The sequence below is a fragment of the Nitrosomonas sp. genome (assembly GCF_040256045.1).
GTDB lineage: Bacteria > Pseudomonadota > Gammaproteobacteria > Burkholderiales > Nitrosomonadaceae > Nitrosomonas.
Genome location: NZ_JBDZWD010000004.1, coordinates 1 through 88,054, shown reverse-complemented (window position 1 = coordinate 88,054; position 88,054 = coordinate 1). Strand labels below are relative to the sequence as shown.

The window sequence follows — 88,054 nt, the reverse complement described above, 5'->3', positions numbered from 1 at the left end:
ACGAGCCAGATCGTTTTATCGTTAACCCATCCCAGCACATCGTGGGACTAAACAGATAAGTGCCGTACCGGAGAACTTCCAACCCACCCTGGACAGCACCCGCTCCAGTTCTTCGATGACTTCGGGCTTGCGACGCATCATTTCTTCGCAGCAGATGGAGACAGAGGCGCTGCGGCGCTTGTCGTCCATCTCGCCCACCTGCCTGTCGATCTCGCTCAGGAGCTGCGACTTCGAGGCGCCGTTCTGCGGTTTCTGTTCGAGGTGTGCAAGCCGGGACATATCCAGATCGCCGTAGCCGACGATCTGCTTGATGTCACCGAAGCTGAACTTTTCCGTGAGCGTTGAACGGACTGGCCCCCACGGGATGGATTGTGTTGACATTGGCGTTCTCCTGAACGTAAGGCCGTAACGATGGCTCGGCCTGTCCCCTGAAATAAAAAAACCCGCCATCGCTGACGGGTTCTATCGGGGCTCAGCAGGATCAGATCGAGCCGTCCGGCGTTTCGATCATCACGGGATAGCGTCGCTTCTTGCCCGGCTTTCGTGCGGCAGCCTCCATCTGAGCCCACATCTTGGCGTCAACGCCGGGGATGTTCTTGAGCGAGACCTTGAAGACGCGACCACCCGCCGCAGTCTGCTGCGGAGCTTCGGTGGATTGGCGAATAGTGCGGTTCTGGCTCATGGAAGCCTCCCATCTGAGAGCTTTCTACCTGCATAGGGTAGCAGTTTTTGCCAGGATGTGCTACCGGCGGACAGGTCGAAGGTCATCAGCCGCTGGTTGCCGTAAGCGTCCCACCAGGTGGCGTCCGTAGCCAGCACATCCTGCACAGTCATGCAGTGGGCCAGGTGCGGCGCCTCTGCGATCTCATCTGGCTCCAGTGGCGCATTGAAGCCCAGCTTCGGCCAGACTTTGTAACCTATGTGGCGGGTGTCGAATTCCCGCCCGCCTGCCGCCACCAACGAGACATGGGATAGGCCGGCCAGATGCGCCGTGATCGCGCACAGTGTGAAGGCCACAGTGCCCAACATGGGCGGCGTGTTGCGCTCGTTCAGAAAATATTGATCGACATGCAGCCCGTCGATGAACAGATCCGTGCCCCCGCCTGGGTCGGCGTAGAGTCCCAGCCGGTTCTTGCCGGGGTGCTGTATCAGGTGGGAATTGATGATGGTGAAGTACAGGCCCGGTGGTGCTTCGTCGGGACTGAATGCCCGTTCGACCTGCTGGTGAACACGGCTACCGTCGAAGACCGAGAGCAGGTGGGCGAATTCGAGGATCGAGAAGATGCCGATCGGCAGTTCGTAGTGGTCGTCGGGATTCAGAACTGTACCGTCCAGCCGTATGCCTGTGCCGGTAAGGTAGGCACGGGTCACTGGACTTTCGAGCAGCCGCTGATGCAACTCGGCCAAGTGCGTGCGGTAGAAGGGTGTCGGTTCAAGCGGCATCGCGGGCGTCCATCCGCAAATAACGAAAGGATGCCGCAGGCTGGCGACTTTGGAAACTTGCCAGGGCGCGTTCCAGCGTATCGCGCGTGAAGGTCAGAACAGGCTAAGGCGAGCCGTAGCGAGTCCTGTCAAAGTATGCCTGCACACGCTGGGCTATGCCCCAGTTTCCGAGGCAATTTTTTGGGGCAAATTTGGGGCAAATTGCCCGCCAAAACAGGCCAACCCACGCCAAATTCGTGCTGTGGCGAACACCAGCGTAAATTCTATAACTTATTGATTTATAAGAATTTTATATGCCTGCTTGGCCTTGTGCGGGCCACTCTTTCTCCACAATTGGGGTGTGTGAAGATTGTTCTGCTTTATTCATATAGAACGATGACTTATTTTTATGCTGTTATTTGTTGGAGGTAAATCAGGATATTTTGTATGCCTTCCAGGATGCCCATGAGTGTTTCTGTCAAATCTGGCAGGGTGGAGTGGCTGGATATTCTCGCGCCGGTATCAGGCTATTATACTCGCCATGTTGCTAACCCTCGTTTGCTTACATTTTTTCCTCACTCGCGCAGTGGGGCTTGTACTGTTTGTGCCAGGCTGAAGCTGCCCGGTGACTTGTTCTTACCGCTTCCGATATAATAATAACTGGAGATGGCATTCCTCCATTAACTGCCACAATCTGTGGCTGATGATGCCTACGATTGGCCGGACAGGCCGCGCGTAGGTATTGCTGTCTGTCCTCAAAAATAATTTCAAGAGAGGACGATATCGTGTGGAAACCTATTCTCGCCATTGCCCTGGGTTCAACGCTTGGCGGACTTCTGCGATGGGGCTTGGGGCTCAAGCTCAACAACTTGTTTCCTGACATGCCGCTTGGTACATTGGCGGCCAATTTGATAGCCGGCTACATCGTCGGCGTTGCGATAGCCTTTTTTGCCCACGTGCCGAATTTGTCACCAGAGTGGCGCTTGCTGATCATTACCGGCTTCTGCGGCGGGCTCTCTACGTTTTCCACATTCTCGGCCGAGATCGTCAGCCTGTTGCAACGTGGTCTGTATTCATGGGCCATGAGCGCGATTGCCGTTCATGTCGCGGGATCACTGATTATGACGCTGGCAGGTATTGCCACGGTGACGTGGTTTAAATCCTCGTGAGGAGATTGTCATGAATGGTTACCAGATTACGTTTTTCACCCAGCAGGATCGACAGCACGCCGGTAAACCTTTGGCTGACTGGCTTATGCATCTGGCTGCAGAAATGGGCTTGCGCGGAGCGACGCTGATTCCGGGCAGTGAAGGCATGGGGCATGACAAGCGTTTTCATTCGGCGCATTTCTTCGAGTTGTCGGACCAGCCGCTGGAGGTGGTGATGGTGGTCAGTGAAGAAGAGGCCGATCAGCTCTTTGCGCGATTGCGCGCTGAGGGTGTGCGTCTTTTTTATGTGAAGGTAGCTGCTGAATTCGGAATCATGGATTAATTCCAATTCTAAATCAAAACTTACTTTGTGGGCTTCCCCTTGCCGTATTGTTCATACTGTCTGCGGCTCGCCTTCTCGTCATTTTTGATTTGGAAATAGAATAAGACATCCCAGATCAAGTTTTCCATGAGCTGCATTCCATCCGCAAAACGTAATGTGTGGTCATGTGGGATTTGATCAAAGATTTCCCGAGCTGTCGGCGGCCGACAGGATCTGATCGATGCGGGCAATCTGTCGGAATTTTTTACACTTCCTGTTATTTGTCTATTCATCATTGAAATTACAGATCATTTCTCCTGTTTTCCGGTTTTTTGTGAGAAAAAATACGTAATTCCAACCCGGAAAATCTCAAAAAACGCTTGCAGCGTATCAAAAACCGTCGATAATTTTTACATGACATAACATTGCTACAATTCCGTTATTTATTGTTGTTATTCAATATCTTATGTGTTTGGCATGAAAATTGCCTAAGTGATATTGGATGCCGGCTGACAGAGACAGCGGGTATTCAGTATTTCTGCTTTTCATGTCTGCCAGGGTTGGCAGGTTTTTCAATAAATTCCAGTCCGGGGCAGCAAAGTCTGGCAAGTAGTCTGAGCCATTTCAATGACCGTCCCCGGCAGTGTTTCCATGAGGATCTGATGTGAAAAATAATAATCAATTGGTTTATACCGGCGCGCTGCTTGCTGCCACGCTGGCTTTTGGGCAAGTGGTACAGGCAGCTCCACTGATTCTTGGCGGCAATCAGACCATTAGTACTGATACCGTTGTTGAGAGCGTCGTTGTCGGCAACACCGGTGCTGGCCCTACTGGTGGTGACGGTAGCCTCACCGTCAATAACGGTGCGACACTGATAAATAGTGGCAATGGTACTTTCATTGGCAATATAGGAGGAGTGAATCCCCAGCGTGGTCACGGTTACATCGGTCTCAATGCTGGTTCCACTGGCGTTGCTACCATTACCGGCGCCAACTCGCTTTGGCAAAACCAGAATCATATCTACGTTGGTTTCAATGGCCAGGGTACGCTTAACATTGCGGATGGCGGGAAGGTTAGTAGTGCCCAGAATTCCATTGGCTATTATGCTGGTTCCACTGGTAGCGTTACCGTTACCGGCGCTGGCTCGCTCTGGGAAAGTTCTGCCGGTCTCAGTGTTGATCGGGGCACACTTAACATCGAGAATGGTGGAAAAGTGACTAATACCGGCGGTTCTATCAGCACTTTTACTGGCTCTTCTGCTACTTCTGGCATTGTTACTGTAACCGGGCAGAATTCGCACTGGCAAAACTCAAGTACTCTTGGCGTTAGTGGTACACTCAACGTACAGGATGGCGGGAAAGTGACTAATACCAATGGCAATATTGGTGCTGGTAATAACCATACTGGTATTGCTACTGTTACCGGTTCAAATTCGCTCTGGCAAAACTCAGGAACCCTTAATGTTGGTGGTGCCGGTGGCCAAGCTACGCTCAACATCGAGAATGGCGGAAAAGTTACCAGTTTTCATTGGTTACGGCAATAATCAGACCACCGGTATTGCCACCGTTACTGGCGCGAACTCACGCTGGGAAAACTCAGGCCAGCTTTTTATCGGTGGAAGTACATCGCCCGCAGGTGGTAGCGGCAGTGGCAGCCTCATCATCAATGATGGTGGTATTGTTTCGGCAGCCAATGGCGTGACGATTTGGTCCACAGGCAGTCTCTCGGGTAATGGCGGTACGCTAGACGGTGATGTCGTCAACCGTGGTTTGATCGACCCGATAGAGGTGCTCACGATTACCGGCGATCTTTCAAACGACGGCACACTGGCCTTTGATATTTTCGGCCCGACAGCATATGACCAGCTTTTCATCGGTGGTGATTTCATCATTGATGGCTTACTGGCACTGGATTTCAGTTCATTCCTCCAGCCTGTAGCGGATACTTTCTATGATCTCATCCATGTCGGCGGCAATATTATCGGTACATGGGGTGGTTTTGATGATATCCAGTTCTTAAACGCCTTTGCTGGTTTCGATCCTGGTTTGCTGAGCTACGGCATCGTGGACAGCGGTATTTCAGGTTATGGCCAGACTCTCCGGCTGACTGTTGCGGGTATCGGTGATACGGGTAATCCTGGTGAACCTGGGGATAATACCGTTCCGGAGCCTGCCAGCGGTTTGCTGATCGGGCTGGGTGGTTTGGCAATGCTGATGCTGCGGCGTCGCAGTCCGAAAATCAGTCTGGCTTAAGATTCAGTAAAATTTGACCCGTGTGCGAAGGCAGTACTCTTGTCTTCGCACTTTCTCTTTTGCAATAAATACTGCGGCGATCAATCCGGAATGAACTTCAGCACATTGCCGTTGATGCAATAGCGTTTGTAGCTGGGGGGAGGGCCATCATCGAAAACGTGACCGAGGTGGATGCCGGAACTGGCGCTGCGAACCTCGATCCGCTGCATATAGCTGGAATGATCCTCATGGTAGGTCACTGATCCTTCAACGGGTTCGAAAAAGCTGGGCCAGCCGGTTTTGCTGTCAAATTTGGTTTTGCTGAAAAACAGTGTAGCACCGGTGATCGGATCGACAAATCTGCCCGGACGTTTCTCATCCAGGTTGGATGCGGTGAAAGGTTGCTCAGTCCCTTGCTGAAAAGCGATTTTCTGCTGTTCCGGTGTCAGCATCTGAAAGCCCAGCCATTGCCAGAAGTTCTCTTTTTCTCCAGTGTAGCCAGTGTAGCGGGCTACTTCCTTGCCTTCTCTGAACAGTACGATCGTAGGCGCGGCAAACAGGGGTTCATCCAGTGTCCAACCCGCGGGAGGGTTGATATTTTTCGTCGTTACCATTGGAATATCCGCTTGCCAGTGGGTGAGAACATCCCGGTCGAACTGAGCGCAGAATTCACAATTTTCTGATTCGAAAATCACCAGTTGCTGATCAAAATTCAGATTTTTGCCGTCCAGTGATTGTGGAGGAGGGCTCGCTGGAACAGACGAGGTGTCGCCCCGGATAATACGCTGATCGGGAGCTGGATATTTCACACCTGTTCCCCCCAGACCGCAGTAACCATCGGGATTTTTCTGCAGATAATTCTGATGATACTCTTCTGCGGTAATGTAATTTTTCAGGGGCAGGATTTCGGTCGTGATCTGGCCATAGCCGGCTGTTGCCAGTGCCTGCTGATAGATTTCTCGGGTAGTCAGTGCAAGTGTTTTCTGGCTTTCGTCATGGTAATAAACAGCACTGCGGTAATTGCTGCCGATATCATTGCCCTGGCGGTCACCCTGAGTCGGGTTATGACTTTCCCAGAATTTTGCGAGCACGTGTTCCAGTGTCACTAGTTCGGGATCGAATGTCACTTTTACCACTTCGGCATGATTTCGTCCGGCAGTTTTGCCGGCATGCAAGGCATGTTCAAAATTCAGGATATCCTGATAACCGGCATCGGCGTGGTCACCCCCTGCGTAGCCGCTTTCCACATCAACCACTCCGGAAAGCTCTCCCATGCGTTTCTCGGCCCCCCAGAAGCACCCCATTCCCAGAACGATGTAATCCGTTTTTGAGTCGAGGGCCTGTTTTGCATTTACAGAATTGGGTGTCACGGTTTTCTCCATTGCAAAGATAGTCGTAGCCATTATTAAACTAGTTAAAGCAGCAATAATGATCTTCATTTTATAGATATAAAAAAGTAGTAAATATGGCCTTTTGACAATCTGGCGTGTTTCTGGTTCTGACCTGATCTAGAAGCCTGATGGTTGAGTGGATTATCTCCCGGATACGTGACAATGACATCGATTTTGATATGCAGTATGATCAGCTGGCTTTTTCAGTCAGCTCGGGTTCTCTGATCTATCGACCGTGAGATTGCCGCAACAATCATTGCCGTGGCGCACGGGCTGAAGCTGCGTGTATTGGCGAAAGGTATCGAACCGGAACAGCAACTGAATTTCCTGCACCAGCATGGCTGTGATTATTACCAGGGATTCTTGTTCTACCGGCCGGTACCGGTAATCGAGCTGGAAGCATTGCTGCAGAGCACTCAGCACCCCGGTAAGGCTGCACAGACAGCAGATAGTAATGAAAATGGCTGCAGAACTATTGCTGCAGCCACAAAGAATAAAAACTTATGGTCACTTTGTTCGTTTTCGGTCATCCATTTTTTAAAAAAAGCGGAGATGATCGAAGAATACCAGGAAAGGTAGCCTGTTTTTCCTCAGGGAGGAAAAGGCGCTCCGCAAGTACCGCTGCACATCAGATTGACCAGCGGATATTTTCTGTCATCGGTAATTAGCCGGTTGACCCAGTCTTTCAGGTAAATACCCCCCGCACTTTTTTCAGTATAAAAAACACCTGGTGCAAATGCATCGACCAGCCCGATGTGATATGTCCCTGCACTGATATAGTATTTCGAATTACGGTTGATCAGGGCATTGGCATTCAATGAAGTCAACATTCTCAAGCTCCATTCTACTGCCGTTGCCGGTGTCAGATTGAACCACTGGTTGGGATCGTTGACCCCCTGATCCGTCTTTCTCATGGTGTTGAGGAATAACATCTGAACACCATCCCAGGCGGTCGTCACATAAGCAAACTTGCTATTGGCGAAATGGCGCTCGATCCCGGTTGCCAGACTGGTGAAAAAGTTGAGTGCATTATAGCTGCTGATTCGATTAATTCCCGGTATCCAGGTTGCGAGTGTATGCTCAGTTCCCCATGGGCCATCGGGTTCAAAAACCGTATCCAGAAAATTGCTGGTGAAGATTCCTGCTCCTGCGTCAGACAGTAGTGAAATTTTTGTTTGTCCTGGATAAATGCTGTGTATCCGAGGGAAATTCATTAAAGCGCCATAAGAACCTGCGCTGGATCCCGCTACCAGTACTTGTTCGGTACCTGGTCGATCGGCTCGGTGTTTCAGCCATTCTCGCATTGCCATAAAGTTATCAAAACCGCGATGTTGCACGAGAACGGGATTACCATGATTGATAATTCCTGAAGGATCGACATAGACTTCGTTTTTCGAGCCAATATGGGCATCTCCCGTGCAATAGGGGACGAAAACCATATTCCAGTCTTTAAGCGGGTTATCTGCACGAGTGAAATCCAGTATTCCACCCAGTTCTTCAGGATCGTTTTCGTTTTCAATCGAAGGATTGTAGGAAGGCCGGGTTGTTTGTGTAACTGGCACGGTCAGCGAAGTCAGGCACGTTGCACCATTCCAGCAGGCGCCTCCTCCGTTGAAATAGATGAGTGTTTTTGCTTTGGTGCCTTTCCGGTAATAAAAATGAAACGGTTTATTGGGTAAACCGGCTTCATCCGGTAAATGACTGAACGCACAACCGGGTTTGATATCTTTATAGCGTCCGTCATCATCCAGAATGGTCGACACGTTATCGGGTATTTCGATCTTTTCCCATCCCACTGCATACGCTGCCGAGAAAAAAGAGATCAGTAACATTGAAATCAACACAGCCAGATTGAATTTCAGCATTTTTTATCCTTTTTGTAAGTTTATTGTTTATATTGGTATCTGTAGCCGTAACATCTTTTACTGCCGGATTCCATGGTAATACCTGATACTGGGTCATAAGATTCGGAAGAATACCTCTTTTTAAATGGGGGTGCTCATATTCATTTAGTTTGTCGGGGAAGCAGGTGATCTGCTTCAAAACAGGCACAGACGATTATTAACAGAGGAAATATAATGAAACGGGAAACACTTGCCATTCATGGCGGTTTTGCCGGTGATCCGCAGACTCATGCAGTCGCGGTTCCCATTTATCAGACCACCAGCTACTATTTTGATGATACTCAGCATGGGGCCGATCTGTTTGATCTGAAGGTGCAGGGTAACATCTACACACGCATCATGAACCCGACTACTGCAGTTCTGGAAGAAAGAGTGGCATTACTGGAAGGAGGAGTGGGAGCGCTGGCCATGGCTTCTGGCATGGCGGCCATTACAGCCTGTGTGCAGACTTTGGCCAGGGCAGGTGATAACATCATCTCTACCAGCCAGGTTTACGGTGGCACCTATAATTTCTTTTGCCATACGTTACCTAATCTGGGCATTGAAGTTCGCATGGTGGATGGCCGCAATCCGGCCGCTTTTGCTGATGTTATCGATGACAATACCAGAATGGTTTATTGCGAGTCAGTCGGAAACCCGGCTGGTAACGTGGTGGATATTGCCGCGCTGGCTGAAGTAGCGCATGCAGCAGGTGTGCCGCTGGTAGTGGACAATACCGTACCAACCCCGGTGCTTTGTCGTCCTTTCGAACATGGGGCCGATATCGTCGTCCATGCGCTGACCAAATACATGGGCGGTCACGGTACCAGCATCGGTGGAATCATTGTGGATTCCGGTAAGTTCACCTGGAAAGACAACCCGCGTTTTCCACAATTCAACAAGCCTGACCCCAGTTATCACGGTGTGGTCTATGTGGATACATTTGGTCCGGCCGCGTTTATCGGTCGTGCACGTGTAGTACCGTTGCGTAACATGGGAGGAGCAATTTCACCTTTCAACTCTTTTCTGATTCTGCAAGGTATCGAAACTTTGCCGTTGAGGATGGAGCGCCATTGCGCCAATGCGCTGGCGATTGCACGTTATCTGCAAGGGCACCCCAAAGTCAGTTGGGTCAATTTTGCCGGTCTTGAAGATAACCGTGATTATGCACTGGTGCAGAAATATATGGATGGCGGTATTCCTTCATCGATCCTGAGCTTTGGTATCAAGGGTGGGCGCGAGGCTTGTGCTCGCTTTATGGACAGACTGATGCTGATCAAACGGCTGGTTAACATCGGGGATGCCAAAACGCTGGCTTGCCACCCGGCGACGACCACCCACCGTCAGCTCAATGATGAAGAACTGGCGAAAGCCGGTGTCAGTGCTGATCTGGTGCGTTTATGTGTCGGCATCGAGCATATCGACGATCTGATTGCTGACATTGAGCAGGCTTTTCAGGGAGTGTGAGAATCCGTCGGGGGCTCGGTGGGTATGGTTTTATTGATATTATCGGATGACGAACTGCCGGCAGGTTTTACCCGCGGCACAGGACGACTTGTCAATAAAACATGTAACGCGAACAGGAAGGCGATACTCCAGCCTGACGCAGCCATTATCAGCAGCATTTCCCGATGATCGCTGAAATCTGCCGCCATGCGCGCTACGGCGGCGATCGACATGCATCCTGTCATGATGACGATTTGCGGTATGCGTGAGGGATATTGTTTTACGTGCAGAAGCGTTACACGTACGATGACGTTCGTCGCCAGTGTACCCAGTGCACCGACAGTAATGGCATGCACTGCGGTACTGAAATGACTGCCGCCATCCAGTTTTGTTATCCCCAGCAGTATCAGCCCCAATGCCAGCCAGCCGTAACCCAGTGCGAGACAGATCAGATCAGGACGTGCCAGACAGTGCCATAATCGCCAACGGAACAGGCGTATGCCTGCCAGTATTCCGCAGAGGATCAGCAGCATGCCGGAAAGCGGGGCAGCTACAGGTGTCAGCAAATAAGCGACCGTAATGGTAATGATCAAACTTGCTTCGATATTGGGCTGCACTCTGGCCTCCAACTCCATGCCCTGGCGATAAAATTCTCCAGCGGCAGCGGGTGCCAACATACGGCCACCAATGAACAGCATCAGCAATGCAAACAGCTGCACGCTTTCATCGATCAGATAACGGTGCAGCGGGTATTCATCAAGCCGGCCAGCCAGAATGGCTGCAACCGTGACTGCACAGATCAGACCAAGTAAGGGAACGAGTGAGCGGTTACGCCATTTTTTGGCAGCCCACAGACGAGGGAGCAGTTGCCGGGCAAACAGCATAACGAATAAGGCATTGAACACCAGGGCAGGCCAGGAAAAAGGAACAGCCAAGCCCGCTATTCTTGCCAGCAGCCAGAAACACAGAAACCATATCAGTCGCCGGGCAGGCATGGGTCCCAGCAAGTAGCCTGCAATCAGTGCCGGCGCAAAACCAAACAGCATTTCAAAAGCGTGCCCGGTTGGCACGGACAGTATAACAGGACCGAAACCGTATCTTGCCAGCTGGGTCAGCGGGATGATGAATATTGCATAAATGCATGCTGCCGTAAAAAACCAACGGTGGGCATATACCTTGGTTTCTCCCGGAAGATACCGGAAAGATCCATTGCTTGATTGGGCCATATTCATTTTCATACTGTCATACTGCTGTAAACGGTTTCCAGGAGAGGAGCACAACCGGAGTGATTTCTTGTGCCTGCAGCAGCGGTGGATTGCCGTGTTCTGTTCTAGTCGTTGTGCGTTTGCGCCTGGGTAATCAGGCTGCCGGAGGGTACGCTGCGTGTCAACCAGACGTTGCCACCGATGGTGGAACCTTTTCCGATAGTGATACGTCCCAGAATGGTTGCTCCTGCGTAAATGACAACATCATCTTCAACGATGGGGTGACGGGCGATTCCTTTTACCAGTGCGCCGTTTTCATCTACCGGGAAATGTTTTGCACCCAGGGTGACAGCCTGATACAGGCGTACGTTCCTGCCAATGATGGAAGTTTCGCCAATGACGACACCGGTACCGTGGTCGATGAAAAAACGCTCGCCGATCTGCGCACCGGGATGGATTTCGATACCGGTTTGCGAATGAGCGATCTCCGAAATCATGCGGGCGATCAGCGGCATATCCAGTTGATACAGTTCATGTGCCAGCCGGTACCAGGTAATGGCCGCAACCCCAGGATAGCATACCAGTACTTCATCGATACACCGTGCTGCCGGATCACCTTCATAGGCGGCCAGAACATCACCATCGAGCAGGCGGCGGACTGCAGGCAGCCGCTTGGCAAATGCTTGAGTAATTTCAGCTGCTTGTGCGTAAGTTTCCTGATCAAGCTCTTCAGTTCCCGAGTTGAAGTGCAGCTCGTGCTGAATCTGGATCAGGAGGGCGCGTAACGTTGAATTCAGGATGTGGCCGACATAATGATCGACGCCTTCTACTGCCAGATCAGATGGCCCTAGTCGATTAGGGAACAAGGCCGTACGCAGGCCTTCGATGATTCCGGCCAGAATTTTGCGGGAGGGCAGCCGGGGCGGCCTGAGATGTCCCTGCCGGTCGAGAAGCGCAGTAGTGCGTACGTTACGCAATTCAGCCACGACTTCATTAATTTGCAAATGTGTGCTCTTCAGCAGCAAATCACCTGCAACACTGATATCTGTCACAATACCCCCTGTTTCTTATTATGATCAAACAATATCCGGGAAAATATTGCCCGGAGAACCTGCCGGCCATGCCGGGAATCAGCCCGGGCAGATGGTTGCGGAATTGGAAAAACAGGTGGCCTATTGTACCCGCCCGCATCACTTTTGCTATCCTGAGATTGCTGATTGACACTTAAAATGGTCGATTGTCGTGTTATGCCAGCGCGAGCGGATGTGTGTACTTAACCGGAGAGGAAAATAACTGATGGATCAATACCTGCTGTCGGGTGACATCGGGGGAACCAAGACTCTGTTGCGCTCTGCCGTGGTCAGGAGCAAGGAGGTTGAATTCCATCATGAGCATCTCTATGACAGCCACCAGTACGATGATTTTGACGCCATTCTGACAGATTTTATGGAACGATCCGGTTGCCAGCCGGTTGCTGCTTGCCTGGCAGTAGCCGGGCCGATCGTCGAACAACAGGTCCATCTGACCAATCTACCCTGGACGATCAGTGCGGTTGGCATTGCAGAAAAATTCTCGATTCCCGCCGTGAAAATTATCAATGATTTCGAGGGAACAGCAGCTTCCATAGAGATATTGCCACAAGATGATCTGATTACATTGCAGACCGGTAAATATTCTGCTCCGGCGATGCGCGTCGTGCTGGGTGCGGGGACCGGCATGGGTGTTGCCTGGCTGGCTTGGCGTGGACAATACTATGAGCCTCTTGCGACTGAGGCTGGACATATTGATTTTGCACCGACCAGTGCTATCCAGATCGAACTGCTCCGGTATCTGATGGCAAGATATCACCGTGTTTCGATTGAGCGATTGCTTTCCGGTCAAGGGCTGACTCATATTTTCAATTTTCTGCAAACCCGTACCACGGAAGATACTCATCTCAAAAGTATTGAACTGAATACCGATGATGGTGCTACCGTGACCCGCCTGGCATTCGAACATCATTACCCGATTGCTTTACAGGCACTGGATCTGTTCGTGGAAATTTACGGTACCTATGCAGGCAACCTGGCGCTGGCGGGGTTGTGCCGTGGTGGTGTCTATATTGCGGGAGGGATCGCACCGCGCATCATCCGGATTTTGCAGCAACCCGGTTTCATCGAAGCATTTTGCAATAAGGGACGATACAGTGCGTTGGTGCGCGAGATCCCTGTGTATGTGGTGATGAACCCGAAGGCCGGACTGCTGGGTGCCGGATTGCTTGCACAGCGCATGCTGCAAAACGGTAGAGTAGCTGAAGGATAGCTGAATGAACGGTTATGAAACCCTGATCGCGACACTGGCCCTGACCATGGGAAGCTCCTGGGCGAGCGGGATCAATCTGTACGCCGCATTACTCATACTCGGCCTAGGGGGAGTTACCGGCAACATCACTTTGCCAAGTGAGCTGGCGGTACTGGAAAACCCTTTCGTTATCGGGGCGGCGGCGGTCATGTACTTGATTCAGTTTTTTGCTGACAAGATCCCGGGCATGGACAATATCTGGGATGCGGCACATACCTTCGTACGTATTCCAGCCGGCGCTATGCTGGCAGCCGGCGCAGTAGGAGACGTCTCTCCCGCGCTGGAGATTGCGGCGGGTATTCTCGGCGGTGGTACGGCGGCAACCAGTCATGCCACTAAAACCGGTACACGCCTGATGATCAATACTTCACCCGAGCCGGTAACCAACTGGACTGTCTCGATCAGCGAGGATCTGGTGGTGATTGCCGGGCTGTGGACGGCCCTGCATTATCCGATTCTGTTTATCATCCTGTTTATTGGATTCATCGGCTTGGCGATCTGGCTGTTGCCAAAACTGTGGACGCTGATCAGGGGATTGCTGATGAAAATGGCACGATTCCTGAAAATTACTTCCTTGCCTGTTTCCACCGGTGATAGTGCCAGGCAGGAAGAAAAGTAATCGTCTGGAGTGTATCCGTTTTCAGTGCTGGCCGGCCATTGAGATGATCAATTTCCTGCGTCTGCCATATTACTGCGAAAGATGAAGTATACGGCGCCAAGGATGCATAATCCCGCCCAAAGGTAGTCGAGTTTGAGTGGTTCCTTCATGTAGAACAGGCTGAAAGGAACGAATATCGACAGGGTAATGATTTCCTGCAGGATTTTGAGCTGCCCGAGGGACAAAATAGTGAACCCGATACGGTTTGCCGGCACCTGCAGCATATACTCGAAGAATGCGATTCCCCAGCTGACCAGCGCTGCTACCAGCCACGGTTTGGTACTCAGATCCTTCAGATGTGCGTACCAGGCAAATGTCATGAATATGTTGCTGATGGACAGCAACCCGATGGTAAGTCCAATCTCGCGCATGGTGAAATTCGGTGCTCTGTTTCGTTAATCCGTTTCGAACAATTCTACCGGCTTGAATTGTATGAGCCGGACAAACGGTATGTTTTGATCGGGTGATTCGATGAGCCGATCGACCAGCCGTCTTTTTTCTTTTCCTGTAATCACCAGAATGATGCGCTCGCTGTTGATGAGTGCGCGTAGACTCAGGCTGATGCGTAAAGAGGGCGCTGCCGGGGGGGTAGCAGTCTGACACAGGCTGGTGGTATCGGGATCGAGGGTCATACCAGGGAACAGTGAGGCAATATGGCCATCTTCTCCCAGCCCGAGGAGGATTAGGCTGAATGGCAACGGTAATTCTGCCAGGCGCATATTGATGTCAGTAATTGCCTGATCGGGATGAACATGCCCGGTCTTGAGAGCGATGAAATGAGGTTGTTGCTGTATATGTTGCAGGAAATGCTCACGTACCAACCGTTCATTGGAAAGTTCATTGGTCGGCTCAACCCAGCGTTCATCACTCAATGTAATGAAAACATGCTGCCAGGAAAGATCCATTTGCGCTAGTCGAGGAAGATAAACAGTGGGTGTGTGTCCGCCGGGAACGACCAGGCTGGCTTTGCCGCATCGTTCAATTGCATTGCGTAACGTTACTGCAACCGATTGTGCCAATGCCTCTGACAGCGAAGGCAGGCTACTGAAAGCGTGACGCTCGACTAAACGGCTACTGGACATAAATCAGGCACAATTTCGACTGATTCCGGAAAGGGGTTGTCATCTCCCGGGCGGACTCGACCAAGAAACGCGATTCCGTTCTGATGGGCGCTTTCGTAATCAACCAGCGCGTCACCGATCATCAATACACGTGCGGGTACAAGCGGATAGGCGGACAGAATATCGGCTACCAGTGTTTCTTTCAGCCTGGGAGAACCGCGTACTTCGGTAAAATAGCGAGACAACCCGCGTTGTTCGACGATCATGCGTAATTCACTCTCTGGTGTGCCGGAGGCGACGAACAATGGAATCTGATCCGCCATTCTGTGCAGCAATGCCTCCGCGCCTGTGACCGGCTGACATGAAATAACGGCATTCATGACCAGTTCGGAGAATCGCCGATCCAGTTCCTGCTCCTCTCCTTTGGTGAGCGGAGGATAGTGCAGCAGATTCTGCTGGAAATAGTGAAATTTGAGGTAGCGTGACATGCCGCCATTGGCGCGATGGTAAGCGACTGCGGCTTGTGCGATTGTTTCGCCATGGTGGCGGTACAGTTCGGCAAAGGCCTGTGCTTTGATGTCACCGGACTCCACGATGACACCATCGAAATCAAAGATGATGGCCTGCCAGTAGTCAACAGGGCGGGTCGATATGTTCATGCCTGATTATCGGTGGAGGAAGGAATCGTACCGCCTTCTTCGTTGCCATGACGGATCTGCTGGTAAATTTCCTGGATACAGTCGAGCAATCCCTGACCCAGATCTACATGCTCATTGAGCACGAGCTTGCGGCCGACACGTGGTTGAAATGCATAAGGCGTGATCTGGTAATGGTGCCCCGGTTTGGCCTGATCGAAATGCAGATCGACCTCCCAGGGTAACATTTCTGAAATCATGATCATGACATCGCGTATGCGCAGCTTTTCCTGTCCAGTCAGGATCAAATGCCGGTTGGCAAATTCCGGGGCGAGAATCTGTACGCTCATCCGTGCGGCATCTTCGACGTGGATGTATTCCCTGATCGATTCTCCACTGCCGCGATAAGTGATGGCATGCTGCTGTATGGCTTCGTGCAGCATACGATAGATACCATTGCGCCCGTCCGAACGTCGGCCGTACAATGATCCGTAGCGCAGGATGGTGTATTGCAGTCCGTAGCGTTCGTGATAGGCTTCAGTGAAGCCTTCGGCTGCCTGTTTGCTGGCGCGATAGAAAGAACCGGTTTCCGAATAAACATAGACGCTGCTGGCAAAGATGAAGCGGCGCACCCCTGCAAGCCGGGATGCCTCGAGCGCGTGCATGTTACCGAGTACATTGATGCTGGCTGTACCGAGCGGGTTGTCATGGGCTTCGTCGATATCGGCGATGGCCGCAAAATTATAGACGGCAGCAGCATCCTGAACAGCATTGGATACCTGGTCGATATCCATCAGATCGCCGATGATCATTTCCTGATCGGATCGTCGAAACGGGGATGGGTTACGGTCGAACAGGCGCACCTTGTAACCCGCATTGGACAGAGCATCAGCGACGTGGCTGCCCAGAAAGCCGCCTGCGCCAAGTACGACGGCTGTTTGACCGGATTGTATCGTTTCACTCATCGATCAAACCTGTTTCGATCAATCCTTGCTTCAGATTTTCTGCAGCTTCAATCTCCATACGCTGCCGGGTTTCTCGCGCCAGTGAGCCAATATGGGAAGTCAGTATCGCCTGTTTACATTCACACAAAGGCCCGTGATAAGGTTCCTGCTCAAAACTATCCAGAGCGGCAGCTTCGAGATGGTTGTTATTCAGTGCTGCGCACAAGGCAGTTTCATCGACTAGCCCGCCACGGGCGGCGTTGATGAGAATCGTTCCCGATTTCATACGGGCAATGGCTTCGGCGTCGATCAAATGGTGAACTGCCGGGGAATAAGGCAAATGAAGGGTAATAAGATCGGCTTGTTCGAGCAGGGTGGTCAGCGCAACGAGTTCGACTCCGTCAGGCGCCAGCTGCAAATAGGGATCATGTACGATGACTTGTGCGCCGAATGCCTGACATAATTTTGCGACTCGCCGTCCGATATGCCCGAGCCCGACGATGCCGACCGTGCGTGCAGCCAGCAGTCTCCCCTGTGAACGGGGCCATTCCCCCTGGCGTACGGAGTGGTCGATACGGTTGATCTGGCGCAGGCAATCGAGCATCAATCCCAGTGTCAGTTCTGCAACAGCCTGTGCCGGGGCTTCAGGTGTGTTGGAAACTTTGATATTCAGCTGCCGGGCAGCTTCCAGATCGACATTATCCAAGCCGGTGCCGCAGCGCGCGATGACGCGTAAAGCATTGGCGCTTGTCAGTACATTTTCCGTAAGCGGTTCGACGCCAGCCAGCAGTGCCACCGTGTCATTGCCCAGCAGGGTGATGATTTCGTCTTCGGTGAGCTTGCGTTGCCACGGGTTCCCGGTGATGGTGAAACCTTGTGCGCGCAGCTGCTGTATGGCCGGATTATGATCGAAGCCGAAAGATGAAGTGGAAACGACGATTTTACTCATATAGGCGTTCTGATGATGTTCAGGTGGTTGCGGCAGAGGGAATCGAGCATGCGGATATCCAGACTGTATCCCAGAAAGGTGAAACCCTGTCCGATACGTTGCTGCAACATGGCTGGATCAGGTTCGATGACATGAACTCCACCTGCCTTGTGATGACGGATTCCAGCCTGGAGTATCTGCCGGATGGCTGCCTGGACATCAGGATGCTCCAGTTCGCCAGGCCGCCCCATCGATCCCGACAAATCATAGGGGCCGATGATATAGGCATCGATACCGGGAGTGGACAGAATTGCGTCGATATTCTCGATGGCCTGGATATGTTCGATCATCGCGATGATGACGGCGTTGTCACGCAACCATTGCCGATATGCCTGAAAACTTGCGCCATAACCCTGAGCGCGCGCCAACCCCACACCGCGGGTGCCTTCAGGCGGGTAATAAACCGCATTGACCGCGGCGCGGGCATCCTCCGCAGATTTGATCATAGGTACCATGATCCCGCTGGCACCGGCATCCATGACACGCTTGATCTGGTCGGGATGATTGGAAGTCAGCCGCACGATGGCCGGACATTGCTGTCCGTCCAGTACCTGAATGATGGCTTGTACTTCACTGAGTTCCAGCACACTGTGTTCGGTATCGAGTACGAGCCAGTCGAAACCGGCTTTGGCCATGATCTCGGCAATCGAGGGATGGCCCAGGGTGATCCATGAACCGATGGTCAATTCATGGCGGGCGAGTCGGGTTTTCAGTGACATGGGAATTCCGGTCAATATTTCAGGATTTGCGGTATTCAGCCAGCAGCGGATCAGTGGCCATCAATTCCGCGACACGTATCAGATCAGTTTCGGTATCGACTGCTTGCGTGTCATGACTGGTTTCCACCATTCTGACATGACGGCCATGTTCCATCAGGCGCAGCATATCGATCGATTCAAGTTGTTCCAGCGGAGTGGGTGGTAGCTGACTGTATTCAATCAGGCAGGTGCGCGTAAATGGAATGATACACACCTGTTTGTAGACAGCGGTTGCGCCAAAGCCGCCGGGAGCCAGTGTCGGAATCGGCTGACGGGTCATGTACAGGGCATTTCCCTGTTGATCCATGACGACCTTGATGGTATTGGGGTTGCGGAAATCGGTTTCATCGTCGATACGTCGTGTCAGATTGACGCATTCCAGTTCCGGCTCAGTGTGAAAAGGTGCTACGGCGGCATCGATCATGGAAGGGTGAACCATCGGTTCATCTCCCTGCACCATGACGATCAGATCGGCATCGGTGTGTGCGACGGCTTCCGCGATGCGGTCGCTGGCCCGTTCGTGACGGTCGGAGGTCATGATGACGGGCGCTCCAAAGGCGGTTGCATCCTGCCGGATCGCTTCATCGCAGGTAGCGATATAAGTCGCACTGAGCGACTTGCTCATGGCAACACGCTGGTAAACATGCTCCAGCATGGTGTACCCCAGCAGTTGGGCCAGCGGTTTGCCGGGGAAGCGCGATGAGCCCATACGTGCCGGAATGATGGCGATTGTTTTCATGATTGTGAATTCGGGTGGATGGCTGATTTTGCAGAATATGATGAAGCAAGTGGATAGGTCCTGTCAGCAAGGTGAATGAACACTGCTGTAAAGTGCCGGGTTCAGGAGTGTTGTGTACTTTTATAATGATGCATTTTTGCAGGTATTATATTTCCCCACACCAATGCGTGGCATGATAACACAGCTATGAAAGCCTTATTTTTTCTGCGTCACTATAACGATATCGATCATATAACACCGGTTATCGCCGCATGGGTCGAAGCTGGCCATACATGCGATGTAGTACTGATCGGGGCCGGCAAGTTCCGTCATGATTTCCGCATCAGCTACCTGGCAAGTCTGGAAGGTATCAGGGTAGCGCATATCCGGGAATTGCTGGCAGGGTGGCTTTACTGCGCCTGGCGGTTGCAGATGCTGTTGCTGACAGGAAATTTGCGCCGATCATTCATGGGCCCGTTCGTAAGCTGCCTGGCGGAGATCCATGATGCTGAGCGGCGTAAACCATTGTGGCAAAAAGTTGCGAGGATACTGCTGGCTCGCAGTTTCAAGGATAGGGAACAGGGCGTGTTGGCGTTCGACTGGATTGAACGTAATTCGGTCATTGCGACAGAGTGGGTGGAGACGATCGTTTCCATGGCGCGTGACCGGGGAGTGGGCACGGTATCGCTGCCGCACGGCGACAGCCCGCATGCCAATCAGTTGATTCGGCGGGGTGAGTGGCGATTGGGGCCGGATATGACTTTTTCAACTGCTCGAATCTTCGATCGGGTAGTAGTTCCAAACGAATTGTGTGCACAACGTTTTCGTCCATTTATGCCGGGGAGTGCGATTGCTGTGCTTGGTTCTCCTCGCTTCAGCAGAAAATGGCTGGACAGGCTGGCTGAGTTGATGCCATCTTCACCTTTGATTCGTTCGGAGGACCAGCTTAGGATCGTGATATTTCTGAGAAAAGCAAACTTCACTACTTTCTGGGAAGAGGTAAGTGAGGTCATTCATCTGATCGCCGCTTTTCGTGATGTGGAGATCATCATCAAGCCACATACCCGCAGTGGCTGGAAACAGTCGCTGACACGCAACAAATCACTGAAAAAACTGGCGAACGTAAGCGTGGCAGATGATTCCGTGCATTCTATTTACCTCATGAACTGGGCAGATATATGTATCGATTTGGCAACGTCGGTGGTATTTGAGGCGATACGCTGTGGCAAACCTGTGCTGGCAGCAGATTATCTGCATGCCGGGCGCTCTGCTGCTGCTGTTTACATGCCGGAAACAGAATTACGTTGTCGAGATGATGTGTACCGGAAAATCAGTGATTTTCTTGCTAAAGGTTGTGATGAGTTTTATGTGGAAGCGCATCGACAATGGTTCATTAGCGAAATGCTGGATGTCGGCGGGCAGGATGTATTGCCGCGATATATAGCGTTGCTGGAAGCAGTGGGTTCTGGCAGGAAATAAACGAATATCTGCTTTACCCGGCTTCATGAAAATCTGAGAGGATCTGCTTTGAAAGATTGGTTTATGCAAAGTTGGTGTGAGTTATTGGTGCGGCTTGCGCTGGTATTTTTTTGTTTCACACTCTGGCCAAAGGGGGTGATTTACTGGGGAATGGGTGTGTTGGTTCTTGCCTGGCTGATGGATGGAGGGATATCCAGATTCTCCAGTCTGGTTAAAGAGCCTTTGGTTGTGGGCATTTTGTTATTTTGTGGTGTATGGATGCTTGGCCTGCTGTGGAGTGATTTCGCAGCAATTTTCCAGGGAAAATGGAGAAAGTATTTTATCCTGTTGACGTTTATTCCTCTGTTTTCCCTCCTAAGCAAGGAACGTTTACCCTGGGTGACTGGAGCACTGTTTTGCAGTTATCTGGGTATGGTGATATCGGGCAGTTATCAATGGGCAATGCAGGGAATGCAGGGAACTCCTTTGTTTGACATGTCCTACTTATCCTACTCATCAGCTTTGGGAATCGGTGTCATCCTGGCGGTCTTTCTGGGTTGGGAAACATTATCGAGAGGAAAAAGATTGCTGTCGATTCTGTCATGGCTGATGGCTATGCTACTGCTATTTCTCCAATTTAATCAGAGTGCCAGAGGAATACTATTTGCTACCTTGGTGGTACTGTTACTGATGATCATTTTACGATATCGGGCAGAGTGGAGAACGTTGGTGAGTGGTTTGATTGTAATCGTAACCACAATCGTGTTGTTTGCCAGCAGCAGTGATATTTTTAATGACAGATTGCAGCAGATCGGTGCAGACTTGCAATCTTTTCAGCAAGGAGACTATCAAACGAGTGTGGGTTACCGGCTTGCAATGTGGGATGTCGGTCTGCATGGCATTGCTGAACATCCTTTGTTGGGGCATGGTTCGGGTATGGCAGAAAAGTATTTTGATGACAGTATCATCACTTATAAACAGGGAATTTACAGAAATTTGCCGGAATTTCAGAAAACTGCGCATTTCCATAATGAATTGATCGAGATTGGTATGCATCTCGGGTTGCTGGGTGTACTGGCCTTCGTATTTTTACTATGGTGTTGGTTTCAGATTTTCAGGCAAAACCGAATGACCTTATTGGGTAGTGCAATCGTATGTTTCATTTTCATATCCGGATTGACTGATACTTTTTTGTTATACAGTAGGATCCCGCCATTTCTGCTGACAGTGACAGCCATAGCTGTTTGCTGGCAGAAATATAGGGAAGCCCCTGACAGAACCGGACAGGAATATACGAGCAATAAAGGGAAGGGAAATCAGAATCCGCAAATATTTTTAATGAGTGCCTGACCATGCAGATTTCCCGGGTTTTCACTATTGATAAACTGGCTACTATTTATGATTGTTGACCCGATCATTGAACATTACATGCGTACACTGGCTGGACGGTTTGATCACCCGATTCTCGATGAGATGGAGGTGTTTGCGCTGGAAAAAGATTTCCCGATCGTCGGCAGGCTTGTTGGCATCTCGCTGGAAATTTATGCGAAGATGATTGGAGCACGCAGGGTTTTCGAGTTTGGTAGCGGGTATGGATATTCTGCTTACTGGTTTGGCAGGGCGGTTGGGCCTGATGGGCAGGTTGTTTGTACGGATAGCAACCCACTCAATCGGGAACAGGCAGAGCAGTATCTTGCTGCCGCCGGGCTGTGGGAAAGGATGAATTTTTGTACGGGCTATGCCCAAGATATATTTGGGCAGATAGAGGGAGATTTCGATATCTGCTACAACGATGCCGATAAAGGGGGATATCCTGATATTTGGCTGATGGCCCGAGAACGGATCCGCTCTGGTGGTTTGTATATTGCTGACAATGTATTGTGGCATGGCCGGGTAGCTGCGGAAGATTCTGCAGATGCCAAACCGGACTGGACCAAAGCAATCAGAGAACATAATCGATTGATTTCGACAGACCCAGAGTTTGATGCCTTTATCAATCCAACCCGTGATGGCGTTATCGTGGCACGTAGAAAAATGGCATAATAGAGCTAGTATCCGGTCATTTCTGTTTTTACCATTTCTTGTCAAGGAGAGTTTTTCATGCAAATCCATGTATACGATACCTATGTCAAAGCCAAAGACGGGCATGTTATGCATTTTGATGTATTCACGGATGTCAGGGATGACAAAAAGGCTATTGAATTTGCAAGACAATGGCTTTCTTCGATCGGAGAAGAAGGGGCAACCGTAACCAGTGAGGAATGTCGCTTCTGTCACAGCCAGAAAGCACCTGATGAGGTAATCGAAGCAATTAAACAGAACGGCTACTTCATTTATAAAATGGAAGGATGTAACTGATAAACCACGGGTAAACGGCCCGCACCCGGGTGTTGGGCCAGACTATGCCGATAATTATGGAGTCTGATGCAATGAGACGGATATTCGCAAAAGCACTGATGCTGTCAGCCGTTTCTTTTATGGCCAGTAGCCCGGTGCAGGCTGCCGATCCTGAGGTAATCGGGGAGTTTGACGACTGGGTTGCCTATGTTTATACAGAGGATGGCAGCAAGGTTTGTTATATGGTTGGCAAACCCAAGAAAGAAGAAGGTAACTATACCAAGCGTGGAGCAGTTTATGCACTGGTCACGCACCGTCCGGCCGAGAAGAGCAAAAACGTGTTCAGCTTCGTTGCGGGTTATTCCTATAAGACGAACAGTGAAGTGACGATCAGTATTGGCGGTCAGCGTTTCAAACTGTTTACCCAGAATGAGACCGCATGGGCGCCTGATTCGGCAACTGATAATAGACTGGTAGCAGCGATACGTGGCGGCAGTCAGATGGTGGTGAACGGAACATCTTCGCAGGGAACAACCACAACTGATACTTTCGGCCTGAAAGGATCAACTGCGGCTTACACTGCTATTTCCAAAGAATGTGGAATCAAGTGAGATCACATACATGGGCGATAAAATAACCATTTATCAGAAATCAACCTGCAGCAAATGCCGTGAAGCTCTGTCCATTCTCGAAGAAAGCGGTAAAGAGTTTGACAGTATCAATTATTATGACGACCGGCTGACGGTCGAGATGTTACGTGAACTCGTACGTAAATTGGGTATTCCGGTAAGGGATCTGTTGCGCGCAGACGAACCGCTTGCCAAAGGTATGGAATCAGTGGATGATGATGAGCTGTTACAGCTGATGGTGGCGAATCCTGATCTGATTCAACGTCCGATTGTTGTTCGTGGTGACAGTGCAGTACTGGGACGACCACCGGTGAGAATAAAAAAACTTTTGGATAACTAAATTGAAACTGACTCAATAGCTGATTCTTAACTAGAGTCAGTAACAGAGTCTAGTTTTGCAGCTTGTTTGAATAACAAAACTTTAAGGTTCTGCCATTTTCCCCAGACAGTCACCAGTGTGCGAAGAAGGAAAGGAACTTCCGGGGCAATCCAGATTTCTGTAACACGCCTGTCTATACGTTTCCAGCCTCGCAGCAAGATTCGGACTGCCGAGTACAACTTCAAGTCATAGTTGTATATTTGCAGACTGGTTAACTGGCTTGATTGTGCTGGTGTTAGCCAGTGAACGTAGCCACCATCGTGAAGAACCTGATTCATGGTGCTGATAAGTTCTTCATCAAGGTCTGTCAACGTGCAGTTGACCGTAAGTAATAGTAGGTTTTGCTGTGCTTTCGGGTAACGTGACAGGTAAAGAGCCCGGTTGCGCCGAGATAACGGGAAGCGATCATCACCAAACGATCCCCCTTTTTTGTGGTAAATATGAGCTTCGGGGTGAACTCCGAAACGCCAGCCATTGAGATCAAGACGACGTCCAAGATCAATATCTTCGTAATACCCGCGACCGAAGATTGGATCAAATCCCCCGATTGCGAGGAAAATATCGCGACGTATCAGGAAAGCATGTCCGCGTAAATAGTAGTTGCGGATATAGTTGCCAGGATACAGTGCATAACGGCTAAGATCGAAATTGTCGTAACTGTTTCCTGCGGGAACAATGGCCGCCAGCTTCGGATCTGCGTCAAAAGCAGAGCAGAGGAGGGGCAGGATATTGTGTTTAACCTCAGTGTCAGAGTTGAGAATCAATACATAAAATGCATCAGACCGGCTAACAGCTGTATTGACTGCTGTGCCGAAACCCTCATTCTTTTCTGCGTGAAAAACTTCCACACGTGAGTAGGGGAGATGATCCAGCATTGCACGTGTTTCACTGTCAGATGCATCATCCTGAATGAGCACCCTGTGTATGGATTTCCCGAGATGAGTAATGACGGAATCAATACAGCGCCTGGTCAGGACAGGTGCATTGTGAACCGGTATTACGATATCAATACGCTTTGAATGAGACCGTATTGTTTCATCCAGCATGGCTTGGAAACTGGTTTTAGAGAGGAAAGCTTTCTTTCTGTAATGCTTTAGCCATTTCTAGATTGCACTGAAAAAGACGACTCTCCTCCTGAATGAAGGGTATTACGGGCTCTTGATTAAGGCTGAAGCGCTTCTGCCGCATTTTCTTGCCGAGCAGCACTGCGTGTAGGTAGCTTTTCCCGGATTCTTGCAGCTTTGCCGGATCTGTCTCTCAGATAATAAAGTTTTGCCCGGCGTACTGCACCGCGCCGTTTGACTTCCATGCTCGCAATGAGGGGTGAATAAGTCTGGAACGTACGTTCGACTGCTTCTCCACTGGATATTTTTCTTACGATAAATGAAGAATTGAGTCCACGATTGCGTTTGGCGATAACGACTCCTTCAAAAGCCTGCACACGTTTACGGTCACCCTCTACTACATTTACGTTAACTACGAGCGTATCACCTGGTGAAAAATCAGGGATAGTTTTTCCCAGCCTTTCAATTTCTTCCCGTTCCAGCTGTTCAATCAAGTTCATTTCATTGCTCCTGTTCTTTAATGTTATCTATTTCTATCGATTGGTTAGCAACCGTTTTACCTCGTAGTTGCTCGAATTCAGCCAGTAATTCCTGTTCCCTGCCAGAGAGCCCTTCCGGGTATTTTTCTGCTAACAAATCCGGCCTTTTCAACCAGGTTCTGCCAATGGATTGTTGCAGACGCCAGCGTTCTATTTTTGCATGGTCACCGGATAACAGTATCCGCGGGACCGGTTTTCCCTTATACACTTCTGGCCGGGTATAGTGCGGATACTCCAGTAAATGATCCGTGTGAGAGTCTTGTCCGGCTGACCGTGTATCACCCAACGCCCCTGGTAATTGTCTTACCACCGCATCAATTAAAACCATTGCTGCCAGTTCCCCACCGGAAATCACATAATCCCCGATTGAAATTTCTTCGTCTACCTGATTCTCAATCAGCCTTTCATCAATTCCTTCGTAACGACCACAGAGCAGCACAACCCCATCCAACTGAGAAACCTGTAAAACTTTTTTGTGGTTCAGTCGCTTACCTTGTGGTGTAAGGTAAATGACACAGGTTTTGCTGACCCCGTCTTTGCCCTGTCTGGCTTTTGCATCTGTAATCGCCTTATCCAATGGCTCAGCCATCATGACCATACCTGGGCCCCCGCCATAGGGCGAATCATCTACCGTCCGATAATGGTTTGCGGCATAATCACGAGGATTCCATGTGTGCAGTCGATATAAATTACTTTTATATGCCCTGCCTGTTACACCATGTTGCGTGACAGCATCAAACATATCTGGCAGCAGTGTGATGACGTCAAACTCGAACGGCATGATATGAGATTTAATAGCCTAATTCCCAATCTACTGTGATTTGTCGTGATCTCAGATCTACCTGTCTGATAACCTGATCGACGAAAGGAATCAATTCCTCTTTGCCGCTCCTGGATAATCGGACTCGTAATACATCATTTGCCCCGGTTTCAAACAAACCAGCCACTGTGCCAAGTGTCTCACCCTGTACATTGACAACGCTGATCCCAATCAGATCTGTCCAGTAGTAACCGTCTTTTCCATCTTCTGATAGTAGAGGCAATTGACTACGAGGTACTGCGACCAGCAATCCCTTCAGTTCAGATACGCTCGTCCGGTCGCTATACTCAGCGAGGGTAACGATCAGCAGATTATCATGAATGGAAAAGGTGGCCGGATGCACGATTTGCCAGTTCTTTTCATCTTTGCTGAGCCACCACACGGAATATTCTGTTAACCCGTTAATATACTCAGTAAAGGGAGTGACTTTGATCTGACCTCGAATACCATGCGGCCCAATGATCCGACCCAGCACAACCATAGGCTCCTTTGGTAGAAGGAGCCCTGTTTCACTCCTGTGGTTGTACGGCTTTTTGTTGTCTGCCAAACTGTTTGACGAGTCGTGAAACGGTATCGGACAGCTGGGCTCCCTTGGATTGCCAGTAAGTCAGTCGATCCATCTGGATACGCAGACTTTCCTCGCCGCCAGTAGCACGCGGATTATAAAACCCGACACGTTCTATGAATTTGCCATCCCGCCGATTACGAGAATCAGCCACTACCATGCTGTAAAAAGGACGCTTCTTGGCGCCACCGCGTGCCAGTCTCACTACTACCATGTTGCCCCTTGTAAAAGTGGTTGTTTGTTAACTAAAACCACTAATTTTATGGCAGTTACCGCTTGCATGGCAAGCAGTAAATTAAACGGGGATTGGCTATGTATTCAAAAAAGATCGTGGCAGAATCAGAATGATCAACTGTAATTATTCGACCAGGAATTATCCAAATCATACAATGATTCGATTTTGCTGAAACAGCTGGCTTGAAGACTATGAAAAATACTGATCGAAATGATTCGCCAGCCGAAAAGCTGTTGACTGAAGCCAATCGCTGCGTGGCGTGTGGGTTATGTCTGCCTCATTGTCCAACTTATCATTTGACACATTCTGAAGCAGATTCACCACGCGGGCGGATTGCGCTGATGAGTGGAGTCGTCAGCGGGCGTATTCCTCTGAATGAGAGATTCGTTCAGCATATGGATCGGTGTCTGACTTGTCGTGCCTGCGAGCAGGTTTGTCCGAATAATGTCGCTTATGGTCAGTTGATCGATGGTGCACGTGTCATGATTCGTGAGCATTCATCCATACAAAAAGAAAGTCAGCATAAAAAGAGCCAGTTAATAGGTTTTCTGGAACGGGAATTGATTGCCAAGCCTGGCCGATTCGACAGCTTACGGCCAGTGCTACGTTTGCTGGCCGGCAGTGGCCTGCTGTCATTACTATTGCGACTGAAGACTTTTAAAAAAAACGCTTTGATCCAATCTCTGCTGTTTTTGACGACTCGTAATCTGCCGGGGCAGTTGTGGCATCGTTCATATCCGGCCAAGGATACACTGCGCGGTGAAGTGGGATTGTTTCTGGGGTGTATCGCAAGGCTGATCGATACTGAAACGCTGCTTTCATCCGTGTTTGTGCTGAACCGGCTGGGCTATACGGTGCATGTGCCAGATACGCAAACCTGTTGCGGGGCACTGTATCAGCACAGCGGCCGGATCGATGCAGCCAGATCGCTGGCACAACGAAATTTCCATGCTTTTGAAGGCTTGAATATTCAGGCGATCATCAATACCGCTTCCGGCTGTGGTGTTCAATTGACGGAATACTCATCACGACTGGATGCCGGATTTTCTGTGCCAGTAATGGATATCAGCCAGTTTCTCGATGGACAGGAGTGGGATGAGGTCGATTTTGCACCTTTGTTACGCAGAGTTGCCGTGCATGAGCCGTGTACACTGCGTAACACTTTACGTGCTTCGAAACATCTGTACCCTTTGCTTCGACGTATTCCGGGAATTGAGGTGGTGGAGCTTCCCGGTAACGAACAGTGTTGTGGTGCGGCCGGCACTTATTTTCTCGATCAGCCAGAGTTTGCGCAATCCTTGCTCAATGCGAAATTGCAGGCTTTTGAGAACACTGGTGCAGATTGTCTGGTGACAGCGAATATCGGTTGTGCTTTGCATATTGCCAACGGATTGGCGAGGAAAGGAACAAATATAGAGGTTTTGCATCCGGTAACATTGCTCGCACGGCAAATGCGTATAAAATGAAAGCTTGGATTGATCTGGCGTAAAACACAAAATCAACCAAAGCAGGCAATGGAGAATTTTATGTTGAATATCGATAAATTGATCATAGGTTTTGATAACGCCTTACGGACATTACTGGCTCCTGCCAATACCTTGCGCCCGGTACCGGGGAAGGATCTGCCTGAAAATGAGCTGAGTGAGATCGAAAAACGTGAATCTGCAGCACTGATGCGTATCAATCATGTGGGTGAAGTTTGTGCTCAGGCACTTTATCAGGGGCAGGCCCTGACAGCGCGTAATGACCGAGTACGACAGGCGTTGGACCAAGCGGCACGTGAAGAAACCGAGCATCTTGCGTGGACAGAGCGCCGCATTGCGGAGCTGGGCGGGCGTAAAAGTTTTCTGAATCCATTGTGGTATGGCGGATCGTTTACTCTGGGGCTGGTGGCTGGTGTGCTCGGTGATAAATGGAATCTTGGTTTTCTGGCTGAAACCGAGCGCCAGGTCGAGGCACATCTGGCAAGTCATCTGCAGCAATTGCCCCATCAGGATATTCGCAGCAGAGCCATCGTGACACAAATGAAAGTTGATGAAGCGTGTCACGCTACCATGGCAGTTTCGCATGGGGGAGGGCGGTTGCCTGCCCCAGTCAAAGTTGCCATGAAGTTCAGTTCCACGATCATGACACGCACCGCCTATTGGGTGTGAAAGCGGAAGAAAATTCTTATCTGTTCCAAGGTGATGTAATTATCATGCAAAGTATCGACCTTACCGATCATTTTCTGATTGCCATGCCGGGACTGGAAGATTCTTTCTTTACCAGGACACTGACCTATATCTGTGAACATAGCGAACGTGGTGCGCTGGGTCTCGTGGTCAATCGCCCGACGGATTTATCCGTGGAAAAGCTGTTGCTGCAACTGGGGATGTCTCCCAAGAGTACTGCTTCTTCCAATTTGCCGGTATTGCTAGGTGGCCCGGTGCAGATCGATAGCGGGTTCGTATTGCACGAACCGGTCGGATCATGGAAGTTTACGCTGTCTTCCAATGAATCGATCGGTCTGACTTCTTCCGCTGACATTCTGCAGGCAGTCGCTGATTGTGAGGGACCGGAGAGAATGCTGATAGCACTGGGTTATTCAGGTTGGGTAGCAGGACAGCTCGAGCAGGAGCTGGCACAAAACGCTTGGCTGACGGTACCTGCTGAGTCGCAGATCCTGTTTGAGTTGTCTTCCGAAGAGCGGCTGCCTGCTGCCATGAAGTTGCTGGGAATCGATTTTTGTAATTTATCTAGTGAAGTCGGTCATGCCTGATATGACTAGTACTCCGTCTGGTACAGTACTGGCTTTTGATTTTGGTACACGGCGCATCGGGGTGGCGATTGGTGAATATGAACTGCAAATGGCTCATCCTTTGACGACGATCGATCAGTCGATGACGGGGCCTCGTTTTGAAAAGATTGCGGAGCTGATCGAGGCATGGCAACCGGTGTTGCTGGTGGTGGGATTGTCAGTTCATGCCGATGGTACTGAGCATGAAATAACCCGGTTGTGTCGTCGTTTTGCCAGACGGCTGGAAGGACGCTTCAGGATTCCAGTAGCGCTGGCGGACGAGCGCTATACGACAGTAATTGCTCGTTCAGTGCTGGAAGAAGCGGGCGTGACGGGCAAAAAACAGCGGCCAATGCTCGACCAGATCGCAGCACAGCATATTCTTCAGACTTATTTCGATTTATCTCATGCAGCTTCCTGACGCCGAGAAATTACTGACACAACTCATTGAAAAAATACGGCCGGATATAACCGGAAATACCGCTATCGTGGGTATCCATACCGGCGGTGCCTGGCTGGCCAGGCGTATTCATCAGTCGTTGGAGATCACGTTGCCGGTGGGGGCGCTGGATATTTCCTTTTACCGTGATGACTACAGTAAAATTGGCCTGCATCCGCAAGTCAGGCCTTCCCGGCTTCCTTTCGACGCTGAAAACAGCCACATTATTCTGGTGGATGATGTGCTTTATACCGGTAGAACAGTCCGTGCGGCAGTGAATGAACTGTTCGATTATGGTCGCCCGGCCAGTATCCATCTAGCTGTACTGGTGGATCGTGGAGGGCGGGAACTGCCAATTGCTGCCCGGTATACAGGGGAAGTTCTCACATTACCGGAAAACACCATGCTGGAGCTGATGCAGTCGGATGACGGTAAATTGAATCTGGATTTACGTAACCTGACAATAGGTTAATGGTTTCCGGGATTTGCCGACTATCATCTTCCTGCTTAGTTGTTATTCAGGCAGGTTTCAGCTGCTATGTATGGACAGATTTTCTTTGCCGATATTCAAAACCTATGTGCTGTCGTAATTCTTGCGGGAGCTCTGTGTAATGGGCGTACATCCCCAACTGAGCAAAAATGGTGAGTTGCAGCATCTGCTGACGACAGAAGGGCTGCCTGCTGTGATTCTGCGCCATATTCTCGATACTGCGGAATCGTTTACCGGTGTGACGGAACGCGATGTCAAGAAAATTCCCCTGCTCCGAGGTAAATCGGTATTTAACCTGTTTTTTGAGCCGAGCACCCGTACTCGCACGACTTTCGAAATTGCGGCCAAGCGACTTTCCGCCGATGTCATTAATCTCAATATGGCGGTTTCATCTCAGACCAAGGGAGAAACGCTGCTGGATACGGTGGATAACCTGTCTGCTATGCATGCGGACATGTTTGTCGTGCGCCATAACCAAAGTGGGGCAGCACATCTGATTGCCCGTCATGTCAGGCCGGAAATTCATGTCATCAATGCGGGCGACGGGTGGCATGCGCACCCTACCCAGGCGTTACTGGATATGTTTACCATTCGCCGCTATAAGCAGGATTTCCATGCATTACGCGTAGCGATTATCGGGGATATTCTGCATTCCCGCGTGGCGCGTTCGCAGATTCATGCACTGACGACGCTGGGCGTACCGGAAATCCGTGTCATTGCTCCCAAGACACTGTTACCGGCCGGAGTTGAGCGGCTTGGCGTGCATGTTTACCACAATATGGTACAGGGTTTGCAAGACGTGGATGTACTGATGATGTTGCGATTGCAGCATGAGCGTATGGAGTCGGCACATCTGCCTAGTACTGAAGAGTATTTCAAATATTATGGACTGACACCGGAAAAACTTGCGCTTGCCCGGCCTGATGCAATCGTAATGCATCCCGGTCCGATGAATCGGGGTGTGGAAATCGATTCAGAAGTAGCAGATGGTGCTCAGTCCGTCATTCTTCCCCAGGTAAACTTTGGTATTGCCGTCCGTATGGCGGTGATGTCGATCCTGGCCGGAAATTGATATGCATATTCATATTCGAAATGGTCGTCTGATTGATCCCGGTAGCGGAATGGACCGTACTGGTGATCTTTATCTGGCCGAGGGCAAAATTGTATCGATCGATTCCCGGCTTGACGGTTTCCGTGATGATCGTGAGATCGATGCCGATGGAATGATCGTGTGTCCCGGTCTGGTCGATTTGTCAGCGCGTTTGCGCGAGCCGGGGCTTGAATATATGGCTACGCTGGAATCAGAGCTGGAAGCCGCAGTAGCAGGAGGGGTGACCAGCCTGGCCTGTCCCCCTGATACGGATCCGCCACTGGATGAGCCAGGTCTGGTGGAGATGCTGAAACACCGTGCACGTAATCTTGATCGAGCGCGAGTATATCCGGTAGGGGCGCTGACTCAGGGGCTCAAGGGAGAGCGCTTGACGGAAATGGTTGAATTGCATGATGCGGGTTGTGTTGCGTTCAGCCAGGTTGATGCCCCCCTTGTTAACCCGCATGTGCTGATGCGAGCTATGCAATATGCTGCTACATTTGGTTTCAAAGTCTGGCTGCGTCCTCAGGATATGTATCTGGCCAATCGGGGTGTTGCCCATGAAGGTGAAATTGCTACCCGTCTTGGTTTGCCGGCAATTCCGGTGTGTGCAGAGACGATTGCACTGGCTAGTATTTTGTCGCTGATGAAGGAAACGGGTGCTAGCGTACATCTCTGTCGTATTTCCAGTGCTGAGGGGGTGGCGCTGGTGAGAGCAGCCAAACGGCAGGGATTATCGCTCACCTGTGATGTTTCTATCCATCACGTACATTTGACCGATATGGATATTGGTTTCTTTGATGCAAATTGCCATCTCATGCCACCGCTCAGAAGCTTGCCAGATCGGAATGCATTGCGTGCTGGGTTGATGGATGGAACAATTGATGCGATCTGTTCGGATCATGCACCTGTAGATGAAGATGCCAAACTTCTACCATTTGCTCAGGCTGAAAGTGGTGCAACTGGATTAGAGCTGCTGTTGCCTCTTACATTGAAATGGGCGGGGGAAAACAGGCTGGCATTGCCTGAAGCGCTGGCGAGAATTACATCCCATCCTGCACAGATTCTAGGAGTTGAGACCGGACGGCTGGCAGTGGGTGCTGTGGCTGATTTGTGCATCTTTGATCCTGATGCGAACTGGATCGTCAGCAATACCGAACTGAGAAGCCAAGGCAAAAATACACCTTTTCTCGGGATGGAATTGTACGGGCGTACTTGGTTTACCCTGATTGATGGACGTATCGTGTATGGTTGATGAGCGATTCCCGGGAAATGGGGGTTTCGTCAAAGCCGTATAAACCCGGGGTTATCCGGCGGAGAGAATCAGGTAGGGAAATGTTCCGATAGCTTCTTCCCGCAACTGGATATCCTGAATATTTATTGATAACAAAAATTTTTCTGAATTTACTGATATGAAAAACCCGCTGTTAGATTTTTCCACTCTTCCTCGCTATGAGGAAATCCAGAACGAGCATATCACACCTGCCATGGACGAGTTGTTGCGCGACTGCCGCGCGGTGGTGAATATGGTTAAGAATGCGACGGAATCTCCTGATTGGCAGGATTTTGTGCAGCCGGTGGTGGATGCGAATGAGCGTTTGTCGAGAGCGTGGGGGCAGGTAGCGCATTTGAATGCAGTCATGAATAGCCCGGCGTTACGTGAAATCTATAACGCCAATCTGCCGCGTATCACGCAGTACTATGCCGAGTTGTCGCAAGATCCGGTATTGTTTGAGAAATTCCAACAGTTGCGGGCAGACCCGGCATTCAATGATTTAAGTCAGGCACGCAGGAAAATTGTGGACAATCAGTTACGTGATTTTCACTTGGGAGGTGCCGAGCTGCCGCCGGAAGATAAAGGCCGGTTCATGCAGATTCAGGAAGAGCTGTCAGCATTGAGTTCGAAATTCAACGATAACCTGCTGGATGCAACTAATGCATTTTCCCTGTTCGTAGAAAATCGGGATGAGCTCGCCGGAATTCCGGATGATGTATTGCAGGCCGCTCGTGAAGCGGCAACTACAGATACTTCGATTACCGCGCCGGGCTGGAAATTTACTCTGCATGCGCCTTCTTACCTGCCAGTCATGCAGTATGCGGATAACCGCAGCTTGCGTGAACAGATGTATCGGGCGTATGTGACACGGGCAAGTGAATTCGAAGTCGTTCCGGATGAGGTTGTGAATCGTGACAACATGCTTCTGATCGAGCAGATTTTGCGTCTGCGTCAGGAGGAAGCCAAACTGTTGGGTTACGATTGTTACGCACAGGTATCACTGGCCCCAAAAATGGCGGAAACACCACAGCAGGTACTGGATTTTCTGAATGAGCTGGCAGCTAAAGCAAGACCTTATGCGGAAAAAGATCTGACAGAACTACAACAGTTTGCAGCCGATAAACTGAAGCTGGGTCGACTCGAAGTGTGGGACATTGCTTACGCCAGTGAAAAGCTGCGCATTGAGCGTTATGCTTTCTCTGAGCAGGAGGTCAAGCAATATTTTCCGGAAAACAAGGTGTTGCCCGGTATGTTCCTACTGGTAGAGACCCTGTACGGTATACGCATCAGCGAAGCAGAGCCAGCGCGTAACATTCAGTGCTGGCATCCGGATGTGAAATTTTTCGATATCACTGATGCGAATGGTAATTTGCTGGGGCAGTTCTATCTGGATCTCTATGCCCGTCCCGGCAAGCGTGGAGGAGCTTGGATGGATGACGCTATCACCCGGCGGAAGATCGAAGTACCTGAAATCGGCCGCTCCGAAATCCAAGTGCCAGTTGCCTACCTCACCTGCAATTTTTCTGCACCAGTGACGATAGACGGCCAGTTGCGCCCGGCATTGTTTACGCATGATGAGGTAATTACGCTATTCCATGAATTTGGTCATGGACTGCATCATTTATTGACCCGGATGGATGAGCTGGGTGTTTCCGGTATCAATGGGGTCGAGTGGGATGCGGTTGAACTGCCCAGCCAGTTCATGGAAAACTTCTGCTGGGAGTGGGAAGTATTGCGTGGTATGACTGCGCATGTGGAAACCGACAATCCGCTACCGCGCGCGTTATTCGATAAAATGCTTGCGGCCAGGAACTTCCAGAGCGGCCTTCAGACTTTGCGTCAGATCGAATTTGCTTTGTTTGATATGCATCTGCACACGGATTTTGACCCGCAGGGCAGTGAAACCGTGTTACAGCGTCTGGATAACATCCGTCAGCAGGTCGCCGTCATCATTCCACCCCCGTTCAACCGGTTTCCGGACAGCTTCGGACATATATTTGCCGGGGGCTATGCTGCTGGTTATTACAGCTATAAGTGGGCGGAAGTATTGTCTGCCGATGCTTACAGCTTGTTTGAGGAGAATGGTATCGGCCAGGTAGTTAATGCAAAAACCGGAGAGCGTTTCTGGCATGAAATTCTTGCCGTGGGTGGCAGTCGTCCGGCACTCGAATCATTCATTGCATTTCGCGGACGTGAGCCAAAAATTGATGCATTGCTGCGGCATCATGGTATGGCGGCCTGAGTAATGTATTTCCTGCGATCAGCCCATTGAAGATCGTCAGCTTGCGGGTAGAAGATCATTTACAGGTGATGAAAAAGTGCTCTGTCCTGATGATGGAAAATGATACTTTTTCCACACGAACAGCGAGTGGTAATGAGGCAGTTCAGAAGAGTAGGTTACCGTTACCGCGTGCAGAAGCCGGAGCCCTTTCTGGAAAAGCTTTTGTATCTCGCGTATAATTGATCATAGCGGTGCAGGGTCAGCCTTGAGCCGCTTTTTTCTGTCCGTCTGCATCGTATACAAAATTGGGGAGTTCTGTGTCTAACCGTCCGCGTGCTGTACTCGTTCTGGCTGATGGTACTGTTTTTCACGGAGAGTCGATCGGTGCAGAAGGTATTACTGTCGGTGAAGTGGCTTTCAATACGGCCATGACCGGTTACCAGGAAATTCTCACTGACCCTTCTTACTGCCGTCAGATCGTTACACTGACTTATCCGCATATCGGTAATACCGGTGTGAATGACGAGGATATCGAATCAACTACGGCCTCCAGGACCATTCATGCGGCAGGGCTGGTGGTTCGTGATCTATCACTCGTCACCAGCAGCTGGCGTAGTCGTCATACGTTACCAGATTTTCTTAAACAGCATGATGTGCCGGCAATTGCCGGGATTGATACACGCAAACTTACACGTATCCTGAGAATGAAGGGCGCACAGGCAGGTTGCGTCATGACTGGCCATGTCGATGAAACCGAAGCATTACGGCAGGCGCAGGCATTTCCCGGTCTGACGGGAATGGATCTGGCGCAAGTGGTCAGCTGCAGTCAGCCATGGGAATTCAGTGAAGGCATGTGGTCGCCAGAAACAGGTTATCAAGCTGCGGGCGAGAGCTACTGCCGGGTTGCTGTGCTGGATTTTGGTGTCAAGCGTACGATTCTGCGCAAGCTGGTCGAGCATCGCTGTCATGTTACCGTTTATCCCGCTCGGACAGGGATTGATGAAATTCTTGCCGCTCGGCCTGATGGTGTGCTGCTTTCCAATGGCCCTGGGGATCCGGAAGCCTGTGATTACGCAATCGATATGGCGCGTGCATTGCTGACAAGCAGGATCCCTGTATTCGGTATCTGCCTGGGTCATCAGATAATTGCACTGGCGATTGGTGCCAGGACGATCAAGATGAAATTCGGGCACCATGGTGCCAATCATCCGGTACTGGATGTCGATAGTGGCCGGGTGATGATTACCAGTCAGAATCATGGATTCGCAGTAGACGTCGATACATTACCCGCCAATGTGCGTGTCACCCATCATTCATTATTTGATGGAAGTCTTCAGGGATTTGAATTGACGGATCATCCTGTTTTCTGTTTTCAGGGGCATCCTGAGGCCAGCCCGGGCCCACAAGACGTTAATTATTTATTCAGTCGTTTCATCAGCCGGATGGTGAAAAACAAGCAATCAGCCTGAGCCATCAGAACAACCTTCGTCATCATGCCAAAGCGTACCGACCTGAAATCTATCCTTATCATTGGCGCCGGGCCGATTGTCATCGGCCAGGCATGCGAATTTGATTATTCTGGTGTTCAGGCCTGCCGGGCACTGCGGGAAGAAGGTTATCGCGTCATTCTGATCAATTCCAATCCGGCGACGATCATGACCGATCCGGGGCTGACGGATGCCACTTATATAGAGCCTATTACTTGGCAGGCAGTTGAAAAAGTAATCGAGATTGAACGGCCGGATGCATTACTGCCGACCATGGGCGGGCAAACTGCACTCAATTGTGCCCTGGACCTAGTTCGGCATGGCGTACTGGAAAAATACAGTGTAGTGCTGATTGGCGCTTCCCGTGAGGCTATCGACAAAGCTGAGGATCGCGAAAAATTCAAGCAGGCAATGACCCGTATCGGTCTGCAATCAGCGCGTTCCACCATGGCGCACAGCATGGAAGAAGCAATGCAGGCTCAAGCAATGATCGGCTACCCGGCTATTATCCGGCCTTCTTTCACGCTGGGAGGCAGTGGGGGCGGGATTGCTTATAACCGGGAAGAGTTCATCGAGATCTGTGAGCGGGGTCTGGAAGCCTCACCTACTCGGGAGCTATTGATCGAGGAATCGGTCATTGGCTGGAAAGAATATGAGATGGAAGTTATCCGCGACAAACAGGATAATTGCATCATTGTCTGTGCCATCGAGAATGTCGACCCCATGGGAGTCCATACGGGCGATTCGATTACGGTTGCACCTGCCCAGACGCTGACGGACAAGGAGTACCAGCGTATGCGTGATGCATCGGTTGCGGTACTGCGGGAAATCGGGGTGGAAACAGGTGGTTCCAACGTACAGTTCGCTGTCAATCCCGAGAACGGGAACATGCTCGTGATCGAAATGAATCCACGGGTATCACGCTCTTCCGCGCTGGCCTCGAAAGCAACGGGTTTTCCGATTGCCAAGGTTGCCGCCAAACTGGCAATCGGCTATACGCTCAATGAACTGGGCAATGATATTGCGGGTGGTATTATCCCAGCTTCGTTTGAGCCGACCATCGACTATGTCGTAACCAAAGTACCTCGCTTCGCATTCGAGAAATTTCCCCAGGCACACGATCGTTTGACGACGCAAATGAAATCAGTGGGCGAGGTTATGGCGATTGGACGCACCTTCCAGGAATCGCTGCAAAAGGCATTACGTGGACTGGAAACTGGTGTGGACGGTCTGGATGAAAAAACCACGGATACCGAAATCATCAAAGCCGAACTGGGCCACCCCGGGCCTGAGCGCCTGTGGTATATCGCTGATGCATTCCGTTGCAATATCCCTTTCGAGGAAATTCATGCGCTTACCCGGATCGATCCATGGTTTTTGGTCCAGATTGAAGATTTGATCAGGCAGGAGCAGGCTCTTTCGGAGAAACGGCTGGCGACACTGGATCGGCATGAGTTATACCATTTGAAACGTTGCGGTTTCTCAGACCAACGTCTGGCTGCATTACTCGGTACCAGCCAGGATAAGGTGCGTGCCAGACGGCATGAACAGGAGTTGCGCCCAGTCTATAAGCGAGTGGATACCTGTGCAGCCGAATTTGATACGCATACGGCTTATATGTATTCGACTTATGAGGAAGAATGCGAGTCGCGCCCGACTGATAATAAGAAAATCATGGTGCTGGGAGGCGGGCCTAATCGCATCGGTCAGGGAATCGAATTCGATTACTGTTGTGTACACGCTGCTCTGGCGCTGCGTGAAGATGGGTATGAGACGATCATGGTTAACTGTAATCCTGAAACAGTCTCGACTGATTACGATATTTCTGACCGATTGTACTTCGAATCTCTTACGCTTGAAGATGTTTTGGAAATTGCAGCAGTAGAAAAGCCGGCTGGTGTTATCGTGCAATACGGTGGACAGACTCCGCTGAAGCTGGCGCGTGCACTGGAAGCCAATGGTGTGCCCATCATTGGCACCAGTCCCGATATGATCGATTGTGCCGAGGATCGTGAACGTTTTCAGGCCATGCTGCAGGAGTTGGGCCTTAAACAACCTCCCAATTTTACTGCACGTACCGCGGAGGCTGCTTTGGCTGCAGCGGATAAAATTGGCTACCCGCTTGTCGTTAGACCAAGTTATGTGCTGGGTGGCCGTGCCATGGAAGTTGTACATGAGGCGCGTGATCTGGAACGCTATATCCAGGAAGCCGTGAAGGTATCCAATGATTCTCCTGTGCTGCTGGATCATTACCTGAACAATGCGATCGAAGTGGACGTTGATGCCATTTCCGATGGGAAAACCGTACTGATCGGTGGAATCATGGAGCATATCGAGCAGGCCGGAGTTCACTCCGGTGATTCTGCTTGTTCGTTACCTCCTTTTAGTCTTTCCGCTTCCCTGCAGGAGGAATTGTGCCGGCAGACCGAGGCTATGGCGTGTGCGCTGAATGTCAGCGGTTTGATGAATATTCAGTTCGCTATTCAGGATGATATTGTCTATGTACTGGAGGTTAATCCCAGAGCATCGCGTACTGCTCCTTTCGTTTCCAAGGCAACCGGTTTGCAACTGGCTAAAATCGCCGCCCGTTGCATGGTAGGCCAGATGCTGACTGATCAAGGGGTTACCAAAGAAGTTTACCCTTCTCATTTTTCGGTAAAAGAGGCCGTTTTCCCATTTGCCAAGTTTTCCGGTGTGGATACTATACTTGGGCCAGAGATGAAATCAACCGGTGAGGTGATGGGAATAGGTAAGAATTTCGCCGAGGCATTTGTCAAATCACAGCTGGCAGCTGGTATTCAATTACCGGTATCGGGTAATGTACTGATCAGTGTAAGAGACAGTGATAAACTGGAAGCTGTTTCAATCGCTATCAAGCTGGTTGAATTGGGATTCTCACTTTATGCTACGCGTGGTACGGCTCAAGCCCTGCAGCAGGCAGGATTGCCAGTTATTGCCGTAAATAAGGTAGCTGAAGGCCGGCCGCATATTGTGGATATGATCAAGAACGGAGAAATTATCTTGATCATCAATACGGTTGCTAATAAACGCAGTGCTGTACGTGATTCCTATTCGATCCGACGTGCGGCTTTGCAGGCTAGGATAACTTATTACACAACCATTGCCGGTGCACGTGCTGCTTGTGCCGGTATAGCAGGTCGCTACGAGCTGCAGGTTTACCGTTTGCAAAATCTTGGCATCTAGGCAACAATAATCTTCCCTTCCAAGCTTGACAAATTTCTGATCTGGAAAGATTGGTACCTGTTTACAAGCTTTTTGATCAGACAGTTAACTATTTCGCATTATCTGAATGATGCGCTGAGTGCCTGTCGTTTGATGAATGTTGTTTTATTGTTTTTCCATGGAAAGAGAAACCAAGTTATGAATGCCATTCCCATTACCCAAGCTGGTGCAGAGAAATTACGTACAGAGTTGCATGAGATGAAAACGATTCATCGTCCTGCTGTCATCGCTGCTATCGCGGAAGCACGCTCCCATGGTGATTTATCTGAGAATGCCGAATATGATGCTGCAAAAGAGAAACAGGGGTTCATAGAGGGACGGATTGCAGAATTGGAAAGTAAACTGTCCAATGCGCAGATCATTAACCCTGCAACATTAAATGCAGATGGTGCGTGTGTGTTCGGTGCCACTATCGATCTGATGGATCTGGACAATGATAAAACCGTGACTTATCAGATCGTAGGAGATGATGAAGCCGACATCAAACAGGGCAAAATTTCTATCAGTTCACCTATTGCTCGGGCATTGATTGGTAAATATGCGGGAGATATGGCTGAAGTTCAAGCGCCTGGTGGTATTAGGGAATACGAAATTCTGGATGTTAAATATATCTGAAGACTAATTTTCCTGATTTTCCGAAATCAGAGTGGGAATGCCATTTCTGGCCCGGATTGCTGATTCTAAGGCTTCAGAGTTGATTCTGGTATCCCTTGTTATTTTACCGTCGGGATTTCTGGCTGTTTTTTCCAGGAATTCTGCAATTGTACTATGAACTTTCTGCTCATAGTCGTAGGGTGTGGTGTCATCTTCTTCCAAGGGGGGGTGAAGTTCGATGAATAAAAGATTCTCCTGCCATCCCAGTTTGACAGGTTGATTGACGATTTGTACCGGTGTGCCTGTAGGTACAAGATTGAACAATTCCTCGATATCTTCGGGGTACAACCGCATACAGCCGTGCGTGACACGCATACCTACGCCAAATGGCTTATTAGTGCTGTGAATGAGATAGCCAGGTAAACCAAGGTACAGCGCGTACCGTCCAAGGGGATTGTCCGGACCAGGTGGAACGATATCCGACAGTGGAGGTTTACCTTCGGCTATTGCTTCAATTTTGAGAGATTGGGGCGGTATCCATGTCGGGTCTTTTTGTTTCCTGACAATAGTAGTTTTGCCTAGCGGTGTATTCCAGTCCATTCTGCCGATACTGACAGGATGAGTAATGATCTCCGGCTTTTGTCCCTTTGCTGGTTTGGGGAAATAATAGAGCCGCATTTCGGGCAGATTAATGATAAGGCCAGTTCGTTCAGCCTGGGGGATTATAAAGCGTAGTGGTAATATAACTGCAGCCCCATCTTCAGGCAACCAGCGATTTATATCGGGGTTGGCCAGCACCATCTCATCCTGGCCGATACCATAACGGCGTGCCACATCAAGTAGCGTTTCTTCACGGTTGGCAGTTATCGTTTGCATCTGGCCGAAAATATCAATATCGTCGGGCGGGCGTACCCAATTCCCTGCATAAATATGGATTGATGCTGGTAATATGGTAAACAGTAGTAATAAGCCAATTTTAAGTTTTTGCTTGTTCTTGCGTCTCATTTTTGTATTGCATTGTGAACAATTTATAACGCCGTCGATTTTATCCGGCATGAAATTCAAAAGCTAATGATTTTGGCTTTTTACAGACAAGTAACTGATGTTGTTGCGAGGAAGAATCATTAGTGAGAGAGCCTGATCGTGTTCAGTATTTTTAACTGTTGTTATAAAACAACATGAAGGCAATGTTTTCTTGACAGTTAAGGGGCCCTCCTATAAGCTCGCAGCCCATATATAGCATGGAATAGAGGCTGGAACGAGTTAAGTAATCAGTGTCTATTCCAGTCTATTCAGTAAATTGGCCAGAAAATATTTCTAGGGGAAGATTTTGAGTTCGACAATAGCCAAGTTGGGCATTTCGCCAGTACAAAAAAGTAATTCCCTGTCTTCCAGAATAGATGTCATTGTGCCAACGCCTACAGTTAATTCTTTGACTCAAAGAAGGGCAGACTTTACAACCTTGGTGGAGTCGCTCGAGTATGCTGCACAGGGGGAAACCGGGTACAATTTCTACGATTCCAGAGGTAATCTGAAATCGGTACTTGCATACAAAGATTTGTGTGCCAACTCAAAAATAATCGCAAGACGATTGTCTGGTCTCGGATTGGTTCGTAACAGTCGAGTTGCTCTGATTGCCGATACTACTCCAGAATTTGTCGAGTTGTTTTTTGCATGCCGGTTTGCGGGTCTTGTTCCATTTGCGATGCCGGTACCTGTAAATCTCGGCAGTCGTGCAATCTATGTGCAACAACTGAGAGGCATGCTTGAGAGCAGTAAGGCAAGTATTGCGATAGCCAGTCTTGATTTCATTGAGTTTCTCAATGAGGCAATTGGGAGCTTGATAAGTGATAAGCTCAAATGGAGCGGAACACCTGAACAACTCCGTCTGCTGCCAGAAGCTAATGTGGTGTTTTCATCTAATACACCAGATGAAACCGCCTACCTGCAGTTTACCTCCGGCAGTACCCGTTTGCCAAGAGGGGTGATTATCACCGAGCGGGCTTTGATGACCAATTTACGCGGTATCGTTTGCAATGGTCTTGATGTACGGCTGGGTGATCGATGTGCTTCATGGCTTCCTTTTTATCATGATATGGGTTTGGTTGGGCTGGTATTAGCTCCTTTGGCAGCTCAATTATCTGTGGATTATCTGGCAACACGGGATTTTGCAATCCGTCCTCTGCAGTGGCTCAAGTTAATCAGCCGTAATCGCTGCACTATCGCTTTCAGCCAGCCCTTCGGTCTTAAGTTATGTACACTGCGTGCACGTGAATCAGATTTAGCTGATTTAAATTTGAGCTGCTGGCGAGCAGCAGGAGTTGGTGCCGAGATGATCCGAATGGATACATTGAAAAGCTTTGCAGCTAAATTTTCTGATGCGGGTTTTGATGAACGTGCTTTTCTGCCGTGCTACGGTTTGGCTGAATCGACTCTCGCCGTATCCTTTCCTGATATCAGCCGGGGGGCAAGAAGTTTGCGCGTGGATGCCAGAACTCTGATCGAGAGAAAGGTTGCAGTGAGGGTCCAGGCAGAGGGCAGAAAATATAATGAGTTTGTGAATTGTGGTCGCCCGTTACCAGATCATGAAATCAGGATAGTCGATGATGCGGATCACGAGGTTCCTCATATGACAGTGGGAAGTATTCTGGTCAGGGGAGGAAGTGTGATGAACGGGTATTTCAACAACGCGGAAGAGACTGCGAGAGCGATCAGACCGGATGGCTGGCTGGATACGGGTGATATTGGTTTTCTGTTTGAGGGTGATTTGTATATTACAGGTCGGCGAACAGATGTCATTATCGTCAATGGCAGAAATATACGAGCTCAGGATGTGGAAGAGCTGGCTGAACAGCAGCCGGAAGTAAGGGCACGTGAAGCTTCTGCGTTTGGAATCAGTAATGAGGATGGTTCGACATCGGTTGTACTGGTTGTTGAATGCAGGCTCGCGTCAGCAGTAGACCGGCAGTCGCTTATCAACAGACTTCAGCAGATGGTATATATGGCATTTGGGGTAAGTTGCCTGGTTGAGTTAGTACCGCCGCATACATTGCCCCGGACATCTTCAGGGAAGTTGTCACGTTTTGCAGCACGTCAGGGGTTCCTGCGGCGTGCAAATCTGGAACAGCCCACTGCAGCAACGACTATTCATACCGCTGGCTGATAGCATAGTTTCCATCGGTAAGGCCCACATCTTCGCATGAGAAGGAGATGGAAGTTCCTTTTCACGTCCAGTATGTTTCATGTCTAAAACTGTCGCATTAACGGGCGCAACAGGATTTATCGGCCGTATTCTTATTGCCAGGCTGGTAGCATCCGGATGGAAAGTTCGTGCGCTGGCCAGGCAAATACCTTCCAATCAGGATTTTTCATTTGTAGAATGGATTCATGGGGACTTGGATTGTGAAGGTGCATTGTGTGAGCTCGTTTCTGGTACTGAAACGGTTATACACTGTGCAGGAGCGATCAGGGGAAAATCTTGGGATGATTTTTTCCGAACTAACGTGACCGGAACAAGAAATATATTACAGGCTGCTTCTGGAGCACTTTCCTGTTCAAGATTTCTATTTATTTCTTCGCTGGTTGCGCGTGAACCCCATCTCTCCTGGTATGCACGGAGTAAATTTGAGGCTGAGCAGCTGATTCCAGAATTCTCCGGACTGGCATCGGCTATATTCAGGCCGGCGGCGGTGTATGGCCCGGGTGATAAGGCAATGCAGCCATTTTTTCAGGCGATGCGCTATGGTATTCTCCCAGTGCCAGGAAATCCCGGTAACCGTTTCGGCCTGATATATGTAGACGATATGGTTGCTGCTATTCACAACTGGCTCGAGGCCGGACAGTCTGTGAAGGGTACTTATGAAATAGATGATGGAACACCAGGCGGATATGATTATACGTCTATCGCTGCGCTTGCTGAACAAGCTCTGGGCAGGCCAGTGTACCGTTTTCAGATACCTTTGGGCGGTATATGTATATTGGCTCGTTTTAATTTATGGCTGGCACACTTCCTGAATTATGCTCCGATATTGACACCAGGCAAGGTGATGGAATTTCAGCACCCGGATTGGACATGCGATATCTCTTCTTTACAGAAAGAATTGGCTATCTGGTCTCCGGTAACCAAACTAGAGACAGTGTTGCCCCTGCTTGTCAGAATGTAACGGATATTTATTCTTGAAGCATTTCAAATGTTCGTCGACAATATATTGTTTTCGTAGGTATTGCTGCTGTTTTGATACCGGGTATTTTTATATTCCCTGATCCGGGAATGATTTGTCGATATGAACTGTTCAGGGATTGATCTCATGTCAGAAGTAACTCAAGAGCAAATTACAGTGCTGCTTTGCCAGCGTCTGGCAAATTTTACGGAGACTGAGACGGAAGTATCTCCGGAAACGAATCTCATTACGCATTTAGCGATCGATTCAGTCAAACTGTTGAATCTGGTGATGGAAATTGAGGATCAGTTTGATATATCCGTTCCACTGAATACACTCGTAGATGTCCTAACAGTACAGGACCTCGCCAACCTGATCTACAAAATAAAATCATTATCACAATGAGTTTGCTGGAAAAACTTGATGCATCTGCAGCAGCAAGGAAAGCACAATTACCCGAAGGTATCGGAGCTTTTGGTATCCCTATAGAGGAATCTTATTCGGCAACCGAAGCCAGAATCGGCGAACGTCGCGTATTGATGCTGGGTACCAACAATTATCTCGGGCTCAGTTTTGCACCCGAATGCCGAGAAGCCGCTCATCAAGCCATTGATCAGGAGGGTACCGGTACGACCGGTTCGCGCATGGCCAATGGCAATTACTATGGACATCGAGCGCTGGAGCGTGAGTTTGCAGAATTTTATAAATATCGTGAATGTATTGTTTTTACCACAGGTTATCAGGCTAATTTAGGAACGATTTCTGGATTGGTAGGGGCAGGTGATGTCGTGCTGATCGACGGGGATGCCCATGCCAGTATTTATGATGGCTGTATTTTGAGTGGGGCGGATATCATTCGCTTCCGGCATAACGATCCGGCTGATCTTGAAAAACGGCTTCGTCGGTTGGGTGATCGCAGTCGAAATACACTGATCATTATCGAGGGTATTTACAGCATGCTAGGAGATCAGGCTCCTTTGGCTGAGATTGTGCAAATAAAAAATACCTATCAGAGCACTTTACTGCTTGATGAAGCTCATTCACTCGGTGTTCTGGGAGAAACCGGCCAGGGGTTAGTGGAGAAAACCGGGATGAATGATGAGATCGACTTCATAACTGGAACTTTCAGTAAGAGTTTATGTGGTATCGGTGGTTTTTGTGTCAGCAATCACCCTCAGCTTGACCAGCTCCGGTATGTAAGCCATCCCTATATATTCACTGCTTCTCCTTCACCGGCAACTATTGCTTCCACACGTGCTGCTTTGAAACTGTTGCAAGAGGGGCGTTTATTACGTGAACGTCTGTGGCAGAATGCTCATCGGCTTTATTCTAGCCTTGAAAAGAGCGGATATCGTCTCGGTCCGCAACCCGGCCCCATTGTGGCCATCTTGCTTGATAATCCCAGGCAGGCACTTACACTGTGGAATGGACTGATGGAGCACGATATTTATGTGAATCTGGTATTGCCCCCTGCTGCACCGGAAGGAAAGTCACTGGTGCGTTGTAGCATCAATGCAGCCCATACGACTGAACAGATTGATCAGGTGTGTGATGTTTTTTCTAAACTGCATCCTATCGTAGCGTAAGTGAGCAGATGTGGTTACCACTAGGCTTACGCTCATAAGAGTCGCTGGATGATAAAGGTTCTTCCTGTGATTGACTGGATTGTGCCAGATTGGCCTGCTCCTGCGAATGTTGACGCCATGTTTACTACCCGGAATATTGGGGCTGCTGAGAACAAGGGAATTTATGCCGGTCTGAATTTGGCAAGCCATGTCGATGATGATCCGCTGATTGTTCAACAAAATCGTGACCGGCTGCGTCAATATCTGCCTGATCATCCCCGTTGGCTGACACAGGTTCATGGTTCAAAGCCAGTCTGGATAGATTCCGATAATGAAACACTTGAAGCCGATGCTGCGATGAGCCGTCGCCCTGGTGTGGTGTGTGCGGTCCTGGTGGCAGATTGTTTGCCAGTCTTACTGTGTGATATGGCTGGCAGTGTCGTGGGTATTGCTCACGCGGGCTGGCGCGGACTGGCTGGAGGTGTTATCGAAAATACGGTCAGAGAGTTACGCAAGTTCAGTAATAGCGATCGGATAATTGCATGGCTGGGTCCGGCAATCAGCTCACGGCACTTTGAAGTCGGGGACGAAGTACGAGAGATGTTTACTACGTATGATTACCGGGCAGCATGTGCGTTCTTGCCTGGCAAGGAGACTGGAAAATGGTATGCAAATCTCTCTGATCTGGCGCGTCAGAGGCTATCTCATGCCGGGGTAAATCAGGTTTATGGCGGTGATTTATGTACATTCAGTAATCCTGAGCGGTTTTATTCCTATCGCCGTGATGGAAGAACGGGAAGAATGGCCGGCTTGTTATGGATGACGCAGTCTGCTGGTATGCAGTGATTGCACCCCAGACGAGTACAATAAGGTATATTTCCCTTCTCCATCGTCTTCCTTGATGTGATTCAGCTGGAAATCGTTATTAACCCCTTACCTTATCCTTTCCTGTCTGTACTTCGATCCGTAAGCAATTATGTGTGTGATTTTTATCTGTTTCTGATTATTCTTGGTACGTAACTTATGCCAGTATTAGCCTGGATCATTTTTGCCAGCTTAGCCAGTGGTTTACTGAGTATTGGGCTGGCAGCATTATTTGCCCTGAATGTCCATAGTAATAAGTGGATTTCCGTACTAATTTCTTATGCGATCGGTGCACTTCTTGGTGCAGCATTTCTGAATGCATTGCCTGAAGCACTTGAGCTTACAGAGTCTCCCAAGCAACTGACGTTGATTCTGCTGCTCGGTATCCTTGTTTTTTTCATTCTGGAAAAGCTTTTATTATGGCGCCATTGTCATTTATCGGAATGTGAGGCGCATGATCCTGCTATACAGATGAAGCCATCAGATGTCCACGATCATGGTCGCAGTGGCATGATGATCGTGTTGGGTGACACCTTTCATAATTTTGTAGATGGTATTCTGATTGCAACAGCTTTTATGGCCGATATTCAACTTGGAATCGTTACGGCCATTGCCATTACTGCACACGAAATTCCGCAGGAGGCAGGAGATTTCATCATTCTGCTTAATTCGGGTTTTACCCGGGCACGCGCACTCTGGCTCAATCTGTTATCAGGTGTGGCGACATTGTTTGGTGGGTTGTTGGGTTATTTCATGCTGTACCAGCTAGATCACATGATTGCACCCATACTCGCCATTGCTGCTGCAAGCATGATATACGTGGCGATGTCTGATCTGATCCCCAGTCTGCATAAACGTCCGGAAATTAGAGCAACCATTCAGCAGGTCACGCTCATCATTCTTGGGATCAGTACGATATGGCTGATAGGGTTGTTCTTTGGTCATAACCATTGAGCTTGACAGCTTCGGGTAAATATTGCTTGACTCCTGCATCGGTCGGCACCGGCTGTGGGTCGGAGTTGCTACGATACCCTGCAGCCGTTCGGTAATAGAGGGTCCGCAACAAAATGCCATCATCTCGATAGATGGAGCAAGAATGTATCTTTCCGGGGTTGATTAACTTATTCTCGAAATTTCCCGTTGCATTACTGGATTCCAATGCCTGCTGTTTCATTCCGACCAGCAATATCGGCCGGTTAGAAGATGGTTCGATGGGATTCCAGAAGCTGTACATGGCAGCATGCTGACCGAACAGGTTGCGTGATCGGATATCCAAGGCAGGTGTACCGGTGTAAAACGCAAGCGCGCTGGCGGTCGACCACTTACTCATTCCGATCACAATTGGCATTTCTCCTGTTGTTTGCCTGATTTCCTCAGCAATTTGCTCGACTTCTGCCGTAGTTTCCTTCCAAAAATAATGTTCACTCAGGAATTGGTAAGGTAATCCTGGTATTCCCAGCGTGACGTAGTGCAGGATGAAGGCGTAAGTCAGTAATGATAGGATGATCATCGGTTGCCAGGCAGTACGGAGTCGTGTAGATAAGTTTCTGGGTACATCATTGTGGCCGATCATCCAGGCCATGGTGGGTATCAGTGCCAGCCAGAGGGGGCTGGTCCAGTGAAAACGTAGAGGATCGAAAGTGCTGATTACCAGAAAAACCAGCAGGGGAACCCCAGTGAATATACCGATGAAGAGATATTTTCGAGGAACCTGATAGTAGTTTAGAAAAATGTATCGTAACGCAAATACTGCAGCAATCAGTCCAACCGGGGTAAGTACGGTTGCAATCTGGAGTATCAGTCGATGTGTGGCAAATATATGTTGCGTATTACTAAGTCTGCCAGTTTGGAATAGAAAGGAAGCCCAATTGTTTTCCATGTTCCAGATAATTACCGGACTGAACAGGATCAGTGCAATCAATACAGCGAGATAGGGGTGAGGACGAAGCAACCAGCGGCGCGCGATAGGATCTAGGACAGCATAAATCAAGGCAGCGATGCCAAGCAGACCAAGCGTATATTTGGATAAAATCCCCAGTCCGAAAGCAATGCCGACTCCAAGCCATGCCCGGCTCTGATTGGCGAGTAAGACGCGCTCCATGTAATAGAGTGTGGCTGCCCAAGCTGCAATCAATGGAGCATCCGGTGTCATTGCCAGCCCCGTTGCAAAACCGAATGGTACGATGGCAAACAGTAGTACCGAACGCATGGCAGTGGATTTGTCGTAAAGGTTGCGCGCAAGTGCGAATACATAAGCCATTGCAATCAATCCGCACAGGAAAGCACCGATTCTGACTCCAAACTCATTATGGCCAGCCAGCGTGGTTCCCAGCCAGATCAACCAGGCAACCATGGGGGGATGATCGAAAAAGCTCAGGTCTATGTGTTGTGCATACTGCCAGTAATAGGCTTCATCAGGTATCAGTTGCGCTACATCCATGTAGGCCAGGCGTAACAGGATGACAAAACATACAATTCCCACAGAGGCAACACGCCACCGTGTGTCCGCAGAAACAGGAGGTTCTGTCCGGGGGAATACATAAAAAGCAGAGCCGAGGTAGTTCACCAGCGCTGTTGTCAGGATGGCAGGGAAAATTGCCCATCCAGCAGACATACCCCAGGTATAGACCAGCCAGGCCAGGATAGCGCCTCTCAGAAGCAGTGCAAATACACCAACTGTCAGGAAACGGATGAATTGCTGCCAATGTAGATGACCCGCGTGATACAGCCGGAACGACCATTTTGAATTCATGGCGTAGTTGAAACTGGCAGCAGCAATGAAACTGGAAATATGGGCCGAAGCCAGGCTCACTCCATGTCCAGTCATCCACTGAAAAATCAGGACGTCGACGAAGACTCCCAGAAATCCGACAATGGCAAATCGGCTGGCTGTATGGAATGAGACGGTTCCTCCCGCCAGAGTGATGAGTTGCAGTAAATAAGCAAGATGGTGGGTGAGGGAAAGTTTGGAATTGCCATACAGCCGATCGCGGAAACTGATGGGTATTTCCTTTACACGCAACTGGCCTTGTCCGGTCATCAGTAATTCCAGCAGGATCTTGTAGCCGCGAGCATTCTTTGTAATGTTTCCGATCAATTCCCGCCGGAAAGCAAAAAAACCGGAAGTTGCATCATTTACATCGCAAATGATACGTGCGAGCCAACCACCGGCTCGTGACAGCCAGAGCCGGTAAAAGGGCCAATCAATAGTATTGCCGCCAGCAATATACCGACTACCGATGGTGAGGTCATGGGTACCATCTAGTATCGGCTGGATCAGTGCGGCCAGTCTGTCCGGCGGGTGGCTCAGATCAGCATCCATGACGGCAATGACTTCATGTCTGGCAACTGCTGTTCCATCGAGAATAGAAGCAGTCAGATCAGGTTGTGTGCGCCTCTCGATCAGACGCACGTTATGCGTATTTTGCCATTGCCTGACTTTGTCAGGCGTGCCATCAGTAGAACCATCATCCACGATGATGACTTCGAACTGGCTTCCCAGAATATCAAGAGAAAAAATACCTGATAGTAGGGGATCGATATTTTCAGCTTCGTTCAGGGTGGGAATAATGAGTGAAAATGACATGTTAAGCTCAGGTTACTCCCCAAAGCCTTGGTGATCAGGGACTGGGGCGTTTTCTCCGGGGTGAACAGTGTATTGGCAGGAGACTATTAATGGACAGAATGCTTTACGGATGATTTCTGGTATTTCAGGACGGCACGATTATGCTCTTCAAGTGTGGATGAGAAGTGGGAAGTTCCGTCACCTCTGGAGACAAAATAAAGTTCATCAGTAATTGCGGGATTAAAGGCTGCCCGGATGGAAGCCAGACCTGGCATGGCAATAGGAGTGGGAGGCAGGCCGGAACGGGTATAAGTATTATATTCATGGTCGGTTTGAAGGTCGATCTTGCGCAGGTTTCCATCAAATTTGTTACCCATTCCATAGATTACAGTTGGGTCAGTCTGGAGCCTCATATTGTGACGTAGACGGTTGATGAATACACCGGCAATCTGAGCGCGCTCATTATCTGCTCCGGTTTCTTTTTCTATGATCGAAGCCAGAATCAAGCCATCATACCGGTCTTTTAACGGGAGAAATTCCCGTCGTGCAAGCCAGACTGTTTCGAGGTGCTGCTGCATGGCCTGGTAGGCACGTTTCAGAATGGTCAGATCACTGCTGTTTCGAGTAAAGAAATAAGTATCCGGGAAGAAAAGACCTTCAGCATGAGATTCTTTTGCTCCGATTGCGCGTAGCAATTCTGAGTCACTGAGTTTGTCGGACTCATGCCGGAGAGCAGGGTGTTTGTCCAGAACTTTTCTGAATTGAGAAAAGGTCCATCCTTCAAGAAAGGTGATTGCATATTGCCTAACCTTTCCCCGGGTGAGATATTTCAGCAGGTCTAACGGTGACAGCTTCTCGGTAAGCTGATAATCCCCGGCCTTGAGTGATGCGTTGTATCCAGTGATATGGGCAAGCAATATGAAAGACCATTCATTGGAAAGGATACCTGCTTCGGCCAATTGTCTAGCAATATGGTGCAGTCCACTTCCGGGCTCAATTGAAAATTCACTGGGTACTGCAGGGAGATTCAATGGAGTTGTAGCCAGTCGATAGAACCATACTGAAAACAGCGTACTGCCAACCAGAATGATAATAAGAACGAAACTTGTGAGTTTTAGAAAACGTGTTGATTTAGGCATGTCGGCACACTCGGACATTCGCTCAACTGGTTATGCCTTTACACCCCGGAGAAAGCATAACCAGTCATCTCGATCTGGAATTCGATTATTTCCAGATAACGTATTCCGAAAATTCCGGAAATGATATTCAGATTTTTCTGAAGACTAGTGTGCCATTAGTTCCGCCAAACCCGAACGAGTTCGACAGAGCTGCATCAATTTTCATTTCTCTCGCATTGTTGGGCACATAGTCCAGATCGCATGCGGGATCCGGGTCATCGAGATTAATAGTGGGAGGGGCAATCTGGTGATAAACAGCCAAAGCAGAAAAAATTGCCTCTACACCTCCTGCAGCACCCAATAAATGCCCGGTCATCGATTTGGTGGAGCTAACTGCCAGATTTTTTGTATGTTCACCAAAGCAGCGTTTGACTGCAATCGTTTCTGCAATGTCTCCCAATGGAGTCGATGTTCCATGTGCATTAATGTAATGAAGTTCATCAGCATGCATTTGCGCATCAGATAATGCATTTGTCATGCAACGGGCTGCGCCTTCTCCATCGTCACAGGGTGCAGTCATGTGATGAGCATCTGCACTCATGCCGAATCCGGCAAGTTCCGCATAAATATTTGCACCACGCTTTCTAGCATGCTCCATTTCTTCCAGAACGAGAATACCTGCTCCTTCTCCTAGAACGAATCCATCTCTTTTGAGATCCCATGGCCGACTTGCTGCCGCCGGATCATCATTGTTTGATGATAAGGCACGTGCTGAAGCAAATCCGCCTACAGCAAGTGGTGTAACACATGATTCTGTACCTCCGCAGACCATGATATCAGCATCACCGTATTCGATCATTCTGGCAGAACTGCCTATACAGTGCGTGGCTGTCGTGCAGGCAGTGACGATAGCAAGATTTGGCCCTTTGTACCCGAACATGATAGACAGGTTACCGGCTACCATGTTGATGATGGTACTGGGGATGAAGAAGGGGGAGATTTTCCGGGGACCGCCCGCCTGATAGGCAGCATCAGTATTTTCAATCATGGGCAGGCCACCGATCCCGGAGCCGATGTTCACACCAATACGCTCCGCATTGAACCCGTTTACATCACTGATGCCGGCGTCTCTGATGGCCTGGATGGCCGCTGCCATTCCGTACTGGATAAATATATCCATACGGCGCGCCTCTTTGGCGGCAAGATACGCTGTTATGTCAAACTCGTTGACTTCTCCCGCAATTTTCGAAGAAAAGTCTGATGCATCGAAGCGCGTGATTCGTGTAATACCGGATTTCCCGGCAATGACGTTTTTCCATGCTTCGGAAACCGTATTGCCGATGGGTGAAATTATGCCTAACCCGGTAATGGCTACTTTACGTTTAGACAAAACGACTCCAATGAATCATTGAAAAAACTATTTTTACTGAGCTGCGGTAGCTGCTACGAAATCAATCGCTTCCTGAACTGTATTGATTTTCTCAGCCTGCTCATCAGGAATTTCGCATTCGAATTCTTCTTCGAGCGCCATGACTAGTTCAACAGTATCCAGCGAATCTGCGCCCAGATCGCTAACAAAAGAAGATTCATTTTTGACATCTGATTCGTTGACGCCCAATTGCTCAGCTACGATTTTTTTGATGCGCTGTTCTATTTCAGTAATTTCCATTGATACACCCATCCTTTTCAGGTAAAGAAACTCTCACAAGTTTAACAAATTTCAAACTACCGGCAATACTTGCTCAGTTCTGCAAGTAAAGCACTTTTTATTGCTGCAAAAAATATTAGATCTTCCCGTTTTTGGGGAGGTTTGGATAAAAATGCTCGTAACCCGTTCATTCCATATACATTCCGCCATTTACGTGAAGTGTGGCTCCGGTGATATAGTCTGCTGCCGGAGAAGCCAGAAAAACGACAGCTGCAGCGACATCTTCAGGGCGCCCGAATCTTCCAAGAGGGATATGCTGAATCAGTGATTGTTGCTGATCTGGCGAAAGAGAGCGAGTCATATCGGTATCAATAAAGCCTGGAGCTATACAGTTCACAGTGATGTTTCTGCTGCCAATTTCTTTGGCAAGTGACTTGCTGAAACCAATCATCCCGGCTTTGGCCGCTGCATAGTTGGTTTGTCCAGGATTTCCGGTTGCGCCTACGACTGATGAGATATTGATGATCCGGCCATTGCGTGCTTTCATCATGACGCGCAGCACGGCACGACTGAGACAGAACACGGATTTCAAATCGGTCTGGATAACACTATCCCATTCATCATCTTTCATACGGGCCAGCAGGTTGTCTCGTGTGATACCGGCGTTGTTGACCAGTATTGCAACATCTCCCAGTGATTGTTGTATGGTCTCAATACCACTCTTGATATGTTCGATGTTGCTGACATCCATGACCAGCCCCATTCCCGGGATGCGAGCTTCGCTGAGATACCGATTGATATGGCCGGCTCCAGTTTCGGAAGTGGCGGTTCCGATGACGGTAGCGCCATGCTTTCCCAGCTCAAGTGCGATAGCTTTGCCGATTCCACGGCTTGCGCCCGTTACTAGTGCGATTTTATGTTCCAGTAGCATCTGAGAATTTGTGAGTAATTGGAATAACTATTCCTGATGGCATATTGCCGACGTATTATTTCAACGTTTCTACCGTTTTGAGAAGTGAGCCGGAATCGGTCAGCGTAATATTTTTCAGATTCTTATCAATGCGCCGATTCAGACCGGACAGCACCTTACCCGGACCGCATTCCACGACATATTTTATATTCTGTGCTGTGATGGCCTGGATGGTCTCTGTCCAGCGGACCGGGTGATAGAGCTGGCGTACCAGTATCTCACGAATGGAAGCGGTCTCAGAATGTTGCTGGACGTCAGCATTATGCAAGACAGGAATTCGGGGAGGTTGCGGCATGATTTCCTCTAGCAGAAGAGCAAATTTTTCTGCTGCCGGTTGCATAAGCGAACAGTGCGAAGGAATACTCATTGGCAATATGACCGCCAGCTTTGCTCCTTTTGATTTTGCGAGTATCACTGCCCGGGCAACTGCTTGGGAATGGCCGGCAATCACTACTTGGCCTGGTGCATTGAAGTTTGCCGGCTCGAGCGATGTATCCGGTATCATATTTACTACTTCGGTGCATATTGAAGAGACGGTATCATCATCCAGCCCGACAATGGCTGCCATACCTCCGGTTCCTTCGGGGACGGTTTCCTGCATGACTTTTGCACGATAACGAACCAGTTTCAGGGCATCAGTAAAAGTGAGCACCTCAGCTGCAACCAGTGCAGCATATTCACCCAGACTGTGGCCGGCCAGATGATGTGGCTCAATTCCTCCCGCCTGTCGCCATGCTCGATAAATGGATACATCAGCAACCAACATCACAGGCTGGGTGTTGGTGGTGAGATTCAGGCGGTCTTCTGGTCCGTTACTGACCAGTGACCATAGATCCTGCTGCAGAATATCCGATGCTTCATCGAAAGTTTCACGTATCGATGGCAGCTCGGAATAACTATTCATCATACCCACTGACTGAGATCCCTGTCCGGGAAAAACGAAAGCGACTTTCATATTTTACCAGCGTACCAGAACTGATCCCCAGGTGAATCCTCCCCCAACACCTTCCAGCACGATATGCTGGCCCGGTTGGATACGCCCGTCACGTACTGCCTGGTCGAGTGCCAGTGGAACGGACGCAGCCGAGGTGTTGCCGTGTTGTGAAACTGTTGTTACCACTTTTTCTTCAGGGATGCCCAGTTTCTTTGCCGTCGAGGTAATGATGCGAATATTGGCCTGATGTGGAATCAGCCAGTCGATATCGGAAGGCCGCAACTGATTCGCTTGCAGTGCTTCCAGTGCGGCTTCTTCCAGGACTTTGACCGCAAATTTAAAGACTGTCCCGCCCTCCATGGTAATGAAAGGGGTCCCTTGTATTTTACCGGAATGGATCGAGGCAGGTGCTGAGAGAACCTGGCTATAACTTCCATCTGCATGCAAATGGGATGAAAGGATCCCTGGTTTCTGATCACGAGTGAGAATCACTGCTCCTGCACCGTCACCAAATAAGACACAGGTACTGCGATCATTCCAGTCCATGATACGAGAGTAGACTTCAGCACCAACAACCAGTGCATTACGCGCTTTTCCGGAGCTGATGAACATATCTGCTGTGGCCAGGGCATAAATAAATCCGCTGCAGACAGCTTGCACATCAAAAGCCGGTCCGTTAGATATACCCAGCTTGTTCTGCAGAATACAGGCCGTGCTTGGGAAGATCATATCGGGTGTTGTCGTTGCGACGATGACCAGATCAATGTTCTTTGCCTGCATATCTGCAGCCTCGATGGCATTCCGACTTGCTTCCAACGCGAGATCACTCGCCATCTGGCCTTCTGCAGCAATGTGCCGTCGTTCGATACCGGTACGCGTCCGTATCCATTCATCGCTGGTATCAACCATCGACTCGAGGTCCTGATTGGTCAGGATTTTCTCCGGCAGGTAACTGCCGGTACCGATGATCCGTGAATACATGGTCATGTTCACTCTATTGATACCGGTTGTGCGATGTTTTGTTCAATGTTGTTTCGCAATGTCTCAATATGCTCGACGATGTTCCGCAACGTGCCACCACGTACTTCTTCCACCGCACGCCTGATGGCACAGCGGAAAGCGTAGCTATCGGCTGATCCGTGACTTTTGATGACAACACCTCGTAACCCCAGCAGACTCGCTCCATTATACTGGCGGTGATCGACTCGCCGCCTGAAGGCATTGATCACTGGTAAGGCCACCAGTCCTGCCAGCCTGCTGAATAAGGAACGTCTGAACTCTTCACGCAGATAACTTGCCAGCATTTGAGCCAACCCTTCCGAAGTTTTGAGTGCCACATTACCGACAAAACCGTCGCATACTACTACATTGGTCGTTCCTCGGTAAATGTCATCTCCCTCGATGTTGCCATAAAAGTTCAAACCACTGGAACGGAACAACTCGGCTGCCCGCTTGACTACGTCATTACCTTTGATATCTTCTTCGCCAATGTTCAACAGGCCGATACTTGGATTGGGTTTGTTCTCGACTGACGAAACCAGTGTTGCCCCCATTATGCCAAACTGGAGCAAATGTTCAGCTGTACAGTTTACGTTTGCTCCCAGATCCAGCACATAGGTATGCCCTGAAATGGTTGGAAGAATGACTGCCAGTGCGGGTCGATCTATTCCCGGGATGGTTTTGAGCACAAACCGGGAAGTAGCCAATAATGCTCCTGTATTTCCTGCACTGATGCATGCCTGTGCTTCACCACTTTTAATCAGGTTGAGTGCTACCCGCATCGAAGAATCTTTCTTGTTACGCAAGGCAACGGCCGGATGCTCATCCATGCCGATGACTTCGTTCGCCGGGTGTAATCTGAGCCGTGAGCTGGGTGATACCTTAAGCGCATCCAGCTCCCTGGAAATGACCTCAGGTTTACCAACCAGAATAATGTTGGCCTCGCAGTCGCGATGCAAGTATTCAACAGCTGATGGAACTGTGACATGTGGACCGTGATCGCCACCCATGCAATCAATTGCTACCGTTATATTCACTTGTCAAGAAAGATTTGACAGTGAGGCTAATATAATGTGGGCAGATACCATCAATCGTCGTTTTTTGTTTTGATTACTTTTTTGCCGCGGTAATACCCGTTCGGGCTGATGTGATGCCGTAAATGGGTTTCCCCGGTAGTGGGTTCGATCGCAAGCGGAGGACTGATCAGCGCATCGTGAGAACGATGCATCCCGCGCTTGGAAGGAGACTTCTTATTTTGTTGTACAGCCATGTTTAACTCCAGAGTAAAAACGACTTATAAAAGTACTGGCTCAATGTGATTGCTTGAGTGACGCCAACACGGTAAAAGGATGTTCTTTTGCGATGGTTTCATGTATTCCGGTTCCGGTTCCGGTTCCGGTTCCGGTTCCGGTTCCGGTTGACGAGTGGCATTTGGTCACATCCTCATGGCGAGGGGAAATCGGCAGGCTCAGGATCACCTCATCCTCTATCAAAGCCAGAATATCGAGTTCATTTGAAGCATAGATCGCATCCACAAAAGTATCCTCGTCGTAGCGTGACAACTCACCTTCATTTCGGGCCAGAAGCAATGCTGTCTTCACATCGAGCGGGTACTCAATTTTTTCCAGGCAGCGCTGGCAACTCAAGTCGATAGTTCCGTTGACTGACATTTCCAGCAGCGGCCTGTCGCGTTCATCCAGTAATCCGGTGACCAAGTAAGCCAATTCTCCCGCTGAGTTTGTCAGATAACCTCTTAGACGCTCGAGATTGAGCAGGGGGATACTTCCCTGAAGTGATTTGCCTCTGCGGACGAAATCCAGTGCATCTATAACAAGTTGGTCGAACATAAGGCGCGCATGTTATATTTTTTATAACAAAGTGTCAAAATCACAAATCGGCATATTACTATAATATTTTGAAAAATCGCACGAATTACCCTCTACTTATACTGGGTTCCAGCTCAGTTTACCGATGTGAATTGCTGCAGCGTCTGCAAATACCTTTTGAAACCGCAAGTCCGGCCGTTGACGAGTTTGCTTTGACCGGGGAAGCACCTGAGGCAACTGCATTGCGTTTGGCAAAAGAAAAGGCACATGCGGTGGCAAAGCTGTTTCCTGATGCACTTATCATCACAGCAGATCAGGTTGCGGCTCTGGGAAAAACGCAACTGGGTAAACCATTGAGTCATGAAAACGCTGTCCGACAACTTCGTTCGATGCGTGGCAGGGAAGTCATCTTTTATTCAGCACTATGCCTGTTCAACAGCCGGACGACTCGTCTGCAGGCGCGTGTCATACCGTGTTCAGTAAAGTACCGCGAGTTTAGCGACAGCCAGATCGAGCACTATCTTGCAAAGGAGCAGCCCTACCATTGTGCCGGCAGCGCAAAAGCGGAAGGTTTGGGGATTGCTCTGATTGAACGCATTACCGGGGAAGATCCCAACGCATTGATTGGATTGCCATTGATAGCACTGGTGGAAATGTTGAGGGAGGAGGGGATAGAGTTGTTTTAGTGTTACTTATACTCTGACTGAATGTTGAACCGTTCTCTTGATTTTCCGGCCAGCTATGAAATGGCGGAACGCGGTATTTTCGTGTTACAGTGGCAGCGATTCGACATAGATTCCCGCCGTTGTTTTCCAAATGAGTAAATTTTTCATTGGCGATAATGAATAAACCTTCCGCTGTCAGGCTGATCATTTTGACATTTCTTGCCAGCATGCTGACAAACACGTTCGGATGGTCGTTCAACGGTAAGGTGTTCACACATGAACTGGCGCATCATCATTACAGAGAGCTGTTTCTGATGTATCCCGATGTACACCTCGAGCTGCACCACGCACTTGATGACAGTGTTGATCTGGATGCCGCTACTCACTTATGTCTGCACGCTGCAGGCCAGTTCCAACCGTTTTACCTGCCTGCCTCATTACAGATAAATACTGCCGACGTGAGGGAGATGACACCGGAAATTGCTGACAGCTCTTTTCCAGAAACGATTCCCGATCGTCTTTACCACCCTCCTCGAGTACTCTCCTGATCCAGTCCCGGTTCGCTGACAACTGCAGTAGAGCCAGGTAGCCACCGGATTGGCCGTTCGGCAATTCGGTTTATTTGCTGTGTCACGTTCGATGTGTTTTCACAGCATGACTTCGTTATTAATCATCATGATGGAATATCAAGCAAAAGGAATACCTGGATCATTTCACCCGGGGTGGGCGATATTTTTCCTGGCGTTCGTACTGCCAGGAATGATACCTGTCCAGAATTATGGTATGACGCTTGCAAATGCCGCAGTGCTGACCGCGGATGTACAGGCAGATAGTATCAGTAAAAAAGGGGATCTTACCTTGCAACAGGTGCTGCAACTTGTTCTGCAGAATAATCCCGAATTATCCGCTTTTTCCAGGGAAATTGCGGCTCATGAAGGCACGAAATTACAAGCTGGTCTGTTCAGTAATCCGGAATTCAGTATCGAAGCAGAAGATATTAATTCTTCCAATAGTGCCATTCAGAAATTTGCGACTTTTCGTATCAGTCAGTTAATTGAACTGGGTGGTAAGCGGCCGGCCCGTGTGAATGTAGCAACACTTGGGCAGGAGCTGGCCGATCAGGCTCATGTCGCCAAACGATTGGAAATCATTGCACGCACTGCTAGCGCTTTTGTCGATGTGCTGGAAAATCAGGCACAGGTGAGTGTAGTGGACGATACCGTGCATCTGGTCCAGGTTGCGATGGAGACAGTGGTTAAACGGGTCGAAGCCGGGAAAGCACCGCCCATGGAGGCAATTCGTTCGAAAGTTGCTCTATCTACTGCAAGCATCGAACTGGAACAGGCCCGGCGCAGTCTGTCAGCCGCCAGAATGAAGCTCGCCTTGCTTTGGGGTGAGGCAAAACCTCGATTCGGCCGGGTGCTGGGAGAACTGGAATCATTCGTCGAGATACCGGAGTTTGATCAGCTGGTAAAACGCCTCAAAGAAAATCCGGTCGTGCGACAGAGCCTCAAGAATGTCGCACAGCGAGAGGCAATGGTCGAGCTGGAAAAAACAAAGAAAATTCCTGATATAACGGTCGATGCGGGTATTCGGCGTTATCTGGGAACGGATGACACTACTGCCGTGGTGGGGATGTCGATTCCCATTCCGATTTTTAACCGTAATCAGGGGAATGAGCTGGAAGCTCGCCAGCGCCTGAACAAGGCAATGGATGAGCAGATGTCGGTCGAGCTGCAACTCAGGACTGAATTTGCGCGTAACTACGAGAATCTGCTGGCAGCCCGGAATGAAATCAGAGTGCTGCATGACGAAGTGCTGCCGGGTGCGCAGAATGCTTTCGAGATCACCAACCGGGGGTATCAACTGGGCAAATTCAGTTTTCTGGAAATGCTGGATGCTCAACGTACCTTTTTTCAGAATCGTATTCTTTATGTGCGGGCGCTGGCCAATTATCAGCGTCTGGTCAACACTATCGAGCAGTTGATCGCAGCACCGCTTACTGATTCAGCCACGGATTCAACAAGACTCAACAATCAAGGGAAGGAGCACAATCAATGAACGTTACCGGACGGTTACCCATCGTAGCAGTTATTCTGGCCGGTATCTTGCTGGGAATATGGCTGCTGATCGGTGGATCCGGATTGCCGGATATCGTAGAGCGATTTTCTTCCACAAAGCAGGAAACTGAATCCGAATCAGCAACCGGGCCTAAGGGCGGGGAATTATTCACGAAAGACGATCTGAGCTTGGAGCTGATCATCTATGAAGAGGGTGTATTTCCGCACTTCAGAATTTATCCATACTGGCAGAAACAATCCTTGCCACCGGCAAAGGTGAAAGTAACGGTGGCATTGTCCCGTCTCGGCAGACCGACACAACTGTTTCATTTCCGGCCGGAAAGCGACTATCTGATCAGTGATCAGGAAGTGGAAGAGCCGCATTCTTTCGAGATGGTCGTCACTGCTGAGTATCAGGGCAAGACCTATCGCTGGAATCACAGCCAGGTCGAAGCACGAGTGGAAATGTCCGATACGATGATGCAAAGCAGCGGTATCGAGCTGGCTACGGCCGGTCCTGCTGTCATCCGCTCGGAGATTACGCTGCCGGGTGAAATAATCTTCAATGAACATAATATTGTGCATGTAGTCCCTCGTCTGCCCGGTATGGTGGTATCTATCAAGCGCCACCACGGGCAGCGCGTGAAAAAAGGTGAGGTACTTGCCGTCATGGAAAGTGCCATGCTGGCTGATCTGCACAGCCAGTACCTACTTGCCCGCAGGCGACAGGCACTGGCACAAACGATTTATGATCGGGAAGAACAGTTATGGCGGGAGAAGATCACCGCCAGACAGGATTACCTCACTGCCAGGCAGCAGCGGGAAGAAGCCAGTATTACCACCCAACTGGCGGCTGAACGCTTGCTGGCGCTGGGTGTGCAGCCGAAATCCGATTTATCCGGGAAAAATATTGCTCGTTATGAAATTCGCACTCCCATTTCCGGAATTGTCATTGATGAAGCGATTGTTACCGGAGAAGTTGTCAAGGAAGATAAAACCGCATTTATCATCGCTGATATTTCTACGATCTGGGCGGCTGTCAGGGTCTTTCCCGGCAACCTGCACCAGGTTCATGTGGGCCAGCGTGCCATCATCCGGGCAAATGCCTATGATCTGATGCGGGAAGGAAAAGTCACTTATGTGACGACGCTGCTTGACGAACAGACCCGTACGGCGGTTGCACGGGTACAGCTCGATAATCAGGATGAACAATGGCGGCCTGGCATGTTCGTCAAAGCTGATTTGCAGACTGAAGCGGCTGAAGTTCCGGTAACGGTATCACTGGAAGCAATCCAGACACTAGGTGACCAGTCGGTAGTGTTTGGCCGCTATGGCGATTATTTCGAAATGCGCCCGCTCAAACTGGGGCGTAGCGATAACCGGATGGCTGAGGTGATTGAAGGCTTATCCGCAGGCGAGCGTTATGCCGTCAGCAACAGTTTCATCATCAAGTCGGAGCTGGGTAAAGCAGGAGCCGTGCATGACCACTGAGGGAATACCGGCTGATCTTCCGTACCATTCTGTTATTGTTTTTACCAGGTTGATTTTTCCTTGTTCTGCTGGCCGTCACCGTGGTCTGGTCGGGGAGGTCACTCATGTTTGAACGTATGCTTCAGGCTGTGATCCGGCATCGTGGACTGGTCATGCTGGCAGTTCTGGCGATGGCGGTACTGGGTTTGCACAGTTACCAGAAACTGCCGATCGATGCCGTGCCCGATATTACCAATGTGCAGGTGCAGATCAATACCGCAGCGCCAGGTTATTCACCGATGGAAGTCGAGCAGCGTATCACTTTCCCGGTTGAAACCATCATGGCAGGGTTGCCGGGGCTGGATTACACACGTTCATTATCGCGATATGGATTATCCCAGGTGACGGTAGTATTCCGGGAAGGAACAGATATTTATTTTGCCCGACAACTGGTTAGTCAGCGTATTCAGGAAGCGAGGGGGCAATTGCCGGCTGGTATCGAACCTGAAATGGGGCCGATCTCCACCGGTCTGGGGGAGATATTCATGTGGACGGTCGAAAGTCTCCCCGGCGCACGCAAACCGAACGGGACCGCCTATACCTCTACTGATCTGCGTGAAATCCAGGATTGGATCATCCGGCCGCAATTGCGCATGGTGGAAGGTGTGACTGAAATTAACACCATCGGGGGATTCGTCAAGCAATACCACGTTACTCCTTATCCGGAGAAACTCGTCGCCTACGGATTGACCCTGCAGGAAATCGTAACCGCACTTGAGCGTAATAATCTCAATCTGGGAGCGGGCTACATCGAGAAACGGGGAGAACAGTATCTGCTACGTTTGCCGGGGCAGGCTACCAGTCTGGATGAAATCGGTGAGATTACGCTGGGCAGCAGACAAGGGACGCCACTGCGCATCAAGGATGTGGCCGACATACTGATTGGCAAGGAATTGCGGACAGGCACGGCCACCCATAATGGTGAAGAGACGGTACTGGGAACTGCCCTTATGCTGATCGGGGAAAACAGTCGTACCGTGGCCCATGCGGTTGCCGAGAAACTGACGGAAATCGGCCGCTCACTGCCGGCTGGGGTGGTGGTCGTTCCTGTTTATGATCGAACCACACTGATCGATGGCACGATTCATACCGTTTCCAGCAATCTGATCGAAGGCGCTGCTCTCGTCATCGTCGTCTTGTTCCTGTTTCTCGGTAATTTCCGTGCAGCGGTGATCGCGGCACTCGTCATCCCGCTGTCGATGCTGTTTACATTCAGCGGCATGGTCGTCAATCATGTCAGTGCCAATCTGATGAGTCTGGGGGCGCTGGATTTCGGCATCATCGTCGATGGTGTCATCGTCATCATCGAAAACAGTATCCGATGTTTTTCACAGGAACAGGCGAGGCTGGGGCGGGCATTGAGCCGGGAAGAACGGCTGAAGCTGGTGTTTGCAGCCACGCGACAGGTACGACGCGCGCTGATTTACGGGCAGATGATCATTATGGTCGTCTATCTGCCGATTTTTGCGTTGTCTGGTGTGGAAGGCAAAATGTTTCATCCGATGGCGTTTACCGTGGTGGCAGCATTGCTGGGTGCGTTGATTCTGTCGGTTACTTTTGTGCCGGCAGCCATTGCACTGTTTCTGACCGGTGAAGTGGCAGATAAAGAAAGTCGGATCGTCGTATGGTGTAAACGTTTCTACCAGCCGATGCTCGTGATGGTGATGCGTAATCAGGGCTTGACCATCACCATTGCCGCAGTGGTAATGGGGTTATCAGTGTTGCTGGCAACCCGTCTGGGCAGTGAATTCGTACCCAGCCTGAATGAAGGTGATATTGCACTGCATGCAATTCGTATTCCCGGTACCAGTCTTTCCACTGCCATTGCCATGCAAAGGGAGCTGGAAAAAGTGATCCAATCGTTTCCTGAAGTAAAACAGGTGTTCAGCAAAATTGGAACGGCAGAAATCGCGACAGATCCGATGCCACCCAGCGTAGCCGATATCTTCGTCATGCTCAGGCCGCAATCGGAGTGGTCCAACCGGCACCGGAACAAAGATGATCTGATTGTGGCAATGGAGAAAGCGGTGTTACAAGTGCCGGGTAACAACTATGAATTTACTCAGCCAATCGAAATGCGCTTCAATGAGTTGATTTCAGGAGTACGTGCCGATGTCGCCATCAAAGTATTCGGTGATGATCTGGATGAACTGCTTGACCTGGGGGAGCATATCGAAGCGCTGGTTGCAACCGTGCCAGGCGCTGCAGATGTGAAAGTGGAGCAGGTGACCGGATTACCGGTGTTATCCATCCAGGCCGATCGCGCCAGCATTGCACGTTATGGCTTGAATGTTGCCGATGTACAGGATGCAGTGGCTATTGCGGTGGGGGGTAAAAGTGCCGGCTTGATTTTTGAAGGAGATCGTCGTTTTGAATTGCAGGTGCGTTTGCCTGAATCGTTGCGCGCCGATATCGAAGCATTGCGCTATCTGCCCATAGGACTGCCGATTTCATCCGGAACACAAGGGGGGGGGCTGGCCGGTCAGTTGCCGCTGATCGGATCAACCACCTTTGTGACGCTGGGTGAGGTGGCTGCTTTCAATGTCATGCAGGGGCCGAACCAGATCAGTCGCGAGAATGGCAAACGCCGCGTAGTGGTGACGGCCAACGTGCGCGGGCGCGATCTCGGTTCTTTCGTCAGGGAAGTACAGACGCTGGTCAATGAAAAAATCCGGATTCCGCCGGGTTACTGGCTGGTGTGGGGCGGGCAGTTCGAACAGATGATTTCGGCAGCGGAACGTCTGCAGATCGTGATACCGGTCGCATTGGCGCTGATTTTTGTCATGCTTTATACTGTATTCGGCAATTTCCGGGATGGATTACTGGTATTTACCGGTGTGCCGTTCGCGCTGACGGGAGGGGTACTGGCACTATGGTTGCGTGATATTCCGCTGTCCATTTCCGCCGGGGTCGGGTTCATTGCTCTGTCAGGAATTGCGGTACTCAACGGGCTGGTCATGCTGACATTTATCCGGGAATTGCGCCAGGGAGGTTTTGCACTGGTGAATGCTGTACAAACCGGTGCATTGACACGGTTGCGCCCGGTGCTGATGACAGCGCTCACCGATGCTGTTGGATTCATTCCCATGGCACTGGCAACCGGTCTTGGTGCAGAGGTACAGCGCCCACTGGCCACGGTTGTGATCGGTGGCATCCTTTCCTCGACTATCCTGACACTGCTGGTGCTGCCCGTGTTGTATTACGTGTTTTACAAACATCAGGAAGGGGATGGAAAGAGCTATCAGGAAAAAACAGAGATGCTGCGGGATGCGAACATTCTATGAGGGGTTCAGTAGCGTCGGAATTTTTTCCACTTTCTGCAGTTGTGCAGTGGCCAAATGGACTGAGTCAAGGATAGTCAGAATATAGTGATACAGGACGTTCTTTACCGACGAGAGGGCAGCTGTTGTGAGACAATGAACGTCGAATAATTTTACACTTTTGTGAATTGCTGATCAGCCATAGCTGGGAGTGGTTCTTATCCTCATGTTTTTTATGGCATAAAACTGATTTTCACGGTATGGTACGAAATATGCATGTTATTACATGAAAAGTACAACAGCAGACTTTATCTGCTTCCTGTTGTTATACTGGAAATGTTTTATTTCCCTAAGTTTTGTATGTTTTTTACATGAAAGGTGATTAACGTGACAGAAGAGAAAATTCAGGGACAAACAGATCGGGCGAGTACTACTGAACAAACGGTCGCTGCTCCTCAGTCGGCGCGCAGGCGACTGCTTAAAAGTACAGTTGCCATCCCGGTCATCATGACATTGCACAGCGGCGCTGCGCTGGCGCGGACGAGTAATCTCGCTGGGCCGGTTGAAGTTGGTGACGCAGTCAAATTTAATACTGGTGAACGAGAACAGATTGTGTGTGTTAATTCGGGAGATGGGCCATTGGATGGTGGTCCAACTTATGACTTGGGGGAAATTCCTACTGCCGATTTTGCTCCACTTTATGATCTAGATGGTAATCCAATGGATTTAGAGGGACAGGCAGCAGCGTGCCGCGAGGAGGGGGCAGGTATTTTAATTTCGGCTGCAGCTTACACTTCTCTCCAAGGTAATGGGTTTCTTGGTAATCTTCCTCCTCTTTGATATGGGTGAATAATTTAATCTCTGGATTTGATGGTATTTATTGGTATCCAAATAGCTCGCTACTACGTATAGAAGAATGGGATGGAGAGTTTACCGTTTTCCAGCCAGAATCCGGTAAGACCCATTTCCTGAATGAGATGGGGTTGCGAATCCTCACGGTACTTGATCGATCTCCCGCTACGTTGGAAGCAATCTGTCAAGAATTATCAGCGTATTTTTCATTGCAGCTTGATGCGCAATTTCCCGGACAAATCATCAGGACCTTGCAGCGCTACGAAGCACTTGGTTTGATCACACGGGTAAAAGAAAACGAGTGAAGGTTGAGCAACTTTCGCTGGATATATTCCGCACATTGATTACCGGGTCGGGCCTGCGTGTAAAAGCGGGGCCATTCAATTTATCTATCCAGACCTGCTTATCCTCACTCATCGACCAGCTCTACTGGATGTATTCCCACTATTCACTGGTGGATGAAACAGAAATTGCTGAATTTCATGTTCGAATAATTCCTAAACATTCGATTAGACGCCCGCTTGCCCAGTTTATTCAGTTCCAAATCGATGGCCGATCTCCGTTTCCGCCTGTGCCGGCAGAGCAGGCGCTGGCAACACTGGAATGGGGCATCAATCTGGCAATTGCCATGCGTATCAATCATCTATTGCTGTTTCATTCTGCTGCAGTGGAACGTAATGGCCATGTGTTATTGCTGCCAGCCTGGCCTGGCAGTGGCAAGACAACCTTATGCACAGCATTGATGTATCGGGGTTACCGGCTGTTTTCCGATGAATTCGGGTTGATGGATCCACGATCTGGTGAATTTCTCCCGTTACCCCGATTGATGCCACTCAAAAATCAGTCGATCGAGGTGATTCGTGATTACCTGCCGGAAGCTGTGCTGGGTCCGGAAATTCATGGCACATTGAAAGGAACGGTTGCCCATGTGCGCCCACCGCAGGAAAGCATTGAACGGGCAGATGAAACTGCAAAACCGCGTTGGATCGTTTTTCCGAAATGGTTAGCGGATGCCGCTGTGCGACTGGAGCCCCTACCGCGTTCCGAGGCGTTTCTGTTACTCGCCAGTAATGCGTTTAATTACGAAGTGCTGGGAGAAACCGCATTTAATGCAGTGACTCGTCTGATTCAAAACTGTGAATGTCGTAAGTTGATTTACTCCGATTTCGACAGTGCACTGGCTGTACTGGATGAACTAACAACTGATGGCTGATATCAGAGCAGATCACCACCGGTTACTGCTGGAAGCGATCATTCAGCCCACTTCCCTGATCGGATACGATAATCGGCAATGGGAACTATTGTTGCGACTGGCGAGACGGGCACGGCTATCCGGCTATCTTGCAGCAAAGCTGGAAAACGACGGATTGCTGGATAATATTCCAGTGCGTGCTGCCAACTTGTTGCGTTCCAGTTTGATTCAGGTAAAAAAACAGCAGCAATCGGTAAGCTGGGAATTGAACCGGGTGATGTGGGTGCTGCGTGAACATGAAATACCCGTGATTGTTCTCAAGGGTATGGCGTACCTGTTGCAGGATTTGCCGAATGCTTCGGGACGCATGTTTGCTGACCTGGATTTGCTGGCGCCACAGGAAAATCTGGGTCAGATCGAATCTGGCTTGCTGAAGAAAGGCTGGCGGCATCATGCGCTGACCGACTACGATGAGCGTTACTACCGAGAGTGGAGTCATGAAATCCCCGCGCTGGTGCATCCTGAACGCAGCGTTGAAGTGGATGTTCACCATACGCTTTCTTCACCGCTGGGCAAGTTGAAGATCGATCCGCTGCCATTCAGGGAAGCAGCGGTCAAAGTGAAAGATGCAGGTGTTTATGTGTTGAGTCCGGAAGACATGGTACTGCATTGTGCAGTCAACCTGTTTCAGAACAACGAGCTGGCTGATGATCTGCGGCATTTGCTCGATTTTCATGAAATGCTGCTGTTTTTCAGCAGTCAGCAGCCGTTTTTTCAAAAGAAGCTGATCGAGCGCGCTAATCAGCTCGGATTAGGGAATCCGCTATTTTACAGTTTGTACTTCAGTCGCTTATTGCTGCAATCAATGATTCCGGAAGATCTGGAAAAACAGCTCGATCGGCAACCGGCCTGGTTTGCGCGGCGTATCATGCATCATTGTGTGCCGCTGGCATTACTGCCGCAGCATCCTGATCATCCTTCCAGAATAGCGGGATACGCACGGATGTGGCTTTACTGGCGTAGCCACTGGCTGCGCATGCCACTCTACCGTTTACTGCCACATCTGGTCTATAAGTTTTATTTGTCCGTGTTTCCGACCAGAGCTGGAACATCAAAGCAGAAATAACGTGGCCAGGCCCAGGAAAATAAAAAAACCACCACTATCGGTGACGGCTGTAATCAAGACACTGGAGCCGAGTGCAGGATCACGCCCGAACTTCTTGCGGATCAGCGGGATAAGTACACCGACAAAGGCAGCCAGCAGCAGATTCAGCAGCATGGCCAGTGCCATGACCAGGCCCAGTTGCATGTTGCGGTAGATGATATAGGTGAACAGTCCCACCACACTTCCCCACACGATGCCATTGACGATACCGACACCGATTTCCTTACTGATCAGCTTGAAAGTGCTGTCCTGATTCACTTTCCCCAGTGCAATGGCCCGGACAATCATAGTGATTGTCTGATTACCGGAATTGCCTCCTACCCCCGCCACGATGGGCATCAGTGCGGCAAGTGCAACTAGCTTCTCAATCGAGTTCTCGAACAATCCGATCACGCGAGAGGCAATGAATGCTGTGACCAGGTTGATGGCCAGCCAGGCCCAGCGGTTGCGCACACTTTTCCAGATAGGTGCAAACAGATCCTCTTCTTCACTCAGACCGGCCTGACTGCGTGCTTCGAGATCTGCCTTCTCGCGCATGAAGTCAATGACTGCATTGACCGTTACCCGGCCCAGCAATTTCCCTTCGGAGGAGATGACAGGGGCGGTTACCAGATCGTACCGTTCAAATGCATGAGTGGCTTGTTCAGCCTTATTGTCTGGAAGAAATTTGACCGTGTCGCGCGCCATGACCTCTATCACAGTGGCTTCCGGGTCACTTACCAGCAGCTGGTTCAACAGCAAGACTCCCTGCAGTTGTTCGGTGCGATCGACCACGAACAACTGGTCAGTATGATCCGGCAATTCGCCAAGCCGGCGTAAATAACGCAGCACGACTTCAATGCGTACATCCCCGCGTACGGTAATCACATCGAAATCCATCAGTGCACCCACCGCATCCTCAGAGTAGGACATGGCGGCACGCAGTTGCTCACGTTCTTCCATAGGCAATGCCTGGAAGACATCTTCCATGACATCGCTGGGTAAATCAGGCGCCAGATCGGCAATTTCATCCGCGTCGAGCTGTTCTGCCGCAGCAACTAGTTCTTCGCTGTCCATGTCTTCGATCAGCGTCTGGCGAACAGCATCGGAGACTTCGAGCAGTACTTCACCATCCTGCTCGGCTTTGACCAGTCCCCAGATGATCAGACGATCTTCAAGAGGTAAAGCTTCAAGGATATGAGCGATATCCGCCGGGTGAAGCTTGTCCAGCGCTCGCCGCAGATTGGAGAGATTCTGTTTTTGTATGATCGATTCGATCAATTCCGGCTCGGGTGTATCCTGCAGACGGACGAAACCTTCGACTAGTTTGTATTTTTGCAGCAGATAGATGACTTTCTGCAGTTTATCTTCTAAGTTTTCGTGATTTTCTTCGGTCATGACTGATCGGTAATCGAGGTTGTTGATCGAGGGTGGTTATATACAATCCAGCTGGTGAGATACACACCTGCTCCATGGTTATCTGATGTCAGAAATACCGTTTAGAAGATGGAAAGAAAAAGATGATTCCGTGAAATTTTCCGAATGACCGGAATACCGATCAGGGGTATAGCGCTTTTTCACGGATCCAACTATCGTTGCAGCAGTGCGAAATGTATCTACTGGCTGTAAACGGTATATGTAAGACGGGGAAATCCGGGTCAGTCGGAATCGGATCGGCACTTTAGCCTTTATTTCATTTTAGCATGGAATTTTTTACAGAAAAAAGACAGGTCGATGACATAGATGCTTGCGGAAGGATGGTATTTCCACCCTTGCCGGTGCGATAGTATGAGGCCGATCAACCGGTTACCACATCACGGTAAGGATATGTGCGATTTGCGTCACTGATCTCGATTCTGAAAATGATAGATCACGGTAATATTTCTGTAGCAGAGTGTTGTTAGGATCTCCAGCCTGAACAACAACACAAAGGATTTTCTGTATGGTTGCTTCGAATCCTTCTTCGATTTCTTCTGCTTCTCGCCCTGGCCTTGATCATCGGCCAAGTATCGTGACTATCGTTACTTTTTTTGGTTTGCTGGCGCTTGGTCTGACCTTTGGTGCGTATAGTCTGTACGCTGATGTTGCCGACAACGGTGATACACCGCAGACCTGGCTGCCTTTCCTATTGCTGGGTATAGCACTGCTGATCGCACTCAGTTTCGAATTTGTCAATGGTTTCCACGATACTGCAAATGCAGTCGCGACTGTGATTTATACCCATTCGCTGTCGCCCCATGTGGCGGTTATCTGGTCGGGGGTATTCAATTTCATGGGGGTGATGGTTTCCAGTGGTGCGGTTGCATTCGGTATTATTTCGCTGTTGCCGGTGGAATTGATTCTTCAGGTGGGTTCCAGTGCCGGTTTTGCAATGATATTTGCACTTCTCATTGCCGCCATTTTGTGGAATCTGGCTACCTGGTGGCTGGGGTTGCCGGCCTCTTCATCGCATACCTTGATTGGATCCATCATCGGTGTCGGTATCGCCAATGCGCTGATGCACGGTCGTGATGGTACCAGTGGTGTTGACTGGAGTCAGGCGGTCAAGGTCGGATATTCCCTGCTGTTTTCTCCCCTGATCGGGTTCCTCTGCGCGCTCCTTCTGCTTCTGGCGCTGCGTGCGCTGGTGAAGGATCAGGCGCTTTATCGTGAACCCAGAGGTAATAAGCCGCCTCCCTGGTGGATTCGCAGCCTGCTGATACTGACTTGTACGGGTGTGTCATTCGCGCATGGGTCCAATGATGGTCAGAAGGGGATGGGCCTGATCATGCTCATTCTGGTCGGTACCGTGCCGATCTCATATGCACTCAACCGCGCTATGCCGGTTAATCAGGTGACACAGTTTGCCGCCGTTGTGCAGGTGACCCGGGATTCGCTCGTGAATATCGCACCTGCGCCTGCACCGGCCGATTCACGTGCTGTACTGTCTGAATACGTGCGTGCCCGGGTCGTTACACCGGAATTGCTGCCTTCACTGGCTACTGTGGCCGGCAGCATCGGTCAGCAGGTAAAGGAACATGGTTCGTTCGCCCGCCTGCCGGCGACTGCAATGGCCAACGTGCGTAACGATATGTATCTTGCCTCGGAGGCGATCCGTCATATCGAGAAAGAACCTTCACTGCATTTCGATGCCGTTACCCGGGAAAATCTTAGTACTTTCAAGCGGGAAGTAGACAACGCGACCAAATTCATCCCATTGTGGGTAAAAGTGGTAGTCGCAGTGGCACTCGGCCTGGGTACGATGGTGGGCTGGAAGCGTATCGTCATCACCGTGGGTGAGAAGATCGGCAAATCGCATCTGACCTATGCCCAGGGTGCATCGGCAGAGCTGGTGGCGATGAGCACGATCGGCGCTGCTGATCTCTTCGGCCTGCCGGTTTCTACTACCCAGGTACTATCGTCAGGCGTAGCCGGTACGATGGTTGCCAATAAGTCCGGCCTGCAATGGAGTACCGTGCGTAATCTGGCTATGGCCTGGCTGTTGACGCTGCCCGCCGCAATGCTGCTTTCGGGTTCTCTGTACTGGTTGTTTACCGCGATATTTTAAAGAGTGATTTGATTAACATGCCACAACTGCCAATGGATGATATCGGTAAATTTCATGAAGATCCGGAGCTAGAGCATCGTCTTCGCAACGAGATGATGGATAGCCTCGATGAAGAACTGGAGATGGAGATTGATGACAGACGGATAGATGAGTGGGTTGACGATGCCGTAGCAGATGCTGCTACTGGAGATATAGGTCGGCAGCATTATTTCAGAGAGCTTTTTCGGCTCCAGGGTGAACTGGTCAGGTTACAGGACTGGGTGGTGCACAAACGGCTCAAGGTGGTCGTCCTGTTCGAAGGACGTGATGCTGCCGGTAAGGGGGGTGTCATCAAGCGCTTTACTCAGCGGCTCAATCCCCGTGTCTGTCGGGTCGTAGCACTGCCGGCACCGAGTGAACGTGAGCGCAGTCAGTGGTATTTCCAGCGTTATGTGCCGCATCTGCCTTCCGGTGGGGAAATCGTGCTGTTTGACCGCAGTTGGTACAACCGTGCCGGAGTCGAACGGGTGATGGGTTTTTGCAGCGAGGATGAAGTCGAGGAATTTTTCCGTTCAGTACCCGAGTTTGAACGCATGCTGGTGCGCTCGGGAATCATCCTGATCAAATACTGGTTTTCAATTACTGACGATGAACAGTATCTGCGTTTTCAGATGCGTATCCGTGATCCGCTGAAGCAGTGGAAATTGAGCCCGATGGATCTGGAATCCAGACGGCGCTGGGAAGATTACACCCGAGCCAAGGAGGCGATGCTGGAGCGTACTCATATTCCTGAAGCACCATGGTGGATCGTCGAGGCGGTTGATAAGAAAAGAGCCCGGCTCAACTGTATCCATCATTTCCTGGGTCGGATTCCCTATACCGAAGTAGAACACGAAACCATTATTTTACCGGATCGTATCCATCATCCGGATTACACGCGTCAACCGGTTTCTGAAGAAATGTTCGTTCCGGATATCTATTGATATTGGATTTCCTGACGCATCATTGCCAGCTGGTTGCCATACAGAATCACTCGTTATTTCTGCCACGACCGGCAGGTAAAGTATCAGTGGTGTCGTACGGGTCTACCGATCATTTGGCAATGGTGATACCGGGGATACTTGTGCGCGGCAAGTCGGTCACCGTCATCTGAAACAGCAGATACAGCATCTGGAACGCATCGCGATTCCAGCGGACGTCCTGCCCTCGGGTATTCACTGCGTAATGCTTGCCGTGTGAACGGATCGACAGGTCGGCATTCGACGGAGGAGTGTCCGTCACGAGAAGCGCCATTGTGGTCACAGGGTTTTCATCATGGGAAACAGGTGGCGTGCGTGGATCTTTTTCCACGTGGTATTCCGGTTCATCGCTCAGTGAACGGCCGAGAGAACTGATGATTGCATGAAAGCTTCTCAGCCGGAAAATACCCTTCATGGGCCATTCTCCACCCGTTCCATCGGGACGAATGTCGAATGCCACATCATTTGGCTCCCATCCCTCCGCCTCTTTGCTCAACTGCGCACGTTCCTTTTCGGACAGGATGCTAGGATCGTAGTTGGTGATGAGGATCGGCCCCTGCTTTTTCTGATGAAGGATGAACAGATCATTCTGCCGGTCGTGGTGGACGATGAACTCCTTCGCCAGTGTATGGAATCCTTCAGCGGATACTGCTGCCGCGGGCAGGGTCCAGTCATATTCCAGATTCAGCGGTTCGGCGTAGAGCTGATCCCGATCCTGTATTGCTGATAGGTGCAGTACCACTTTGCGAAATGTCTGGTAGCCTGTCGTATCAGACGGGGTATTACGATAAGTTGTTTGTGAGGTCGATTCCTGAATGCGTACTTCCTGTGCCATCAGTCTCAGCAGCAAATCGATGTCGAAACGCTGACGCAGTAACAGCATCAACTTGTTTTGTTGGAAAGGTGTCAGCAGCCGTCTGGTGAATTCTTCACCCTCGATCGGAACGATGCTGATTGTGGGATTTTCCGCCACACTGCCACCGAATAGCGGCATCAGTGTTGTTCCGGCCAGCCCACCCAGTGCGGGAGTGGCGCCTGCACTGAAACGAAAATCGAAGGTGGCTGCCACGTTTGAGACACCAGTGAAATGGATCGGCTGGTGATGGCGCGCACGAGCGATGTTCGTCAGCAGTTGTCTGGAAATCGTACTGGTGATGGCGTCATCGTAGGCACTTACCGCGTGATGCAATGTGATTGGTGACAGGCAGCCCGGAAGCGTGGTTAGCAGACAGGGAAGTAACCCCCATGAATATCGTTGTATGTTTTTCATTCTGATATTTTTGTTGTGTCCTTATGATTCCGACTGCTCGAATTTTCTCGCAGATCAGGTGACATTATTGTGAAACATATCGATCCGGACAAGCGAGGTGAGGGCGGGACAGGCATATGGATAAATTGAGGAGGCCAATTCGTATCCATTCTTTATCTTGTCATGGAATCTTTGCTGCAGGCAGACGGGACAGAATGATTCTGGATTTGTTGAGTAATTTGGGCAAATTGCGGCGGGTATCGTAAAGACGTGGATTCGGAATGATCGATGCCAGCCAGGCTGCCTGTGCGGGGGTGAGGGATGCAGCGGGTATATCGAAGTAATGACGGGCGGCTGCTTCGACTCCGAAGATGCCATTACCCCATTCAATGATATTCAAATAGATTTCCAGAATACGCCGCTTGGTCAGAAATTCCTCCAACATGAGCGTTATGAGGGTTTCCTGGGATTTGCGCCACACGGTTTTTTCAGTAGATAAAAACAGGTTTTTGGCGAGCTGCTGGCTGATGGTCGATCCACCGGCTGCCCATTTGCGTTGCTTCAGGTTCTTTTTCCAGGCAGTTTCGATCGCTTTGTAATCAAACCCCTGATGTTGCAGAAAGCGAGCATCCTCGGCGGCAATGACTGCTCGCTTGAGATGGCTGGAAATCTGTTCATAATCGACCCATTGGTGCTGTAAGCTTGCAGCAGGGTTTTGCTGGCGTATGATCTTCAGGCGATCCTGCATGAACGCGCTGGTGGTCGGGGAATATGAACGCCAGTAGACAATATGCAGCAGGAACCAGGACTGGTAGAGCAGACCGGCTGTCAGGAGCAGCAACAGTGGCCGTAACAGCCAGGTACTGATCAGCCTCGGTTTAGAGGTGGCAGGCCGGCGTGCTTGTATCAATTTCACGAGGTAGGGTGGCGCAGATTATCCTTGAGCTGTCTGATGACGGTCTGCGTTTCCGGGCGGATCCCGTGCCACAGCAGAAAGGATTCTGCCGCCTGTTCTACCAGCATGCCGGCACCATCTGCCAGATATCCAGCTCCCTGCATCTTGGCAAGCTCCAGAAACGGTGTCAGCCTGCTGCTGTATAGCATGTCGTAGGCAAGAGAAGTGCCGTGAAACAAATCCGCCGGTATGGGGGGGAGTTCGTTGTGCAGGCTGGCGGAGGTAGCGTTGATGATGAGATCGAAATTCTGCCCGGCAAAATCATGGTAATACCCGGATGTAATGTTACCGTGGCTGGCGAATTGGCGTTGTAATGATGCTGCTTTATCGGGCGTGCGATTGGCAATGGCCAGCAGGCCGGGCTGCTGCTGCAACAGTGGCAGAATGACGCCACTGGCGGCACCGCCTGCGCCCATCAGCAGGATATGCTTACCCGCCAGCGGGAAGTTCAGGTTGACCTCGATATCACGTACCAGTCCGACACCATCGGTGTTGTCACCGAGTATTTTTCCTTTTTCCTCGAACCAGAAAGTATTGACTGCGCGTGCGGCACTGGCACGATCGGTCAGCTGGTTGGCGAGTGCAAAGGCTTCGAACTTGAAGGGCACAGTGATATTCATACCTTTGCCGCCGGTTTTTCGGAAATCCAGAGCAGTTTGTTCAAACCTATCCAATGGTGCGAGCAGGGCGGTGTAATGCATGATCCGGCCGGTTTGCTGTGCAAACCGGGCATGAATGAATGGCGATTTACTGTGTGCAACCGGGTTGCCGACGACTGCGTAGGTATCCATTCTGATTTGTCTCAAGTATCTGGAGGAATTCGTTATTCACTCAGTAGCTTATCCGCACGGGAAAATACCCAGGTGCGAGTGATATGCAGAATGTCGGTATCGCGGCGGATATCAGGCGGAAAAGGTGCAAATCCGTTACGTGCGGCCAGTCGCACAATGTGGATGGCTGCATCATCCAGTACCTGTACTCCCGAGGAACGGTCGATTCCGATTGATTCCAGACTGCCATCGGAGCGAATGCCGACCGTCAGTTGCAGACTGCCGTACAGTTTCTGCTTTCTGGCGGTGTCCGGGTAATTCAGATTGCCGATACGTTCGACCTTAAGCCGCCAGTCTTCCAGATAGCGGGCAAAACGGTATTCACGGGTACGTGCGCCGATGAATTTCCGTTTTGGCCGTTTCTGGTAGGCTTCATGATCTTTTGCGATTTGTGCTTCCAGACGGGCGATTTCGAGGCTGCGTTGCAACAGATTATGGTGGCTGTCCGGATTGATGGTGGCAGGCTGATTCTGTACGGACTTATCCTGCCCAGACTTTGTTTGTGGCAGGGGTTGTATGACCTTGGTCTTACTTTCTGTCGCAGTCAGCAGTTTTTTGACTTCTTTTTCCAGTTGTCTGGTTTTCCGCGTGATCTCGGTCAGATTCGTTACCGGCTTCACACCCGGCAGAACCGGCAAGGGAGTTTTCGCTCGCCGATCTTCCGCTACATTTCCGCCGCCATCGAGATTGGCTTGCGCCAGCACTTTGGCATTCACGGGCTTAGTTTGGGATTTGCTGTTGACCAGAATGACATCCATGGACTTGGCGGCCTTGGTCGTTTTTTGTTCAGGCAGAATGAGTGATACGCCCGCAATGATAGCCGTGTGCAACAGCAGCGATATCAGCAGTGCCAAAAAAATCCTGTAGTTGGGCTGCATGGGGGAGTTGAAAACCGCGGTGATTTGCATTGATCATCAGCCTTCACTTTTGCCAAGAAAGCTGGCATTGAGTGATCGATCGATCAGGTCGATCTGTGAGATACCGATGGCTACTGATGTGCCGGGCGCCAGTTCGGGTAACGAGGGTATACGTACGACCAGCGGCAGGCGATCCAGTTTGACCATGTTTTCCTTGATGACGACGGCATCGGATGTGCTGACGTTTTCCTGCAGCAGCCAGCGCAGGCACCAGTAGCGCTCCATGCCGCGCTGGAATTCTGCATAGGTTGCATACGCTATTTCAAAATCGCGCATGGCGATCAGCAACGTATCATCCTCGCGAGTATAAGGAGGTGGATTGCCCGATACCAGCGCGATTAACTGGCGCTGATTGATGAGATCGACATACCGTCGCATGGGTGAACTGCTCCAGGCGTATTGGGATACGCCCAGCCCCTGATGCGGTGCGGGGGAAAGGCTCATTTTCACCTTACCGTTTCCCTGGCTGCGATAAATCCCCGCATAACCGGCATCTGCCAGTTGTTTGCCCCATTCGGCGTTAGCAAAAATCATCAGTTCCGATACGACTTTATCGATAGGTGCTCCCCGGCGACGTTCGTAAATCAAAACACGATCCTGATGATCGATGACGAAACTGTAGTCGATCTTTTCACTGTTGATGTCCTGATCCTTGCCGCGCAATTTTTCCATTTTGCAGGAGAAATTCCAGAGTAATCTCAGCTCATGGGCAAAGGGATAATCCGTCTGATTCTCACGCAGTGTGATTTCGTTGAACTGCTGTTCGAGCGAATCGAGGCGTAGATTGGTGGAAACCTCGATGGTTTCGAGCCGGCTGAATGTACGGGTGACGGTGAAATCATCTGCAACTTCCAGATAGAGCGAGAGTACCGGCCGGTGGTGTGCTTCTCCCAGTGTGAAGTGCTGGATTACGTTTTCCGGCAGCATGGTGATTTTACGGCCGGGCAGATAGACGGTGGACAGGCGTTTTGCTGCAAATTTATCGAGAAAGGAGTGCGGCGCCACTCCCAAAGCAGGGGTGGCAATGTGTATTCCGATCCGGAAACTGCCAAAGTTCAGAGGAGTGACTGAAAAGGCATCATCGATTTCAGTCGTGGTGGCATCGTCGATGCTGAATGCCTGGACGCCGGCTACTGGTAAATCTTCCGGGTCCATGAGGTGAAAGTCGGCAGGGTATGCGTCTGTGTCGATACCTTCCGGGAAGTGTTCGTACAAAAACTGGTTATAGTGGTAATCATGCGTTGAGGGAATGGCACCGCATCGTTCCAGCAGCTTGGGCATACTTAGCCGGGTAGCGTCGCACGCTGTTTCCAGTGCTTTCCATTCGATCGTGTTTTTGTCCGGCCGGTACAGCAAATCATCGAGCAGCGGCCGGAAGGTATCCGGCAGTTCGAATGCCATCAATTGTTGTACGTAACCAGCCTGCTTTTCTTCGGCCAGCCGTTTCTTTTCACGGCTGGCAAGCGCAGCTTGCAGAATTTCTGGCGGGGCTGCCTTGAAACGCCCCACTCCTCTCTTATGAAAATAAATCGGATTCTGGCTGAGCAGAATCATGATGGCGGCAGTTTCGAGAGGATCAGGCGTGTGGCCGAAATAATCGCCTGCCAGCTCCTGCCCGGCAAATTCCCGGTTTTCTTCGCAACATTCCCATAAAAAATCCACATCGATGTCAGCTGCTTTTTCCTGTGCCTGTTGCATGAATCCATGTATAGGCAGATTCTCGAAGCGTAGCAGAACCGATGCAGCTTTGATCTTGGAGCGCTTTCCATGTGCTGATTCGATTTGCAGAGAGGTGGTGTTGTCGGTCAGAACGCTGCCGACTTTGAGCGTACCTGCTTCCTCGTAAAAAACGTTTACCAAATCAACCCTCTGCGCAACCCGGAAAAGCGTATGAAAAACCGTTCTCTAGACCGTGCAGCACCACGGCGCGCCCTGTCGCATCATCTTCCAGTTTAATGTCAACCTTGATGGTGGGATTGCCGTGCGAGTCTAGGATTTCCCGCGTATGGAGGGTTTGAATACTAGACGTCGTCATTGGAGTCTCCGTCTTGGTTGGTGTCTATCTGCATCGGACATTATTGGGCATTCACACGAAAAACAATCGGGCTGACCAATGCTAAAGGATGTAAATACGAACGCCTACAGCCCCCCACGAAGGTCGGGTCCTGTAGGCGTCATCAGCAGCGTTACGGGCTGCGGTTTCTTCAAAAGGAGGAACACCATCTCCTTAAATTCACTATACACAAGTCCTAAATGGCGGTCGAGATTATTTCAATGTAAACCACCCAACAGGATAATAGTAAAACACAATGAATTATGTTACGGCAATTTTATTAAATTTGTTCGAATAAAAAAATTCAAAGCTAGCTGTTGCTCATGTATAAAGTGCCGACTGAGCTTGCCAGGGCTCTTGTGTAATATCTGTTCCCTAACTTCTCTTTGCGTTGGTAACGCACCAGGCAATATACCACCACAAAGTTGGGCTAAACATCGTATCCCCAAGGGCGACAGGAAAATATGCCGTTCATGGTAACATAATACATCGTCAGCAAAAACAAGGGTTGCAGGGATAGTGGTAGTACTGATGATCCGCTTCATACCGGCTCAGCCGGGGAGTTTTTTGTCTGCATGTGTCCCCGGGATTTCCGGAGACTACGACTTCGTATCACAACTTCCAACTTTAGTGTAATCAGATGGTAAAAACACGTTTTGCTCCCAGCCCTACCGGCTATCTTCATATCGGTGGTGCGCGTACCGCCCTTTTTTCCTGGGCATTTGCCCGGAAACAGGGAGGAAAGTTCGTTCTGAGAATCGAGGATACCGACCTTGAACGCTCGACACAGCAATCCGTACAGGCGATTCTCGATGGAATGGCCTGGCTGGGACTCGATTATGATGAAGGACCGTATTATCAGATGCAGCGGTTGGATCGCTATCAGGAAATTGCAGAGCAATTGCTTACCCAGGGCCTTGCTTATCAGTGCTATGCCAGCAAAGAAGAACTGGATACATTACGTGAGCAGCAGCGCCTGGCCGGATTGAAACCGCGTTATGACGGCCGCTGGCGCGACAGCAGGCAGACCCCTCCGGCTGGTGTCAAGCCGGTTGTTAGGTTGAAAACACCCCAGGAAGGGTATGTGGTGTTCGATGATCTGGTAAAAGGTAAAATCAGCGTCGCCAACCACGAGCTGGATGATCTGGTATTGCTGAGGAGTGATGGCACGCCCACCTATAATTTCGGTGTGGTGCTCGATGATCTCGACATGGGAATCACCCATGTCATCCGCGGTGATGACCATGTCAACAATACTCCCCGTCAGATCAACATTCTCAAGGCGCTGGGTGCATCCATCCCGCAGTATGCGCATGTGCCGATGATCCTGGGTGCGGATGGTGAACGGCTTTCCAAACGGCACGGTGCTGTATCGGTGATGCATTACCGCGATCAGGGTTATCTGCCGGAAGCATTGATCAATTATCTAGCCCGACTCGGGTGGTCGCACGGAGATGAGGAAATTTTCAGCCGGGAACAGTTGATCGAGTGGTTTGATCTGACTGCAATCAGTCGTTCACCGGCAAAGTTCAATCCCGAGAAACTGACCTGGCTGAATCAGCATTATCTGAAAACAGCTGATGATACGCGGCTGGTGGAGCTGGTCATGCCTTTTCTGCTGGAGAGAAGCTATCACCTGCCAGCGGCAGAGAACTTGCTCAAGATCGTCAATCTGCTGAAAGATCGTGTCGGCACCATTGAGGAACTGGCCGATGCATCAGCTTATTTTTTCCGGACGATCGAGCCTCCTGAAGCCCTCAGGACACAGTATTTCACTGCTGAGATACGTCCGGTGCTGGAATACCTGGTCGATCGCCTGGCGCAGATCGAATGGCAACGGGAGACTATTCATCGCGAAATCAAACAGACGGTTTCCTCACACAATCTGAAATTTCCCAGCCTGGCGATGCCGTTACGTGTCATGGTCACGGGGGAGACACAAACCCCGGCAATTGATGCAGTGCTGGAGCTGCTCGGCAAAGAGGAGACATTGCATCGTTTGCGCGGCCGGATGGAAATTTTTCCCGGATGAGATTCCTGATTTCTGGTTGCCAGGTTGAGTGCACAATGGAGTGCGCATGGTACCGAATAACCATTGTTTGCAAGATTGTTTTTACTGATTGAACAATTTCAATTGCCGAATCTGTTATGACAATGCATGAACGTGCTGATTTGCTGAAACAGTTGCTTGCCGAACGTATCCTGATGCTTGACGGTGCCATGGGTACGATGATCCAGAGCTACAAGCTGACCGAATCGGATTATCGGGGGGAACGTTTTGCCCATTTCCCGCATGATCTCAAAGGCAACAATGATTTGCTCTGCCTGACCAGACCGGAAGTCATCCGTTTCATTCATCGCGCTTATCTCGAAGCCGGGTCGGATATCATCGAGACCAACACGTTCAACTCGAATGCGCCGTCGATGGCGGATTACCACATGCAGGATCTGGTGTATGAACTGAATGTGGCGGGTGCCCGTCTGGCGTGTGAGGAAGCGCGGGCAATGGAAGCGCAGCAACCCGACCGGCCCCGTTTCGTTGCCGGTGTGATCGGGCCCACCACCAAAACGGCTTCAATCTCACCGGATGTCAATGATCCCGGATTTCGCGCCATCACCTTCGATGATCTGGTGGAAAGCTATACCGAGTCGGTGCGCGGGCTGATCGACGGGGGCGCGGATATTCTGCTGGTCGAAACCATTTTTGACACCTTGAATGCCAAAGCTGCATTGTTTGCTATCGATCAGTATTTCGAAACACATGGATTACGTCTGCCGGTGATGATATCGGTCACGATTACCGATGCTTCGGGACGTAATCTTTCCGGGCAGACGCCGGAAGCTTTCTGGAATTCGGTACGGCATGCGCGTCCGCTTTCGGTGGGGATCAACTGTGCGTTGGGTGCGGAGTTGATGCGCCCCTACGTGGAAGAATTATCCAATGTGGCTGAGGTTTTCACCAGCGCCCATCCCAATGCCGGCTTGCCTAATCCCCTGGCGGAAACCGGCTATGACGAAACGCCGGAATATACTGCCCGTCTGATCAAGGATTTTGCGCAATCAGGGTTCGTCAACATCGTCGGGGGGTGTTGCGGCACTACGCCGAAACACATCGCGGCCATTGCGGAAGCGGTACGGAACATCCCTCCGCGCCCACTGCCCGATATCCCTGAAAAACTGAGGCTTTCCGGCCTCGAGCCGCTCAATATCGATGAGCATTCCCTGTTTGTAAACGTGGGGGAGCGTACCAATGTCACCGGCTCCAAGGCATTTGCCCGACTGATTCTCAATGGCGGTTATGCCGAAGGGTTGGTGATCGCGCGCAGCCAGGTGGAAAACGGTGCACAAATCATCGATATCAACATGGATGAAGCGATGCTGGATTCACAGAAGGCGATGGTAACCTTTCTGAATCTGCTCGCTGCCGAACCGGATATCAGCCGGTTGCCGATCATGCTCGATTCCAGCAAATGGTCGGTGATCGAAGCCGGACTGAAATGTGTCCAGGGTAAGGCGATCATTAATTCCATCAGCCTCAAGGAAGGTGAAGCGGAGTTTTTACATCACGCCAGGCTGGCGCGTCGTTACGGGGCAGCGGTGATTGTCATGGCTTTCGACGAAACCGGGCAGGCCGATACCTTGCAGCGCAAGGTGGAAATCTGCACGCGTTGTTACCATACATTGATTGAACAGGCTGATTTCCCGCCCGAAGACATTATTTTCGATCCCAATATTTTTGCCATTGCTACGGGTATCGAAGAGCATAGTAACTATGCGGTGGATTTTATCGAGGCGACAGGCGTTATCCGGCAAACGCTGCCTTATGCCAAAGTCAGCGGGGGCGTTTCCAATGTTTCATTCTCATTCCGGGGTAACGACCCAATCCGCGAAGCCATTCATACCGCATTCCTGTATCACGCGGTCAAGGCAGGCATGACCATGGGTATCGTCAACGCAGGTCAGCTTGGGGTTTATTCCGACATTCCGCCTGATCTGCTGGAACATGTCGAGGATGTACTGCTGAATCGGCGACCCGATGCGACCGAACGTCTGGTGGAGTTTGCGGAACATTTCAAAGGACAGAAAAAGGAGCAGGTCGAAGATCTTGCCTGGCGTGACGAACCGGTGCGGCAGCGTCTGATTCATGCACTGGTCAGGGGTATCAGTACCTATATCGTCGAGGATACCGAGTTCGTCCGGCAGGAGATCGACAGCCAGGGAGGCAAGCCGATCGAGGTGATCGAAGGCCCGCTCATGGATGGAATGAATGTGGTGGGTGATCTGTTTGGCGCAGGCAAGATGTTTCTGCCACAGGTGGTCAAGTCGGCACGGGTAATGAAGCAGGCAGTTGCCTATCTGTTGCCGTACATCGAGGCGGAGAAAAAAATTTCCGGCGACAGCAAGCCCAAGGGCAAGGTGGTGATCGCCACCGTCAAGGGGGATGTGCACGACATTGGCAAGAATATCGTTTCCGTCGTGTTGCAGTGCAATAACTTTGAAGTTATCAACATGGGGGTGATGGTTCCCAGTGCACAGATTCTGGAAACAGCTCGTCGTGAACAGGTCGATATGATCGGTCTGTCCGGCCTGATTACCCCTTCACTGGAAGAGATGGCGCATGTTGCCCGGGAAATGGAGCGTGAACAATTCACCGTTCCGCTGCTGATCGGCGGCGCCACCACTTCGCGTATGCATACGGCAGTCAAAATCGCGCCCCATTACGGTGGAGTGACTGTATGGGTGCCGGATGCCAGCCGGGCAGTCGGGGTGTGCAGCAATCTGATGTCGCAGGATCTGCGTGACGACTATGTCCTGCAGGTCAAGGCGGAGCAGGAGAAGAGCCGGGTGCAGCACCGCAACAAGAAAGGGCCGTCCAAGCTGCTCACTTTCGAGGAAGCCCGGGCCAACGCACTCAAAACCGACTGGGCCCGTTATACTCCGCCAGCGCCGGATTTCCTGGGGTTGCGTACCCTCAACAACTATCCGCTGGAAACACTGGTGCCGCATATCGACTGGACACCTTTCTTCCAAGCATGGGAATTGCACGGGCGCTATCCTGCCATCCTGCAGGATGAACTCGTCGGGGAAGCAGCCAGCAATCTGTTTCGCGATGCCCAGAATATGCTCAGAAAAATCGTCGAGCAAAAATGGCTCACCGCCAACGCCGTTATCGGCCTGTTCCCGGCCAATACCGTCAATGGAGATGATATCGAGATTTATGCTGACCGCAGTCGCAGTCAGGTGATCATGACCTGGCACACCTTGCGGCAGCAGACGGCCAAACCGGCAGGGCGTCCCAATCTGGCACTGGCCGATTTCATTGCGCCGCGTGAAACCGGACTAGACGATACCATCGGGTTGTTTGCCGTCAGCGCCGGTTTCGGTATCGATGAACGTATACGTACTTTTGAGGCCGCAAACGATGATTACAGCGCCATCATTCTGAAAGCACTGGCTGATCGTCTGGCTGAAGCGTTTGCAGAACACATGCATGCACGGGTGCGGCGAGAATTCTGGGGTTATGTGAAAGACGAGAGCCTCGACAATGAGCAGTTGATCGATGAACAATACTTGGGAATCCGTCCGGCACCGGGCTATCCTGCCTGCCCTGACCATACCGAAAAGGGGCCGCTGTTCGCTCTGCTGGAAGCGGAGAAACGGAGCGGAATCGTCATAACGGAATCATTTGCCATGGTGCCGACTGCAGCAGTATCCGGTTTTTACCTCTCGTATCCCGAATCCAGTTATTTTGCCGTTGGAAAAATCGGAAAGGACCAAGTAGAGGATTATGCAAGACGCAAAGGGTGGACGCTGGAAGAAGCAGAAAGGTGGCTTGCACCTGTCCTGGCGTATGAGCGTTAACTCTTCAGGATCGGGCCAGAGAGGGCGTGTAGCTAGTATCCATACATACCTGCCGGGGCCCTGATAGTTTATGCTGTTTTACAAATCGGCGTATTGGCAGATTTCCTGTGTGAATCGACGGAAATCTGCCGGAGATCGTTCACAGATTGTATAAACGATTTCCCAGTTGATGGCCTCATAGTTATGAACAGCAATATTTCTGAAACCAACAGCCTTTTTCAACTGTTCGCAGGTTTCCTCTGAGACAGCACCTATCTCATTGAGTGTCGTAAATACCTCTCCCATCGTCTGCGGTGTAGCCTGGTCTGTATTGCTGATGAGATGGCTGCCGATATCAACGCTAAGTTGCACTGCACGGGTCAGGTTGAGCACCAGAATATCCTGCCGGTCTGCGTCTTGTATTAAATAATCTACGTTGGCAGGTTTCCTGTCTTCAATACGCTTGATACAGCGTCGGAGAGATTCCAGTTTTCCTGCAAGAATCAGCCGATCCATTGCTTGCGCCTTTCAGCCAGGATTCTTTGCTGCAGTGGCAGGAAGTCGGCGGTATTCAGCAGATGACGGGTCAGAAGCTGTGCATAAGTCGTATGATCACCCAGTAATTTCCTGCCTTTGAACACCTGCCCGAGAATGGGTTCGGGCGCATGGTATAAATCCACGATATCGACCGGACGGCTGAACTTGGCGCCGATGGCTTCGATCAACTTCAACTTGAGATTACTGGCCAGAGGCACATCAGCGAGCAAAGCCAGATCGATATCACTATCCGGACGTGTACGGCCGGTAACTTGTGAGCCAAACAGTATGGCCATTCTGATTTCCGGATATCCTGCTAACAATGCAGCCAGTTGCTTATCGAACGTTGTCATGGAAGTGCTCAGAGAATGGTCTCGGAGTTTTCTATGATAACACTGATGATTCGATCAGGAGCATCACTCCAGACAGGCAATGAATGGTGATGTTTGCACTGGCTGCCGGCAAATTATCATTCTCCGTGACGCGACCAGAACTCGGCAGGCGTGACGATGGGGTAGTCGCGCGCCAGTACCAGCAAATCCTTGTCGCCAGTTACCAGATAGTCGGTTTGAGCGGTTATCAATGTCAGTAACACAGGCTGATTACCAGGATCGCGTAGGTTCGAGTCCTGTGACCCTTGCGGTTCGACGACATCGGCCAGAAACATGAAACTGTCTGCCAGGTCGCGGATTTCTGCCTGAGTCATCTGAATCCTGCTCAAGCGCGGCAATATTCTGACCATTTCATCCAGAATATAGTGCGACAGTATTACATCCAATGCACCTTGCCGCCAAGCATTGATGATGCGTCCCGGTATACTGGCCGGATATGCCAGCCCCGACACCAGTACATTGGTGTCGAGCACGACGCGCAGACCCGGCATCAGCGGCGCTGCTTGCGCTCAGCAGCCACGGCGGCATCGATCTCGGCCAGACCTTCTTCAACCGGTATATCGGCATAACTTTCGGCAATGCGCTGACTCAGCGCGTCGAAGCGCTCACGCATGCGTCGGATGCGGGCAAACATTTCAGCATCGACGAGGGCCGCGACTGGCCTGCCATCCTTGCTGATGACGATGCTGTCATTGCGGTACTGTACTTGGTTGAGCATTTCGCCCAGGTTCTGCCGAAAATTCACAGCACTGACTTCTTTGATCATGGTTACCTCCTATCATAATGGTCAACATGACCATTATGATAGGAGTTTGCCTGCTTGTCCACTCCCGGCGTCTTCAGCTCGAACTCCAGCAGCTATGCCCCGCTGGAGCGAGGTGGGTTGCATTCCCGTCCAGTGAGCTACACTTATGAATTGAATTTGCGAAATGTTAGAAACTCATACTAGCAGAAAATGCAACAGTTCTTGGGGCACCCAAAGTATATTCGTTTTGCCAATAATTTTTACCGGTCAGATTGATGACATTTAGACGTACCGTCAGCGCTTTGTCGAGTAAACGGGTGGTGTACCGTGCACCGATATCGTACAGGGTATAGCTGGGAATCTTATCGGTATTGGCGTTATCGCCATATTTTTCACCGGTATAGTAAATACCGCCAGTTAGGCTCAGTCCAGTAATCCATGGAAGAGCATACTCCGCATAAATTTTTCCCATCCGGGAAGCAGCATTAGTCGGCTTCTTTCCTTCCAGAGCAGGATCGTTGGATTTTTCTACACTGATGTCCATCAGGGTGCCGCCCCCCATGATGGTCAGATTGTCGGTTACTTTCCCGGTCAAGACCAATTCCACCCCGTTATGTACTTGCAGACCGTCTTGCACATAACTCGGAATTGGCGTTGCACGATCCGAGTACTTGTTGGCTTTTTCGATTCTGAATAGTGTAGTACTCAATAACAGGTTGGGGTTGATATCGTATTTCGCACCCACTTCATATTGCTTGCTAACCAGTGGCGGGAATATCTTTCCATAATTGGTCCGCTCTGAATAATTCTGTTTTCAGTCGCGAGCGGGTTGGAGATTGACCGTAG

Annotated in this window: 86 protein-coding genes and 2 riboswitches; of the genes, 44 read left to right on the top strand and 42 right to left on the bottom strand. The window is 50.2% G+C overall.

The window, feature by feature from the left end:
- Positions 1-21: 21 nt before the first annotated feature.
- From ABUL11_RS01790 to ABUL11_RS01780, 3 genes are all read right to left on the bottom strand, one after another.
- The gene (locus tag ABUL11_RS01790; protein ID WP_350282153.1) at positions 22-381 is read right to left on the bottom strand and encodes a hypothetical protein; all 360 of its coding nucleotides are present in this window, start codon (positions 379-381) and stop codon (positions 22-24) included.
- Positions 382-481: 100 nt separating this feature from the next.
- Entirely contained in the window at positions 482-682 is a 201-nt protein-coding gene (locus ABUL11_RS01785; protein WP_350282152.1) for a hypothetical protein, read from the bottom strand.
- Positions 679-1,443, bottom strand: a complete 765-nt coding sequence (locus tag ABUL11_RS01780) for a hypothetical protein (RefSeq protein ID WP_350282151.1) — start codon at positions 1,441-1,443, stop codon at positions 679-681. The genes ABUL11_RS01785 and ABUL11_RS01780 overlap by 4 nt, the downstream gene beginning before the upstream one ends.
- A gap of 632 nt (positions 1,444-2,075) precedes the next feature.
- Positions 2,076-2,142, top strand: a riboswitch (Fluoride riboswitch).
- 65 nt (positions 2,143-2,207) lie between these two features.
- On the opposite strand from ABUL11_RS01780, the gene crcB reads away from it, so the two are divergent.
- From crcB to ABUL11_RS01760, 4 genes are all read left to right on the top strand, one after another.
- Entirely contained in the window at positions 2,208-2,591 is a 384-nt protein-coding gene (gene crcB / locus ABUL11_RS01775; protein ID WP_350282150.1) for a fluoride efflux transporter CrcB, read from the top strand.
- A gap of 10 nt (positions 2,592-2,601) precedes the next feature.
- Positions 2,602-2,913: a DUF190 domain-containing protein gene (locus tag ABUL11_RS01770; protein WP_350282149.1), complete on the top strand. Its 312-nt coding sequence runs from the start codon at positions 2,602-2,604 to the stop codon at positions 2,911-2,913.
- Positions 2,914-3,556: 643 nt separating this feature from the next.
- Complete coding sequence (locus ABUL11_RS01765; RefSeq protein WP_350282148.1) at positions 3,557-4,435, top strand: hypothetical protein; 879 nt, start codon at positions 3,557-3,559, stop codon at positions 4,433-4,435.
- The gene (locus tag ABUL11_RS01760; protein WP_350282147.1) at positions 4,395-5,144 is read left to right on the top strand and encodes a PEP-CTERM sorting domain-containing protein; all 750 of its coding nucleotides are present in this window, start codon (positions 4,395-4,397) and stop codon (positions 5,142-5,144) included. Before ABUL11_RS01765 ends, ABUL11_RS01760 begins: the two co-directional genes overlap by 41 nt.
- An 80-nt stretch (positions 5,145-5,224) precedes the next feature.
- Here the strand turns inward: ABUL11_RS01760 and msrA are convergent, their stop codons facing one another.
- On the bottom strand, positions 5,225-6,493 hold the full coding sequence (gene msrA / locus ABUL11_RS01755; protein ID WP_350282146.1) for a peptide-methionine (S)-S-oxide reductase MsrA: 1,269 nt from the start codon (positions 6,491-6,493) through the stop codon (positions 5,225-5,227).
- Positions 6,494-6,775: 282 nt separating this feature from the next.
- On the opposite strand from msrA, the gene ABUL11_RS01750 reads away from it, so the two are divergent.
- Positions 6,776-7,093: an EAL domain-containing protein gene (locus tag ABUL11_RS01750; RefSeq protein WP_350282145.1), complete on the top strand. Its 318-nt coding sequence runs from the start codon at positions 6,776-6,778 to the stop codon at positions 7,091-7,093.
- Positions 7,094-7,104: 11 nt separating this feature from the next.
- Here ABUL11_RS01750 and ABUL11_RS01745 read toward each other — a convergent pair whose 3' ends face one another.
- On the bottom strand, positions 7,105-8,379 hold the full coding sequence (locus ABUL11_RS01745) for a pectin acetylesterase-family hydrolase (RefSeq protein ID WP_350282144.1): 1,275 nt from the start codon (positions 8,377-8,379) through the stop codon (positions 7,105-7,107).
- 213 nt (positions 8,380-8,592) lie between these two features.
- Here ABUL11_RS01745 and ABUL11_RS01740 point away from each other — a divergent pair, with 213 nt between their 5' ends.
- Entirely contained in the window at positions 8,593-9,864 is a 1,272-nt protein-coding gene (locus ABUL11_RS01740; RefSeq protein ID WP_350282143.1) for an O-acetylhomoserine aminocarboxypropyltransferase/cysteine synthase family protein, read from the top strand.
- Here ABUL11_RS01740 and ABUL11_RS01735 read toward each other — a convergent pair.
- Complete coding sequence (locus ABUL11_RS01735) at positions 9,852-11,069, bottom strand: NnrS family protein (RefSeq protein ID WP_350282142.1); 1,218 nt, start codon at positions 11,067-11,069, stop codon at positions 9,852-9,854. The two genes, ABUL11_RS01740 and ABUL11_RS01735, sit on opposite strands and share 13 nt — an antisense overlap.
- Before the next feature lie 104 nt (positions 11,070-11,173).
- Positions 11,174-12,100, bottom strand: a complete 927-nt coding sequence (gene epsC / locus ABUL11_RS01730; RefSeq protein WP_350282141.1) for a serine O-acetyltransferase EpsC — start codon at positions 12,098-12,100, stop codon at positions 11,174-11,176.
- Positions 12,101-12,344: 244 nt separating this feature from the next.
- Between epsC and glk the strand changes: the two genes are divergently transcribed.
- Together glk and ABUL11_RS01720 are read left to right on the top strand one after the other, a co-directional pair.
- The gene (gene glk, locus ABUL11_RS01725; protein ID WP_350282140.1) at positions 12,345-13,349 is read left to right on the top strand and encodes a glucokinase; all 1,005 of its coding nucleotides are present in this window, start codon (positions 12,345-12,347) and stop codon (positions 13,347-13,349) included.
- 4 nt (positions 13,350-13,353) lie between these two features.
- Entirely contained in the window at positions 13,354-14,007 is a 654-nt protein-coding gene (locus ABUL11_RS01720; RefSeq protein WP_350282139.1) for a DUF4126 domain-containing protein, read from the top strand.
- Positions 14,008-14,054: 47 nt separating this feature from the next.
- Here the strand turns inward: ABUL11_RS01720 and ABUL11_RS01715 are convergent, their stop codons facing one another.
- From ABUL11_RS01715 to ABUL11_RS01685, 7 genes are read right to left on the bottom strand one after another with little or no spacing between them, the layout of a single operon-like run.
- A complete protein-coding gene (locus ABUL11_RS01715) occupies positions 14,055-14,417 on the bottom strand; it encodes a DMT family protein (protein WP_350282138.1) in 363 nt (120 codons plus the stop codon).
- Positions 14,418-14,441: 24 nt separating this feature from the next.
- Positions 14,442-15,128, bottom strand: a complete 687-nt coding sequence (gene pgl / locus ABUL11_RS01710; RefSeq protein WP_350282137.1) for a 6-phosphogluconolactonase — start codon at positions 15,126-15,128, stop codon at positions 14,442-14,444.
- Positions 15,110-15,766 carry an HAD family hydrolase gene (locus tag ABUL11_RS01705; RefSeq protein ID WP_350282136.1) on the bottom strand — a complete coding sequence of 219 codons (657 nt, stop codon included), beginning with the start codon at positions 15,764-15,766 and terminating at the stop codon, positions 15,110-15,112. The genes pgl and ABUL11_RS01705 overlap by 19 nt, the downstream gene beginning before the upstream one ends.
- Positions 15,763-16,707 (bottom strand): NAD-dependent epimerase/dehydratase family protein, encoded by a 945-nt coding sequence (locus ABUL11_RS01700; RefSeq protein WP_350282135.1) that lies wholly within the window; start codon positions 16,705-16,707, stop codon positions 15,763-15,765. The genes ABUL11_RS01705 and ABUL11_RS01700 overlap by 4 nt, the downstream gene beginning before the upstream one ends.
- The gene (locus tag ABUL11_RS01695; protein WP_350282134.1) at positions 16,700-17,635 is read right to left on the bottom strand and encodes a phosphoglycerate dehydrogenase; all 936 of its coding nucleotides are present in this window, start codon (positions 17,633-17,635) and stop codon (positions 16,700-16,702) included. Before ABUL11_RS01695 ends, ABUL11_RS01700 begins: the two co-directional genes overlap by 8 nt.
- Positions 17,632-18,393, bottom strand: coding sequence for an HpcH/HpaI aldolase family protein (locus ABUL11_RS01690; protein WP_350282133.1), 762 nt, complete (start codon positions 18,391-18,393; stop codon positions 17,632-17,634). The genes ABUL11_RS01695 and ABUL11_RS01690 overlap by 4 nt, the downstream gene beginning before the upstream one ends.
- Before the next feature lie 19 nt (positions 18,394-18,412).
- Complete coding sequence (locus ABUL11_RS01685) at positions 18,413-19,171, bottom strand: 3-deoxy-manno-octulosonate cytidylyltransferase (protein WP_350282132.1); 759 nt, start codon at positions 19,169-19,171, stop codon at positions 18,413-18,415.
- A gap of 186 nt (positions 19,172-19,357) precedes the next feature.
- Here ABUL11_RS01685 and ABUL11_RS01680 point away from each other — a divergent pair, with 186 nt between their 5' ends.
- The 6 genes from ABUL11_RS01680 to ABUL11_RS01655 all read left to right on the top strand — a co-directional run bounded on the left by ABUL11_RS01680 (position 19,358) and on the right by ABUL11_RS01655 (position 23,914).
- A complete protein-coding gene (locus ABUL11_RS01680; protein WP_350282131.1) occupies positions 19,358-20,629 on the top strand; it encodes a hypothetical protein in 1,272 nt (423 codons plus the stop codon).
- 48 nt (positions 20,630-20,677) lie between these two features.
- Positions 20,678-21,958 (top strand): O-antigen ligase family protein, encoded by a 1,281-nt coding sequence (locus tag ABUL11_RS01675; protein ID WP_350282130.1) that lies wholly within the window; start codon positions 20,678-20,680, stop codon positions 21,956-21,958.
- Between the two features lie 48 nt (positions 21,959-22,006).
- A complete protein-coding gene (locus ABUL11_RS01670) occupies positions 22,007-22,651 on the top strand; it encodes an O-methyltransferase (protein WP_350282129.1) in 645 nt (214 codons plus the stop codon).
- A 57-nt stretch (positions 22,652-22,708) separates the two neighbouring features.
- A complete protein-coding gene (locus ABUL11_RS01665) occupies positions 22,709-22,966 on the top strand; it encodes a DUF2024 family protein (protein ID WP_350282128.1) in 258 nt (85 codons plus the stop codon).
- Between the two features lie 71 nt (positions 22,967-23,037).
- Positions 23,038-23,556, top strand: coding sequence for an invasion associated locus B family protein (locus ABUL11_RS01660; RefSeq protein ID WP_350282127.1), 519 nt, complete (start codon positions 23,038-23,040; stop codon positions 23,554-23,556).
- Positions 23,557-23,566: 10 nt separating this feature from the next.
- Positions 23,567-23,914 carry an arsenate reductase family protein gene (locus ABUL11_RS01655; protein WP_350282126.1) on the top strand — a complete coding sequence of 116 codons (348 nt, stop codon included), beginning with the start codon at positions 23,567-23,569 and terminating at the stop codon, positions 23,912-23,914.
- 26 nt (positions 23,915-23,940) lie between these two features.
- Here ABUL11_RS01655 and ABUL11_RS01650 read toward each other — a convergent pair whose 3' ends face one another.
- From ABUL11_RS01650 to rpsP, 5 genes are all read right to left on the bottom strand, one after another.
- Positions 23,941-24,999, bottom strand: a complete 1,059-nt coding sequence (locus tag ABUL11_RS01650) for a glycosyltransferase family 2 protein (RefSeq protein ID WP_350282125.1) — start codon at positions 24,997-24,999, stop codon at positions 23,941-23,943.
- A gap of 116 nt (positions 25,000-25,115) precedes the next feature.
- Positions 25,116-25,517, bottom strand: coding sequence for a 50S ribosomal protein L19 (rplS, locus tag ABUL11_RS01645; protein ID WP_350282124.1), 402 nt, complete (start codon positions 25,515-25,517; stop codon positions 25,116-25,118).
- Between the two features lies 1 nt (position 25,518).
- Positions 25,519-26,337: a tRNA (guanosine(37)-N1)-methyltransferase TrmD gene (gene trmD / locus ABUL11_RS01640; protein ID WP_350282123.1), complete on the bottom strand. Its 819-nt coding sequence runs from the start codon at positions 26,335-26,337 to the stop codon at positions 25,519-25,521.
- A gap of 10 nt (positions 26,338-26,347) precedes the next feature.
- On the bottom strand, positions 26,348-26,857 hold the full coding sequence (gene rimM / locus ABUL11_RS01635) for a ribosome maturation factor RimM (RefSeq protein WP_350282122.1): 510 nt from the start codon (positions 26,855-26,857) through the stop codon (positions 26,348-26,350).
- Positions 26,858-26,885: 28 nt separating this feature from the next.
- Complete coding sequence (rpsP, locus tag ABUL11_RS01630; RefSeq protein ID WP_350282121.1) at positions 26,886-27,155, bottom strand: 30S ribosomal protein S16; 270 nt, start codon at positions 27,153-27,155, stop codon at positions 26,886-26,888.
- A gap of 212 nt (positions 27,156-27,367) precedes the next feature.
- On the opposite strand from rpsP, the gene ABUL11_RS01625 reads away from it, so the two are divergent.
- From ABUL11_RS01625 to greA, 11 genes are all read left to right on the top strand, one after another.
- Positions 27,368-28,642, top strand: coding sequence for a (Fe-S)-binding protein (locus ABUL11_RS01625; protein WP_350282120.1), 1,275 nt, complete (start codon positions 27,368-27,370; stop codon positions 28,640-28,642).
- 60 nt (positions 28,643-28,702) lie between these two features.
- Positions 28,703-29,329, top strand: coding sequence for a 2-polyprenyl-3-methyl-6-methoxy-1,4-benzoquinone monooxygenase (gene coq7 / locus ABUL11_RS01620; protein ID WP_350282119.1), 627 nt, complete (start codon positions 28,703-28,705; stop codon positions 29,327-29,329).
- Between the two features lie 44 nt (positions 29,330-29,373).
- Entirely contained in the window at positions 29,374-29,934 is a 561-nt protein-coding gene (locus tag ABUL11_RS01615; RefSeq protein ID WP_350282118.1) for a YqgE/AlgH family protein, read from the top strand.
- Positions 29,927-30,373 (top strand): Holliday junction resolvase RuvX, encoded by a 447-nt coding sequence (gene ruvX / locus ABUL11_RS01610; protein WP_350282117.1) that lies wholly within the window; start codon positions 29,927-29,929, stop codon positions 30,371-30,373. Before ABUL11_RS01615 ends, ruvX begins: the two co-directional genes overlap by 8 nt.
- Positions 30,360-30,863 (top strand): bifunctional pyr operon transcriptional regulator/uracil phosphoribosyltransferase PyrR, encoded by a 504-nt coding sequence (gene pyrR / locus ABUL11_RS01605; RefSeq protein ID WP_350282116.1) that lies wholly within the window; start codon positions 30,360-30,362, stop codon positions 30,861-30,863. The genes ruvX and pyrR overlap by 14 nt, the downstream gene beginning before the upstream one ends.
- Positions 30,864-31,002: 139 nt before the next feature.
- Complete coding sequence (locus ABUL11_RS01600; RefSeq protein ID WP_350282115.1) at positions 31,003-31,953, top strand: aspartate carbamoyltransferase catalytic subunit; 951 nt, start codon at positions 31,003-31,005, stop codon at positions 31,951-31,953.
- A 1-nt stretch (position 31,954) separates the two neighbouring features.
- Positions 31,955-33,226, top strand: coding sequence for a dihydroorotase (locus ABUL11_RS01595; RefSeq protein WP_350282114.1), 1,272 nt, complete (start codon positions 31,955-31,957; stop codon positions 33,224-33,226).
- 157 nt (positions 33,227-33,383) lie between these two features.
- Complete coding sequence (locus tag ABUL11_RS01590; RefSeq protein ID WP_350282113.1) at positions 33,384-35,489, top strand: M3 family metallopeptidase; 2,106 nt, start codon at positions 33,384-33,386, stop codon at positions 35,487-35,489.
- Positions 35,490-35,785: 296 nt separating this feature from the next.
- Positions 35,786-36,937, top strand: a complete 1,152-nt coding sequence (carA, locus tag ABUL11_RS01585; RefSeq protein ID WP_350282112.1) for a glutamine-hydrolyzing carbamoyl-phosphate synthase small subunit — start codon at positions 35,786-35,788, stop codon at positions 36,935-36,937.
- A 24-nt stretch (positions 36,938-36,961) separates the two neighbouring features.
- Complete coding sequence (gene carB, locus ABUL11_RS01580) at positions 36,962-40,159, top strand: carbamoyl-phosphate synthase large subunit (RefSeq protein WP_350282111.1); 3,198 nt, start codon at positions 36,962-36,964, stop codon at positions 40,157-40,159.
- A 177-nt stretch (positions 40,160-40,336) separates the two neighbouring features.
- Positions 40,337-40,813 carry a transcription elongation factor GreA gene (gene greA / locus ABUL11_RS01575; RefSeq protein WP_350282156.1) on the top strand — a complete coding sequence of 159 codons (477 nt, stop codon included), beginning with the start codon at positions 40,337-40,339 and terminating at the stop codon, positions 40,811-40,813.
- A gap of 3 nt (positions 40,814-40,816) precedes the next feature.
- On the opposite strand, the gene ABUL11_RS01570 is transcribed toward greA, so the two are convergent.
- Positions 40,817-41,797 carry a L,D-transpeptidase family protein gene (locus ABUL11_RS01570; RefSeq protein WP_350282110.1) on the bottom strand — a complete coding sequence of 327 codons (981 nt, stop codon included), beginning with the start codon at positions 41,795-41,797 and terminating at the stop codon, positions 40,817-40,819.
- Between the two features lie 325 nt (positions 41,798-42,122).
- On the opposite strand from ABUL11_RS01570, the gene ABUL11_RS01565 reads away from it, so the two are divergent.
- The 6 genes from ABUL11_RS01565 to ABUL11_RS01540 all read left to right on the top strand — a co-directional run bounded on the left by ABUL11_RS01565 (position 42,123) and on the right by ABUL11_RS01540 (position 48,335).
- Positions 42,123-43,955, top strand: a complete 1,833-nt coding sequence (locus ABUL11_RS01565; RefSeq protein ID WP_350282109.1) for a fatty acyl-AMP ligase — start codon at positions 42,123-42,125, stop codon at positions 43,953-43,955.
- 79 nt (positions 43,956-44,034) lie between these two features.
- Positions 44,035-44,955 (top strand): NAD-dependent epimerase/dehydratase family protein, encoded by a 921-nt coding sequence (locus ABUL11_RS01560; protein WP_350282108.1) that lies wholly within the window; start codon positions 44,035-44,037, stop codon positions 44,953-44,955.
- A gap of 144 nt (positions 44,956-45,099) precedes the next feature.
- On the top strand, positions 45,100-45,357 hold the full coding sequence (locus tag ABUL11_RS01555; protein WP_350282107.1) for an acyl carrier protein: 258 nt from the start codon (positions 45,100-45,102) through the stop codon (positions 45,355-45,357).
- A complete protein-coding gene (spt, locus tag ABUL11_RS01550) occupies positions 45,354-46,538 on the top strand; it encodes a serine palmitoyltransferase (protein ID WP_350282106.1) in 1,185 nt (394 codons plus the stop codon). Before ABUL11_RS01555 ends, spt begins: the two co-directional genes overlap by 4 nt.
- A 48-nt stretch (positions 46,539-46,586) precedes the next feature.
- Positions 46,587-47,363, top strand: coding sequence for a peptidoglycan editing factor PgeF (pgeF, locus tag ABUL11_RS01545; RefSeq protein ID WP_350282105.1), 777 nt, complete (start codon positions 46,587-46,589; stop codon positions 47,361-47,363).
- A 177-nt stretch (positions 47,364-47,540) separates the two neighbouring features.
- Positions 47,541-48,335, top strand: coding sequence for a ZIP family metal transporter (locus tag ABUL11_RS01540; RefSeq protein WP_350282104.1), 795 nt, complete (start codon positions 47,541-47,543; stop codon positions 48,333-48,335).
- Here the strand turns inward: ABUL11_RS01540 and ABUL11_RS01535 are convergent.
- The 10 genes from ABUL11_RS01535 to ABUL11_RS01490 all read right to left on the bottom strand — a co-directional run bounded on the left by ABUL11_RS01535 (position 48,289) and on the right by ABUL11_RS01490 (position 58,462).
- A complete protein-coding gene (locus ABUL11_RS01535; protein WP_350282103.1) occupies positions 48,289-50,967 on the bottom strand; it encodes a glycosyltransferase family 39 protein in 2,679 nt (892 codons plus the stop codon). The two genes, ABUL11_RS01540 and ABUL11_RS01535, sit on opposite strands and share 47 nt — an antisense overlap.
- Before the next feature lie 86 nt (positions 50,968-51,053).
- Positions 51,054-52,085, bottom strand: a complete 1,032-nt coding sequence (gene mltG / locus ABUL11_RS01530) for an endolytic transglycosylase MltG (protein WP_350282102.1) — start codon at positions 52,083-52,085, stop codon at positions 51,054-51,056.
- Between the two features lie 127 nt (positions 52,086-52,212).
- A complete protein-coding gene (gene fabF / locus ABUL11_RS01525) occupies positions 52,213-53,454 on the bottom strand; it encodes a beta-ketoacyl-ACP synthase II (RefSeq protein WP_350282101.1) in 1,242 nt (413 codons plus the stop codon).
- A gap of 33 nt (positions 53,455-53,487) precedes the next feature.
- Entirely contained in the window at positions 53,488-53,727 is a 240-nt protein-coding gene (gene acpP, locus ABUL11_RS01520; RefSeq protein WP_350282155.1) for an acyl carrier protein, read from the bottom strand.
- 172 nt (positions 53,728-53,899) lie between these two features.
- Complete coding sequence (gene fabG / locus ABUL11_RS01515; RefSeq protein ID WP_350282100.1) at positions 53,900-54,643, bottom strand: 3-oxoacyl-ACP reductase FabG; 744 nt, start codon at positions 54,641-54,643, stop codon at positions 53,900-53,902.
- A 55-nt stretch (positions 54,644-54,698) separates the two neighbouring features.
- Positions 54,699-55,637: an ACP S-malonyltransferase gene (gene fabD / locus ABUL11_RS01510; RefSeq protein ID WP_350282099.1), complete on the bottom strand. Its 939-nt coding sequence runs from the start codon at positions 55,635-55,637 to the stop codon at positions 54,699-54,701.
- 3 nt (positions 55,638-55,640) lie between these two features.
- Complete coding sequence (locus ABUL11_RS01505) at positions 55,641-56,597, bottom strand: beta-ketoacyl-ACP synthase III (RefSeq protein WP_396955975.1); 957 nt, start codon at positions 56,595-56,597, stop codon at positions 55,641-55,643.
- Positions 56,598-56,605: 8 nt separating this feature from the next.
- Positions 56,606-57,652 (bottom strand): phosphate acyltransferase PlsX, encoded by a 1,047-nt coding sequence (plsX, locus tag ABUL11_RS01500; protein ID WP_350282097.1) that lies wholly within the window; start codon positions 57,650-57,652, stop codon positions 56,606-56,608.
- Between the two features lie 50 nt (positions 57,653-57,702).
- On the bottom strand, positions 57,703-57,885 hold the full coding sequence (rpmF, locus tag ABUL11_RS01495) for a 50S ribosomal protein L32 (protein ID WP_350282096.1): 183 nt from the start codon (positions 57,883-57,885) through the stop codon (positions 57,703-57,705).
- A 40-nt stretch (positions 57,886-57,925) separates the two neighbouring features.
- Positions 57,926-58,462 (bottom strand): YceD family protein, encoded by a 537-nt coding sequence (locus ABUL11_RS01490; protein WP_350282095.1) that lies wholly within the window; start codon positions 58,460-58,462, stop codon positions 57,926-57,928.
- A 68-nt stretch (positions 58,463-58,530) separates the two neighbouring features.
- Here ABUL11_RS01490 and ABUL11_RS01485 point away from each other — a divergent pair, with 68 nt between their 5' ends.
- From ABUL11_RS01485 to ABUL11_RS01445, 9 genes are all read left to right on the top strand, one after another.
- Positions 58,531-59,127 carry a Maf family protein gene (locus ABUL11_RS01485; protein WP_350282094.1) on the top strand — a complete coding sequence of 199 codons (597 nt, stop codon included), beginning with the start codon at positions 58,531-58,533 and terminating at the stop codon, positions 59,125-59,127.
- 155 nt (positions 59,128-59,282) lie between these two features.
- Entirely contained in the window at positions 59,283-59,654 is a 372-nt protein-coding gene (locus ABUL11_RS01480; protein WP_350282093.1) for a hypothetical protein, read from the top strand.
- Positions 59,655-59,760: 106 nt separating this feature from the next.
- Positions 59,761-61,167, top strand: coding sequence for a TolC family protein (locus ABUL11_RS01475; RefSeq protein ID WP_350282092.1), 1,407 nt, complete (start codon positions 59,761-59,763; stop codon positions 61,165-61,167).
- Positions 61,164-62,657 (top strand): efflux RND transporter periplasmic adaptor subunit, encoded by a 1,494-nt coding sequence (locus ABUL11_RS01470; RefSeq protein ID WP_350282091.1) that lies wholly within the window; start codon positions 61,164-61,166, stop codon positions 62,655-62,657. Before ABUL11_RS01475 ends, ABUL11_RS01470 begins: the two co-directional genes overlap by 4 nt.
- A 104-nt stretch (positions 62,658-62,761) precedes the next feature.
- Positions 62,762-65,980, top strand: a complete 3,219-nt coding sequence (locus ABUL11_RS01465) for an efflux RND transporter permease subunit (RefSeq protein ID WP_350282090.1) — start codon at positions 62,762-62,764, stop codon at positions 65,978-65,980.
- A gap of 363 nt (positions 65,981-66,343) precedes the next feature.
- The gene (locus ABUL11_RS01460) at positions 66,344-66,796 is read left to right on the top strand and encodes a hypothetical protein (protein WP_350282089.1); all 453 of its coding nucleotides are present in this window, start codon (positions 66,344-66,346) and stop codon (positions 66,794-66,796) included.
- Positions 66,797-66,801: 5 nt separating this feature from the next.
- A complete protein-coding gene (locus ABUL11_RS01455) occupies positions 66,802-67,113 on the top strand; it encodes an HPr-rel-A system PqqD family peptide chaperone (RefSeq protein WP_234989030.1) in 312 nt (103 codons plus the stop codon).
- The gene (locus tag ABUL11_RS01450) at positions 67,110-68,021 is read left to right on the top strand and encodes an HprK-related kinase A (protein ID WP_350282088.1); all 912 of its coding nucleotides are present in this window, start codon (positions 67,110-67,112) and stop codon (positions 68,019-68,021) included. Before ABUL11_RS01455 ends, ABUL11_RS01450 begins: the two co-directional genes overlap by 4 nt.
- Positions 68,014-69,126 (top strand): nucleotidyltransferase domain-containing protein, encoded by a 1,113-nt coding sequence (locus ABUL11_RS01445; RefSeq protein WP_350282087.1) that lies wholly within the window; start codon positions 68,014-68,016, stop codon positions 69,124-69,126. Before ABUL11_RS01450 ends, ABUL11_RS01445 begins: the two co-directional genes overlap by 8 nt.
- Here ABUL11_RS01445 and mgtE read toward each other — a convergent pair.
- A complete protein-coding gene (gene mgtE / locus ABUL11_RS01440; protein WP_350282086.1) occupies positions 69,112-70,542 on the bottom strand; it encodes a magnesium transporter in 1,431 nt (476 codons plus the stop codon). The genes ABUL11_RS01445 and mgtE overlap by 15 nt on opposite strands.
- Positions 70,543-71,086: 544 nt before the next feature.
- On the opposite strand from mgtE, the gene ABUL11_RS01435 reads away from it, so the two are divergent.
- A complete protein-coding gene (locus tag ABUL11_RS01435; RefSeq protein ID WP_350282085.1) occupies positions 71,087-72,691 on the top strand; it encodes an inorganic phosphate transporter in 1,605 nt (534 codons plus the stop codon).
- Between the two features lie 17 nt (positions 72,692-72,708).
- Complete coding sequence (ppk2, locus tag ABUL11_RS01430) at positions 72,709-73,653, top strand: polyphosphate kinase 2 (RefSeq protein ID WP_350282084.1); 945 nt, start codon at positions 72,709-72,711, stop codon at positions 73,651-73,653.
- Positions 73,654-73,762: 109 nt separating this feature from the next.
- Here ppk2 and ABUL11_RS01425 read toward each other — a convergent pair whose 3' ends face one another.
- The 6 genes from ABUL11_RS01425 to ABUL11_RS01400 all read right to left on the bottom strand — a co-directional run bounded on the left by ABUL11_RS01425 (position 73,763) and on the right by ABUL11_RS01400 (position 79,675).
- Entirely contained in the window at positions 73,763-74,959 is a 1,197-nt protein-coding gene (locus tag ABUL11_RS01425) for a hypothetical protein (RefSeq protein WP_350282083.1), read from the bottom strand.
- Positions 74,960-75,119: 160 nt separating this feature from the next.
- Entirely contained in the window at positions 75,120-75,854 is a 735-nt protein-coding gene (gene mtgA, locus ABUL11_RS01420; protein ID WP_350282082.1) for a monofunctional biosynthetic peptidoglycan transglycosylase, read from the bottom strand.
- The gene (gene aroE, locus ABUL11_RS01415; RefSeq protein WP_350282081.1) at positions 75,851-76,684 is read right to left on the bottom strand and encodes a shikimate dehydrogenase; all 834 of its coding nucleotides are present in this window, start codon (positions 76,682-76,684) and stop codon (positions 75,851-75,853) included. Before aroE ends, mtgA begins: the two co-directional genes overlap by 4 nt.
- Positions 76,685-76,716: 32 nt before the next feature.
- Entirely contained in the window at positions 76,717-77,631 is a 915-nt protein-coding gene (locus ABUL11_RS01410) for an energy transducer TonB (RefSeq protein WP_350282080.1), read from the bottom strand.
- A gap of 6 nt (positions 77,632-77,637) precedes the next feature.
- Positions 77,638-79,500: a ribonuclease catalytic domain-containing protein gene (locus ABUL11_RS01405; RefSeq protein ID WP_350282079.1), complete on the bottom strand. Its 1,863-nt coding sequence runs from the start codon at positions 79,498-79,500 to the stop codon at positions 77,638-77,640.
- Position 79,501: 1 nt separating this feature from the next.
- Positions 79,502-79,675, bottom strand: coding sequence for a hypothetical protein (locus ABUL11_RS01400; protein WP_350282078.1), 174 nt, complete (start codon positions 79,673-79,675; stop codon positions 79,502-79,504).
- Positions 79,676-79,801: 126 nt separating this feature from the next.
- Positions 79,802-79,876: riboswitch (Fluoride riboswitch) on the bottom strand.
- Positions 79,877-80,333: 457 nt separating this feature from the next.
- Between ABUL11_RS01400 and gltX the strand changes: the two genes are divergently transcribed.
- Together gltX and metH are read left to right on the top strand one after the other, a co-directional pair.
- Positions 80,334-81,725: a glutamate--tRNA ligase gene (gene gltX, locus ABUL11_RS01395; RefSeq protein WP_350282077.1), complete on the top strand. Its 1,392-nt coding sequence runs from the start codon at positions 80,334-80,336 to the stop codon at positions 81,723-81,725.
- Between the two features lie 116 nt (positions 81,726-81,841).
- Positions 81,842-85,555, top strand: coding sequence for a methionine synthase (gene metH, locus ABUL11_RS01390; protein WP_350282076.1), 3,714 nt, complete (start codon positions 81,842-81,844; stop codon positions 85,553-85,555).
- Between the two features lie 78 nt (positions 85,556-85,633).
- On the opposite strand, the gene hepT is transcribed toward metH, so the two are convergent.
- The 5 genes from hepT to ABUL11_RS01365 all read right to left on the bottom strand — a co-directional run bounded on the left by hepT (position 85,634) and on the right by ABUL11_RS01365 (position 87,986).
- The gene (gene hepT, locus ABUL11_RS01385) at positions 85,634-86,050 is read right to left on the bottom strand and encodes a type VII toxin-antitoxin system HepT family RNase toxin (protein ID WP_350282075.1); all 417 of its coding nucleotides are present in this window, start codon (positions 86,048-86,050) and stop codon (positions 85,634-85,636) included.
- Positions 86,038-86,424, bottom strand: coding sequence for a type VII toxin-antitoxin system MntA family adenylyltransferase antitoxin (gene mntA, locus ABUL11_RS01380; protein WP_276677396.1), 387 nt, complete (start codon positions 86,422-86,424; stop codon positions 86,038-86,040). Before mntA ends, hepT begins: the two co-directional genes overlap by 13 nt.
- 116 nt (positions 86,425-86,540) lie before the next feature.
- Entirely contained in the window at positions 86,541-86,954 is a 414-nt protein-coding gene (locus tag ABUL11_RS01375; RefSeq protein ID WP_350282074.1) for a putative toxin-antitoxin system toxin component, PIN family, read from the bottom strand.
- Positions 86,954-87,229: a type II toxin-antitoxin system prevent-host-death family antitoxin gene (locus ABUL11_RS01370; RefSeq protein WP_281870899.1), complete on the bottom strand. Its 276-nt coding sequence runs from the start codon at positions 87,227-87,229 to the stop codon at positions 86,954-86,956. The genes ABUL11_RS01375 and ABUL11_RS01370 overlap by 1 nt, the downstream gene beginning before the upstream one ends.
- A gap of 166 nt (positions 87,230-87,395) precedes the next feature.
- A complete protein-coding gene (locus tag ABUL11_RS01365) occupies positions 87,396-87,986 on the bottom strand; it encodes a TonB-dependent receptor domain-containing protein (protein ID WP_350282154.1) in 591 nt (196 codons plus the stop codon).
- Positions 87,987-88,054 lie beyond the last annotated feature (68 nt).

What these genes read in the sequence shown, in the direction of transcription:
- rplS (WP_350282124.1), bottom strand. Translation starts at nt 25,517, where the DNA reads ATGAACTTGATTGAACAGCTGGAACGGGAAGAAATTGAAAGGCTGGGA.
- ABUL11_RS01660 (WP_350282127.1), top strand. Translation starts at nt 23,038, where the DNA reads ATGAGACGGATATTCGCAAAAGCACTGATGCTGTCAGCCGTTTCTTTT.
- ABUL11_RS01555 (WP_350282107.1), top strand. Translation starts at nt 45,100, where the DNA reads ATGTCAGAAGTAACTCAAGAGCAAATTACAGTGCTGCTTTGCCAGCGT.
- ABUL11_RS01705 (WP_350282136.1), bottom strand. Translation starts at nt 15,766, where the DNA reads ATGAACATATCGACCCGCCCTGTTGACTACTGGCAGGCCATCATCTTT.
- ABUL11_RS01425 (WP_350282083.1), bottom strand. Translation starts at nt 74,959, where the DNA reads ATGAAAAACATACAACGATATTCATGGGGGTTACTTCCCTGTCTGCTA.
- ABUL11_RS01720 (WP_350282139.1), top strand. Translation starts at nt 13,354, where the DNA reads ATGAACGGTTATGAAACCCTGATCGCGACACTGGCCCTGACCATGGGA.
- ABUL11_RS01685 (WP_350282132.1), bottom strand. Translation starts at nt 19,171, where the DNA reads ATGAAAACAATCGCCATCATTCCGGCACGTATGGGCTCATCGCGCTTC.
- mgtE (WP_350282086.1), bottom strand. Translation starts at nt 70,542, where the DNA reads ATGACCGAAGAAAATCACGAAAACTTAGAAGATAAACTGCAGAAAGTC.
- ABUL11_RS01435 (WP_350282085.1), top strand. Translation starts at nt 71,087, where the DNA reads ATGGTTGCTTCGAATCCTTCTTCGATTTCTTCTGCTTCTCGCCCTGGC.
- pgl (WP_350282137.1), bottom strand. Translation starts at nt 15,128, where the DNA reads ATGTCCAGTAGCCGTTTAGTCGAGCGTCACGCTTTCAGTAGCCTGCCT.
- ABUL11_RS01615 (WP_350282118.1), top strand. Translation starts at nt 29,374, where the DNA reads ATGCAAAGTATCGACCTTACCGATCATTTTCTGATTGCCATGCCGGGA.
- ABUL11_RS01740 (WP_350282143.1), top strand. Translation starts at nt 8,593, where the DNA reads ATGAAACGGGAAACACTTGCCATTCATGGCGGTTTTGCCGGTGATCCG.
- carB (WP_350282111.1), top strand. Translation starts at nt 36,962, where the DNA reads ATGCCAAAGCGTACCGACCTGAAATCTATCCTTATCATTGGCGCCGGG.
- rpsP (WP_350282121.1), bottom strand. Translation starts at nt 27,155, where the DNA reads ATGGTAGTAGTGAGACTGGCACGCGGTGGCGCCAAGAAGCGTCCTTTT.
- ABUL11_RS01715 (WP_350282138.1), bottom strand. Translation starts at nt 14,417, where the DNA reads ATGCGCGAGATTGGACTTACCATCGGGTTGCTGTCCATCAGCAACATA.
- ABUL11_RS01480 (WP_350282093.1), top strand. Translation starts at nt 59,283, where the DNA reads ATGAATAAACCTTCCGCTGTCAGGCTGATCATTTTGACATTTCTTGCC.
- ABUL11_RS01570 (WP_350282110.1), bottom strand. Translation starts at nt 41,797, where the DNA reads ATGAGACGCAAGAACAAGCAAAAACTTAAAATTGGCTTATTACTACTG.
- ABUL11_RS01560 (WP_350282108.1), top strand. Translation starts at nt 44,035, where the DNA reads ATGTCTAAAACTGTCGCATTAACGGGCGCAACAGGATTTATCGGCCGT.
- ABUL11_RS01370 (WP_281870899.1), bottom strand. Translation starts at nt 87,229, where the DNA reads ATGATCAAAGAAGTCAGTGCTGTGAATTTTCGGCAGAACCTGGGCGAA.
- ABUL11_RS01595 (WP_350282114.1), top strand. Translation starts at nt 31,955, where the DNA reads ATGCATATTCATATTCGAAATGGTCGTCTGATTGATCCCGGTAGCGGA.
- rimM (WP_350282122.1), bottom strand. Translation starts at nt 26,857, where the DNA reads ATGGTTGTGCTGGGTCGGATCATTGGGCCGCATGGTATTCGAGGTCAG.
- pgeF (WP_350282105.1), top strand. Translation starts at nt 46,587, where the DNA reads ATGATAAAGGTTCTTCCTGTGATTGACTGGATTGTGCCAGATTGGCCT.
- rpmF (WP_350282096.1), bottom strand. Translation starts at nt 57,885, where the DNA reads ATGGCTGTACAACAAAATAAGAAGTCTCCTTCCAAGCGCGGGATGCAT.
- aroE (WP_350282081.1), bottom strand. Translation starts at nt 76,684, where the DNA reads ATGGATACCTACGCAGTCGTCGGCAACCCGGTTGCACACAGTAAATCG.
- greA (WP_350282156.1), top strand. Translation starts at nt 40,337, where the DNA reads ATGAATGCCATTCCCATTACCCAAGCTGGTGCAGAGAAATTACGTACA.
- ABUL11_RS01590 (WP_350282113.1), top strand. Translation starts at nt 33,384, where the DNA reads ATGAAAAACCCGCTGTTAGATTTTTCCACTCTTCCTCGCTATGAGGAA.
- ABUL11_RS01465 (WP_350282090.1), top strand. Translation starts at nt 62,762, where the DNA reads ATGTTTGAACGTATGCTTCAGGCTGTGATCCGGCATCGTGGACTGGTC.
- gltX (WP_350282077.1), top strand. Translation starts at nt 80,334, where the DNA reads ATGGTAAAAACACGTTTTGCTCCCAGCCCTACCGGCTATCTTCATATC.
- trmD (WP_350282123.1), bottom strand. Translation starts at nt 26,337, where the DNA reads ATGCCGTTCGAGTTTGACGTCATCACACTGCTGCCAGATATGTTTGAT.
- ABUL11_RS01770 (WP_350282149.1), top strand. Translation starts at nt 2,602, where the DNA reads ATGAATGGTTACCAGATTACGTTTTTCACCCAGCAGGATCGACAGCAC.
- ABUL11_RS01700 (WP_350282135.1), bottom strand. Translation starts at nt 16,707, where the DNA reads ATGAGTGAAACGATACAATCCGGTCAAACAGCCGTCGTACTTGGCGCA.
- ABUL11_RS01375 (WP_350282074.1), bottom strand. Translation starts at nt 86,954, where the DNA reads ATGCCGGGTCTGCGCGTCGTGCTCGACACCAATGTACTGGTGTCGGGG.
- ABUL11_RS01535 (WP_350282103.1), bottom strand. Translation starts at nt 50,967, where the DNA reads ATGTCATTTTCACTCATTATTCCCACCCTGAACGAAGCTGAAAATATC.
- ABUL11_RS01735 (WP_350282142.1), bottom strand. Translation starts at nt 11,069, where the DNA reads ATGGCCCAATCAAGCAATGGATCTTTCCGGTATCTTCCGGGAGAAACC.
- ABUL11_RS01505 (WP_396955975.1), bottom strand. Translation starts at nt 56,597, where the DNA reads ATGTATTCACGGATCATCGGTACCGGCAGTTACCTGCCGGAGAAAATC.
- ABUL11_RS01670 (WP_350282129.1), top strand. Translation starts at nt 22,007, where the DNA reads ATGATTGTTGACCCGATCATTGAACATTACATGCGTACACTGGCTGGA.
- ABUL11_RS01780 (WP_350282151.1), bottom strand. Translation starts at nt 1,443, where the DNA reads ATGCCGCTTGAACCGACACCCTTCTACCGCACGCACTTGGCCGAGTTG.
- ABUL11_RS01410 (WP_350282080.1), bottom strand. Translation starts at nt 77,631, where the DNA reads ATGCAAATCACCGCGGTTTTCAACTCCCCCATGCAGCCCAACTACAGG.
- hepT (WP_350282075.1), bottom strand. Translation starts at nt 86,050, where the DNA reads ATGGATCGGCTGATTCTTGCAGGAAAACTGGAATCTCTCCGACGCTGT.
- metH (WP_350282076.1), top strand. Translation starts at nt 81,842, where the DNA reads ATGACAATGCATGAACGTGCTGATTTGCTGAAACAGTTGCTTGCCGAA.
- ruvX (WP_350282117.1), top strand. Translation starts at nt 29,927, where the DNA reads ATGCCTGATATGACTAGTACTCCGTCTGGTACAGTACTGGCTTTTGAT.
- ABUL11_RS01745 (WP_350282144.1), bottom strand. Translation starts at nt 8,379, where the DNA reads ATGCTGAAATTCAATCTGGCTGTGTTGATTTCAATGTTACTGATCTCT.
- pyrR (WP_350282116.1), top strand. Translation starts at nt 30,360, where the DNA reads ATGCAGCTTCCTGACGCCGAGAAATTACTGACACAACTCATTGAAAAA.
- coq7 (WP_350282119.1), top strand. Translation starts at nt 28,703, where the DNA reads ATGTTGAATATCGATAAATTGATCATAGGTTTTGATAACGCCTTACGG.
- ABUL11_RS01655 (WP_350282126.1), top strand. Translation starts at nt 23,567, where the DNA reads ATGGGCGATAAAATAACCATTTATCAGAAATCAACCTGCAGCAAATGC.
- ABUL11_RS01665 (WP_350282128.1), top strand. Translation starts at nt 22,709, where the DNA reads ATGCAAATCCATGTATACGATACCTATGTCAAAGCCAAAGACGGGCAT.
- ABUL11_RS01625 (WP_350282120.1), top strand. Translation starts at nt 27,368, where the DNA reads ATGAAAAATACTGATCGAAATGATTCGCCAGCCGAAAAGCTGTTGACT.
- ABUL11_RS01680 (WP_350282131.1), top strand. Translation starts at nt 19,358, where the DNA reads ATGAAAGCCTTATTTTTTCTGCGTCACTATAACGATATCGATCATATA.
- ABUL11_RS01650 (WP_350282125.1), bottom strand. Translation starts at nt 24,999, where the DNA reads ATGCTGGATGAAACAATACGGTCTCATTCAAAGCGTATTGATATCGTA.
- ABUL11_RS01540 (WP_350282104.1), top strand. Translation starts at nt 47,541, where the DNA reads ATGCCAGTATTAGCCTGGATCATTTTTGCCAGCTTAGCCAGTGGTTTA.
- mltG (WP_350282102.1), bottom strand. Translation starts at nt 52,085, where the DNA reads ATGCCTAAATCAACACGTTTTCTAAAACTCACAAGTTTCGTTCTTATT.
- mntA (WP_276677396.1), bottom strand. Translation starts at nt 86,424, where the DNA reads ATGACAACGTTCGATAAGCAACTGGCTGCATTGTTAGCAGGATATCCG.
- fabG (WP_350282100.1), bottom strand. Translation starts at nt 54,643, where the DNA reads ATGCTACTGGAACATAAAATCGCACTAGTAACGGGCGCAAGCCGTGGA.
- ABUL11_RS01690 (WP_350282133.1), bottom strand. Translation starts at nt 18,393, where the DNA reads ATGTCACTGAAAACCCGACTCGCCCGCCATGAATTGACCATCGGTTCA.
- ABUL11_RS01470 (WP_350282091.1), top strand. Translation starts at nt 61,164, where the DNA reads ATGAACGTTACCGGACGGTTACCCATCGTAGCAGTTATTCTGGCCGGT.
- ABUL11_RS01475 (WP_350282092.1), top strand. Translation starts at nt 59,761, where the DNA reads ATGACTTCGTTATTAATCATCATGATGGAATATCAAGCAAAAGGAATA.
- ABUL11_RS01695 (WP_350282134.1), bottom strand. Translation starts at nt 17,635, where the DNA reads ATGAGTAAAATCGTCGTTTCCACTTCATCTTTCGGCTTCGATCATAAT.
- spt (WP_350282106.1), top strand. Translation starts at nt 45,354, where the DNA reads ATGAGTTTGCTGGAAAAACTTGATGCATCTGCAGCAGCAAGGAAAGCA.
- ppk2 (WP_350282084.1), top strand. Translation starts at nt 72,709, where the DNA reads ATGCCACAACTGCCAATGGATGATATCGGTAAATTTCATGAAGATCCG.
- ABUL11_RS01445 (WP_350282087.1), top strand. Translation starts at nt 68,014, where the DNA reads ATGGCTGATATCAGAGCAGATCACCACCGGTTACTGCTGGAAGCGATC.
- ABUL11_RS01600 (WP_350282115.1), top strand. Translation starts at nt 31,003, where the DNA reads ATGGGCGTACATCCCCAACTGAGCAAAAATGGTGAGTTGCAGCATCTG.
- ABUL11_RS01790 (WP_350282153.1), bottom strand. Translation starts at nt 381, where the DNA reads ATGTCAACACAATCCATCCCGTGGGGGCCAGTCCGTTCAACGCTCACG.
- ABUL11_RS01785 (WP_350282152.1), bottom strand. Translation starts at nt 682, where the DNA reads ATGAGCCAGAACCGCACTATTCGCCAATCCACCGAAGCTCCGCAGCAG.
- fabD (WP_350282099.1), bottom strand. Translation starts at nt 55,637, where the DNA reads ATGAAAGTCGCTTTCGTTTTTCCCGGACAGGGATCTCAGTCAGTGGGT.
- glk (WP_350282140.1), top strand. Translation starts at nt 12,345, where the DNA reads ATGGATCAATACCTGCTGTCGGGTGACATCGGGGGAACCAAGACTCTG.
- ABUL11_RS01760 (WP_350282147.1), top strand. Translation starts at nt 4,395, where the DNA reads ATGGCGGAAAAGTTACCAGTTTTCATTGGTTACGGCAATAATCAGACC.
- ABUL11_RS01490 (WP_350282095.1), bottom strand. Translation starts at nt 58,462, where the DNA reads ATGTTCGACCAACTTGTTATAGATGCACTGGATTTCGTCCGCAGAGGC.
- ABUL11_RS01400 (WP_350282078.1), bottom strand. Translation starts at nt 79,675, where the DNA reads ATGACGACGTCTAGTATTCAAACCCTCCATACGCGGGAAATCCTAGAC.